The organism is Streptomyces uncialis, assembly GCF_001905345.1.
Classification (GTDB): Bacteria; Actinomycetota; Actinomycetes; order Streptomycetales; family Streptomycetaceae; genus Streptomyces; species Streptomyces uncialis.
On the sequence record NZ_LFBV01000010.1, the window covers coordinates 1 to 113,816 of the forward strand.

Below are 113,816 nucleotides of genomic sequence, written 5' to 3' on the forward strand. Positions count from 1 at the left end.
CCAGCCGGTCACACGATCACTGATCGCCTACGACCACTGATCATTCGGAATGACTCGTCTAGGTCTGTCCGGCGTGACGCGCTTGTTCCTGTGCCGTCGCTCGGTGGGTGCGCAGTTCCCCGCGGGTCGCCTTCGCTTGCGCTTCCTAGGTCTGTCCGGCGTGACGCACTTGTTCCTGTGCCGTCGCTCGGTGGTTTCGCGCAGTTCCCCGCGCCCCTTTGGGGCGCCACCTGTTTGTTCTTCGGGTCGGTGCCGGTCGGGATTCTCCGTCCTCGATCCGACACGCTCGGTCGGACATCCCCCTTGCCCGACTGAAGAGCATCGGAGTCTGCGGGCAGAGATTCCCGCCCACCCCCTCCCGCAGCCGAGCGCCTGCACGAGGAGGATGGTTCAACCCCACCACAGCAGACGGAGAACAGCCCCAGGTGGCGCCCCCAAAGGGGCGCGGGGAACTGCGCAAAGACGAGAACCGGCCCGCACCCGAAGAACGACCGCAAGGGGGCACCACCTAGGGGCGCGGGGAACTGCGCAAAACGAGGGCGACCCGCACCCGAAGAGCGACCGCAAGGGGGCACCACCTAGGGGCGCGGGGAACTGCGCGAAACCACCGAGCGACGGCACAGGAACAAGTGGGCCCAGCCGGACAGACCCAGGGGCGCGGGGAACTGCGCACAGACGAGGGCGGCCCCGCACCCGAAGAAGCGACCGCAAGAGGGCAGCATCCAGGGGCGCGGGGAACTGCGCACCCCGCGAGCGACGGCACAGGGACAAGTACGTCCAGCACAGGGAACCTCGGGGGCGCGAGCGGAGGCGACCTGCGGGGAACTGCGCACCCACGGACGACCTGTACGGGGACGAGTACGTCCAGGTGTGGAACCCCCGGGGGCGGGGCGTGGGTTACAGGGGTGACTCCTGGTGGGGGGTGGTGTGGGGGCGGGAGAGGGTGAGGAAGGCCAGGGCGGCGGCCAGGGCTGCGGTGAGCTGGACGACGGCCATCGGCACAGCCGTGTGCTCCCCCGCGATCCCGACGAGAGGCGAAGCCACCGCGCCGATCAGGAACGACGACGTACCGATCAGCGCGGACGCGGACCCCGCCGCGTGCCCCGCCCGGAAGAGGGCCAGCGCGTTGGTGTTGGGCAGCACCAGCCCCATCGCGGACATCAGCACGAACAGCGCCGCGGCGACCGGGAAGAGCCCCGCCTTCCCGAACACCCCCGCCGTGAGCAGCAGCAGCGCGACCGACGCGAGACCGATCACCGCGAGCCCCACCCCGACGGCCTTGTCGAGGCTGACCCGGCCGACGAGCAGACGGCCGTTGATCTGGCCGACGATCACCAGGCCGACCGAGTTGACACCGAAGAGCAGCGAGAACGTCTGGGGTGAGGCCCCGTAGATCTCCTGGACGACGAACGGCGAGGCGGACACGTACGCGAACAGCGCGGCGAAGGTGAAGCCGCCCGCGAGGGTGTAGCCGGTGAACGCGCGGTCGGCGAGGAGTCCGCGCATGGTGCGCAGCGCGGCCCGGACCCCGCCGGGGTGCCGGCGGGCGGGCGGCAGGGTCTCCGGCAGCCGGAAGCGGACGAGGAGGGTGAGGACCACCCCGACGACGGTGAGCACCCAGAACACCCCGCGCCAGTCGGTGAACCGCAGCACCTGGCCGCCGATGACGGGACCGATGATCGGGGCGACCCCGGAGATCAGCATCAGGGTGGAGAAGAACCGGGCCATCGCGACCCCGTCGTAGAGGTCCCGGACGATCGCGCGGGCGATCACGATGCCCGCGGCGCCCGCGAGTCCCTGGGCGAGCCGGAAGGCGATGAGGAGTTCGACATCGGGGGCGACGGCGCACGCGGCGGTGGCGACGATGTAGATCAGCAGACCGATCAGCAGCGGGCGTCTGCGGCCCCACTTGTCGCTCATGGGTCCCACGACGAGCTGTCCGAGGGCCATGCCCGCGAGGCAGGCGGTGAGGGTGAGCTGCACGGTCGCGGCGGAGGCGCCCAGCATCCCGGTGACCTCCGGCAGCGCCGGGAGGTACATGTCCATGGACAGCGGGGGCATCGCGGTGAGTCCGCCGAGGACCAGCGTCACCAGGATTCCGGTGCGGCGGACGGCCGGGGGGTGGACGGCGGGTCCCGGGTCGCCCGGTGGCGCGGGGACGGGCACGGGGACCGGTGGCGGCGCGACCTGCTCCCCCGCCCGGACGTCGGTGTCCAGGGGCCCCGGTATGTCGTCCCCGTCCTGTGCGGCACTCCCGCGCTCGGGCATGCGCCCTCCCCTTCGTCTGCCGTTCCTGGTGTTCGCCGGCGTTGGTTTCCGTTGGATGCCGATGGAGTTCGCCGGGTCCGTTCTCTATGCTCGCAGTCCGGATCGGATGGTTGAGACCATTTATCCACGTACCGGGCCCGGCCCGGTGGCGGGGCGGTCCGTTTCTCGCGGGAGCGGCTGCCCCAGGGGCACCGCCCAGGAACGGAAGGGGCCTCATGGCCGGGGAACGTGTGCGCTGGGGAGTACTGGCGACGGGCGGGATAGCCGCCTCCTTCACCGCCGATCTGCTGGACATGCCGGACGCCGAGGTCGTCGCGGTCGCGTCCCGTACCGAGGCGGGCGCGAAGGCGTTCGCCGAGCGGTTCGGGATCGGGCGCGCGTACGGCGACTGGGCCTCGCTCGCCGCCGACGAGGACATCGATGTGGTGTACGTCGCCACTCCGCACGCCGCGCACCGGCGGGCCGCCGGGCTGTGTCTGGGGGCGGGCCGTCCGGTGCTGGTCGAGAAGGCGTTCACGCTGAACGCGCCCGAGGCGGTGGAGCTGGTGGCGCTGGCACGGGCCCGGGGCCTGTTCCTGATGGAGGCCATGTGGATGTACTGCAACCCGCTGATCCGCAGGCTGAAGGGGCTGGTGGACGACGGGGCGATCGGTACGGTCCGGGCGGTGCACGCCGACTTCGGGATCGACGGCAGCTTCCCGGCCACGCACCGGCTGCGGGACCCGGCGCAGGGCGGCGGCGCGCTGCTCGACCTCGGTGTGTACCCGGTGTCGTTCGCGCAGCTGTTCCTCGGTGAGCCGGCCGGGGTGAGCGCGGCGGCCACGCTGTCGCCGGAAGGGGTCGACCTCCAGACCGGCATGGTGCTGTCGTACGACAGCGGCGCGCTCGCGGTGCTGCACTGCGCGGTCAACGCGCACACCCCGGTCGTCGCGTCGGTCACCGGCAGCGAGGGGCGGGTGGAGATCCCCGGCGGGTTCTTCTACCCGGAGCGGTTCGTGCTGCACCGGGACGGCAAGGAGCCGCAGGAGTTCGTGACGGACCCGGCGGACGGGCCCCGGGACACGTTCCGTCATGAGGCGGCCGAGGTGATGCGGTGTCTGCGCGCGGGGGCGGTGGAGTCCCCGCTGGTCCCGCTGGACGGATCGCTCGCCGTGATGCGGACGCTGGACGCGGTGCGGGAGCGGACCGGGGTGCGGTACCCGGGCGAGCGGGTCTGAGGGGCCTCTTCGTCCGGGGCGACCACGTCTGCCCGGGGCGTGGGACCGGCATTCCTCCGTCCTGAGAATCTCCACAAGCGGAACGAGACCTTCCGTCCGGTATGGCCGGGCAACACGCCTATGCTCAGGGTTCCTTCATAAGTATGTTCATCGAATATCCACATTTGGAGCCGTGTTGCGTATCCGTTTCGCCGCATCCGCCGCCGTCGCCGTCGCCGCCCTGGCCGCCCCGCTGCTCGCCGCCACCCCGGCCGCCGCCGCGCCGCACCAGGGAGGACTGCACTTCGGCTGGGTCCAGTACGACAGCCCGGGCCGCGACACCCGCTCGAACGCCTCGCTGAACGCCGAGCGCGTCAACATCCACAACAACACCCGTTCCACGATCCAGCTCAAGGGCTACAAGATCAAGGACAACACCGGCTACACGTACACCTTCGGCAACCACAAGATCGGCGCGGGCAAGACCGTCCAGCTGCGCACCGGCCGGGGCAGCAACAGCGCCGGTTACGTGTACTGGAACCGCGGCTCGTACGTCTGGAACAACACCGGTGACAAGGCCCGGCTGCTGCGTCCCAGCGGTTCCCAGGCCGACTCCTGCTCCTGGGGCGACGGCCGCGGCACCACGTACTGCCACTGAGCCATCCTGAAGGGGCAGGCGACCGTCCCGGGGCCGGGCGGGGGGGGTGACCGCTCCGCGCGACCGGAACCGCGCGGACAGCGGGAACGACCCGCACCACGGGACGGTCGCCCCCTGGTACACGAGACGAGCGGGACCGCGCCGGCACCACAGGGCGACGGTCCCGTCCTCATGCCTGGCCGGTCTCGAACCGTGTGACCTTGCCGCCCTCCACCACGAAGTCCCACCGGGTCCGCATCTCGCCCCAGGTGTCGTTGCTGTAGCGGGCGATGAGCGAGCGGCCGCCCGCCTTCTCCTTGTCGATGTCCAGATGCCCGTGCGAGGAGAAGATCTCCCGCTCGGTCCACTCGTCGAGATCCCGCTCGGTGCCGTCGTCGGACATGGTGGCGTCCGGGGTGAGCACCGCCCGGAACGCCGTCCGGTCGTGCGCGTTCACCGCGGCGACGAAGTCGCGCACGGCGGGCTCGCTGAGCTTGGCGAGCTGGATGGACATGGGGCCTCCCGGGCCTCCTCGCTGCCGCCCGCGGCCTCCTGGCCCCCGGGCGCCGGCACCGCGGGACCACGGGGCCGACGCCGCCCACCCTCACACCCGTCCGTGTGCCCCGCTACCGGGCGCGGGGGCGTTCGGGCACCCGGGGGTACGGGCGGGCGGACGGGCCCGGGAGGTGCCACCGTGGAGGGGAAGGCCAGGCATCCCCTGAGGAGGAACGCGATGACCGGCTGTTTCCATGTCCACCGGCGCGATCTGGGTCTGCTGCTGCTCCGGGTCGGCATCGGCGGGGCGCTGACGGCGCACGGCACGCAGAAGCTGTTCGGCTGGTTCGGGGGCGGCGGCATCGAGGGCACGGGCACCGCCATGGAGTCGATGGGGTACATCCCCGGCAGGCCCAGCGCGATCGCCTCCGGGCTCGCCGAGGCGGGCGGCGGGACCCTGCTGGCCCTCGGGCTCGCGACGCCGTTCGCGGGCGCGGCGGCCTCCGGCGGGATGGCGGGCGCCGCCGCGGTGCACGCCCCCAACGGCTTCTTCACCACGGAGGGCGGCTACGAGCTCCCCGCCGCGTTCGGTACGGCCGCGGCCAGCCTCGCGCTGACCGGGCCCGGCCGGTACTCGGTCGATCACGCGATCGGGCATGTGCTGGACCGGGACTGGATGGTTCCGCTGGCGCTGGTCGCGAGCGCGGTGGCCGCGGTGTGCGTGGTCGGCACCCGCCAACGAAGGCTCCGCGCGGAACCCACCCCGGCGGAAACCCCCTGACCACGGCCGCCCCACGGGGCCCCGGGTCACCCCGGCTCACCCCACTTGCGCCCGCGCGGGCCGCCCGGCGGGGCCCCGGGTCACCCCGGCTGAACGCCCGACGCCCGCCCGGGTACCGACGTGGCTGCGCAGTTCCCCGCGCCCCTGGGGTTCCACCTGCGGCCCACTCGTTCCACTGGGTACGGCGAAAGACGGCGGAAGGGGAGCCCCAAAGGGGCGCGGGGAACTGCGCAAAGGACGAGGGCCGGCCCGCACCCGACGGACAACGGACAGGGGCAGCATCCAGGGGCGCGGGGAACTGCGCACCCACGAACGACCCGCACAGGGACAAGTACGCCCAGCACAGGAAACCCAGCGACGCGGGGCACAGCACGACCCGCGGACGAAGACCACGTCCCCCGGCTGGCCCAACCGCAGCGATGGAGGTCCCCATGGCGAAGCCCCAGCAGGAACGGCGCGGAGCGGACACCGGGCCGGACAAGGAACAGCGCCCCGAACCGGACGACCGCGAGCGGCCCGCCAAGGGACCGCGCCGGGTCTTCGAGGTGGACCGCTCCGGCACCGCCCGGTCGTCGGACGACGGGCAGCGCAATAGCCCGGACCACTGAGGGCGGCCGGCCCTAGGCTGACCGGATGACGACGACCTGGAGCCCGGACGCCCCGGGCGTACTGCGGCTGCCGTCCGGACGGACCGTACGGGGCCGGGGGCTGCGCCGCCCGCTGCCCGGGGGCCCCGCGCCGGAGTACGGTGTGTATCTGCTCGGGAGCCCCCCGCCCGCGACCGCGTGGGACGCGGACTGGCTGCGCTGGCCGGACTTCCGGCTGCCGAAGGACCGGACGGCCGCCGCCGCCACCCTGGCGCGGGTCTGGACCCGGTCGGCCACCGAGCGGGTCGAGGTGGCCTGCGGAGGCGGCCGGGGACGTACCGGGACGGCGCTGGCGTGCCTCGCGGTACTCGACGGCGTACCCCAGGGCGAGGCCGTGGCCTATGTCCGCGCGCACTACGACCGGCACGCGGTGGAGACCCCCTGGCAACGGCGCTACGTACGCGGCTTCCAGCGCCCCGCCGGGCACCCGGCGGCCGGACACCCGTAGCCGCCCGGCAGGGCCCCGCTCAGTCGCCGAGCGCGGACGCCAGCTGGACCAGGGAGTCGACCTGCCAGTCGGCGGCGGCCAGCACCTCGGGGTCCTCGCCCCACAGATGACCCCACGGGCCGCGCCGCACATGGGCGACGCGGAGCCCGGCGGCCTTCGCGGGGAACACGTCGTCGCCGGGGTGGTCACCGACGTAGACGGTGGAGCGGGCGGGGCTCTGCGCGAGGTCGAGGACCCGTTCGAAGAACTCGCCCTTCGGCTTCGCGACATCCCACTCGGCGGTGTCGGCGACGAGGTCGACCGGCAGATCGAGCCCGCGCAGCATCTCCGTGCAGCGGGCGCTGGCGTCCCCGGCGACGACCACCCGCAGTCCGCGTTCGCGCAGGGCGGCCAGCGCGGGACGCACGTCCGGGTAGAGGTCCCGTTCGTCGAGGTACTCCCCGCGGCCCGAGACGTCCCGGGCCGCGTCGGCGGAGGCGATGTCCATGTCGGGGTTGATCAGCCGCAACGCGTCCTCGGCGGCCCGCCCTTGCGCGACCACCGCACCGACCAGCGCCGACACGGTGTGCCGTGGCATCTGGAGCCAGTCGGCCCAGCCGTCCCAGTACCTGTCCCGCCGTACCAGGGTCTCGCCCACATCAAGAACGATGGTTTCGATCACCACCGGAACACTAGGCCCCCACCGGCCGAGTGCGGGTCGGCCGCGCGAGGGCACGCGGGAAATGAACTCGGACCACGTACCCCGTGCACGGCGCACCTGACCGGCTTCGGGAACGCGAAGCGCCTCCGACCGCGTGAGAGTCGCACCCCGGCGGGGGCCGGGTCACGGCGGCGCGCCCGGGGCGGGGTCGCAGGGTCCCCCCGGGCCACCTCTTTCGACACATCGCGTGCCCCACCTCCGGGACCGTGTCTTGTGACGGGGTGCTCACGGTGCCTACAGTCCAGCCATGATCCCGCTTGCGACGACCCGGGAAGGACCGGACGGGGCCGCTGCCAGGGAAGGCGTGAGGTGCGACTATCCGATGTGAGCCGCAGGACCGGGGTGCCGGTGCTGACGCTCCGCACGTTCCAGCAGTCGGGGCTGATCCCCGTCCCGCCCCCGTACGACGAGTCGTACGTCCGCCGGGTCGAACTGGTGCGGGCGCTGATGGAGGTCGGCGGGCTCACCCACTCCGACACCCGGCGGGTGCTGGGGCGGCTGGAGTCCCCGGAGACCTCGCTGCACCAGTTGCTGGGTGCCATCCAGTACGCCCTGCCGTCGGCGGGTTCCGCGACCGACGACGCCGACTGGGCGCAGGCGGGCGAGCGGGTCCGTGAACTCGCGGAGGCCAGGCAGTGGGACGTGAGTCCCGACAACCCCGCCTGGCGGACGCTGATCCAGGCCCTGGTGGTCACCGAGTGGCTGGGGCAGGGGGAGTTGATCCGTCCGCTGCTGGCCTACGCGGAGGCCCTGGAGAAGGTCGCCGAGGCCGAACTCTGTCTGGTCCTGCGCCAGCCCGACCGGGAGACCGCGGCGACCCGCATGGTGAACGGCACGGTCATCGGCGACACGGTGATCACCGCGCTGCGCAGACTCGTGCACGAACACGTCTCCACCCGGCTGTGCGCCGCCCCCTCGCCTCACTGAACCTTGATTTCCCCATGAAACCAGCCAAGTGGTGTTACCGAACCCCGCTTTACGCATCGGTAACCATGTGAAGCTTGACGATCACGCACAGCTCTTGCAGACTCCCACTTGACTATCTGAACAACCGGGCCTTTTGCAATCGCACCAGGTGTGCGGTTCTACCGTCAGTGGGGGGCGGTCCCGGCCCGGACGGGGACGGGGGCGTATGGACAGGCCACTGCGTGGGGACTCCGAGCGGCGGGGGCCGGAGGACGGAGCCGCCGCACTCGCGGAGCGGCTCCAGGCGATCCGGCCACAGCTGCTCGACTCCTACCGCCAGGCGCTCGTCGAGCAAGGAAACCCCCTCGGCACCAATCCGGAGGCCTGGCAGACCTGCCATGAGCAGGCGGAACACGTCGTCGCGGACTGTCTGGCGACCCTGCGGCACGGCGGGGAGTCGCCGTTCGACGCGGGTCTCGTGCTGAAGACGCGAAGACTCGGCGGAGCCCGCATCTCCCAGGGGATCGCCCCTATCCACTCCGTGCGCGCGGGCTCCCTCCTGTTCCAGGTGACGATGGATCACCTGAGCCGGATCTGCGCGGACCGGCCCGGCTCGGAGCGTCATCTCATCCAGGCGCTGCTGGGCCTTCAGTCGTCGATCATCAGACGGCTGGAGCAGGGCGCCATCGGCCATGACCTGTTCCTGCTCGACGTGGTGCGGGACGCGGCCCAGCAGGGCCGCAACAGCATGGCCAGGGAGATACACGACCGTATCGGGGGCGCCGCGAGTGTCGCCCTGCGCCAGTTAGAGCTCTACGAGTTGTCCCAGCAGCCCGACTCCCGTCTGACGGCCCTCAAGCAGGCCATCCGGGAGACCCAGCACATCACCCGCGACCTGGTGACGGAACTGCGCAACCGCGCCGACACCACACGGTCCCTCCAGGTCGCCCTCTCCTCGTTCGTCACGGCAATGGCGCTGGACAAGACGACGGTGGAGATCCGGGTCGAGGACCCGGGCGACCATATGCCCCCAGGGCTCGCCGATGATCTCTATCTGATGCTCCGCGAATGTTTGCGCAACGCCTTCGCCCACGCCTCCGCGACCCGGATAGACATCGCTGTCGTGATCGAGGACGGACTGATCCGTGCCTCCGTCCACGACAACGGCATCGGGTTCGATCCGGAGCGCAGACGCGGGCACGGTCTCGCGTCGATGGTCGAGCGCGCCAGACTGCTGGGCGGTCAGCTGGAGATCAACAGTTCTCCCGGGGAAGGCACGGTCGTCGATCTGATCGCCCCCATCGACAAGGAGAACCGTGCTCGCCACGAGTAGACCCGAACCCGACGGCAGAGCCATACGTATCGTCGCCGTCGACGACCACTCGCTGCTCCGTGACGCGCTGTGCCGGCTGATCGAGGCGGAGAGCGATCTGACGATCGTCGCCGACACCGAGAGCAGTGAGGGGCTCGCCGAACTGATCGAGCGGACCCGGGCCCAGGTGGTCCTGCTGGACGTGGAGATCCCGGGCAGTCACGCGCCCACCGTGGTGGGTGAACTGACCCGCCGCTTCCCGGGGCTGCACGTCCTGATGCTGTCCATGCACGGCGACGCCCAGCTCGTCCAGGAGCTGCTGGCCCAGGGGGCCCGCGGGTATCTGCACAAGAGCGTGCCCCGTGAATCGCTGCTGTCGGCGATCCGCAACTCCGTCGCGCGTGATCCCCAGGTCACGATCGCGCTGCCGAGCAGCGGAATGCCGGACACCGGATTCGCCACCTCCGCGCAGACCCTGTCACCACGTGAGCGGGAAGTCCTGACCCTCGCCGCCGAAGCGCTGAGCAACCGTCAGATCGCGACCCGGCTGAGCATCACCGAGGGCACCGTGAAACGACATCTTCGTAATATCTTCGAAAAGCTCGGAGCGGTGTCGCGCATCGACGCGGTGAACAAGGCGATTGACGCCCGGCTGATCCGACGGGCCATGACAAGCCGGCCCGAGGTAACGGAAATGGAAAATCCCCGGGCGCACCGGAAAACGCCACCAAAAGATTAGACTTACCCCCGGTCACGGGCTCCCCCTCTCCGGTTGACGACCATATGTTTCTTAGGATGTAGGCGGCATGCCTCCGGAGGGTCTGCACTCTCCGGCACCCGTCGAGTAAATTTCCGAATATGCCGAGAGCGAAGCATGATAAATACATCAATCCCGCAACGTTCACGGCCGGGACGGAACCGGGGGAACCCTCCGCACCTCCTAAAGGGTTAAGGTTCGTCGCGCTCTGCCTCCGGGAATCCCGGGGCGCGGTACTCGCGATATTCCTTTTACGTTTCCTGCTTGCCGGAACGGCGGACGGAACCTCCCGATCACCTGCTGAACCCGCGCTCTTCCTGGGCGCGGCCGTATGGATCAGCGCCGTCACGGCCGTCTATCTCTACAACGGCGTCACCGATGTGGAGGAGGACCGGTCCAACGGCTCCACCCGCCCCGTGTCGAGCGGGCTGCTGCCCCTCGACACGGCCCTGCGAACCGCCCGGGGTCTGGCCGCCGCCGCTGTCGTCGGCGCCGTCCTCGTCGGGCCGCTGATGTGTGCGGTGACCGTCGGCTTCCTGCTGCTCGGCTACGCGTACTCGGCGCCCCGGATCGCTCTCAAGCGGCACACCCCCGGCACCATCGCCGCGGTGATCGGCGGCGGCGCCCTGACCTATGTGGCGGGCCTGCTGTGCGGGGCGACCCCCCTCACCCCCGCCTCGCTCGCCTTCTGCGGCGCCATGTGCCTGTGGATGGGTCTGGTCGGCGCGATCGCCAAGGACTTCTCCGACGCGGAGGGCGACGCCCGGCACGGCCGCCGCAACTGGACCGTGCTGTGGGGTCCCGCCGTCACGGCCTGCCTGGTCTGTGTCAGCGCCCTCACGATCGGCACCGGACTCCTGCTGTGCGCCCTCTCCCTGTCCGCCCCCGGGCTGCTCCTGCCCAGCGCCGTGCTGCTCGGCAGCGCGCTGGTGCTCGCCGCTGTGGCCCTCACCGCCCGGCCGGACGAGACCCGCGCCCAGCGCCGCGTCCCGTACCGGATCTTCATGGTCACGCAGTACGCGACCCATCTGGTCGCGTTCGCACTTCCCATCACCTGAGCCAGCACACAGAAGCCGGGGGAACGACGATGATCAGCCAGCAGACCCTCAGACCCACCGCACACCACGACCCGTACCGGCCGGTGGCCGGTACAGCGGGCGACGGCTTCGGCGTCCGCATCCTCGGACCCTTGCAGGTCGTCAACGGCGCCTCCACCCACCGGCCGCGCGGGCCCAAGGTGCGCAAGGTGCTCGCCCTGCTGGCGGTACGCCCGCGGGACATCATCGACCTGGACACCATCGTGGAGGAGCTGTGGGACGGCGCGCCCCCGGCCACCGCGGTGAGCACCGTCCGCACCCACGTCTACCATCTGCGCCAGGAACTCGAACGGGAGCTGGGCAGCGCCGCCCGCGACGTCCTCGTCACCGAGGGCTCCGGCTACGCCCTGCACCTCCCGCCCGGCCGGCTCGACCTGGAGGAGTTCACCCGGCTGTGCGCCCAGGCACGTGCCGAACTGCGCGCCGGGAGACGGGAGGCGGCGATCCAGACCCTGGACACCGCGCTCGGGCTGTGGCGGGGCCGCCCCCTGTCCGACGTGTCCCGCGGGCGGGTGCTCGCCGGCCATGTCGCCCGGATCGAGGATCTGCGCCTACGGGCCCAGGAGTTACGCATCGAGGCGGCGATGGGACTGGGCCAGCACCGGGAGGTGGTCCCCGATCTGATCCGCCTCATCGCGGTCGACCCGCTCAACGAATGGCTGCACGCCCGGCTCATCGACGCCCTGCACCGCAGCGGCCGCCGCGGTGACGCGCTACGCGCGTTCAACCATGTCCGCAGCGTCCTCGCCGAGGAGCTGGGACTGGAACCCTCCGAGGACCTGAGACAGTTGCAGCACCACATCCTGGCCGGGGGTTCCGCGGCATGAGTGTGACCTTGGAAGCGGCACCGCTCTCCCCCACCCGTACGGTCGGGGTGCGGATCTGGACGGTCGCGACGGCCCCCGCAGCCGCGGCGGTGCCCTACGACGAGGCGTACGCCGTCCTCGACGCGTCCGAGCGGGCCCGGCTGGCCGGGATGCGGCGGGTCGGCGACCGGATGCGCTACCTGGCCATCCACCACGCCTTCCGCACCCTGCTGGGACGGCGGCTGGGCGTGCCCGCCGAGGAGGTCTCCTTCCGCCGCCACTGCGGGAAGTGCCGCGAGGACGGGCACGGCAAGCCGCGGCCCGTCGGCCCCGACGGCCGCGACCTGTCGGCCAGCCTGTCCCACTCCGGCGCGTACGCGCTGATCGCCCTCAGCGACAGCCCCGGCGTCGAGGTGGGCGTGGACATCGAGCGGGTGCGTCCGCACATGGACTGGAGCGCCATCCCCTGTGTCGACGGCGGCCGGACCACCCACGGCTTCGAGCAGTGGACCCGGGCCGAGGCCCTGGTGAAGGCGGCGGGCACCGGACTGAGCCGTACCCCGCCGCGCTACACCGGCCGGGTGTTCGGGGCCTGGCGCGCCGCCACGGTGCCGCACTCGGCCCAGGAGTGGTACGTGCGCAGCGTCCGCTGCCCGGACGGCTACGCCGCGTCGGTCGCCAGCGCCAGCGCGGACACCCGGGTGTCGACGGCGGCCTGGCGGTCCTGACAAGCGCGGCACGGAGCCGGGCCCGGCGGGTCCGGCCCCCGCCCGTGCCACGGGGCCGTGGGAGGCCGCCGACGGCCCCCCACGGCGTTCAGCGGAGCAGTACACAGCTCGGGCTGGCGACCGGCAGCGGATGCGCGGCGGGGGTGAGGCGTCCGTCGTCGGGGTCGAGACGGAACGCGCTGACGGACTGGCCCGCCTGGTTGGCGGTCCAGACGAACCGCCCCGAGCCGTCCAGCGCCACGTCCCGGGGCCAGCGGGTGCCGGGTGCCTTCGGGGTCACGGGCTGGGACTCCAGCAGGGTGAGGGTGCGGCCCCCGTCGCCGACCCGGAACGACTGGACGGTGTCCAGTCCCCGGTCGGCGGTGACGAGGAGCCGGGCGCCCGGGGTCAGATGCACGGCGGACGGGGCGTTGCGCGGGTCGATGCCCGGCGGTGCCACGGAGGTGTGCGACAGGGCCCGGACCTCGCCCGTGCGGGAGTCGTAGGACAGGACGCTGACGGAGTGACCGATCTCGTTGGTCACGTAGGCGAGGCGTCCGCCCGGATGGAAGACCAGGTGCCGGGGCCCGACCCCGCTGCCGAGGCGGGTGGTGGTGCGCGGGCTCAGCCGTCCGGCGCGGGCGTCGAAGTCGTAGACGTGGATACGGTCGTCGCCCTTGTCGGGCACGAGGACCCGGGTGCCCGCTGGGTCGAAGGCGATCATGTGCGGGTGGGGGCCCCGCTGTTCCACCGGGTGCGGTCCGCGGCCGTGGTGGCGCAGTACCTGGACGGGGTCCCCGAGGGCGCCGTCGGTGCCCACGGGCAGCACCGCCACATGCCCGGAGTCGTAGTTGACCGTCAGCAGGAACCGGCCGTCCGGGTGGAACGCGAGATGGACGGGGGCCGCTCCCCCGCTGGAGCGGGGCCGTCCGACGGGACGCAGCCGGTCGCCGTCGACGCGGTAGGCGTGGACGGCCCCGGTGGCGCCCCCGGGCAGCTGGCTGACGGCGTAGAGCCGGTCGCGGTCCGGGGAGAGGGTGAGGAAGGACGGGTTCTCGATGTCCTTCTGCCAGCCCCGCAGTTCCAGCCGGCCGCTCCCGGTGACGGCGGCGATGCCGATGCCGGGCAGTCCGGGGAGCCCGTACTCGCCGCGGGTGAAGCCGCCGATGTAGGCGTGGCGGGCGTGCGGGCGCGGGGTGCCGCCCGCGGCGGCGGTGGTGGCCGCCCAGCCCGCCGCCGAGGCGGCGGCGGCCGCGGTGGCGGCGAGGAATCGGCGCCTGGTGCGGTCGGCGCGGTTCTCGGGGTCCAGGGGTCCAGGGGTCATACGTCGGCTCCGATGACGAGACCGGGCGAGAGGACGGCGAGCGTCCCGACGAGGGCCAGTGCGATCAGTACCTGCCATACGGTGCGCAGCTCCCTGATCCGCCGGGCGCGCCGCGCGGCGGCGAGCAGGGCGACGGCGGCGGCCCACGCGGGCAGCGCCAGGCGCAGCGCGATCTCGCCGGTGAACTGGAGTTCGGCGCGGGCGGAGACGCATCCGGTGGCGGTGCAGGGGTCGGCCGCGGGGTCTGCCAGGGCCGCGTTCACGGCGAACCAGAGCAGGGGGCCCAGCGCGGCGAGCGCGGTGGTCCACACATAGGGGGCGAGGCCGCCGGGCCCGGTGGCCCGGCGGGTGAGCGCCAGGGCCGCCAGCGCGGGCAGCCATCCGGCGAGGACACCGAAGAGGCCCGCGTGCGCGGCCTCGGAGAGCGCCGCCCAGACGCCGTCGGCGCCGAAGGGGGCGCGCGGCAGGGCCAGCAGTCCGGTGGCGGCGGCGAGGGCCGCCGCCGTGTGCGCCCAGGTGCGGGCGAACGAGGGTGCGCCGGCCCAGCCGACGAACGCCCCGGCGAGCGTCACCAGGAGCAGCGGGGGCCCCGCGGTCACCCCCCACGGCAGCGGGAACCCGGGCAGGACGTCCCCGAGCGGCGCCGACCAGCTGCCCCAGCTGCCGAAGAGGGCGGCGAGCAGCGCGGTGACACAGGCCGCGAGCGCCCCGGCCGCCTCGACCCGGTACCGCCCGGCGGGGGCGGCGGCGGTGCCCGTACGGGTGTCCGTGGGCGTACTGGTGCTGGTGGTGCTGGTGCTGGTGCTGGCCGTACCGGTTCCCGTGGCCGTGCCGGTGGTGCTGGTGGCCGTACGGGTGGCCGTGGCCGTGCTGCTGGTGCCGGTGGTGCCGGTGGTGCCGGTGGCCGTACGGGTCCCCGTCCCCGTACCGCCGGGGTCGGGCTCCGTGCCGCCGCCGGTGGGCCCGGGGCTCGCCGGGGCCGGGGCCGGGGCGGACCCGGTGGCCGGGGGGCTCGCCGGGCCCGTGGTGGCGGGCTCGGCGGTCCCGGGTTGAGGCGCCGCGCCCCGGTTGCCCGTCGGGGGATGTGCGGGTCCGGGGCGCGGCGCGGTCTGGGGGGCGCCGGCGGGGGCGGGTGCCCCGGTCGGCGCGGGGTGGTGCGGGTGCCCTGCCCGGCGGGCCGGGGCGGGGCGGCGGTCGGCCTGTCCGGCCGGGGTCTGCGGGGCCTGGGCGGCCGGGGTGGCGGGTCCGGCCTGGGTGGCGGGTCCGGCCTGGGGGGCGGACCGTGCCGCCGGGGTGGCGGGCCCCGCCCCCGCCCGCGTCACCGACGCGGGCGGGGCGGGCGCCGGGTGCGGCGCGGGCGACGCGGTGTCGCCGGGTTTCGCGGTGGTCACCGCAACGCCTCGGCGCGGGCCGCGGTGGGCTCGGCGGGCGGCGGCGGGGCCGACGACTCGCTGAGGTTGAAGCGGGACCACCAGCGGGCCAGCGGGGCGGGTGCCCACCACGCCTTGCTGCCGAGCAGCGCCATCGTGGCGGGGACGAGCAGACCCCGGACGATGGTCGCGTCCACGATGACCGCGATCACCAGACCCACGCCGATCATCTTCATGAAGAGGATGGACGAGGTCATGAACCCGCCGACCACCACGACCAGGAGCAGTGCGGCACTGGTGATGATCTTCGCGGAGCGCTGGAGACCCAGTGCCATCGACTCGATCGGGTCGCCGCTGATCTCCCACTCCTCGCGGACCCGGGAGAGCAGGAACACCTCGTAGTCCATGGCGAGACCGAAGGCGATCGCGACGACGAGGACCGGGAAGTTGGCGTCCACCGCGCCGATGGGCTCGAAGCCGAGCAGCCCGGAGAGGTGGCCGTCCTGGAAGATCCACTTGATGGCGCCGAAGGTGGCGAGCAGCGAGAGGAGGTTCAGGACCACCGACTTCAGCGGCAGCAGCAGCGACCCGAAGGCCAGGAAGAGCACCAGGAACGAGACGACGGCGACGAACAGGGCCATCCAGGGGAGCCGTTCACCGATCATCCCGACGATGTCCACCCGGGAGGCGGGCATACCGGTGGTCAGTGTCTGGGCGCCCGGGGGTGCCTCGGTGGCGCGGATGTCGCGGACCATGTCCCCGGCGTCGGTCGACATCGGGTCGGGGGTGTAGCGGATGGTCACCCGGGCGTCGTCGCCGGAGAACGCGGTGGGGGTGGCCGAGGCGACGCCGTCGACCTCTCCCAGGCGTGCGGCGTAGGCGCTCGTCGCGTCGCGGTCGGCCTCGCCGTCGAAACGGACGACGGTGGTCATGATCCGGCCGGGGTTGGTGGGGAACTCCGAGCCGAGGTCCTTGCTGACGACCTTGGCGTCGGCGCCGGAGGGCAGTACCCACTCGCCGGGCCGCGCCCAGTTGACCCCGAGCAGCGGGGCGCCGAGGCCCACCAGGGCGGCGACGATGAGGAAGGACGAGATCAGCGGCTTGCGCATCACGGCGTGCGCGGTGCGGTACCAGGCGCCCTGGTTCTCCGGCTTGGCCGGGCGCTCCTTCTTGCCGCCGGGCAGCGGGATGCGCCACTTGTCGATGCTGTGCCCGGTGTAGCGCAGCAGCGCCGGCAGCAGGAACAGCGAGCCGACGACGGCGAAGGTGACGACGGCGACCGCGGCGTAGCCCATGGAGGACAGGAAACGGGACGGGAAGACGATGAGGCCCGCGAAGGAGATCGCGACCGCGAGTCCGGAGAAGGCGACCGTGCGTCCGGCGGTGGCCGTGGCGCGGCGAACCGCCTCGTCGACGTCGGCGCCCGCCCGGAGTTCGTCCCGGTACCGGCTGACCATAAACAGGGCGTAGTCGATGGCGAGGCCGAGGGCGAGGATGGTGATGACGTTGATGACGGTGCTGGAGATCTCGGTGAACATGGTGAGCACCCGCAGCACCACGAACGACCCGAGTGCCACGAAGGTGCCCACGGCCAGCGGCAGCAGCGCGGCGATCGCGCTGCGGAAGATCAGCACGAGCAGCAGGAGCAGCAGCGGGACGGAGAGCATCTCGGCGCGGGCGATGTCGGAGCCGGTGAGCGCGTTGACCTGCTGGGTCATCGCGGCGACCCCGCCGAAGCGGACGTCGGTGCCCTCGGCGGCGAAGCGGTCCTCGATCTCGGTGAGCAGCTCGACCTGGTCCTGGTCGTTGTCGCTGGTGAACTGGACCGTGACATAGGTCTGGTCGCGGTCCTTGGAGACATAGGCGTCCGCGCCCTGGGCGCCGGGCTGCCAGAAGGAGTCGAGGCGCTCGATGCCCTCCCGGGGGACGGCGTCGAGGGCGGCCTTCACGGCTGGCCCGAACTCGTCCACGCTCTGTCCGGACTTGTCCGACTCGTAGAGGACGATCAGATCGTTGGACTCACGTCCGAGCGGGCCTTCGAGGACCTTGTCGGCCTGTACGGATTCGCTGGAGGGATCGTCGAAGCCCGCACCACCGGTGAACGAGCCGAATACGCCTGTTCCCCACACTCCGGCGAACAGCGTGAATACGACTGCGGCTACGACCACCCATTTCCGGCGCCGCGCGGTGAATTCTCCGATGGCGGCAAACATTTCCCTCTCCCTGCTTGAATGACGAGCGATGGTCTACCGGCGGCCCGCCTGAACTGTTGTCACAATCCTTACAGAGCCCGGAATTTCAAAGGAATGCGCGCTGGGGGTGCGGTTCATGCCTCTTTCGGGACATCGGCGCCGGCCCTCATCCGCGCCGTTCCGCGCCGCTGGACGGCGGTGGCCACGGCGGCTACTCCCAGCGACAACGAGAGTCCGATCGCGAGGGCGTGCACGGGGTTGTCGCTGAGCGCGCCGCCGAAGTAGCCGACGCCCACCGAGTAGGCCGTCCAGACCGTCTCGGCGATCGCGGCGCCGATGACGAAGCGCCGTACCGGGTAGCCCGCGGCGCCCGCCGCGAGCGGCCCGAGGAGCCGTCCGCTGGGCAGGAACCGTACGCCGATCACGAACGGGAGCCCCTGGCGCCGTATCCGGTCCGACGCCCAGACGAACATCTCGCCGCGGCGGCCGGTCGGCTCCGAGCGCCGGAACCTGCCGCCCGCGGACCAGCCGAAGCGGTGCAGCAGCAGATCACCGAGCAGCGCGCTGCCCGCGACCGACAGCAGGACGAGTACCAGGGACATCTCGCCGCGGGCGGCGAGCATGCCGCCGGTGATGAGCAGCAGATTGTTGGGCAGCAGCGGCGGCAGGGTGGTGATCGCCAGGATCGCGTAGGCCCAGCAGGCCATCTCCCCCAGGCGGGGGGCCAGGCCGGCCGTGATGTCGACCCATGAGAGGAGCGACGAGAAGTCCATGGTCTTCCCCCAGGGCTGTCGGTAGCCGTCCGGGGACGGGTTCGCGAGACGCGCATGTGTCTTTGGAGGTATGCACGGGGTCGGAAGGAGGTGATGCTCCCTGGCCGCAAGGCCGTTAACGTCGCGCATGGCGGTGAACGACCCCGCCTGACCCCTACAGTAACCTAAACTATCGATAGTTTCACTATCACCAAGGACGCAGGTGGGGGTCATGACCGAAGTGACGCTTTTCTTCCAGGAGTTCGCCCGATCGCGCCGGGAGACGGGGGCCATCGCCCCGAGCAGTCCCGCGCTGGCCGGCGCCCTGACCCGCTTCGTGATCCCGAGCCCGGGCCACGCACGCGCGGTACTGGAGGTGGGGCCGGGCACCGGGGCCGTCACCCGGCGGGCGCGGGCCGCGATAGGGCCGCTGGACACCCTGGACCTGGTCGAGGCCAATCCGCGCTTCGCCGAGCTGCTCCAGCAGCGGTACGCGGGCGACGGCCAGGTCCGGCTGCTGACCGGCCTGGTGCAGGAGCACGAGCTGGGCTCGTACGACACGATCGTGTGCGGACTGCCGTTCGCGAACTTCGACGCCGCGACGGTGCAGGACATCTTCGACCGGCTGCTGGGCGCGCTGCGCCCCGGCGGGACCCTCTCCTTCTTCGCCTACGCGGGGCTCCCCGCCCTGCGCCGGGCGCTCGTGGGCCCCGAGGAGCGGCGGCGCGCGCTGCGGACCCAGGCGGTCATCACCCGGACCCTCCAGCGCCACCGCTTCCGCACCGAGACCGTGCTCGGCAACCTCCCGCCGGCCCATGTCCACCATCTGGTGCCGGTGCGGCCCGCGGTGACCTACACCGACTGAGTCCGGGGTCTGGCGAAACGGGACGAGGCGCTCTCCTGGGCGATCCGGCGCATCGCCGACATCGCGGCGTCCCCGAGCACCGTGCCGAGGACCACGCCCTCCACCATGCCGTCCACGGTGGGGACGTCGGCGACCGTGGCCAGCTCCACCTGGGCCAGCCGGCCGGCCGCCGCCGCGTACTCGTCGAGGAGGGCCAGCAGATCGCCCCGGTCGAGGTCCCGGTAGGTGACGATGATCTGGACGAGCGCGGGCCAGCCCGGGTTCTCCGGCTTGACGTCCCAGCCGTGCCGGCGGACCAGCTCGGCCGCCTCCCGCTCGGCCTGGCGCCGCTCCTCCTCGGTACCGCGCTCGGTGGCGGACCTGCTGACCGCCGACTGGGCCACCCCGAGCATGCCGTGGACCGTGCGCCCGGGAGCGTCCACCTGCGCCAGGACATCACGCACAGTGGCGACGGACATGCCGCCGACCTCCAGCATCGCCCTGATCAGCTTGAGCCTGCGGACATGGGACCCGGCATAGCGCACCTGGTTGGGACTGGTGCGCTCGCCGGGCGGCAGCAGCCCCTCACGTGTGTAGTACTTGATCGTGGGGGCCGGAACTCCCGTATGCCGCGCCAGCTCTCCGATACGCATTCCATAAGGATACTGCGCTTCCCCCGTATCCAGACCGCCCGCGAGGGATCCAACCGCTACGCGACGCCGCACCCTATTTGCTCCGTCTTTTATCGGCCTTGAATTCTGGCACGACCTCGAATTCATGACCCCCTGTCAGGATCGGACGACACCGTCAACACCCCTTGCCGACAAGGGCGACGACGGCGGCAACGTGAACCGCAGCCTTCGAGGGCACCCAGCCAAAGGAAGCAGCCATGACCCCACACGCGGCTCCGGAGACCTCTTCGGCGCCCGCCGAGCTCAGTTTCGGCCGCACGGTGGACCGCTCCCTGGTCCACCGGACCGCGGTCTCCGAGGTCTTCGTCACCGATGTGCAGCAGCTGGCCGCCCGCAAGGTGCGCACCGCCGTCCAGCTCCCGCTGACCCACGGCTACTACAGCGACCATCTCCAGCGGCCGGCCGTCTTCGACGCGCTGCTGCTGCTGGAGTCGGGACGGCAGGCCGCCATCGCCGGGTCCCACGTGTTCATGGGTCTGGCGCCGAACACGATGATGATCGTCGACCGGTTCCGCTTCTCGCTGGACCAGCCCGGCGGGCTGACGATCGGCACCAAGCCGGGGCACATCCGGATCGACACCGCGTACGACGGCAAGATCAACAAGCGGGGCCGGGTCCGCAACGGCCAGGTCGCGCAGCGGTACTTCGTCGGGGACACCGAGGTGGCCACGCACGAGATGGACGTGCTCTTCCTCAACCCGCACGAGAACGAGGTGCTGCGCCACTCGCAGCGGGGCACCCCGGCGCCGATGACCTCCGACTTCGGCGACCACGGACCGGGCGGGGACGGCAGCCGCCAGGTCCCGGCGCACGAGGTGGGCCGCGCCAACCCGCTGAACGTCGTCCTGTCCCGGGCCGAGCGCTTCGGCGAGCGGGTCGGCGCCGAGGTCACCCCGCGCTTCGACAACCGGGCCCTGTTCGACCACGAGTACGACCATCTGCCGGCGATGACGCTGGTCGAGGCGGCGCGCCAGCTCGCCCTGCTGGGGTCCGGGGAGCCGCTCGGCACGTACGCCGTCGGCTTCGAGGCGGGCTTCAGCAGATTCGCGGAGCTGGACGACGTGGTCCGGGCCGAGGCGCCCCGGGCCGTCCCCCTCGACGGCCGGGGCGAGGTGCCGGTGCGGTTCGTCCAGGACGGCAACGAGATCGCCCAGGTGACGGTCACCGTCGCCACCAAGGAGGCACTGTGAACACCCGGCGCATCGCCGTCTGGACCGACTTCGGCGGGGTCCTGACCCCGCCGATCCAGCACACCATGGGCACCTTCTGCGCGGCCCAGGGACTCGACCCGCAGGTCCTGCTCCAGGCCCTCGGCAAGGTCACCGCCCGGTACAACACGACCGATGTGATGGAGCCCATCGACACCCCGCTGATCACCGAGGAGGAGTGGCTCGCCCAGATCTCCGAGGTGCTGGCCGCCGACCACGGGGTCACCGGCAAGCGGCTCACCTCACTGGCCGACGCCTGGTTCGACGGGCGGGAGACCAACCACGAGTGGGTCGCGGTGCTCCGCAAGGCCCGGGACCGGGGCGCCTTCGTCGGGATGCTCTCCAACATGGTCCCGACCTGGGACGCCCACTGGCGCCGGATGGTCGACCCGGCCGAACTCTTCGACGACGTCGTGCTGTCGTTCGAGGTCGGCCACCGCAAGCCCTCGCCCGGGATGTTCGCGCTCGCCGCCGAACGCGCCGGGGTCCCCGCCGGCAGCTGTGTCCTGATCGACGACCTCGCGCACAACTGCGCGGGCGCCGAGGCGGCCGGCTGGCAGGCGGTCCACTTCACCGACACCACCACGGCGGCCGAGCGGCTGGACGCGCTGCTGGGGTCCGCTCTCAGCCAGGGGAGTTGAGCAGCCAGTGAGCCGTTCCGTACTCGTGACCGGCGGCAACCGCGGTATCGGTCTCGCGACCGCGCGGGCCCTCGCCGCCCAGGGCGACAAGGTCGCCGTCACCTACCGCACCGGGGAGCCGCCGGAGGGCCTGTTCGGGGTGCGCTGCGACATCACGGACGCCGAGTCCGTGCGCCGCGCCGTCGAGGAGGCCCGTATCCAGCACGGCCCCCTCCAGGTGCTGGTCTCCAACGCCGGGATCACCCGTGACGAACTGCTGGTCGCCATGGACGAGTCCGACTTCCGCGCCGTCGTCGAGACGAACCTGCTGGCGGCCGTCGGGGTGGTCAAGGAGGTCGTCCCGGACATGATCAAGGCCCGCTGGGGCCGGATCGTCCTCGTCTCCTCGGTCAGCTCGCTGGCCGGCGCCCCGGGCCAGACCAACTACGCCGCGTCCAAGGCCGGACTCATCGGCTTCGGCCGGTCCCTGGCCCTGGAGGTCGGACGGCGCAACGTCACCGTCAACATCGTCACCCCCGGGCTGATCGAGACCGACATGGTCAAGGAGGTCACCGGCCCGCGCCGGGACCATCTGCTCAGCCAGACCTCGCTGTTCCGGGCCGGCCAGCCCGAGGAGGTCGCGGGTGTCATCCGGTTCCTCGCGAGCGACGACGCCTCCTACGTCACCGCCGGGGTCATCCCCGTCACCGGTGGCCTGGGCGTCGGCCACTGAGTCCCGGCCCCCGCGTCCGCCCCACCCGCCCACAGACCTCTTTCCTCCCCGTCCCACCGTACGAAAGGACACATATGTCGAACCAGAAGGTGCTGGAGATCGCCCACCAGATGGGCAAGGTGTTCAACGACCTGGACGAGAAGGTCGCCCACGACCTCGTCGCCCCGGACTTCGTCGACTACGAGGCCCCGCCCGGCACCCCCGGCGGCCCCGACGGCTACCTCGGCACCGCCCGCTGGATGAACTCCGTGTTCACCGAGGCCAGCTGGGACCACATCGACTCGTTCGCGGACGGCGACAAGGCCGTCGTCCGGGTCCGGTTCACCGGTATCCACACCGGCAACTTCCTCGGCTTCGAGGGCAGCGGCAACAAGGTCGACGTGGAGCACATCCACATCTACCGCGTCGGTGACGACGGGCTCGTCCACGAGCACTGGGCCTGCCGCCAGGACCTGTTCCTGCTGGCCCAGATCGGCGCCGTCGAGCTGAAGCTGCCGCCCACCGGCACCCAGGCGTAACTCCCCGCGCGCACAGGCCGCCGGGCCCTCCCCCACAGGGTCCGGCGGCCTGTGCGCATCCGTATGAGAACCGTTGGTACGTACAAGGAGAAGGAGAAGGAGGATGGAACGCAAGTCGGTGGCATGGGCCCTCGTGGCGACCTCGCTGCCCATGTTCATGGTGGCCGTGGACAATCTGGTGGTCACCAACGCCCTCGCCGTGATCGCCGAGGACCTGGACACGGACCAGGCCGGTCTGCAATGGGTGATGAGCGGATACATCCTGGTCTTCGCCGGGCTGCTGCTGGCCGGGGCGGCCCTCGGCGACCGGATCGGACGGCGCCGGGTCTTCGTCTGGGGCATCGCGCTGTTCACCGTGGCGTCCGCGGCGTGCGCGCTGGCGGACACCTCCGCCACCCTGATCGCGGCCCGCGCGCTCCAGGGCATCGGGGCGGCGGCCATCCTGCCGGTGTCCCTCACCCTCGCCGTCCAGGCCGCCGGGACCGAGCGCCGGGCCCTCGCCGTCGGCGTGTGGGGCGGGGTCAACGGTCTGGGGATCGCGGTCGGCCCCCTCGTCGGCGGTCTGGTGACCGAAGGACTCGACTGGCACTGGATCTTCTGGATCAACGTACCGGTCGGGGTGCTGGCCCTGCCGCTCGCGCTCTGGGTGCTGCGGGAGTCCCGGGGGGCACCGCGCCCGCTGGACGTCCTCGGCACCGTCCTGATCACCGGGGCGGTGATCTCCGCGGTCTGGGGCATCGTCCAGTTCGAGGCGGGCGGGCTGCCCGTACTGCTCGGCGGGCTCGTCGTCGCCACCGCGCTGCTGGTCGTGTTCCGGTACTGGCAGCAGCGGGCACCCGCCCCGCTCGTCCCCCCGCATCTGTACCGGGTACGGGCGTTCATGCTGAGCAACGTCCTCGCCCTGGCGATGTACTTCGGGGTGTTCGGCTCGGTGTTCTTCCTCGCCCAGTTCCTCCAGAACACGATGGGGTACTCCCCCTTCGAGGCCGGGCTGCGCACCCTGCCGTGGACGGCGGCGCCCATGGTGGCCGTCCCCGTGGCCAGCGCGCTGGTCGGCCGGGTCGGCGGCGGCATCCTCCAGGCCGTCGGCTGTCTGCTCCAGGCGGGCGCCCTGCTCTGGCTGGGTCTGACGGCCCGGCCCGGGGTGTCCTACTCGGAGATGTCCGCCGCGATGGCCCTCGCGGGGATCGGCATGGGGCTGGTGTTCGCGGCGAACCCCTCGACGGTGATCGGCTCGGTCGCCGAGCACGAGCACAATGTGGCGTCCGGCGTGAACAACACCCTGCGCGAGTTCGGCGGCGCGCTCGGCATCGCCGTGCTCACCGCCGTCTATGTGAACAGCGGCCTCCGCAGCGCGGTGCTGACGGGGGCCGCCGTGGTGTTCGCCGGCGCGTTCGCCGGGTTCGCTATCGACCGGGGGAAACCCGGGCCCGGGTCCGCGCCAGGACCTTCTCCGCTCCGCAGCGCACCGTCAGATCTACCCGAACCGAGCCGTCCGGGCTGACGTCGCCCGCCACACCGTCGACGGTGAGTTCCACGCCGTCGGCGGTGTCGGGCACCACCACGGGACGCGTGAAGCGGGTCCCGTACTCGACGACGACCGCGTCCGGGCCCGCCCACTCGGTGAGCGCGGTGGCCGCGAGCCCCATGCTGAGCATCCCGTGCGCGATCACCCCCGGCAGCCCCACGGCCAGGGCCCGGGAGTCGGACCAGTGGATGGGGTTGTGGTCGCCGGACGCCGCCGCGTACCGCACCAGATCGGCGCGGGTGACACGGAAGACGCGCAGGGGCAGCTTGTCGCCGGAGCCGATCACGCGCCCGCCTCCGCACCGCGGGAGACCAGGGTGGACGTCGTGGTGCACACCAGCACCTCGGTGCCGGCCTCGTGCACAAGACCCCGCAGGGTGAGCACGTCGTTGCCGTCCACGGTCGCCGCGGCGAGCACCTCGACGCTCACCGACAGCCGGTCCCCGGCCCGCACCGGCCGTACGGCCTCGAACCGCTGGTCGCGGTGGAGGACCCGGGAGAAGTCGAAGCCGAGCCCCGGGTCGTCGATGACCTGCCGTTCGGCGTGCATGGACAGCACGATGGGGAACGTGGGCGGCGCGACGAGCCCGTCGCCGGGCCCGCCCCCCACCGCCGCCGAGAACTCCCTGATCTTCTCGCGGCCCACTTCGTAGGGCTCGCCGGGTGGGTAGACGCGTCCCTGGCAGGACGTGTCGAAGACGCCGGGCACGTGACCTCCTGTGGTCAAGATGGGTCGGTGGGTCGGTGGGTGCTGCGGGAGCGGGTCGGCGGGGGCCACCGGGCAGCGCGTACGGGGCCGGGCTCCGGGCTCCGGGGTGGCACGGGCGGCGGCCAACGGCAGCGGCGCCCGTGGACAACTCACGGGCGCCGCTGTCGTACCGCGGGCCTCAGCGGGGGCTTCGCACCACCATGGCCGCGGCTTGGCCGTCCCACCCCACCGAGGTGACCAGGGCGGTCACCGGCGGGGCGGCCGGCTCGGCCTGCCACAGCGCGAGGAGGGCGGCGAGCTGCATCGCGCCGCTGGCACTGAACGTCTCGCCGAGCACATCGGCGATCCGTACGGTGCGCGGCAGCCCGCCCCCCAGCGCGGCCCGCACGCCGCGCTCCTCCAGCCGCTCCAGGCCACGCTGGTGGACGGCGCCGAGCGAGACGACGTCCACCTCGTCGGGGGACACCCCGCTGCGGAGCAGCGCCCGCGTCACCGCGTCGGCCAGGCCGTCGGTGTAGCCGCGGGGGTCGGGGGTGAACCGGGTCTCGCAGGCGAGCAGTTCGGCGAGCGGGCCCTCGGCCGGGCGCTCCCGCTGCACGGTGAACACGGCGGCGCCCTCGCCCAGGGCCGCCCCGTCCCGCAGCACCCCCGTACGGTGCCAGCCCCACGCCGCCGGGGCGCTCAGCTCCTCCGCGCCGCCGACCACCAGCCGGTCCGCGCGGCGCAGCCCGAGGGCGAGCCGTGCGTGCCGGAAGGCCAGCAGGGAGGCGGTCTGGCCGCCCGCGACGGTGGCGTTGAGGCCGCGCAGCCCGTTGCGGATGGCGATCTGTCCCGCGGCGCTGTTCATGACGGTGTTCGGGAACCGGCCCGGGTTGACCAGGTACGGCTTGTCGAGCGTCAGCGTGTCGTACAGCAGGGTGCTGTGCGTGGACACCGAGCCCGTGTTGGTGGCCATGACCACTCCGGTGCGCGCCCCGTCGACCTCGGTGTCGCGGAGCACCTCCTTGGTGGAGATCAGCCCGAACGATGTGAGGCGGTCGAGGTACTTGGTGCCCTTGCGGCCCAGGTGCTCCTTGACGTCCAGGCCCCGCACGGCGCGTACCGGGCGCGGCGGGTACGCCTCGGCGTCCTCGCCGACCGGCCCCTCCTGCGACTCGGTGAGCCCGAGGAGCCCGTCGGCCAGCGGACCGAGCCCGATGCCCGCCGAGGACACGACGCCGGCCGCGGTGATGTACAGCGGCTCGACGACGGTGGTGGCCGGGCCGGTGACGGCCGGGCCCGTGGTGGTGGCCGTCACGACACCCTCCCCAAGATGGTGATGACGTTGTTGCCGCCGAACGCGAAGCCGTGGTTCTGCACGATGTCGAGCCGGGCCGCGCGTCCGACGCCGGCCACCGGGTCGACGCCCTCGCCGAGTTCCGGATCGGGCTCGGTGATGTTGGCGGTGGGCGGCAGGAAGTCCTGCTCCAGGGCCTTGCAGCAGGCGATCGCCCCGAAGCCGGAGGCGGCGCCCATGGTGTGGCCGAGCATCGACTTGATGGAGCTGATCGGCGGGATGCGCTCGCCGAACACCTCGCGCGCGGCGGCGACCTCGGTGGCGTCGTTGGTCGGGGTGCCGGTGCCGTGGGCGCAGATGTAGTCGATCTGCTCGGGGCGGACCCCGGCGGCCTCGTGCGCGGCACGGATGCACGCGGCGATGCTGGTGTTGTCCGGGTGGACCATGTGGGAGGCGTCGCAGTTGGCGGCGTAGCCGAGCACCTCGGCGTAGATCCGCGCCCCGCGCCCGACCGCGTGCTCGTACGTCTCCAGCACCAGGACGGCCCCGCCCTCACCGGTGACGATACCGGTGCGGTCGGCCGCGAAGGGCCGCGGGACGTCCTCGGCCATCGCGCCCAGCGCGTAGAAGCCCGCGTGGGTGAGCCGGTTGACGGCGTCCGCGCCGCCCGCCAGCATCACCTCGGCCTCGCCGCTGCGGACCAGGTCGTAGGCGTAGCCCAGCGCGTAGTTGGAGGCGGAGCAGGCGGTCGGGATGGTCTGCGTCTCGCCGCTGAGCCGCAGTTCCGTGCTGACCGCGTTGGCGATCCGGGAGGCCGGGGTCTGCCCGGCCAGCCGTCCGTCGATCGTGTGCAGCCCGTCGGCCACCCACTGCTCGGCGAGTTCCTGGATGACCGCGGACTCACCGCTGGTGGTGCCCATGATCGCGCCGGCGCGGGCGAGCTCCAGCTGGCCCTCGTCGATCCCGGCGTCGGCGACGGCGAGCCGGGCGGCCGCGGCCGCCAGCAGACCGCTGCGCCCCCAGCTTCCCGGGTCGAGCCGCTTGAGGTGGTCGGCCGGTTCGAAGTCGAGGACCTCACCGGCGTTGCGACGCGGGAAGGCACTCGCGTCGAAGCTCGTGATCGGCTTGGTTCCGACCGTCCCCGCACGGACGGCGGCGGCGAACACATCGGCGCCGATACCGACGGGCGACACCGCGCCGAGCCCCGTGATCACGACGCGGCGCCTTTCCGGCGCCCCGGCTACGGAAAGACCGGGCTCAGCCATCCGCGCGCTCCTTGGCGTACTGCACGACCGCGTCCACCAGCAGGCGCAGGTTGAAGAGTTCACCGAGCTCGGTCTTCGGAATGGCGACGCCGAGTTCCTTCTCGATGCGGGAGACCACCGTGATCAGCGAGAGCGAGTCGCTGTCGTAGTCGTCGATGAAGTGTCCGCTGTCGGTCAGCTCGCCGTCCTCCAGCTCCAGTTCCTCGTTGACGATCTGGCTGACCTGCGCGTGGTATTCGACGGCCGTGGTAACGGTCTGCTGAGTCATGCGCGTTCCTCTCATCCTGTGCGGGGCGAACAGAACGGAACGTAAACAGGCCGAAGTTGGGCGTACAAGAGTCACCCCACGAAAGGCGTACGACATTCATCGAAAGTGACATCGAACCGTGTGGTGACCACGTTCCACGGCATTTGCCCGCCCCTTTTTCTCGCTTTTATTCGTGCTCCATCGGGCTTCCAGAGGGGGTTGTCAATCTGGTATCCAGCGAATACCAGAAGGTGGGGGTCAGCCGATATGAGCGGTCCACGTTTGGCACTGACATTTCCCGGCCAGGGTGCGCAGCAGCCCGGGATGGGCCGCCCCTGGACGACCAGCCCTGGCTGGTTCCTGGCGGAGCGGGCCGCCGAGGTCACCGGCCGCGATGTGGTGGATCTGCTGCTGCACGCCGACGAGCAGCGGCTGCGCCGCACCGACAACGCGCAGCTCGCCACGTTCGTGCTGGAGATGGTGATCCTCCATGAGCTGCGTCAGGCGCTGCCCACGGCGGACCGGCCGCTGGTGTGCGCCGGGCACAGTCTGGGCGAGTACTCGGCGCTGGTCGCCGCGGGCATCCTGAGCTTCGAGGACGGGGCGCGGCTGGTCGCCGAGCGCGGCGCCGCGATGCGGGCGGCGTGCGCCGCCGAGGCCGGCACGATGGCGGTCGTCGTGGGGCTGCCGCCGGACGAGGTCGAGGCGGCCACCGCGTCGGTGCGCGCCGACGGGGGCCGGGTGTGGGTGGCGAACCTGAACTCGCCGCTCCAGTCGGTGCTCTCGGGCAGCGAGGAGTCCGTCGGGCACTGCGCGAAGCTGCTCGGGGACTCCCCCGCCGCGCGGATCGTGTCGATCCCGGTCGGCGGCGCCTTCCACACCCCGCTGATGGCGCCCGCCGCGCTGGCGTTCCGCAAGGCGCTGAGCGGTACGGAGTTCCGGGCCGGGTTCGCGCCGGTCGTGGCCAACATCGACGCGCGGGCGCACCGGGGCCGCGACAACTGGCCGCGCATCCTGGAGCGGCAGCTCACCTCCCCGGTGCGGTGGACGGAATCGGTGCGGACGATGGCCGACGACCTGTACTGCGACATGCTCGTGGAGATCGGCCCGGGCCGCACCCTCACCGGGCTGGCCCGCCGGATCAGTCCCCGGGTGTCCCGGCTGACCGTCAGCGAACCGGGCCAGCTGCCGGCCGTGCCCGCGCCCGCCGGACGGAACGTCGCGTGAGCGGGACGGGGAACGTGAGCGGAGCGGAGAGCGTGAGCGGTACGGGCACGGCCGGTGGCGGCAGCGGCTCGTCGTGGGACGCGGTGGTGATCGGCTCCGGTATCGGCGGGCTGGTGAGCGCCGCGTATCTCGCCGTCGCGGGCAAACGCGTCCTGGTCGCCGAGCAGGCGGGTGTCGCCGGCGGGAACAGCCATGTGTTCCGAAGACGCCGCGCCTACGAGTTCGACGTGGGGCTGCACTACCTCGGCGACTGCGGGTCGGACGGGGTACTGCCCGCGATCCTCGACGGTCTCGGGCTGCGCGGGCGCATCACCTACCGGGAGATGGACCCGGACGGCTTCGACCGGGTGCTGATCCCCGGCGCCGCCCTCGACGTCCCCGCCGACTGGGCCGGGTACCGCAAGCGGGTCACGGACCTGTGCCCGCAGGACGCCGCCGGGATCGACGCGTTCGTGGACGTGGTCTCCGGACTCGGCGCCGAACGGCGGGACGCCATCCTCACCGCCGAGGACGTGCCCATGGCCGAACTGCCGCAGCGCGCACCGCAGTCGGTGGCCTGGGGGCGGCGCACCCTCGCCGATCTCTTCGACCACTGCGGGCTCTCCGCGCGGGCCCGGACGCTGCTCGCCGCGCAGTCCCCCAACTACGGGATGGCGCCGGACGAGGCGACCGTGGCGACCCACGCGACGCTCGTCGACCACTACATGCGGGGCGCCTACTACCCCGAGGGCGGCGGTCAGATGCTGGCCGCGGGGCTGCTGGAGGTGATCCGCGCGTGGGGCGGTGAACTGCGTACCCATGCCCGGGTGCGGCGGGTCCTGGTGGACGGGAAGCGGGCCACGGGCGTCGAGTTCGCGGACGGGACCCGGGTAGCGGCGCCGGTCGTCGTCTCCAACGCGGACTACCGGCGGACCATGCTGGACCTGGTGGGCGCCGAGCATCTGCCCCGCCGGCTGGCGGCGAAGACCCAGGACGCGCGGATGGCGCTGCCCTGGGCGACCGTCTACGTCGGGCTGTCCGAGGACCTCGGGCGGCACGCCAACCTCTGGTGGTACCGCGACGACGACATCGAGCGGTTCTACCGCTCCCTGCGCGACGGCTCCGCCTCCGGCGGCACGGACTTCCTGTTCGTCTCCTTCGCCAACGGCAAGGACCCGGACACCCGCCGTATCTGCCCGCCGGGCCACTCCAACTTCCAGCTGATGACGCTGTGCCCGCCCGGTCTGGAGCCCTGGGGGGTGAGCGCCGGTCCGGCGGACGGCGAGCGGTACCGCGACAACCCGGAGTACCTGCGGCGCAAGGCGGCGCTGACGGAGTCGGTGCTGGACGCCGCGGAGGAGGTGCTCGGGCCCTTCCGGGACCGGATCACCCATCTGGAGACGGCGACCCCGCTCACCCAGGAGCGGTACACCCTGTCCACCGGCGGCACCCCCTTCGGCATGGCGCGCTGGGGCGCCACCGGGGCCCGCCCCGACACGGCGACCGTGATCGAGGGCCTGCACATCGCGGGCGCCAACACCCGCTACGGCAACGGCATCACCGGCTCCGCGGTGAGCGGTATCGCGTGCGCGGGCCAGATCCTCGGACGGCGGCTGATGCACGAGGTGCACGCGGGCGCGGTCCTCGGGGACCCGTCGCTGCTGCCGGAGCGCGGCGCCGGCTGGGAGCCGCTGCGCGGATCCCGGCAGGGCCGTTCATGATCCGCTCCCCCCGGTACGCGGCGGGGCCGGACAGCGGCGCGCGAAGACGGGAGGGGGCATGCGGCTGAGCTCGGCGCAGCGGCGTGAGGCGGTCGTCCGGGCCGCGGTGACCGAGTTCGCGGCGGGTGGCTTCCACGGCACGCCCATGGACCGGATCGCCGGACGGGCCGGGATCTCGCAGCCCTATCTCTTCCGGCTGTTCCCGAACAAGCGCACCCTGTTCGAGAAGGCCGTCGAGCGGTGCTTCCAGGAGACGGGCGACTTCTACGCGCGGGCCGCCGAGGGACTGCGCGGCACGGACGCCCTCGACGCGATGGCCCGCTCGCGCAAGAGGTTCCTGGACGACAGCAGCCTGCCGCTGCTGCGGCTGCACGCCGTCACGGCGGTGCTCGCCGCGGGCGACCCCGGTATCACCGACCAGGTCCGCCGGAGCTGGGCGGCGCTGTGGTTCTCGGTCGAGGACCGGACGGGCGCGCCGCCCGCCGAGGTCCGCGCGTTCTTCGCGCAGGAGCTGCTGATGATCGCCCAGGCCGCGCTGGAGGGCCCCCGGGGTCCGGCGGACGACCGGGGCGGTCCGGGCGGTCCGGGCGGTCCGGCGGACGGTGGAGGCTGAGGGCCCGGAAGCCGGGACCCCGGGTCATCCCGCGAGCGGCACCGGGCCCACCGCACCCGCCGGGGCCACCGAGGCAGCGGGACCCACCGCACCCACCGAGGCCGCAACACCCACCGCACCCACCGGGGCCCGCCCCCGGTCGAACTCCTCCCGGAGGAGCCGGGCGAGCATCAGCAGTTGCCGGGAACCCCGGTCGGTGCGCCAGATCAGCGCCATCTGCGACGGCTCGTCGAGTCCGTCCACCGGGAGATAGCGCACATCACCGCGGACGGCGCGCTCGGCCAGCGGGCGGCAGACCAGCATGGCGTGCCCGCCGGAGGCGACGAGCGCGAGGCCCTCCTGGACGGTGGTGATCCCCGTGGTGGAACGGACGGGCGCGCCCGCGGGGGTGGTACGCGGCACCCGGGCGGCCTTCCAGTCGTCGGGGGCTTCCCCGGCCGGATGGAGGAGATCCAGACCGGCCAGCTCCTCGACATCCGCCCGCCCGGCCGCGGCCAGCGGATGGGAGGACGCGACGGCGAGCAGCCGGTCCTGCGGCGGGAAGCGGAAGCCGCAGGTCAGCGCGGGGTCGGTGGCGGGCAGCTCCACGACGACCGCGTCGACCCGGCCGTCGAGCACCGCCGAGAACGGTGAGCCCAGCGGGATCTCGCTCAGCGCCATCGTGACGTCGTGGTGGGCGCGCAGCCGGCGGAACGCCTCGGTGACCTCCTCGTAGACGCTGCCGTGGAAGCCGACCCGCAACCGCTGGAGGGTGCCGCTCCCGGCCCGCTCCCGGGCCCGGGTGATCACCGTGGACAGGGTCTCGTAGGCCGGGCGCACCTCGTCCACGAACTGCGCGCCGAAGGGGCTGAGCGAGACGCGGCGGCTGGTGCGGTCGACGAGCCGCACCCCGACCCGGCGTTCGAGGGAGGCGACGAGCTGGCTGACCCGGCTCTGGGAACAGCCCAGCCGGGTGGCGGTCCGCCCGAAGTGCAGCTCGTCGGCCAGGACCAGCAGGCACTCGATCTCCTGGACATGGACCTGGTTCATCAACGGCCTCCCGGCGTCCCGCTCATCGATCACTCCACCTCATCAACCGTTGAGAAGTTCGGCGTTGTTCCCGCTCCGGCCCGCTGCTTGATTGAGGTCATGGCTTCGTACGCACCGGTCGACAGCGCCGGTTCCGATCCGGATCGCACCACCGCACGGCAGTGGCTGGCGGTCGCGGTCCTGTCGCTCAGCACCTTCGTGGTGGTGACCTCCGAGATGCTGCCGGTCGGGGTGCTGACCCCGATGGCCGACGGATTGCGGATCTCCCCCGGCTCGGCGGGCTTCAGCCTGTCCGTCACGGGTCTGACGACGGCGGTCACCGCCCCCTTGGTACCCCGGCTGCTGGGCGGGCTCGACCGCCGTACGGTGCTGGCCGCGGCGATGGTGGTGCTGGCCGCGGGCAACGCGCTGACCGCCGTGGCCGGGGGCTTCGGTCCGCTGGTCGTCTCCCGGATCGTCCTGGGGATCGGGATGGGGGTGGTGTGGGGTCTGGCGGCGGCGGTCGCGACCCGGCTCGTGGCGGCCCGTAACACCGCGCTCGCGGTGTCCGTCGCCGTCAGCGGTGTCGCGGCGGCCTCGGTCGTCGGGGTGCCCCTGGGCACCGTGATCAGCAACGCGTTCGGCTGGCGCGCGGCGTTCGCCGTCCTGGCCACGGCCGCGCTGCTGCTCGCCGCCGGGCTGCTGCTGACGCTCCCCCGGCTGCCGCGCCCGCCCGCGCCGACGGGTACGGACGGCCGGGCGGAACGCGGGTCGCTGCTGCGCAACACCCAGGTCGCCGTCGGACTGGTACTGATCGTGTTCCTGGTCACGGCGCACTTCGCCGCGTACACCTACGTACGGCCCGTCCTTGAGGAGCGCACCGGGCTGACGGACGGTTCCGTGGCCCTGGTCCTGGCCGTGTACGGCGTCTTCGGTCTGATCGGCAACTTCGCCGCGGGCGCCCTCGCGGCGCGCCGCGCCCGTCCCACCCTGCTCGGTCTGACGGCCGGTATCGGCGCGGCGGTCGCGCTGCTCGCCTTCTTCGGCACGGTCACGGGCATCACCGCCGCGGCGGTCGCCCTGTGGGGCCTGGCGTACGGCGGGGTGTCGGTGGCCTGCCAGATCTGGATGGCCCAGGCGGCACCCCACCGCGTCGAGCAGGTGACCGGGCTGTACGTCGGTGTCTTCACCGCGGCCATCGCCCTGGGCGCCTTCCTGGGCGGGACGATCGTGGAGGCGGCGGGCATCACGGCCCTGCTGTGGAGCGCGGTGGCCCTCACGGCGGCGGCCCTCGTCACCGGCCTGGCGCGCCCGGGCCGGGCGGACCGGGGCCCCGGCCCCGGGGAGCGGCGCGGCGCGTCCGCCGGACGACGCGCGGACACGTCCGGGAAGACGACCGCCTGAGCGCAACAAGGCCCACCGGGCTGACGCGTACAGGCCCGCCCCCACGGGAACCCGGCGGTTTCCAGGGGACGGGCCTGTACGGCTGCGCGCCGGCCCGCCGCAACAGCCCGCCGTAAGGCCATCCGCACCACAGACCTGCGCGCGTTCCGCTGCCCATATCGCTCCCTCTCGATATCCTGGAGTGTCACAGCGCGACCACCATGCGTTCGTGCGGGGGAAACGTGGTCTATGACGTATTCATCTCTTACGCGGCTGCTGACGGCGATTGGACCGGTCTGCTGGCGGAGCGGCTGAAGGCACATGGCGTGCGCGTCTTCTTCGACAGATGCAGCCTGCGGCCGGGCGACATCGTGGTGCACGAGCTCGAAGAGGCGATCCGCGCGTCCACGCACGGTATCCAGGTCGTCGGCCCGCGGACGATGACCGAACCGTGGGCGCGGCAGGAGTACGCGGCGCTCGTACAGGCGTCGGCCGGGCGCGGGCTGAGGCTGATCCCCGTGCTCTGCGGCGACGCCGACCTCCCCGCCTTCGCCGGGACACGGGTCTGGGTGGACTTCCGCGAGCTGAGCGGGCCCGCGTTCGATGCCAAGGCCGCCGAACTGGCCAATGTCCTGCGCGGCGGTGAACAGCCCCGCAAGCCCGGGGCGGACGAAGAGGTACTCGATCTCGCCCGTCCGCGGACCCGGCCGCCCACCGACTCCGCGCAGCCCGCGTTCGTCGTCTGCTACGCCCGCGCCGACGCCGCCTACGGGGAGCGGCTGGTGGACCAGCTCTCCGGTTCGGGCCTGCCCGTATGGTCCCTGGGCCATCTCAAGTGGGGCGACGACTACCTCTGGACGATCCGGCAGCGGCTCCGGCACGCCCTCGCGGTCGTCGTCCTGATGTCGCCCGAGGCCGAGGAGTCCGAGGACGTCACCCGGGAGATCCTCGAAGGGCAGCGCCACAGCCGCGAGTTCTTCCCCGTCCTGTTACGGGGAGAGCGCAACTACCTGCTCGCCAGCAGCTGGTACCTCGATGCCAGGAACGGCGATCTGCCCGGTCCCGAGGCGATGCGCCTGCTGCGCCGCCTCCACGACTCCCACCGCTCCGAGCGGCGGTCCCCCGCCCCGGGGACCCCGCCGGTCCTGCCGCTCCCCGCGGCCCGGCCGGTGCCCGCCGTCCGCTCCCCCGCCCGCGGTTCGCTGGCCACGCTCGAAGCCCTGCTCGCCGAGCACGAGACCGAGCACGCCGATCTGCTGACGACGACACTGCTCCTGGAAGCGGTCGGCAGACTCGAAGCGGGGTGGCTGCGCCGGTCCGACGGACGACGGCTGCCCGAGTCCCTGATCTCCGGGATCGACACCCTCTGGTCACGCTCCTCCGGCGGGACCTACGGCTTCGGCGCGCAGACGCGCCTCGCCCGTGCGGGCGGCGGCCGGCATTCGGACTTCATGCCCCTCTCCGTGGGATACGGCTGGCGCTCCTCGCCGGACGAGACCGTGCCCACCTACCAGCGTTTCACCAGCGCGGCCGGGAACCACGCCTTCTTCCCGACCCTGCGCAACCCCCAGAGCGAGCGGTACCGGGACTGGTACGACCAGTGGACCGAGACGGTGCTCGCCGTACATCTGCGGCTTCGCGAGAGAGGGTGAACCTCCTTTGTTCCTGCTACTGGTGCTGTTGTTGATCGTGGGGTTCGTGGCGTTGAGCATCCTCATCGTCCACGGATCGGGCCGGTCGAAGCGTGAGCGAACCTCACGTTCGGCACGGCAAGCCGGCGGGATGGCCGGGTTCGGGGCGGGCATGCTGGTCTCCTGGGCCGGTCTGTGCGTGGTGCCCGCGGGCCATGTCGGCATCGTCCACAAGAGGTTCGGGAAGGCCCACCCGGATCAGCGCTTCAAGCGGATCACGCCCCACGACGCGCGCGGAGTCCAGGCCCGCACCCTGCTGCCGGGCCGGCTGTACTGGCTCACGCCCTTCGTCCACGGTGTCGAGTTCGTACCGCGCGTCCACGTCCCGGCGGGACAGATCGGACTCGTCGTCGCCGCCGAGGGCGCCAAGCGCGACCCCGGCCGGGTCCTCGGCCGGTTCGTCGAGTGCGACAACTTCCAGGACGGCCCCGCCTTCCTCCTCGGCGGCGGCGAACAGGGCAGACAGCTCGCGATCCTCCGCGGCGACAGCTCGTACTACATCAACACCGCCCTCTTCCAGGTCGAGGTCGTACCCCGGACCTATGTGGAACCGGGCACGGTCGGACTGATCATCGCCAAGGACGGCGCCATCCGGCCCCCGGACCGCCCGCTCGGCCGGTACGTGGAGTGCGACAACTTCCAGGACGGCCCCGCCTTCCTCCTCGGCGGCGGCGAACAGGGCAGACAACTGGCGATCCTCACCGGCGGCACGCACTACGACATCAATCCCTACCTCTTCGAGACGATCACCTCCAGCAACGTGGGCCGTTCCGACGGGGGCGGCTCGGACGGCCTCGGGACCGGGCAGCTGAAGGAGATCGCGATCCCCGTCGGCCATGCCGGAGTCGTGATCACTCTGGACGGCGCCGAGCCCGACCGGACGGAACGCAGGGTCGGCCCGATCGTCAAGGGCCACAGCAGCTTCCGGCTGCCCTGGATCTTCCTGGGGAGCGGAGGCTGGCGGGGTGTGCAGGAGGAGAGCCTGGGCGAGGGCTCCGTCTACGCGCTCAACCCCTGGTTCGTCCGCGTCGTCCTGATCCCGACCCGGCTGCTCATCCTGGACTGGAGCAAGAAGGGCGGTTCCCAGGCGGACAACAACTACGACGCCGCGCTCGACCGGATCAGCGTCAACGTCCAGGGGCACCGGCTCCAGGTCGAGCTCCGCCAGACGCTGAACATCCCGGAGGCCGCCGCTCCCCGGCTGGTCAGCGAGTTCGGCGACTCCTCGTCCTCCGGGGTGGGCGGCCTGGTCAACAACCCGGCCCCGGTGCAGCGCTTCGTCGAGCGGGTGCTCGGCGGCGCCGTGGACACGTACTTCAACGGCATCGCCGCCGAGTCCACGGTGGAGGAGTTCCTGACCGGGTACGCCGGAATCCGCACGGACCTGGGCGCACAGGTACGCAACGCCCTCGCCGCTTGGGGAGTCGAGGCGGCGAGCACCAACCTGGGTGAGTTCGAATCCCTGGACGGCGACCTCGACAAGGCCCGCAAGCGGGTGTTCGAGGCGCAGACCCGTACCCAGGAACTGGAGGAGCAGAAGAAGAACGCCCACCTCAAGGCGGACATCCGCCATATAGAGCTCGCGGCCGAGCGGGAACGCATGCTGCTGGACAGCGTCAAGCTGGAGCGCAAGATCGAGCTGCTGGGCCGGGACACCGTCGCCATGCAGCTCTTCCTCGCGGAGCTCAAGCACATGAAGGTGCCGCAGATCGTCAGCGGTGACGCGGAGTCCCTGCTCCAGTACCTGCCCATGCAGCGCGCCTTGGAGCTCATCGACGGGGCGAAGCGGCACGCCGAACAGCCCGCGCTGACGCAGACCACCCCGCCCGGAGAACTCCTCGCGGACGGCGAGCTCCTGGGGGACGGTGAGCTCATAGGGGACGGCGGCGGCGAACCGGAGTAGGGCCCATGCCACGCCGGACGGCCGCCCCGCCGTCCGGCTGCCCGGCTGGGGGCTCTCGGCCGACCGGTTGAGCCGCGTCAGCGGCCGTGCAGGACCCGAGCGATCTCGTCGACGCGTCGCTCGTACACACCGTCGTGCCCGGAACGGTCGTCCAGGCCGCGGAAGTCGGCGAAGTACCGGGTGGCGGCGAACTCCGGCAACTCCACGTCCCCCACCACGACGGGGATGAACAGCCGACCGGACTCGATCGAGGACTGCATCAAGGCGGCGTACTCCTGCCGGACCCACCCGCTGCTCATCGAAGCCGCGCTGAACACGAGCAGCCCGTGCGCCGCCTCACGGATCGCGGCCTCGACCGTGTGCACGCGGATCTCCCCCGGCCTGCTCACGACCTCGTCGTACGCGACGTTCAGCCCCGCCTCACGGAGCCGCGCCGCGAACGCGCGCACCCAGTCGGCGTCTTCACGGCCGTACGAGACGAACACGTCGTAGCGCGGGCCGCCTTCGGCGGACGGCACCGGTTCGGGCGGTGCGATCGACGGTACGGGGCGGCGCCGACGCCTCGACAGCTGGTGGCGGACCGCCACATAGGCGAAGTAGGCGCTGACGACACCGGCGACCGCGCCGACCGCGCTCAGGAACAAGCCTGTCGTGTCCACGAGCATCAGGTTAGTGTCCCGGGCCCGTGGTCCGGCGGGAGATCCCGTACGAGTTCTCCTTGCGGCCAGGAGCCCGTCCGGCAGCGTCAGCCGGACAGGCCCCGCCGGAGCGCGGCGAGCACTCGCGCCCGCAGCGTCCCGTCGCTGATCGTGCCGACCCCGCGCCACGCGTACCCGCTCACCTCTTCCTCCTGAAGCGTCACCTCCTGGTCGCCCTCCAGCCGGAAGAGATAGCGGAAGTCGAAGTGCTGGTGTGCGGGCTCGCCCTTGCTTTGATTCGCGGGGATCGGGTGGACGTCGATGTGGATCGGTACCGCGCGGACCGGGGAGACGCTGAGGGCGAGACCGGTCTCCTCAGCCAGCTCGCGGAGCGCGGCGCCCAGCAGGCCGGTGTCCTCGGGCTCAAGGTGTCCGCCCGGGGTGAGCCACTTCCCGAGTGCCACGTGCCGGATGAAAAGGGCCCGCCCCGCACCGTCGACGACCACGGCCCCCGCGGTGGCGTGTCCCCGGAACTCCTTCCGGCTGGTCACGTCCGCCCCTTGGTCGATCAGCTCATGGACGATCGCCAGGGCGGCCTTCTCCTCCGGGTGCGCGTCGGTGTACTCGGCGAGAGTGGTACGGATGTGGTCTGCCGTGATGGGCATGCGATCACCTGTTGTAGTAGTGGAGCCAGGTAGCCGCGATGGCTTCCCGGTCGGCGGTGGGCACCCCGTGCAGGCCGGCGTCCAACCCCCGGCGCGCCAGCATGGACGCGCCCGCGAGGATCTCGGCCTGGACGAGGAAGATGAACGGTCCAACGCTCGCGCCATGCAGAAAGTTGACGGCCTCGCCCCCGTTCAGCAGATAGAAGTAGCGCCCGGTCGTGCTGTAGCGGCTCACATGCTCACCGGCGCTGTCGCGGGTGCAGCCGGAGGGCAGGCCGCTCAATTCCAGTTCGGGCGGCTCGTCCAGGACACGGACCCGCTCGGACCTCTTGCCGAGCGCGGTCTGCTCGCGACGCTCCACGCACCATGGGTCATCGAGGTCCCGGTCCACGGCCTCGCCCCGGCTGAACCGCTGGTAGGTGTCCTGGGTCTCGTCCCACGCGTACCGGCGGCGGCTCTCCAAGCGCCACGCGCTGTGCTTGAGCGTGCTGAACATGCCGTCGAACTCGTCGAAAGTGATGAACCGGGGCACGTACGAGTTCCTTCGGGCCGAAGGTCGCGAGCAGCTCACGCGGCACGGCGACCGCTCCTTCGTCCACGGTGAGGTCGTCTAGCTGGCCCAGCTCGGATTCGTCGGTAAGGGAGTCCGCCCTTCGCGCCGACGGCCGGCCTGCGCGGATGCGGTCGGAGCCTCAGGAGTGGATCAGTTGTGGAGACCCGTCCTCCTGGCCATGACCATCAGCTTCGGACGCGCCCTCTGATGGAGCACGAAGAGCACCCGGATCACCTCGCGGGCCATCGGGTGCACCTCGGTCATCTGCGGGGCGACCAGGAATGCCCTTTCCAGCGCTTCCTCGGTTCCGGCGTAGTCCTTCGTGTCGAGCCGGGCCCGGGCGATGTCGATGAACATGCGTCCCAGGCGGTTCGGGGTCAGTGTCGCGGGCGGACGGTCCAGCAAGGGGCCCGCCATGTCCACCGCCTGGTTCGGCTTCCCCAGTTCGATGTGCGCGGCGAGCTCGTACAAGGCGGTGTTCTCCGGGCCGAAGGTCAGGTTGTGCCACAGCACGTCGTCCGGGATGCCCTCGGCGTGCCGCTTGGCCCGCTGGAGATGCGCCGCGGTGGCCTGCTTGTCCTTGTACCGGGAGGCCAGGACGATCCCCCGAAGGTGCAGGGAGCCCAGGGAGACCGCCCGGGCGGGTGAACTGCCTCCCGACGCGTTCTCGTACGCGACGACGGCCCTGTCCACTATGGCCAAGCCGTCGTCGTACTGTCCGGCCGACTGGTAGGTACCCGCCTCGTTCCACGCGGCGGCCACCTCGGCCTCCGGGTTCCATGTCTGCCGCGCCGCCCACGTCTGGCGGGACACGATCATGTCCGCGAGGTCGGGCCGCGCCAGCCGGTGCGCCGCCGCGTAGGCGCAGCCGTAGACGTCGACGACCTGGGTCCAGGCCCCGGCCTCCCCGGCGGCGGAGGACAACGCGGTCGCGGTGACCTGGCCCAGGAGCTTCGGGAGCATCCCGAGGAGTGCGAGGTAGTTCGTCTCCGCCCGCAGCTCCATGGCCCGCGCCACATCCGCCGCCAACCGCGCCGGGGCGGGCACGTCCTCCTTCGGAAGGGTGTACCTCCGCACCGCGCCGCGGAGGTCATGGAGAAGGTCGGCCTGCTCGGACACGCCCAGGAACGGCTGTCCGTAGATGCGTTGGGTGGGGACGTGTATCGCCTTGGCCAGGGCCGCCGCCACGGGAGGCGTCACCGGCCGTGTGCCCACCTCGATCTTGCTGAGGTAGGACACGGAGATACCGGCGAGCCGGGCCAGCCTGGCCTGGCCGAGGCCACGCGCCTTGCGCAGGACGGCGATGTTCTCGCCGGGTGCGGGGGTGCTCTCCATGCACCTACTGTTCCATGTCGTTCCGTGGCTGGGCCATCAACTCACCTGCATGCAAAGGATGTTGCACCTTCCTGCGTCGGAATCCCTTCACCGGCCATGACGGCTCCGCCACCGCATCCGCCCCAGCCCGCAGCGCACGCGGCCTCCGTATCGGTTCCCGATGAGCGGGGGCGGCGGAGGTAGACCTCGCGAGAAGCGCCCTCACCGCAGGGCCTCGTCGGTGCGGGCGGTCCGGATCGTGAGGGCGGCGAGCAGGGCGCAGGCGCCGCCGAGCCACAGCACGCTCCGGAGGGTGAGTGTCTCGACGATGACGCCGCCCGCGAGGGCGCCGAGCCCGATGGACAGGTTGAACACCGCCACCCACAGCGAGGACGCCGCTTCGACGGCCTGCGGGGCGGATTTGATCATCCAGGTCTGGAGGCCGACGGACACGCCGCCGTACGACAGACCCCAGACGGCCAGCAGCACGGCGCCGCCGACCACGGTCCGGCCCAGCAGCAGGAACAGCGGCATCGCGACCGCCAGGGCCACCGAAGTCATCAGCACGCTCCGGTACACCCGGCGCGAGAGCGCCGCACCGGCGGCGAAGTTGCCGATCATCCCGGCCGCGCCGAACCCGAACAGCAGCGGACCGACGTAGCTCTCGTCGATCCCCGACAGCCGCTGCAACACCGGGCTCACGAACGTATAGGCGGCGAAGTGCCCGAACACGATGAGCGCCGTCGCGATGATGCCGACGCGCACGCCGGGGTTGCGGAACTGCGCCAGCAGCAGCTTGGGCCCGATGGCCTGGGAGGCGGTCAGCCCCGGCAGCACCGCCAACAGGGCGACCAGCGTGACGAGCGCCAGGACGCTCAGCGAGGAGAACGCGACGCGCCAGCCCGCGAGGTCACCGGCCAGGGTGCCGAGCGGGACACCGAACACGTTCGCGGCTCCGACGCCGCCGAAGATGACCGCGGTGGCTCGCGGCACGTCCGCGGGGGTGACGAGCCGGACTGCGAGACCACCGGCGACCGCCCAGAAGCCGCCGATCGCCACACCGACCAGCACCCGTGAGCCCACCAGCACGGCGAAGTTCGGCGCCAGGGCGGTGACCAGGTTGGACACGGTCATCAGGGTCATCAGTCCGAGCAGCAGAAGGCGCCGGTCCATCGGCCCGACGAGCATCGGGACGAGCGGGGCCGATAACGCGGCGACGATGCTGGGCACCGTCACCATCAGCCCCGCCGTCCCCTCCGAGACGGACAGCGCGGACCCCACGGAGGTCAGCAGGCCGATCGGGAGTTGTTCGGCGGTCACCAGCAGGAAGGTGCCCAGAGCCACCACGGAGACCGCCGTCCAGCGGCTTCTCCCCGGGATCTCCGGTCCCTGCGTCCGGGCGGGGGTCTGTTCTGCGGTCGTCAACGGAGCCTCCTCCAACGATTCGGGAACGATCGCTCCCATATCGGGGGACGGTAGTATGGGAGCGATCGCTTCGCAAGCCGGGGAAGGTGAACACATGGCGCGGCCAAGGCAGTTCGACGAGAAGGACGCGGTCGCCTCGGCGACCGAGCTGTTCTGGCGGCGCGGCTATCACGCCACCTCGGTGCGCGACCTGGGCGACAAGCTCAGGCTCACGCCCAGCAGCCTGTACCGGACGTTCACCGACAAGCACACGCTGTTCCTCCGCGCGCTCGACCACTACCGGGCCACCGAGTCGGCCGAGGCACGGCAGCGGCTGGACGTGTCGGACCGCCCGGTCCGGGACGTGCTGCGGGAGTGGATGCGGTGGCTGGTCACCTGCCCGCCCGACGGCGAGTCCGGCCACGGCTGCTTCGTGGTCAACACCGCCACCGAGCTGGGCACCACCGACGAGACCGTCCGCCGGCGGACCGAGGCGGCGTTCGAGGTCACCCGACAGGCCCTGCGCTCGGCACTGGCCGAAGGCCGCGACCGTGGCGAAGTGTCCGACGACCTCGACATCGACGACGCCGTGGAACTGCTGTTCACCACGGTGCTCGGCCTCCAGGTACGGGAACGCGCCGGTCACGACCTCAAGCGCCTTACCGCCGCGATCGATCTCGCCGTCCGGAGCCTGGGCCCGACACCCACGGAAGCCGCCTGACGGCACCGGGACGCGCCGGACACATCACCGGCGTACCGCTACGAGGCGCACCCAACTCACCTTGGCCGGAAGCTGGTTCACGGCGGCGGAGAGCGGCGGAGTTGCTACGTACCGCGAAAGGTTGTGCTGCACCGGGCCCGCAGTTGTACACGTCCGAGTGACGACATCGCGCTGCCGCTCAGTAACACTGTGTCAGCGGGATCGCCTGCCCGGGGACGGGCACGGCATTCCGCACGTCATGTACGCGAAGGGATGGCTTCTTCCTCCCGCCGTCCCGACATCTGGGGGACTTCATGCGCACACCCATGTCCGGCTGCCTGGCCGCCCTGACCCTGGCCGCCGGGGCCGTGCTCGCTCCGGGCGCGGCAGCCGCCGAGACCACCGCGGCCGCCCTTCCCACCAGCACCTTCCACATCAAGTACGGCGCCACCTGGACCAAGGGCAAGATCACCTGGGCCAACCGGTCGGTCCGGGTGGTCGGGCAGCACCGGTCCGCGGTGGCCGGCAGTGCCGCCACCACCTGCCGGACCACATGGGCCTACACCTTGAAGGCGAACCGAGGCGTGCTCGGTTCGGACGGTTCCCGCACGCACGCCTGCGGCAACATCAAGTCCTACAACTTCACCGTCCCTGCGGACATTCGGGGCGGCGCCGCGTACGTCAGGGTCTGCCTCGATGACGGGGCTTACAAGGACCTCAAGTGCAAGCTCATCGCCAGGTCCGCGTGACCTCATGAGCTGAAGAGGCCGCTGCGCGTCCGGGATGAGCTGGCGCCATTCGCTCACCCCGGACGCGCAGCGGCCTCATTCGTACGGGGTGCGGCGCTGTACGTGTTACCCGTCGCGTGCCACACCGTCCCGCTCAGACCGTGCCGAACTCTCCGGCCTTGACGCCCGTCACGAAGGACGCGAACGCGTAGGCCGGTATGTCCAGCACAGGACCGCACGGGCTCTTGGAGTCACGGACGGGGACCAGGCCGGTGGCAGACGCGGAGGCCGGGGCCCACTCGACACAGGTGCCGCCGCTACCGCTGTACGAGGACTTCGTCCAGTTGCGAGCTTCAGTTGTCACGGGATGCCCTTTCGTGCCTGCTTGATCATGGTCACGGTCTGCGCCTGCGACAGCGCTTCTGTCTGTAGCTGATGGTATGACCTCACCAGCGGCAATACGGAAGTGATCTCCCGGTCCAAGTAGCCCTGCGTCTGCGACTCGACGTAGGCCACCACAGACCGATCGGTCAGCGTCAGCAGATTCACGGACCGGTTGAAGGGGCGCCGCTCCCCCATGCTGTACGGCGCAATCTGAAGCGCCGTGTTCGACAGGGCGGCAAAGTCGAGCAGCCGCCGCAACTGCTCGTCCATGACTTCAGGGCCGCCGACGAGCCGCCGGATACAGCTTTCGTCCAGCACCACGAAGAGCAGGGGCGGAAGCGAGCGCGCCAACGCGGCCTGGCGCTCCATCAGGACGTCGATCCGCTCGTCGGCCTGTTCGGCGGTGATGGTGCCCCGGTGGACATGTCCCGCTTCGATGGCCGCCGCGTATTCACGCGTCTGGAGCGGTCCGGGGATCAGGCCCACCTCGAAGAGCCGTACCTCTTCGGCTTGCGCCTCGAATCCGACGTACTCGGGGAAGCCCTCCAACAAGCTGCCGCTCTTGAGCTCGCGGTACGCGCGTTCGAAGGACTCGGGGGTTCCGGCCCGCCCGAAGACCGCGTCAGCGCTCAGCGAACTCCGAAGGGTAGGAGGCTTACGCCCGGTTTCCATTGCGGAGATGTGCTGGCTTGAGTAGCCCATCAAGTCCGCGAGGTGTTCTTGTGTCCAGCCCTGCGCCTCTCGTGAGCTGCGCAGACGGGCCCCGAAGGCCGCTTCCGGTCCCGATTCCGGGTTCAACTCTTTTCGGTTCAAGGGGCGTTCTCACTCCCTTCCTTCGAATCCGCCACGTTGAAGGATGCCCAACGGCAGGCCACGCTCAATCCCGTCAGTAGTGAAGCCACTACGGAGAGGAGTGGACGTGTCCGGGAAGAACGTAGCCACGGATCGGCGTGAACCCCAACTCGGGCTCGATGCAATTGCGTTCGGGGCCCGTCCGGGCGCCTTCGAGTCGGTCGCGGAAAGAATGGTGTGCCGGCCGTCGGCGGCTCGGCAGGCCCGTCGGCTGGTCTCCGCCGCACTGGGCGCTTGGGGCATGGCGGAACTGTGCGCCGACGCTCAGCAGATCGTCAGCGAACTGGTCGCGAACGTCGTCACCCATACCAACTGTGCGACCTTTCGCCTTGAGGTCCGACGCGGAACGAGCGGCGTGGTGCGTGTCGAAGTGGGCGACAGGTCACGTGTCATCCCCGAACCTCAGCGTCCCGGCGCCTGCTCGGAATCCGGTCGGGGACTCCTCATGGTCGAGGCACTGAGCTTCCGCTGGGGCTGCGAACAACGGCGCAGGGGCAAGGTCGTCTGGGCCGAACTCATGCCCACGCGCGAGACCTCGCCATGAGACGGCGAACCCGGCGACTTCCCCGCGACCGCCCGACTCCCCCGTTCCGCGAGCGTCTCGCGAACCTCGTATGGCGGGCCGAGAAGTTCTCGGCCCGCCACATCACCCAACGGAGGCTGCACCGGCAGCTCGACCGGCTTCGCGTCCTGGGTCAGCGGGGGGACGCCCCCACCCGGTCACACCCGGAGAGCTGACGAAGGCCCGGGGGACCCGAGCGCTCCAACAGGTCAGGAGTTGACGTACACGGTGTCCAGTTTCCGGAAGTTGGAGCCTTGGACCATGTAGACGTCGACAGGCCACGTCCTGTTCTCGGGCAGGTTCCTGGTCTTCCAGGGCGAGCACCAGGGAGAGCTGTGACCGCGGGTGCCCACCCCGGTTCCCACGGCCGCGAGTCAGGCGCGAGGGGGAGCTTCCACAGGGAGCTGCCATGACAGCGCGTCAGCGTCCGCCCCAACGGGCCGAGCGCCGCCAGTCTCCGGCGCAGGTCGTCTCCGTGCGACGGCTCCCTGGCCGGCAGCGTCAGCACCACATCCCGCACGGGGCACCCTCCTCTGCGACCCCCGATAGACAGCGGTTAGCCAAAGGGACGCCAAACGCGCCTTGAGCCCCATCCGCGGTGGGCGCGCGACCCCCCGGCCGCGCGCCCAGCGCCCCGGCGACACCGGCGAACACCGGAGCCGGACAGGTTCAGGAGGGGTTCAGGAGGTCTGGCCGGGCTTGTCCACGATCTTGCCGAGGCTCGCCTCGTCGCTCAGCGCGTCGCCCGTCTGGACCTCGATGCTGGCGGTCCGCTCCGACGAGAACGACTCGGCTGCGACCCAGCGGCCCCCAGCTGCTCGTACGTCGTCGGGTCGAGCATCAGCTCGTAGCGCATCCGGCTGTCCATGACGCCGACCCCGGGGCCGGTGAAACCCGCCTCCGATGACGGGCGGGTTCTGCTGCGCACACCCCCTGTTGCCCGTTCGGCCCGGAACGGTTCACGCACCCGGTGCCCACCCGGTCCGGGGAGGGGAGGAGAAGGCGTACGGGAAGCGCGGGAACTCTCCGCACGGCGATGACGGCCGTGCCCTCCGGTTCGTCGTCGTTCGAAGAGCTGCAACGATGAACCTATGAACGTGTTTTCGACCCCTCCGCCGTACTGGACACAGGCCGCCCTCGCCGTTGTGGAATCCGCCGCGTGACGGCCGGGGTCACCACGGCGGCCCGGATGGTCACCGATGTCCTCCAGCCCCGCAACGTCCTCGTCGTCGGCATGTTGGGCATCGGACTCGCGGCCTCGGGTGACTGGACCGGGATTCCGTGGGGTCTGCTCGGTGCGCTGTGCGCCGGGATCGTCCCGGCGTGGTACATCGAATGGGAACGCGCGCGGGGCAGTTGGGGCGACCGGCATGTGGTGGACCGTACGAGGCGCGGCCCGATATTCCTGGTGATCCTGGCGTCCGTCGGTCTCGGAGCGCTCGCCATGGTCCTCGGCCACGCGCCGACGGGCATCCTCGTCGCCATGACCGCCCTGTGGGCCATGACCGTCGTCCTGCTGGCCGTGAACGTGTTCTGGAAGATCAGCGTCGACTCGGCGGTCGCGTCCGCGGTCCCCGCGTTGCTCGGCGTCGTGCACTCGCCGTGGTGGCTGCTCGCGTATCCGCTGACCGTCGCGGTCTGCTGGTCCCGGGTGGCGCTGGCCTACCACACCGTCGCCCAGACGGTGGCCGGCGCTTCCCTCGGCGCGGCGACGGCGTCGGCGTTCCTGCTGACCTGAGCAGACCTGAACTGACGAGACGAGACCGGACCCGGACCAGACCTGACCTGACCTGACCGGCTTCGCCCCTCGGGCGGGCCCCGTTCGAACCGGTACGCGACGGGGTTCAGCGAAGCCCGTCCGCACACGCTCACGTCCACGCTCACGCAAAAGGGCTTCCGGCCTGCGAATTCGCCGGCCGGAAGCCCTGAGCGGCAGACGAGCCGGGTCGTACGCCGGGGACAGCCTCCACACCGCTATGACCTGCGCAAACATGTGGGGAGGGGGCTTCTGTGGCTACTTTCGTGGCTACGTTGGAATGGCAGGGCTTGCTGGGGCAGCCGCGCCCGGGGGTCGGCTTCCGGTCAGGGCGGACCCTGGACCCTGGTCACTGAAACGACCTCCACCGTGGTGGAGACGTAGTACGAAGTGATGCAGCCGCCCACCAGGGCCTGGCGGTAGTCCGGTTCCTTGATGGGCTTTGATCCCGCGCCGTACGGATCAGCCGCGAGCTTCTTGATACCCGTGTCGAAACGGCTGCGGACGTCCGGGGGGAGCGCGGCCACAGTGGCGCGTGCCACGTTGGAGAACTGCACCTGGTACGCGCGCCCGCTCACTCTCCGGCTCCAGCCGGGAAGGGCTCGTCCAGGCCGGTGAAGCCGCTGAAGTCACCGTTCCGCAGTTGCTGGAGCATGGCTTCGTCCTCGTCCCTGGCCTCGCGCGGCAGTGACCACCGCGCGGCGATGAAGGGTACGTCGGTGATCAGCGCGGAGCCGATCTCGCGGTCGAACTCCTCCCGCAGTTCCTCTGACAGGGAGGCCCGAATCCCGTCCAGGCTGGCGGGCAGGTCGACCGCCCGATCTCCGATGTTGGTCCGCATCACAGGCCCGTTGTGCACCGTGCGCCCCTCTCGCTCACCACTACCCACGACAGCAACGCGGCCAGCTTTCCCCAGGGAGCCGGGACACTCACGGAGCGACACCCGGCGCGCGGGAGCACGACAAACATACTGACGGCGACTGCCGAGCCCCCAGGTGTTCGCGGGACGGGCCGCTTCTGGTGGAGCGGCCCGTCGGGGCTGATACGCAAGGGGAGGAGCTGGAGGGCCTGGTCACCTGGATGTTGGGCGAGTTTCTGGCATAGGTATCAGTTGTCACCGGGCTTGCTGGTCTTCGTCCCGAGCGCGCGCGTGCTCGACGGCGGTCAGGAGTGCGGAGGCGCCGGTGGCGCCGAGTTCGCCGACGCGGTGGGTGAAAGCGGCGACGTCTTTAGGGAGGCAGCCGCCGCCGTAGCCGATGCCGGGCTGCAAGTATCAGGGGGTTTGGCTCCTGGCCGGTTGACGGTCGGAGGGTGACGACCAGGAGCTTGCACAGGCGCTGGAGGGCGGGAGTCGCCTCGGAGCGGACGATGGTGTCGCCTTCGCGTACTCCCTCGATCGGGCGCTCCTTGAAGGTGCCGTTCTCCATCAGGCCCTCGGGGTCGATGGAGAAGATCTTCATGCCCTTTGCGCGGGCGCGGGCCTGGACGGAGCGCCGGTCGGTGTGCAGGCCGATCACCAAGAGGGCGCGGGCCTCGTCGAGGAGAGGGACCGGGGGGACGTTCTGGTCGTACCGGCGGACGAAGATCTCCTTCATCCGCTGCCGTGGCTGAACTGCTCGCGCGAGGACACCGCAGATGACCAGCCCCGCGTCACCGATGGATCGCACCTGCACTGAATCGGCGGCAGCCCGCTGCCGCACCCGTCTCCGGTCTCGCGAAACGTGGCTGCTGTCGTGGCTACGTTCACACCCGGGCGGTCCCGTTCGGGTGCGTACGAACCGGGAACGGGGCATGCCGTCCGACTCGTAAAAAAGGGCCCCTGACCTGCAAACTTGCTGGTCAGAAGCCCTTGGTGGCAGACGAGCCGGGTCGTACGCCGGGTTCTGTGGCCCCGGGACCTCGCGGTCGCCGGGCTGGCGGCCATCCATCTAGGACCGGTGTTGCCACCGGCCTCGTGCGGTCTACCCGCGGACTCGGGCGAGCAGCCCTCGAACGTCCGCGCAGGAGCACCTGGGTGCTCCCTCTTGACCTTGCTCCGGGTGGGGTTTACCTAGCTGCCCAGGTCACCCTGGGCACTGGTGGTCTCTTACACCACCGTTTCACCCTTACCTGGGTCCGTACGGATACGGTCCCCGGCGGTCTGTTTTCTGTGGCACTGTCCCGCGGGTCACCCCGGGTGGCCGTTAGCCACCACCCTGCCCTGTGGAGCCCGGACGTTCCTCGGGAGCATCCGAAGGATGCCCACGCGGCCGCCCGCCCGGCTCGTCTGCCGTACCGGACATGCTACCCGGGACGGCGGCCCGTCCGGCCCCGGCGGGTCAGGGTTCCAGCGCGCGCACGCCCGTACGCCAGGCCGCCGCGAGATCGGCGCCCGGGGGGAACCTGCCGTGGATCTCCAGGGTGACCATGCCGTGCGCGAAGGCCCACACCGCGCGGGCCCGGTCCATGTCGTGGCCGCAGGCGCGCAGCAGGGGCGCGGCGGCCCGGTACTCCAGCCCCTCGGGCAGGGCGTGGCGGGGCAGGGGGCCCTCGGTGACCAGCATGTAGACGTACGGGTGGGCGAGGGCGTCGGCGCGGTACGCGGCGCCGAGGGCGGCGAGCAGGGTGGGGGGTTCGGGGCCGTCCACGACGGCGTCCGTGTCGCGGCGGTGCGCGTGGCGCTCCTCGGCCGCTTCCAGCGCCTGCGCGGTCTCCAGCAGGCCGATGGCGATCACCTCGGCCTCGACGGCCGACTTGTCGGGGAAGTGCTTGTACAGGGACGGGGCCTTGATGCCGAGGCTGTCGGCGAGGGCGCGCATGGTGAGGGCGGCGGGGCCGGACTCCTCCACGAGGGCACGGGCGGCGACGACGATCTCCCTGGCCCGGGGGGTGAGGTGGGCCAGCAGTTCCGGCGTGCCCGGGGGAAGGTCCGTGATCACGCCCGTGCGCCGTTCAGTCACGCTGGAAGCCCTCCTTGGTCCGCAGTCCGTACCCGAAGGCGCGATCGTACGAGATGTGGGCGAGCCAGCCGCACAGGGCCGCGAAGAGCGGGGCCCATTCCTTGGGCGCGGTGAACGTGTACAGCACGGCGAGGCCGAGCGGGACCGCCGCGCGGTGGGCGAGGTTGTAGTACGGGACCGCGCGGGGCGGGAGCTGGCCGCGGACGGTCGGGGTCGGGTCGCCGATGGCGGCGAGCATCGTCAGATCGGGGGCGACGGCGAAGAGCAGGGCCATCCCGCCCGCGAGCCAGCCGTGGTTGACGCCTTCCAGGACGGCGAAGGCGGTCCAGAAGAGGGCGGCGGCGAACCAGGCGGCGCGCAGGGCGACGGGACGGGGTCGCCGGCGGGGCCGGGTGCGGTGCCCGGCCCCGCCTCCCATGGCGTCCTCGGCCCCGCCTCCCGTGGCGTCCTCGGCCGCGCTTCCCATGGCGTCCTCGGCCCCACTGTCCGTGACGTCCCCGGTGGCGCCGGTCGAGGGGGCCGCGGGGACCACGGAGGTGGCCGGACGGGACCAGGTGGGTTCGGTGGAGGTGGCGGGGGTGACGGGGGTGGTGAGGGACATGGCTGACTCCCGGCGATCTACGGCTAACAGCGTTAGCTCGACGGTACGGCTAACGCCGTTAGCCGTCAAGGAGCGTGCTTGACCCCGCCGCAGCGTCAACGTTTCTACTGGGGGCATGCGAATCGGGGAACTCGCCTCCGTCGTGGGGGTCACCACACGCGCCATCCGCCACTACCACCAGCTGGGACTGCTCCCGGAACCCGGCCGCCGGGCCAACGGGTACCGCGCGTACGAGCTGCGGCACGCCGTCGTCCTCGCCCGCGTCCGGCGGCTCACCGAGCTGGGTCTCGGGCTGCCCGAGGTACGGGACGTGCTCGCGGACGACGCGGGCCGGGAGCTGGTCGAGGTACTGGCCGAACTCGACGAGGACCTGGCCCGGCAGGAGACAGCGCTGCGGCTGCGGAGGGAACGGGTGGGGGCGCTGCTGGCCGAGGCCCGTGCGGGCCGGGTGCCCGCCGAGGGCCCCGTCTCCCCGGAACTCACCGCGCTGCTGGCCGAACTGGAACGGAGCGCGCCCGCCGATCCCGGGTCACCGATGGCCGCGAAGGACCGCGAGACGCTGGCGCTGCTGGACGCGACGGTCGATCCCGCCGACCGGGAACGGCTGCTGTCCGCGCTCGGCAGCACGGTCGGGTCGCCGGACCAAGCGGCGCGGGCCCACCAGGTGTACGCGCTGCTGGACGCCCTGGCGGACGCCGACCCCGCCGACCCCCGGGTGGACGAGGCGGCCCGGGCCCTGGCCGCCCTGCTGCCCCGGGAGCTGACGGAGGCGGCCGCGGGGCTGCCGGACATGACGGGTGGCTCCGCCGGTACGCCGCCGGACGCGCCGAGGTCGTTCGTGTCGGCGCTGTTCGCGGACCTCGCGCCCGCGCAGTCGGAGGCGGTACGACGAGCCCTCGCCGGGCCGGGGGCGGGAGCGGTACGGGGAACCCTCACCGGCCCGGGGACGGGAGCGGTACAGCGGACCCTCACCGGCCCGGAAACGGAGGCGGAACAACAGGCCCCCGCGACCGGCGACGGACCCCGTACCCGTCCGGGACCCCGTACCCGTCCAGGGCCCCGGAAGGCGGACGGGGGATGACCGGGCACGGGGCGGCGGCCGGGACCCTGGGCCGGATCGTCCGCCATGAGGCACGGGCGATGCGGAGCCTCGCCCTGTGGGCGGCCCGGCGTACGCACGGCGTCGGCGTGGACGGGCAGGCGTTCGGCTACGCGCGGGGCCAGGCCGCGATGGTGTACGGCATCGCCTTCGCGTGCCTCGTCGAGACGGTGGGTATCTCCTATCTGCTGCGCGATCTGCCGGTGGCCCACGCCGTGATGCTGGTGCTCGACGTGTACACCCTGCTGACGATCCTGGCCCTCCAGTCCGCGGCCGTCACCCACCCCCACGTCCTGACCGGGCGGTCGCTCCGTATCCGCAGAGGCGTCACCGTCGACCTCCTCGTCCCCCTCGCGGACCTCACCGCCGTCCGCCGGGAACTGCGTACCTCACCGGACCGCCGGCCGGGCGAACTGACCCTGGACATCGGGGCGCTCACCAACGTCACCGTGGAACTCGCCGCCCCGGTCACCCGGACCACCCTCCTCGGCCGGACGGAACGGATCACCACCATCCGGCTGTACGCGGAGGACCCCGACGCCCTGGCCCGCGAACTCCGCTCACGGCAGGCGGCCGGGCGAAAGGACGGCGACACGGTCGCGCGGTGACGTGACCGCACGCGGCGGCGGACCCGGCCGGGACATGAACGGCCGGGCCGGACCCCCTACCCTGGGGCGGGGGCCGGAGCCCCTCCCACGTGATGCTGGAGAACCTCGTGCTCGTGTTGCTGCCGCCGTCCGAAGGCAAGGCCCCCGCAGGCCGCGCCGCCCCCCTGAAGCCCGAGGGCCTGTCCCTGCCGGGCCTCGCCGCGGCCCGGACCGCCGTCCTCGACGAACTCGTCGAGCTGTGCCTCACCGACGAGGACGCCGCACGTACCGTCCTCGGCCTCAGCGAGGGCCAGCGCGCGGAGGTCACGAAGAACACCGCGCTGCGCACCGCGGGCGCCCGCCCGGCGGGCGAGCTGTACACGGGCGTGCTGTACGACGCGCTGGACCTCGCGTCCCTGGACCCCGCGGCCAAGCGCCGCGCGACCCGTTCCCTGCTGGTGTTCTCGGGTCTGTGGGGAGCCGTCCGCGTCAACGACCGCATCCCCCCGTACCGCTGCTCCATGGGCGTCAGGCTCCCGGGGCTGGGCGCGCTGGGCGCCTACTGGCGGCCGGTGATGGCGGAGGTCCTGCCGGAGGCGGCCGGCCGGGGTCTCGTCCTCGATCTGCGGTCGTCGGCGTACGCGGCGGCGTGGAAGCCGAAGGGTGAGGTGGCCACCCGGACGGCGACCGTGCGGGTGCTGCACGCGCAGCTGGTCGACGGGGTCGAGAAGCGGTCCGTGGTCAGCCACTTCAACAAGGCGACGAAGGGCCGGATCGTCCGGAGCCTGCTGTCGGCGGGGGCGGAGCCGAAGGGCCCTGCCGAGCTGGCCGACGCGCTGCGGGACCTCGGGTACACGGTCGAGGCGCAGCCGCCCGCCCGCGCCGGGACACCCTGGTCGCTGGACGTGATCGTCACCGAGATCCACTGACCACCCCTCTCGCGTTGCACACTCCGCAACACGCTTTGCGCATGCTGCCGAGCTGACGGCAGGATGACCGTATGACTTCCTCGCAGCCCGCCGCGCCGCACCCCGCCACCTCCGTCCTGGACCTCGCCCCGGTCGTCCCGGTGGTCGTCGTCCAGGACGCGGCCGACGCGGTGCCGCTCGCGCGGGCCCTGGTGGCGGGCGGACTGCCCGCGATCGAGGTGACCCTGCGGACGCCCGCCGCCCTGGACGCCATCCGCGCGATCGCCGCGGAGGTGCCCGGGGCCGTGGTCGGCGCGGGCACCGTGATCTCGGCGGACCAGGTCGGACAGGTCGTGGACGCGGGGGCGCGGTTCCTGGTGAGCCCCGGGTGGACCGGGCGGCTGCTGGACGCGATGCGCGGGTCGGGGGTGCCGTTCCTGCCGGGGGTCTCCACGACCTCGGAGGTCGTGGCCCTGCTGGAACAGGGTGTCACCGACATGAAGTTCTTCCCGGCCGAGGCCGCGGGCGGCACGCCGTACCTCAAGTCCCTGGCCGGACCGCTCCCCCAGGCCCGGTTCTGCCCGACCGGCGGCGTCACGGCCGCCTCCGCGCCCTCCTATCTGGCGCTGCCGAACGTCGCCTGCGTGGGCGGCTCCTGGATGCTCCCCGCGTCCGCGATCGCCGCCCGGGACTGGGAGCGGGTCCGCTCCCTCGCGGCCGAGGCCGCCGCCCTCGGCTGACCCCGGCGCGGCGCCGTCCTGAGGGCGGCCCCGAATCCAGGTGCGCGAAGATCACCGATCTGCGAAAGTCGCACCTCGTGAACACCGATGACCTCGTCCTGCGCCGCGCGGAACCCTCCGACGCGACCGCCCTCGCCGAGCTGTGGCTGCGCTCCTTCACCGCCGCGCTGCCGACCGTGCGCCGCGCGCACAGCGACGACGCGGTGCGGGAGTGGTTCACGTACGTTCTCGTGCCGGGGCACGAGACCTGGGCCGCGCTCGCGGGTGACGGCTTCGTCGGGCTGCTGGTGCTCGGTGACACGGAGATCGACCAGCTGTACCTCGATCCGCCGTGGCGCGGCCGGGGCGTGGGCGACCGGCTGGTGGCGCTGGCCAAGGAACGGCGGCCCGGTGGCCTGGACCTGTGGACGTTCCAGGTCAACGAACCGGCCCGGCGCTTCTACGAACGCCACGGCTTCCACGCGGCCGAGCTCACCGACGGACGGCGCAACGAGGAACGCGAACCGGACGTCCGGTACACCTGGCGCCCCTCGGGCCACCCGAGGCCGGGGGACGACACCTGAACCGCACCGGGCGCCACCGCCCCGGCACCCGCACCCGCACCCGCACCCGCACCCGCACCCGCACCCGCACCCGCACCCGGCCCGATCGATCCGAACGGCAGGCCCTAAACCGCACCGGGCGGCGTCGGCTCGGGCGGCAGCGCCGCGGGTGACAGCAGTTCCCGGCCGAGGGCACCGGCCCACCACTCCTCCACCCGCCCGGGGCTCCAGCCGCGTTCGGCGGTGAGGGTGCCGTAGACGTCGATGTTGCAGATCGCCGCGTAGACGTCGACGGCGGCCGGGATGTCCAGTCCGGCCCGCAGGACCGCCGGGGCCCAGGTCGAGAAGACCCGTACCCGGGTCCCGTCGCCTCCCTCACGGCCCTCGCGGTAGGCCGCCGCCAGCTCCGGCTCGGTGCGGCCCGCCTCCCGCAGCAGCGCGATCACATCACCGGCCCGCTCGAACAGCCGCCGGTCGTACCCCGCCATCGCCGCGAGCTGCCGCGCGGGCGTGGCGCCCGGCGCGGTCAGTTCCGCGAGCAGCGGGGCCGCGTCCGCCGACAGATCGGCCGCGTCGGCCAGCGCGCGGGTCAGCCCCGCCTTGTTCCCGTACGTCGCGTAGACGGTCGGTACGGACACCCCCGCCTCGCGCGCCACCTCCCGCACCGTCGTCGCCGCCCACCCCTGGGCGAGGAAGAGCCGCCGGGCGGCGTGGGCGATGTCGGCCCGGGTCTCCCGCGCCTGGGCCGCCCGCCGCAGCGAGTCGTACGGACGCCTGGCCGGGTTCGTGTCCGGATGCACGGTCCCTCTTTCGCTTTACGGTGCTTATATTGAATACATGACGCACAAAGATTTAACGCATACGTCCCCCGACCCGGCCCGGATCGGGGGCTTCGCCGCGATCGGGTTCGCCGTCGCGATCGTCCTGGGCAATGTGATCATGGTCCCGGCGGGGCTGCCGTCCACCGGCTCCCCGCTGGATGAGGTCACCGCGTTCTTCGGTACGGAGTCCGGTGCCGTCGGCGTCGGTTCCGCGGTGGCTCCGGCCGCGTGGGTGCTGGCCACGGTGTTCGGCGCGGGGGCCCTCGCCGTGCTGCGGCGTTCCGGACGGGAGGACGCGCGGATGTGGGCGGCGGCCGGGTTCGCGGGGCTGCTGCTCCAGAACGGCGCGTTCTCGGGGGTCGTCGCGATCCGGTTGGCGCTCGCGTCGACCGGGGCGGAGGGCGGGCCCGCCACGGAGGCCCTCTGGGCGCTGCACGACGCGTTGTTCACCCTCAACGGGGCGTTTCTGGCGCTCGCCCTGACCGGGATGTCCGTCGCCGGGCGGCGGGCCGGGGTGATCCGGCGGTGGCACGGGGCGGCGGGCGGGCTCGCGGCCGTTCTGCTGTTCGGCTCGGCGAGCCTGGCGGCGGTGGTCACGGACGGCCCCGGGCCGCTGGGGCTGCTGGGGCTGGGCGGCTGGCTGATCTGGGTCCTGTGGACCGTCACGTACGGCTTCGCCCTCCTCCGGTCGACCCGCCTCCCCGCGCGCCCCTAGGTGCACTTGTCCCTGTGCGGGCTGCCCGGCCTGCCCGCACAGGGTGCGCGCTCCCGTGCGCGAAGGGGTGAGAACCCGGGGGCGCGAGCGGGGGCGAGCCGCACGGGTCCCCGGGTGAAGGCCCAGGGGCCTAGCGCAGGTGTGCCGTCTCGTTGAACAGCCGGACACTCGCGTTGCCGTCCTTGAAGTACGCGACGGCCGACAGCGCCGCCGCGGACAGCTCCATCCGGAACATCGACCTGGCGGGCGCCCCGAGGGCGAGCCGCACCAGCGTCTTGACCGGCGTGACATGCGTGACCAGCAGCACCGTACGACCCGCGTACTCCTCGACGAGCCGGTCCCGGGCCCGCGCGACGCGTTCCGTGACCTCGGTGAAGCTCTCGCCGCCCCCGGTGGGCCGCGCGTCCTCGGAGTCGAGCCACGCGGTCAGGTCGTCGGGATACCGCTCCCGTACCTGGCCGAAGGTCAGCCCCTCCCAGGCGCCGAAGTGGGTCTCGCGCAGTTCGTCGTCCACGCGCACATCGAGCCCGAGCCGGTCCGCGGCGGCCTGCGCGGTCTCGCGGCAGCGCTTCAGCGGCGAGGACACGATCGCCTGGACCGTGCCCCGCGCGGCGAGCGCGCCCGCGGTGAGCACCGCCTGCGCCCGTCCCACCTCCGACAGCGACGGGTCGGTGCCCCCGCTGCCGGAGAACGCCTTGGACGGGGTCAGCGGCGTCTCACCGTGCCGCAGCAGCACGAAGGTCGTGGGCGGCCCCATGTCGGCGGACGCACCCCATCCGGCGGCGGGCGCCTTCGCGGCGGACACGGCGAGGTTCCGGGCGGCCCGCAGATCGGCCCGCGCCTTGGTCTCGGCGGCCGAGGCCCCGGAACCGGCGGCCGGGACACCGGAGGCGGACGAGGCCCCCGGATCGGCGGAGCCGCCGGACTCCGACGGCTCCGGCGCGGTACCGGTGGTACGGCGGCCACCGGCGGAGGCGAGGGCCGCACGGGCCTTCGCCGCACCGGCCGCCGCGTCCCCGGGCTCCCTGAGCTCTCCGGGTTCCCCGTACTCGCCCACGGGGCCCGGCGAGGAGCGCCCGTCCAGGTCGGCCGTCGAATCCGCGGCCGACCACTGCTCGCCCCGCTTGCCCGCGTCCATCGCCTCGTTCGCGAGGCGGTCGGCGTGCTTGTTCCGCTCACGCGGGATCCACTGGTACGTCACCCGGCCCGGCGGGTAGACCGCCGCGGCCTGAGCGGCGAGGGGCTTCATGTCCGGGTGCTTGATCTTCCAGCGGCCCGACATCTGCTCGACGACCAGCTTGGAGTCCATCCGGACCCGCACCGGCACCCCGGGGTCGAGGGCGTGGGCGGCCCGCAGCCCCGCGATCAGACCCCGGTACTCGGCGACGTTGTTCGTCGCGACACCGATGTACTCGGCGGCCTCGGCGAGGGTCCCGCCGGTGGCGGCGTCGAGCACGACGGCACCGTAACCCGCGGGGCCCGGGTTGCCCCGGGAACCGCCGTCGGCCTCGACCACGAACTCCCGTACGGAGGACGGCACGGACGCTTCCCCTACAGGCCGGACTCGGAGGTGCGCACCAGGATGCGGCGGCAGTTCTCGCAGCGGATGACGGTACCCGGCGCGGCGGCCCGTACCTCGTTCACCTCGGTGATGTTCAGCTCCAGCCGGCAGCCCTCGCAGCGGCGCTGGAAGAGCCGGGCCGCGCCGATACCGCCCTGCTGCGCGCGGAGCTTGTCGTACAGCTTGAGGAGGTCCTCGGGGATCGTCGCGGCGATCAGCCCGCGGTCCTTGGTGGCCGAGGCGGCCTCGGCGTCGAGTTCACCGGCGGCCTTGTCCCGGCGCGCGACGGCCTCGTCGGTACGGGTCTGCACGGAGGTGACCCGGCCGGTCAGCTCGCCGACCCGCTCCTGCGCGGACTCCCGGCGCTCCATGACCTCCAGGACGATGTCCTCCAGGTCGCCCTGGCGCTTGGCGAGCGAGGTGAGCTCGCGCTGGAGGTTCTCCAGGTCCCTGGAGCTGGACACGGACCCGGAGTCGAGACGCTGCTGGTCGCGGGTGGCGCGCTGGCGCACCTGGTCGACGTCCTGTTCGGCCTTGGTCTGCTCGCGGGCGCAGTCGCTCTCCTCGGTCTGCGCGGCGACCAGCAGATCACGGAGCTGGGCGAGGTCCTTGGCCAGCGACTCGATCTCGGCGTGCTCGGGCAGCGACCGGTGCTTGTGGGCGAGCTGCTGGAGCTTCACGTCCAGTGCCTGGACATCGAGGAGGCGGAGCTGGTCGGCGGGCGCGGCGTTCAGTTGGGGGCTCCAAGGTCGTTGGTGGTGGCCAGTTGCGGTACGGACGCCGCGTGGATGGTCCAGGGGTCGGTGACGGTCCGGGACACGTGGGTACGCAGTCCCCAGCCGTGCCGTTCCGAGAGGGCGTCGAGCTGGGCGGCGGCCAGCTCGCACCAGGGCCACTCGGTGGCCCAGTGCGCGGCGTCGAGCAGCGCGAGGGGACTGTGCTCGCGGGCCTCGGACACCGGGTGGTGGCGGAGGTCCGCGGTGAGGAACGCGTCGACGCCCGCGGCGCGGACGTCGTCGAAGAGGCTGTCGCCGGAACCGCCGCTGACGGCGACCGTGCGGACGAGCGCGTCGGGGTCGCCCGCGACCCGGACGCCCTGCGCGGTGGCGGGCAGCCGCTCCGCGGCGCGGGCGGCGAACTCGCGGACGGTCAGCGGGTGGTCCAGCGCGCAGATCCGGCCGATGCCGCGGCGGCCCGCCGGGTCGGTGGGGTCGGGCACCAGCGGACCGGTGACCCGCAGGTCCAGGGCTCCGGCGAGGGCGTCGGAGACCCCGGGGTCGGCGCGGTCGGCGTTGGTGTGGGCGACGAGCAGCGCCACGTCGTTCTTGATCAGGGTGTGGACGACCCGGCCCTTGAAGTGCGAGGCCGCGACGGTCGTCGTCCCGCGCAGATACAGCGGATGGTGGGTGACGAGGAGGTCGGCGCCGAGCCGTACGGCCTCGTCGGCGATCTCCTGGACGGGGTCCACGGCGAACAGCACCCGGCGGACCTCGGCGTCGGGGTCGCCGCACACGGGACCGACCGCGTCCCATCCCTCGGCCCGCTCGGGGGGCCAGAGGGCGTCGAGCGCGGCGATGACTTCAGACAGGCGGGGCACGGGGCAAGGCTACCTGGCCCAGGCACTCCGCCGGACGGCCGACGACCGGGGCTCCCGCGACGGCCCGACGGCGGCCGCGGCCCGCCCCGGTCGCACCCGCCCGGGTACCCCGCCGGACCCGGGGCGGGCCGCTCAGCACAGAAGAAACGGCTCTAACGGGCGAACCGCCCAAGGGACACCCTTTGGGGTGAAAGGCGGGCGCCGCGTGCCACGCCCGTGCGTACGAAAACTACCTTCGTCGCCGGAGGTGACCGAACCATGACGGTCTGTGCCATCGAGACCACCGCCGGGAACGGCGACCAGGGTGCCCCGCGCGCGGCCGGGGGCGCCGGTGCCCCGCGGCATCCGCAGCGGCCCCGGCCCGCTCCGGCGGCGGGCGGGCTGGTCGTCGCGGCGGACGGCGGGTACGCGGCGCGGCTGGCCCTCGCGGACGGCCCCGGCGGACCGGCCGACCGCTGGTTCCCGGAGCGCTGGACCCTGGACGGCCCCGAGCCGTACGCGGTGCCGCTGCCCGGACGCCAGCCGGAGGAGTCGGACACCGAGGTGCAGCCGCTGGCCGACGGACGGGTGCTGGTGCGCCGGACGGCCGCGGGCCGCCACCACTTCGCCCTGCTGTACCCGACGGGTCCGGTGACGGGCGAGGTCCCGCTGGGCGCGCTCGACGCCGGGGCGTACGAGGAGGTACGGCTGATGCCGCCCGCGCCGGGCGGCACCCGCGCCTATGTACTGGCCTCCGGGCCGCGCGTCAGCAGGCTGTGGCTGGTCGCGGGCGGCGCGTTCGGCCCGCAACTGGTCACGGAGGTCCCGGGGCGCTGCTCGGGGGGCGTGTGGCTGGACCGGGCGGGGCGGCTGCTCGCCCTCGACCGGGAACAGGGCGGGCGGGTCAAGGCCGTCGTGGTGGATCTGGGGCGGGGCGGCGAGATGTCGCCGCTGCTCCAGATCACGGAGGACAGCAACGACCGGGTGCTGCTGGCCGATCCGGACAGCGGGCTGCTGCTGGTCCGCTCCGATGCCCCGTCGCCCGGTCATGAACGGCTGGGCTGGGGGGTCCTGGGCAGCGACCGGCCGGTCCGCTTCCCGGAGTGCCTGCGGCTGCCGGACTGCGCGGTGACGCCGTTCGCCGTCCAGCCGGGGCAGGCGCTGACCCCGGAGCGCAGCGGGGTCGCGCTGCGGATCGACGACGCGGGAGGCAGCTGGCCGGCCGTGTGGCGTCCGGCCGGCCGTACGGTGCACCGGCTCGTGCCGCCCGAGGGCTGGCTGGCGGGTGCCGGACTGTGGACCCGGTCGGGCGGACTGCGGCTGCCGTACGCGACGGCGGCGGTGCCCTGCGGGGTGGCCCGGCTGGACCCGGCACCGCCGTCCCCGCAACCCGGCGGCGGCCACTGCCCCCCGGCGGTGAACGGCTACCGGGCGGCGGGAAGCGGTGGCCCGGCCGGCCCGGGGGCGCCGGAGGTGCGGAGGGCCCCCAGGGTGGCCGACGGGGCCGGGGGCGCTGCGGTGGTCGGTGCGGCCGGGGGCCGGGCGGCCCGGCCTGTGCCGTTGCAGGAGGCGCCGCTGGGCGGGCGGGTGCCCCTCGGGAGGTGAAATCGGCCACCCGTTAGAATCTTCCGGCTGTTGTGAAGATCTTTTCGACGGGGTGACTTAGCCGATGACCGAGACGCAGACGGACCCGACCGCTGAGCCGCAGGAGGCCATGGAGAACGCCGGGCACGGCAAGCACCGGGGGCCGGTGGCCGCCCATGACGAGGAGGCCGCGCCGCACGGTCGCCACCGCAGGCAGGAGTCCTCGCCGGAGGGGCAGCGGTAAGCGGGCCGGGACCGGTCCAGGGAGTGGGGGGTGCCTCGGGGCACCCCCCACTTCTGTTTGCCCCGGCCTTCTGTGCCGTCCGGCGGCGCGGTGACCGCTCTCAGCCGTCCGCCGTGCCGAGCAATTTGCCTAGCAGACGGGTGAGTTGGCGCCGTTCGCCGGGGGTGAGTCGCTGGAAGCTGTCGTCGAGGAAGCCCGGGACCGCGCGTTCGGCGCGTGCCAGTTCCGCGCGGCCCGCGTCGGTGACCGTGACGGCGTAGGCCCGGCGGTCGCCCGCCGCGCGCTCACGGCGGACATGTCCGGCGCGTTCGAGACCGTCGCAGATCCCGACCATGACCGTGCGGTCGATCCGGAGCTGGTCGCTGAGGACCCGCTGGGAGCCGGGTCCGGCCTCCGTGAGCATCTTCAGTACGAGATGGGGTCCCACTCCCAGGCCCACACCGGCCGCGTGCGCCTCGGCGGCGCGCGCGACGGCCGACGAGGCGCGGCACAGCGCGATGTCCGGGCGCTCGGCGGCGAGCCGTGCGAAATACGGGGTCTGCCCGGGGGAGCCGTCCGAGCGGTCCGAGCGGCCGGGGCTGTCGGGGCTGTCAGGGCCGGGGGCAGGGTGGGGCGTGGCGCTGGGTGCCATACGGGCCGGTCTCCTTCGCGGGGCGCGCCTTACGGGGTGCGTGCTGCGGGGTGTGCGTGCTGCGGGGTGCGTGCGTTGCGAGGGCCGACCCTACCAAGAACCGTCTGCGTACAGATTGTTTGACCGTCAACCACCCCCACTCGTATACTCACCGATCATCCGCAAGGAAATCATTGGCGCGCAGACGGAGTGTGGAACTTCCATGACCCTGGATCTGACCCCCGACGAACTGCTGTCCACCACCCGGGCGGTCCGCAAGCGGCTCGACCTGGACCGGCCGGTCCCCCGGCGGCTCATCGAGGAGTGCGTGGATCTCGCGACCCAGGCGCCGACCGGACGCAACCGGCAGCGCTGGCACTTCATCGTGGTCACCGACCCCGCGCGGCGGCGGCTCGTGGCCGATCTCTTCCGGCGGGCCCTGACGACCGGCGGCGGGGCCCCGCCCACGGAACGGGATCTGCGGCGGATGTACGCCCACCCCGGGAGCATGGAGCGCATCTCCGACGGGTTCCGGCACCTCTACGACAACATCCACCGGGTGCCGGCGTTCGTGGTGCCCGCCGTCGAGGGGCGCACCGACCGCGCCTCGGTGCTGGACCAGTCGATGACCTGGGGGTCGATCCTCCCCGCGACCTGGAGTTTCATGCTGGCCGCGCGGGCGCGGGGGCTGGGCACGGTGTGGACGACCGCGCAGGGGCCGCTGGAGCGGGAGTTGGCGGGGGTGCTCGGGGTGCCGTACGAGGAGGTGATGCTGGCCGCGTTCGTTCCGCTGGCGTTCACCATCGGTACGGAGTTCCGGCCCGCGCGGCGGGTTCCCCGCGAGCAGGTTCTGCACTGGGACCGCTGGTGAGTGAGCGCGGCGGCTCTGTAAAGGAACTTTGACACCCTGGACGGGCTGTTCTACTTTCGGCGATGTCAGGTTTCCTTGACATCGTTGGAACGAAGAAGGGAGCAGGGGTGGCGCACGAGGAGAATCGGGCCTGGATCATGGCGGGGGTCGCCGCCCTCGCGCACGCGACGCACCTCGCGTGCGCCCTGTCGGCGGTCCTCGGCCCGGTCACCCAAAGCGCCGCTCGCCGCAGGGGGTTGTCGGCATGGTGAGGCCGACCAGGGTCACCAACATCGTCCGGCTCCGGCGGCTCGAACACGGACTGATGACCCAGGCGGAACTCGCCCGCCGCCTCGGGGTCACCCGGCAGACCGTCATCGCCATCGAGCAGGGCCGGCACTCCCCCTCCCTGGAGATGGCCTTCCAGATCTCCCGCGTCCTCGGCGTTCCCCTGGAGGATCTCTTCCAGTACGCCGACACGAACCCCGACACGAACCCGGACATGAACCCCGACGACGCGTGGCCCGCCGGCCTTTGACGCACCGACCTTTGACGCACCGACACATTCGCACCGATACATGGCGCGACGGCGCGTCAGGGGACAGCTCATGAGGGCGATCGTCCAGGACCGGTACGGCGGCACGGACGTCCTGCTGGTGTGAGACGGCCCGGAGCGGCGTCTGTCCGTGCACTACCGTTGCCGCAATGCATCACCGGGGGCGGGAGGCATCCTTGGGCGCGCGCATCCTTGTCGCCGAGGACGATGTGAAGCAGGCCCGGCTGTTCCGGGTCTATCTGGAGCAGGACGGTCATGCCGTCCATGTGGTGGGGGACGGCCGGGCCGCCCTCGACAAGGCCCGTACGGCCCGGCCCGACCTCGTGGTCCTCGATGTGATGCTGCCGCTGGTCGACGGCCTCGACGTGTGCCGCATCCTGCGCACCGAGTCCGAGGTGCCGATCCTGCTGGTCACCGCGCGGACCACCGAGGAGGACATCCTGCTCGGCCTGGACCTGGGCGCCGACGACTATCTCACCAAGCCGTGCAGTCCGCGTGAACTGGCCGCCCGGGTCAGGGCGTTGCTGCGCCGGTCCAGATCCACCGGCGAGGCGGCCCCGGCCGTGCTCAGGGTCGGCGGGATGGAGGTGGACACCGCGCGGTTCGAGGTGCGCGTCGAGGGCCGGACGGTCACTCTCACGTCCAAGGAGTTCGGCATCCTAGAAGCGCTCGCCCGCGAACCGGGCAGGGTCTTCACCCGGGGGCAGATCATCGAGCGGGCCTTCGGCTTCGACCACGACGTCCTCGAACGCACCGTCGACGCGCATGTGATGAACCTGCGGAGGAAGCTGGAGCACGACCCGGCACGGCCCAGCCGGCTGGAGACCGTGTACGGCCGGGGCTACCGGCTCACCGACCTATGAGCTTCCGGGTGCGGGTGCTCGCGCTGCTGATGCTCGTCGCGGTCGCGGCGACGGCGGCCACCGCGTGGCTGACGCTCCGCCAGGTCACACGTCAGATATCGGAGTCCACGGTGTCCGACCGCCAGGACGTGGTGACCGTCGACCGGCGGCTGCGCGAGCACGCCGACCGGCACGGCACCTGGCACGGTGTGGAGAAGGTCGTCCGGTCGCTGACGGAGAGCACCGGTCAGCGCATCCGCGTCCAGGACGAGACCGGCGAGTTCACCATCGACTCGGACGCCCTGGGCGGGCGCACACCCCGGCCGGTGGGCGCGGCCCCGCCGTTCCTGATCGAACCCCGGCCGCAGGCGGGTGTGTTCCCGGGGCCCGGGACGGTGCCCACGCCGCTGACGAAGGCCACCCTCCTGTCGATCGTCGACTACCGCGCATCGGTGCGGTTCGCCGAGTGCCTGGCACTGGCCGGGATCACCCCGTCCGTCCACCGTGACCGGATGAACGTCCCGGTGTACCGGGGGCCCGGCGGCCGGACCCGGGCCGGGGGCTGTGCGCTGCCGAGGGTGACGGACGCCGAGCACGAGCGTGCCGTGGCCGGGGCCCAGGACTGCGCGGCCGTCTCCCACGACCTCGCCATGGCCTGCGCCAGCCGGGCCTTCGCCCTCCAGACGGTGGATGTGGGGCCGCAGCCGCTGCGGGCGAGCCTCGGGGCGCTGGACGACACGGGGCTCACCGTGGCGAGCCGTCCGGCGGTGCTGGTCGCGCTGGGGGTCGGTGGTGCGGCGGTGCTCGGGGCGCTGCTGCTGAGCCGGGCCGTGCTGCGGCCGGTCAAGGATCTGACGGCGGCCTCGCGCGGGCTCGCCGAGGGGGATCTGGCCCGCCGGGTGCCCGCGTCGGGCGGCGACGAGATCGGGGAACTGGGCCGGTCGTTCAACCGGATGGCCGACGCGCTGGCCGCCGGTGAGGAGCGCCAGCGGCGGCTCATCGGGGACATCGCCCATGAACTGCGCACCCCGCTGGGCAATCTGCGGGGCTATCTGGAGGCGATGCAGGACGGGTACGTCGAGCCGACCCCGGAGCTGCTGGCCTCGCTGCACGAGGAGGCGATGCTGCAACAGCGCATCGTGGACGACCTCCAGGACCTGGCGCTCGCCGAGGCGGGCGCGCTGACGTACCACCGGACGGAACTCGACGCCCGCGATCTCCTCGACGCCTGCGCCACCGCGCACCGCGCCCTCGCCGACGGGGCGGGCGTCGCCCTGGCCGTCGTCCCCCATCCACTGCCCGTCCTGGTGCACGGCGACCCCGCACGGCTGCGGCAGGCGCTGTCGAACCTGGTCGGCAACGCCGTACGGCACACGGAGGCCGGGGGCCGCGTCACCCTGGCGGTGGCCGACCGGGGCACGGGCCGGACCGCCCGTACCGCCGAGGCCGCGCTGACGGTCCGGGACACCGGCAGCGGCATCCCGGCCGACCAGCTCCCGTATCTGTTCGACCGCTTCTGGCGGGCGGACGGCGCCCGGGGCCGGGCCACCGGCGGCAGCGGGCTCGGGCTGCCGATCGCCCGGCAGATCGTCGACGACCACGGGGGACGCCTCGAGGTGAGCAGCGAGGTGGGTACGGGGACGGTGTTCACGGTGACGCTGCCCGTACCGAAGGGCCTTACGGGCGGGGGCACTTGATGCCGCCACCGGCCGGTGTCCGGCCGCCACCCGACGTGACGCCGGGAACGCACCACGGCGACGCGCGCCGGCCCGCCCTGCCCCCGGTCGGCCGCCGTCCCAGGTCCCGCCGTCTCAGGTGCCCGCGAGGGCGTCCGTGGGGGCCAGGCGGCTGGCGCGGACCGCCGGGTAGAGCCCGGCCAGCGCCCCGATGAGCAGCGTCGAACCGGTGCCCGCCGCCGATGCCCAGGGCGGCACCACCACCGGCCATTCCCGCAGCACCGCGTACCCGCCGGTGATCAGGGTCCCGAGCACCGTCCCGGCGATCCCGCCGAGCACGGACAGCAGCAGCGACTCCGTCACGAACTGGGTGCGGATCTGGCCCCGGGTCGCCCCGAGCGCCCGCCGCAGCCCGATCTCGGACCGGCGTTCCAGTACCGAGATGACCATGGTGTTGCCCACCCCGACCCCGCCCACCAGCAGGGCGACCCCGCCGAGGCCCAGCAGCAGCCCGTTCAGCGCGGATTCGGTGGCGTCCCGGGCGGCGAGCGCGTCGGAGGGCCGGGAGATCAGCACCCCGGACGGCTTCGCGGGGTTGGCGGCGGCGGCGACCACCGCGCGGACCCCGGCCACCTGACGGTCGTCGGCCCGGATGTAGACGGTCGTGGGTCTGCCGTCATGGTCCAGGACCTTCTCGGCGGCCGGGACGCCGACGAGGGCGGACCGGTCGAGTTCGGGGGCCAGCGGCACCGGGTCCAGCACCCCGATCAGCGAGAACCACCGGCCGCCCAGCCACAGCCGGGTGCCGGGTGCTGCCACGTCGAGCCGCCGGGCGGCCTGTGCCCCGAGCACCACCGCCGGGGCGCCCTCGGTCGCCTCGTCCAGCCACCGGCCGCCCCGTACGGACGCGCCGACCGCCGGGAGCAGCCCGGGGGACGCGGCGACGACGTCGATGCCACCGGTGCGGCCGACCGGGATGTCCTGGTTGCGGTACACCCGGGCCTCGGTCAGACCCGTCGACTCGGCCCGCAGCACCGGAGGGAGTCGGCGCACCATGGCGACGGCCTCCTCGGGCAGCGGGGTCCTCTGCTCACCGCCCTGCGGCGGGGCCGGTTCGACGCGCAGCAGATTGGTGCCGAGCCGGTCGAGCCTGCGGTCCACCTCGGCCTGGCCCGATGCCGAGATCCCGACGACGGCGATCATCGCGGCGACCCCGATCGCGACGCCCAGCGCGGACAGGAAGACCCGCAGGGGGCGGGTACGCAGCCCGGTGCCGCCGAGCCGGACGAGGTCCCGCGGCCCGAGCCGGGCGGGCCGCAGCGTCCCGCCCTTCCCCCTGTCCCTGTCCCTGTCCTTGTCCCTGCCGCTGTTCCCGGGTCCGCCCCGGCTTCCGCGCCGGCCGCTCACCGTCCGGCCTCCGCGCGCGCCCCGGTGGTGGGTATCCCGGCCGACGCCGGTCCCGGTGGAGGTGGTGGGCCCGTGTCGGTGGTCATCCGGCCGTCCTTCATCTCGATCCGCCGGGGCAGCGACGCGGCGATCTCGCGGTCATGGGTGATGACGACGACGGTGGTGCCCGACGCGTGCAGTTCCCGCAGCAGTTCCAGTACGGCCGTGCCCGACGCCGAGTCGAGGTTGCCGGTGGGCTCGTCGGCGAGCAGCAGCGCCGGACCGCCGACCACCGCGCGGGCGACCGCCGCCCGCTGGCGTTCACCGCCGGACAGCTGATGCGGGAGATGGCCGATGCGCGCGGCCAGCCCCACCCGGGTCAGCACCTCCTCGGCCTCGTCACGGCGGCGGCGCAGCGACACCCCCGCGTACAGCAGCCCGTCCGCGACGGCGTCCAGGACCGGGACGCCGACCGCCAGATGGAACTGCTGGAAGACGAAGCCGATCCGGCGGGCCCGCAGCGCGGAGACCTCCCGGTCGGACAGCGCGGCCGTGTCATGGCCGTCGACGAGGACGCGGCCCGTGGTGGGCCGGTCCAGGGTGCCCATCAGATTCAGCAGACTGGACTTGCCGGAGCCCGAGGGGCCGACGACGGCGACCAGTTCACCCCGTCCCAGGGTCAGATCGACGTCCTCGACGGCGCGTACCCCGCCGGGATACGTCTTCGAGACATGGTCGAACCGTACGACGGCCGTCACTCGGGGACCCTCACCTTCATACCCGCGCGGACCCCCCGGCCGCTGACCTCGACCATGCCCTCGGCGAACAGCCCGGTGCGCACGGCGACGAACCCGCCCTCCGCGCCCGCGCGTTCCAGCCCGTGGCCGCCCTCCGCGAGGGCGACCAGCGCGGCCACGGGGACCGCCAGCACACCCGCCTTCCGGTCGCTCACATAGCGCACGGTGACCGGCGCGCTCTCGGTCCGGCCGATCGCGCTCTGGTCCAGCAGCCGGATGGTGACGGTGAAGGTCGCGTCCTGCGCGCCTTCCGCCTTCCCGCCGCCTTCGGGGTCCGCGCCCTCGGCGGACCGCATCTCACGGCTCACCGACCGCACCCGGCCCTCGACCGGTTCGCCGCCGGGCACCTCCACCGTGACCCGGGTGCCCCGGACGGCCCAGGCGCCGTCCTGCGCGGACGCCTCGACGGTGACCCGGCGTTCGCCGCCGGTGTAGCCGAGGGCCTCGGGGGACGCCTGGGCGCCGACCCGGACGGCCACCCGGCCGACCGTGATCCGTCCGGAGGTGTAGACGACATCGCCCACCGCGATCCGGCCCGTCTCGGGGACGCCCAGGTGCTTCTGCCAGCGTTTCACCGCGGCGGCGGTCTTCGCGGTGTAGCGGTCGTCGACCGTGAAGTCGATGTATCCGAGGGCAGCGAGATTGGTCTCGAACTGCCGGACGTCCATACCCGTGCTGCCCGTCGCGGCTCCCGCGGGCGCGTCCCCGACGGAGGTGTCCCGGTCCCCACCCGTCGTCCCGGCAGAGCCTTCCGTCCCGTTCCCCGCGCCCTTCGCGTCGTCCGTGCCCTCCGCGCTCTCCGCGCCGGAGGTTCCGGAGGGCGCGGCCGTGCCGCCCGTCTCCCCGGAACCGGCCGCGTCCGGGGTTCCCGTGTCCCCGGGGCCGAGATCCCGGTACATCGGCAGCGCGCCGTACAGCAGCGTCACCGGGCGGTCGTCGACGCGCAGCACGGTCGCGCCACGCGTGATCCGGTCGCCCTGTTCCGGGAGCCAGGTCACGGTCCCCTCCGCCTTGACCGGGAGCAGGATCTCCGGCCCGTGCCCCAGCGTCCCGTCCACGGCGGTCTGGTCGACCAGGGTGCGGCGGGTGACCTCCACCGAGGTCCCGCCCCGGCCCCCCGAGGGTGGGTCCTCGTCGCCGCCCGGGTCGAGACCGATGGCGCCGCCGACCGCGACCGCGGCGACGGCGACGGCCACCCCGATCAGCAGCGGGCCGCGCCGCCCGCGCGGGACGACCCTTCTGCGCCGGGATACGGAGTCCGTGCGGAGGTCCGACCCCGGTTCGGGGTCCGGGCCCGGTTGACGGCCGTGGGTGCCCCCGCCTGTGTCCGTCGCGCTCATCCCTTGCGCTCGCTGGGCGGTATCGTCGGGTTGCCGAGGATCGGTTCACAGATCCGGGACGCCCGCTTGGCGCCCGAGGTGTTCTGATCCCACTCCTGTGACACCTCGGTCCCCTCGGCGTCGATCTCGGGGAAGTCCGGCGAGCCCTGCTCCTGCATGCACCTGGAGTACTCCTGCCTCTTCTTGATCTCCTTGGCGCTCAGCTTCGGGGCGTTACGGCGCTCCAGTTCCTCGGGCACCGGCTTGCTGTGCTTCTCACAAGCCTTATGGGCAGCGGTGAACTTGGGGTCCGTCTTCGCCTTCCGGCCGTCCCCCTCGAACTCGGTCCGCCCCTTGGAGTCCGGGTCCGTGTACGGGAAGCCCTCCTTCCTCATGCACTTCGCCCACACACCGACCGACTCGATGTACTGGTCGATCTCGTTCTCCACCTCCGCCGAGGCCTTCTTGCCGCCGCCCGCCGACGGGACCTCGCTGCGCTCCGGTTCGGCTCCGCAGGCGGCCAGCGTCACCAGCAGCACGGGGACCGCGACGGCCCACCGCGTCCAGCCGGGCTCCCCGCGCCCCGGCCGCCGACGCGCCGTCCTGATCGCGCCGGACGTCCCGTGCCTGCTCGTCGTGTCCTTCACCGTGTTCGGTTCCCCTCCGGGTTCACGGGCGGTAGCCGGGACCGGTCATGTCCCGGCTACCGCCCTGAGCCGTCCGGCGGACGGGCCGCCCGCTCCGGACAACGCGACCGTAGGGCGGGACCCATGAAGAACTGTTGAAGAACCTGTCCCGTGATCATGCGCTGTCCCGGCGCCCGCTCCTCCGCCGCACCGGCGCGCGCCCGGGAACGCACGCCCCCCGAACACTTCCCCTGTGCCGTGGCGGTCCCGGGAACCCGCCACCGGCCGCCGTCCGCCTCCCTTACGCTCCCGTGGCGCGCGCCACGGGAGCGTAAGGGACGAGGGGAGTGCCGTATGACAGGGACCGGGGAGCCGGTCGGGGGCCGGTACCACCTGCTCAGGCTTCTCGGCAGAGGCGGGATGGGCGAGGTCTGGCTGGCGCACGACGAGGTGCTGGACCGTTCGGTGGCGCTCAAGAGCACCCTCGTGGACGACGAACGGGCCCGCGCGCGGCTGATGGACGAGGCCCGCAACATCGCCCGCTGCCAGGACCATCCGCACATCGTCTCCGTCTTCGACTTCTTCGTGGAGGAGCCCGCCTGCTGGATCGTGATGCAGTACGTCCCGTCCCGCACCCTGGCCAAGGTGCTGCGCGACGAGGGCCCGCTGGACTCGGCGGCGGTCGCCGCGATCGGGCGCCAGACGGCCGACGCGCTGGCCGCCGCGCACACCGAGGGCGTGGTGCACCGCGATGTCACCCCGGAGAACATGCTGGTGACCGCGACGGGCCTGGCCACCCTCACCGACTTCGGCATCTCCAGCGCGCTGTGGCAGGACCCGGCGCGGGCCCTGACCCTGTCGGTCCGGGGCAAGCCGCCGTATCTGCCGCCGGAGGTCGCCCGGGGCGGGGCCGCCGGACCTGCGGCGGACGTGTTCGGGCTGGGCGCCAGTCTGTACGCGGCCGTCGAGGGGCGTTCCCCGTGGGGCGAGGCGAACCACCCGGCGGTGTATCTGGCCCGCGCGTGCGGCGGGGAGACGGAACCGGCGCGGCGGGCCACCCGTCCGTTCGCCCGGGTGCTGGCCGCGCTGCTGGCCCGGGACCCCGACGACCGCCCCGACGCCCGGGAGGCGTACGGGATGCTCAGCGCGATCGGGACCGGGGCTGGTGCCGGGGCGGCCGGGGCCGGGGGTTCGCCCGGGGTGCCGTCCCCGCGTGAACGGCGGCGGGACGGCGCGGCACCCGGGAACCCGCCGGAGCCCGGTGCGGCGGCGGTCGCCGGGGCGCGTTCGTGGCCCGCCCCGACCACCGGGCCAGTCCCGGGCGCCGGGGTGGCGCAGCGGGCGGCGGAGCTGCGGACGCCGGACGGCGAACGGGGGTCCGGTGCGGGGGAACGGGCGACGGCCGACGTGACCACCGTCAAGGCCCCGCGACACGACGGCCGGACCGTCCCGTCCGCCCCGCCGGACGCCGCCCCCGGCGAGGAAACCCCGGCACACCCACCGCTCGCGGAAGCCGCCCCGGCCCCGCGAACGCCCACGGAAGCCGCCCCGGCCCCGCCCCCGGCCTCCGAAAGGCCCGAGCGGCCCGAGGTTCCCGGCACCCCCGACGATCCCGGCACCCCCGACGGTCCCGAGAGCCCCGGCGCCCCCGACGATCCGGATGGCCCCGATGGTCCGGGGCCCGGCTTCCCGCGACGTACCGCCGTCCTCGTCGCGCTCACCGGCGTACTGCTCGCGGGCACGGCCGGGGCGGGCTGGTGGCTGTGGCCGGGGGACGGCGGGAGCGGCGACTCCCCGGACACCCGGGCGGGTACGCGGGCCGTCCTCGGGGACGTCCGGGCGGCCGACCCGTGCGCGCTGCTGGACCCGACGGGCTTCACCTCGTACGGCACGGTGTACCTGCACACGGCGTACGGGGCGTTCGACCGCTGTGACGTCCTCCTGTACGCCCGGGAGGACGGCGACGGTCCGAAGGGGGCGCGGAAGGGGGACTTCCTCGCGGGTGTCCAGGTCGACTTCGCCAGTGACCCCGCCGAGCTGGGCTCCGTCCCGAGGACGACACGCGGCGCGGTGACGGTGGCCGAACTCCCCCGGTCGTCCGACGGGTGCGAGCGCAATGTGATGCTCCCGGACGGCAACCAGGTCTGGCTCGCGGCCGGGAGCGAGCACACCGACGCACCCGATCCGTGCGCCCTCGTACGGATCGCCACCGACCACGCGGTGAAGGTCCTCAACCAGGGTCCCGTCCCGGAGCGGCCCGGCTTCCCCGCCGAATCGCTGGCCGGGGTCGACGCGTGCGCGCTGATGGACGAGGCGGCGCTCGCGGTGGTCCCTGGGATCGACCCGGCGGACGGGGAACCCGACTTCGCGAACTGGGGATGCGACTGGACCGGCGGCACCCAGGACGTCCGGGTCGACCTCGTCTTCAGCCGGGACAACTCCCTCACCGACGACGGCACCCCGGCCCGGTTCGGCGGACGGCCGGGCGCGGTGGCGGCGGGCGGGGCGGGCGAGGACTCCTGTGTGGCGCGCGCCCAGCACCGCGTCTATCCCGGAGTCCGGGGCGAGCAGACCATCGAGCTGGTGGAACTGACGGTCGCGGCCCCCTGGCCCGCCGAGGAGCTGTGCACCCGGGCCAGGGCCCTCGCGACGGCCGTCGCCCGGCGGCTGCCGGACGTCTGACAGCGACGAGTTCCCTGGCCGCGCCGCCGGCGGGTCCGACCGGTCGGCGCGGAGTACGGCGAGGGGCGGCGGACGGCGGTCCGCCCTATCCTGACGCCGTGGACGAGATGCCGCGTGACCACCGTCCGGCCCGCTCCGTGCGGCTGCTGCTCGCCGAGGACGAGGACGTGACGCACGGCGGGCTGGCGCTGCTGCTCGGGCTGGAGCCGGACTTCGACGTCGTCGCGCAGGTCGGCACGGGGGACACGGTCGTGGCGCGGGCGCTGGAGTGCCGTCCGGATGTGGCGCTGCTGGACCTCGGGATGCCGGGGCTCGGCGGGCTGGACGCCGCCGCCGCGCTGCGCGACGAGGTCCCGGAGTGCCGGGTCCTGGTCCTCACGACGTCCGGCCGTCCCGGGCATCTGCGCCGGGTGCTGGCGACGGGTGCGGTGGGCTTCCTGGTGAAGGACTCCCCCGTCGAGGAGCTGGCCCGCGCGATCCGCGGCGTCCTCACCGGGGAGACCGTGGTGGACCCGGCGCTGGCCGCCGCGGAGCCCGGCCCCGCTCTGTAGGAGGTACGGGCCGGGCGGAGGTGTCCGGGCCCGGTCACGCGGACGGCCCCTGACTCCCTCAGGGGGCCGGGGAGTCGGCGGGGGGTACGGCCACCGGCTTCGTCCCGCCGCCGCGCGGCAGCCACACGATCATCAGGGCGGCGCCCGCCAGCAGGAGGCCCCCGGAGAGCCGCAGCGCGGCGGCGTAGCCGTCGGTGAGCGCCTCGGGACCGGCGCGGCCCGCGGTGGTGGCGGTCGCGACGGCGGTGAGCACCGAGAGGCCGAGGGCGCCGCCGAGGGTGCGGGAGGTGTTCATCAGCCCGGAGACGACACCCGCGTCGCCCGGCGCGGCGCCGGAGGTGGCGAGGGACGCCAGCGGGGTGGTCCACAGTCCGCCGCCCAGCGACATCAGTATCCCGGGCAGCAGGATCGCCGTCGTATAGGTGCCGTCGGTGCCCATGGTGGACTGCCAGCCGAAGCCCGCCGCCCCGAGGAGGGTGCCGCCGACGGCGACGGCGCGGGCCCCGAACCTGCGCATCAGAAACGGCGCGGTCTGCGCGCCGACGACGACGCTCAGGGAACTGGGTATCAGGGCCAGCCCGGCGTCCAGCGGGGAGTAGCCGAGGACGTTCTGCGCGTACTGGGTCATGAAGAACCACATGCCGAACATCCCGGAACCGCACAGCAGGATCGCCGCGTTGGCGGAGGCGACCGCGCGGGACCGGAAGAGTCCGAGCGGCATCAGGGGCTCCCTGGTCCGCGCCTCCACCAGGAGGAACACCCCGAGCAGCGCGAGTCCGGCGGTGAACGGCAGCAGGGTCGAGGGCGCGGACCAGCCGGCGGTCTCGGTCCGCGCGATCCCGTAGGCGAGGGCGGTGGCCCCGGCGGTGACGAGGAGCGCCCCGGGCAGGTCGAGCCGCCGGGGGCCGGTGGCGGTGCGGCCGCCGGGTATCCAGCGGACGGCCGCGGCGAGGACGAGCACACCGACGGGGACGTTGACGAGCAGGACCCAGCGCCAGGACAGCCCGTCGGTGAGCGCCCCGCCGACGAAGCCGCCCGCCGCGCCGCCGCCCGCGCCGACGGCGGTCCAGGTGGCGAGCGCGCGGGCGCGGGCGGGCCCTTCGGGGACGGCGGCGGTGACGATGGTGAGGGTGGCGGGGGCGAGGACGGCCGCACCGAGGCCCTGCGCGGCGCGCGCGGCGAGCAGATGCCAGCCCTCCTGGGCGAGGCCCCCGGCGAGCGAGGCGACGGTGAACAGCGCGAGTCCGACGAGGAACATCCGCCGCCGTCCCCACAGATCACCGGCGCGTCCGCCGAGGAGCATGAACCCGGCGAAGGCGATGGAGTACGCGCTGACCACCCAGCCGAGCGCGGCGGGGCTCATGTCGAGCGCGGTCCGCATCGACGGCAGCGCGACGTTCACGACGGACACGTCGAGTACCACGAGGAACTGCCCGGCACAGGCGGTGGCCACCAGCAGCCACAGCGGCGCACGCCCCCCGCTCCCCCGCCCCCGTCCGGCCGACGGGACCCGGTCGTCGGCATGGGCGCGTCCGTCCCCGATGGCGTTCCTGAGCATGCCCCATGCTGACAGCGCCCCCACCCGATGTACATCACCACCCGGTACGAGACCCCCAGGGCCACGAGGAACCACACCCGCACAGGACCAGGTACGCCCAGCACACGAAACCCAGGGGCGCGAGGAACTGCGCACCCACCGAGCGACCTGTGCGGGGACAAGTGCGTCCACCCGGACAGACCCAAGGGGCGCGGGGAACTGCGCACCCACGGACAACCCGCACAGGACAGGTACGCCCAGCACACGAAACCCAGGGGCGCGAGGAACTGCGCACCCACCGAGCGACCTGTGCGGGGACAAGTGCGTCCACCCGGACAGACCCAAGGGGCGCGGGGAACTGCGCACCCACGAGCGACCTGCACAGGAACAAGCGCGGGAAACCCCACAAGCGCAAGCGAAGGCGATCAGCGACCGCCGGACGTATGCCGGATCAACGCGGGCACCAGAACCCCCCAGACCTCGACGGGCGGCATCTGATGCCCCATCCCCCGCAACGGAACGAGCCGCGCGCCGGGAATCTCCGCGGCGAGCGCCTCCCCGTGCCCGTACGGGACGAGCGGATCGGCGGTGCCGTGCAGCACCAGCGCCGGTACGGCGACCTCACCGAGCCGCCCCCGCACCGGAACCCCGCCCCGCAACCGCCAGTGGTTCGTGGCCGCCGCCGGTACGGGACTGCGGTCCCAGGCCCGCCCGGCGGTGGCCCGCAGCAGTGGCTCGTCCAGCGGGATGGTCCCGGCGAAGGCCCGTTCCAGGGCAAGCAGATGACCGGTCACGGACTCCCGGTCGCCCCAGTCGGGGCCGTCCCCCGGCGCGGCGAACCAGCGGGCGAGCGGGGCGCTCATCGGCGGCAGGTCGGTGTTCCCCGGCGCACCCGGCCCACCGGGACTGGTGGACAGCAGGGTGATGCCGAGCGTCCGCCCGGGGCACAGCACGGCCATCCGCTGGGCCAGTCCGCCGCCCATCGACACCCCGACGACGTGCGCGGCACGCACCCCGTACGCGTCGAGCACCCCGAGGGCGTCCGCGAGGAGGTCGTCACCGTCGTAGGGGGGCGGGCCGACCGGGAAGGTGGTGGAGCCGCCGGTGTCCCGGGTGTCGTAGCGGATCACATGGCGCCCGGCGGCGGCCAGCGCGTCGACGAGATCGTCGTGCCACCAGTCCATGGTGTCCCCCGCGCCGTTGACGAGCAGGACCGCCGGACCGGCCGGGTCACCGCAGGCCCGGGTGGCGAGATCGACCGCGCCCGCCCGGACGGTCCGGACGGGCGCGGTACGGGCGGCGGCTGCGAGCATGACGGGACTCCTGGGCGGGGGCGGGCCGGTCGGGGCGTTTGAGGCGCGATGACCCTACTTCGCCGCCGGAGGCCGTCCTGTCACGTTCTGGGCCGTCCGGGCACCCTGTCACCCCTGCGGTGGAACGCGCACCGGCCCGCTCAGCCGCCGACCCACGCACCCGCACCGCGCACCACGCACCCGCACCGCGCACCACTCACCCACTCACCCACTCACCCACTCACCCACTCACCCACTCACCCACTCACCCACTCACCCACTCACCCACTCACCCACTCACCCACTGATGAGCTTGCCGCGTTTGAGGCGGATCACCTCGTCGGAGGCGTCGGCCACCTCCCGCGAATGGGTCACCAGGATCACGCTCTTGCCCTCGTCGTGCGCCAGCTTCCGGAACACCTCGATGATCCCGTCGGCGGTGTCCTGGTCGAGGCTGCCGGTGGGTTCGTCGGCGAAGAGGATGTCCACTTCGCAGGCGAGGGCGCGGGCGATGGCGACGCGCTGCTGCTGACCGCCGGAGAGCTCCGGTGTGCGGCGGTGCCGGTCGGACTCCTCCACCCCGAGCAGACCGAGGAGTTCGGTGGCGCGCTTCTTCCTGTTGACGCCCTTCACGCCGGTGATCTCCATGGCGGAGGTGATGTTCTGGACGGCCGTCAGATAGGTGAGCAGGTTCAGCGACTGGAAGACCGTGGCCACATGGCGGTTGCGGTAGCGGCCCAGTCCGATCCCGGCGACGTCCTCGCCCTTGAACCGGACGGTGCCCCGGGTGGGTGAGTCGAGTCCGCTGGCGAGGGAAAGGAGCGTGGTCTTGCCGCTGCCGGAGGGGCCGATGACGGAGTACATCCGGCCCTGCTCGAAGGAGTAGTCGACGTCCTTGAGGACGGTGCGGCGGCTGCTGCCGGACTGGTAGGTCCGGCTCAGACCGCTGAGCTCCAGGATCGGGGTCGTCATGTCAGTCGCCCTTCGTGAGGATGTCGCGCGGATGGAGCCGCAGGACCCGGATGCCGGGGACGATGGTGGCCAGGGCCGCGATACCGAGGCCGGTGGCGCCGACAGCGCCGATGTCCCCCGCGCCGAGCTCGATCTCGATGGCGTCGATCGGCTCGACCTTCTCGGTGTCCTCCTTGAGGCCACCGCCGGTGGTGTCGGTGAGGAGCTGCCCGGGGGCCTCGTCGGCGGCGGAGTTCCTGGCGGAGGAGACCTCACCGGAGAGCAGCCGGTCACCGACACCCTGGGCGATGAACTGGCTTCCGGCGGCGGCGAAGCCGATCGCCAGGACCGCGCAGGCGCCCACCTCCGCCAGATGCTGGCCGAGCAGCTTGGGCTTCTTCTCGCCGAGGGAGAGCAGAATGCCCATCTCCTTGCGGCGTTCACGCAGGTTCGAGGCGATGATCAGGGCGAGGATGACGGTGCCCGCGACGGCGACCAGCCACACCGTGAGGGAGGCGAAGTCCGCCGTCCTGCCGATCGGGCCGACCAGGGTCTTGTACTGCTTGTCGTTGACGCTCAGCGGGTAGATCCTCGGGTCGAGTCCGGCCGCCTCGGCGTCGTCCCTGAGCCGGTCCAGATCACCGGGGTCGCGCAGGGTGAAGGTGGCCGACCGGACGTATCCGCCGTCGGCGCCCACCTTCCTGCCGTCGAGACGGGTCGCCCCGTCGGCGCTGACATAGATCTGGTTCGACGGCGCCTGCATCGGGGACACGTAAGTCCGGGGGTCGGCCGTGCTGTTCCGGTAGACGCCGGCGACGACGAAGCCGGTCTTCCTGGTGGTGAGTCTGCCGTCGGGCTTCTGGATGTTGGCGTTGAGCTGGACCCGGTCACCGACCTTGAGGCGGTTGGCCTTGGCCACCCGTTCCTCGATGACGACCATGTCGCTCCGGCTGGCCGGGGTGATCCCGGAGCCGGAGACCATCTTCGAGTCGCCGTTGCGGAAGTCCTTGGCCGCTCGCAGATCACGGACCCCGTCCGCCTTGAAGAAGTCGAGTTCATCGCTCTGGCCGGGCGGCGGCGGCACCGGCTGATGGACCTTGACCTGGTCCGTGGGGCCCGCCACACCGTCCTTGGTGTAGTTGCACCCGGCCACGACCGGCGACCCGCAGAGCTTGTCCACGAGGACGCGCCGCATATCGGCGTCGGCCCCGAGCTGCCCGGCCGCGCCGGGTCCGCCGCTCTTGCTGCCCTTGCCCGCTTCCAGATAGGCGTTCAGGTCCAGTTGCATGGTGGCCACCGCGCCCACGCTGCTCTTGGCGTCCACCGCGGCACGGGCCGCGGCGGACCGGATCAGGAACCCGGACAGGACCAGGGTGCAGATGACGAAGAACAGCCCGACGAGCATCACCGTCTTGCCCGGATGGCACCAGAGGCGCCACCAGGCCCGCTTGAACAGATTCATGGCGCTCACGCTAGGAGGACGGTGTTTCGGCGGAGGTTTGCCCGCGGGCCGTCGCGGCGGGGATCTCATACACGGATCAAAGGCGCCGTTTGGTAGGACGGACCCGGTGGGCGTCCGGCGGGGCCGGCCGCCCACCGGGAACGAACCGTCGGACCGATGAAGAGCAGAGGGTGTCGCGCGTGCGGGTGCTGGTGGTCGAGGACGAGCAGTTCATGGCGCGGGTCCTGGCGATCGGGCTGCGCAGGGAGGCGATGGCGGTCGATGTGGTGCACGACGGGGCGCGGGCCCTGGAGCAGCTCACCGTCCACGACTACGACGCGGTCGTCCTCGACCGGGACCTGCCGGAGATCCACGGCGACGAGGTGTGCCGCCGGATCGTCGCGCTGCGTCTGGACTGCCGCGTGCTGATGCTGACCGCCGCCTCCCGGCTCGGCGACAAGGTCGAGGGCCTCGGGCTGGGCGCCGACGACTATCTCGCGAAGCCCTTCGACTTCCCCGAACTGGTCGCCCGGCTGCGGGCGCTGTACCGCCGCAGCCCCATGGCCCACTCCCCGGTCCTGACCTTCGCCGATGTACGGCTGGACACCCATCGCCGCCAGGTCAGCCGCGCGGGCACCGGCATCCGCCTCGCCCCGAAGGAACTCGCCGTGCTGGAGCTGCTGATGCGCGCCGACGGCGGGGTGCTGAGCGCCGAGTACCTCCTCGACAAGGCGTGGGACGTGCACACCGATCCCTTCACCAACGCGGTCCGCCTGGTGGTGCACACCCTGCGCAGAAAACTCGGCGAACCCCGGCTGGTCCACACCGCGATCGGCGCGGGCTACTACCTGGGCACCGGGTGACACGGCCGGGACCGCGGCGGCGCGGGCGGGCGCAGCGGCGGCGGGCCCTGAGCATCCACGGCCGCCTCTTCCTCGGCTTCGGCGGCGCCCTCGGGGTGTGCGCCGCGCTGATGGTCGCGATCATCTACGTCGGGATGCGCTTCCTGCCCACGTACGACTTCAGCACGACCGTCATCGTCCCGGACGGCCCCTTCCCCCACGCGTCGCCCGGCCCGGCCGCGGCGTCCCACTTCCCGCTCGACCCCGCCTCGCCGCGGAGCCGGACGATGGAGCGGGCGGACAGCATCTCCAGTGAGGAGGACGTCTGGAACACGGTCCTGCTGGTGTCCGCCGGCGGGGTGCTGCTGGTGATGGCGCTCGGCCTCGGCGCCGGCTGGCTGCTCTCCCGGCGGCTGCTCGCCCCCCTGCACACCATCGGTGAGGCCGCGGCCAGGGCGGCGGACGGCAATCTGACCGGACGCATCCACGCCCGGGGTCCCGAGGACGAGCTGAAGCGGCTGGCCGACACCTTCGACACCATGCTGGCCCGTCTGGAGCGGTCCTTCGCCGCGCACCAGCGGTTCGCCGCCAACGCCTCCCATGAACTGCTCACCCCCCTGGCCACCACCCGGGCCGCCCTCCAGGTCGCCGCCGGCGCCCCGGCCGGCGAGGAGCTCACCGAGCTCACCCGGCTGCTCCAGGAGACCAACGAACGCAACATCAGCGTCGTACGGGCCCTGCTCGACCTGGCCGCCGCGGACCACGCCCCCTTCGACCCCGACCCCGTGGACCTGGCCGACCTCGCGGAAGGGGCCGCCGCCGACCGGGCCGGGCGAGCGGCGGAGCGCGGGGTCCGCCTCACCGTGGACGCCGAGGCCGACTGCGAGGTCATGGGCAACGCCGCCCTCCTGCGGCAGCTGGTCCTCAACCTCCTCGACAACGCGCTCACCCACAACGTCACCGAGGCGGGCTCGGTCCATCTCTCCGTCGTCCAGGACGGGACGACGGTGGTGCTGGAGGTGGACAACACCGGTCCGTATGTCGACGGGGCCGTGGTGGACCGGCTCTTCGAGCCGTTCTACCGAGTGCGTTCACGGGTCGGCAGCGACCGCTCGGGCCATGGTCTGGGCCTGGCGATCGTCCGCTCCATCGCCGCCTCCCACCGCGGTACGGCCACCGCGACCGCGAACCCCACCGGCGGACTCACCCTCCGGGTCGGCCTCCCGGTGTCGCCCGCCCATGAGGAGGGCCCCGCCCCGGGTGGCGGCCGGTAGCTCTCCGCGGCCGGCAGGGCCCGCCGTGGCCGAGGGCAGGCCCCGCCGAGGGGCCGCCTCCCGGTCCCGGCCCTCACGCCCGGGGTACGACCCCGGCGCCCGAGCACTTCCGCGCGCCCCCGGCCCCGTACCGGGGGCACCATGTCGGACGGCCGCGCCGGGACCTACCGTGGGAACCGTCCGATGGTTGAGTCCGCAACGGTCCCCGCCCGGACGCACCACGGCGACCCCGTACGCACCACCCCGCACCGCACCCGGACCACCACGCACCACCACGGCACCACCCCCGCACGCCACCCCGTCGCGCACCGCCCACACCCCGGAGGCCCCACCCCATGCCGCAGCCGACGCAGCGGGACCCGTCCGTACGGTCCGTCCGGACCGGGCTCGCCGCCACCGGCCGCTCCCCGCGTGACGGGAGAGGCGTCGTCCCGGTGCTCGCGTTCGCGGGCATCACCGTCGCGGTGATGCAGACCCTGCTGGTGCCGGTCATCAAGGACCTGCCCGTACTGCTGAACACCTCGGTTGCCGACGCGACCTGGGTCCTGACCTCCACCCTGCTCGCGGGCGCGGTGGCCACCCCGGTGATGGGCCGCCTCGGCGATCTGCACGGCAAGCGGCGGATGCTGGTCGTCAGTCTGTCCCTGATGGTCGTGGGGTCCCTGGCCGCGGGGTTCACCAGCGATCTGACGGTGATGATCGCGGCGCGGGCGCTCCAGGGCTTCGGGATGGGCGCGATCCCGCTGGGCATCGGGCTGATCCGGGACGTGCTGCCGCCGGACCGGCTCGGCGGGGCGATGGGGCTGATGAGTTCGTCGATCGGGGTCGGCGGCGGCCTCGCGCTGCCCGCCGCCGCGCTGACCGCCCAGCACCTCGACTGGCACACCCTGTTCTTCGGCTCGGCCGCGCTCGGCACCCTCGGGATCGTGCTGACCCTGCTGTTCGTCCCGGAGTCCGGGGTACGCGCCACCGGTGGCTTCGACATACCGGGCGCGCTCGGACTCACCGCCGGGCTCGTGCTGTTCCTGCTGCCGATCACCAAGGGCGACGCCTGGGGCTGGGCCTCCCCGCTCACCCTCGGCATGTTCGGCGGGGCCCTCGCCACCCTGCTGGCCTGGGGGTACATGGAACTGCGGCGCGCGGCGCCGCTGGTGGACCTGCGGACCTCCGCCCGCCGCGAGGTGCTGCTCACCAACCTCGCGTCGATCATGCTCGGTGTCAGCTTCTACGTGATCTCCCTGACCCTGCCGCAGCTGCTCCAGCTCCCGGCCTCCACCGGCCACGGCCTGGGACAGTCGATGGTGGTCGCCGGACTGTGCGTGGCCCCGCTCGGCCTCACCATGATGTTCACCGCCCCGGTGTACGCGCGGCTGTCCGCGCGGTACGGGGCCCGGTTCACGCTCGTCCTCGGGATGCTGGTCATCGGAGCCGCGTACGCGGCGGGTCTCGGGATGATGAGCGCCGCCTGGCAGACGGTGGTGATCTCGGTGGTGATGGGCGCGGGCATAGGCCTCGCGTACGCGTCGCTGCCGACCCTGATCACCCACGCGGTGGACCCGTCCCAGACGGGCGCGGCGAACGGCCTCAACACCCTGATGCGGTCCATCGGGACCTCGGTGTCCAGCGCGGTGATCGGGATGGTCATCGCCCGTACGGCGATCCCGCTGGACGGTACGGAGATCCCCAGCATGACCGGTTTCCGGCTCTCGTTCCTGATCGCGACGGGCGCGGTGGCCGTGGGCCTCGTCCTCGCCCTCTGTCTGCCGAACCCCCGCCGCGCGCCCTGACGGTGGCGAACGGACCGGTGACCCGCGCCCCCGCGTCCCGCCCGGCCGTGCGCGCCCCGCCGGACGGGCACCCCCGCCGCCGCCGGTCCGGCGGCTGTGCCAGCATGACGGCGCGGCCCGGCCGCGCCCTGTCCGCCGTACCGCCAGGAGCCGAGATGACCAGGTCACAGCCCGTTCCGCCGCCCGCGCCCGAGGTGTTGTCCGCCTTCGGGGCGGCGCCCGGCTTCATGCCCCGGGACGAGGGGCTCGCCCTGCACGCGGCGGCCGTGACGGCCGCCCGCCTCGGCCGTCCGCTGCTGGAGGTGGGCACCTACTGCGGGCGTTCCACGATCCTCCTCGCGGACGCGGCCCGTTCGGCGGGCCTCACCGCGCTCACCGTCGACCACCACCGGGGCAGCGAGGAGCAGCAGCCCGGCTGGGAGTACCACGACCCGGACACCGTGGACCCGGAGGTGGGCCTGATGGACACGCTCCCGGTGTTCCGCCGGACCCTGTACCGCGCCGGGCTGGAGGAGTATGTGGTGGCCCTGGTCGGGCGCTCCCCGCAGATCGCCGCGCTGTGGAACACCCCGCTGGGGCTGGTGTTCATCGACGGCGGCCACAGCGACGAGCACGCCACCGCGGACTACGAGGGCTGGGCGCCGCATCTCGTCCCGGGCGGTCTGCTCGTCATCCATGACGTCTTCCCGGACCCGGTGGACATCATGACGGGCCAGGCCCCGTACCGCGTCCAACTGCGCGCGCTGGCCTCCGGCGCCTTCGAGGAGACGGGGGCGACGGGTTCGCTGCGCGTCCTGCGCCGCACCGGCGGCGACCCGCTCACCCCGGCCCCCACCAGCCTCTCGCAGCCCGCCGGACGCCCCTGACCGGCCGCCAACTGCCCCTGACCAGGCACCGGACCGGCCCAGGTCCGACGGCGGGGCCACAGCCGGTCAGCACAGGGACCCCCCGGAACCCACCGGAACCCACGGACCGTAACGGGAACCGGCGTTACCCGGTATGACCGCCTTGAACTGGGGTTTCTGTTCTGCGGGGGTTCGCCCGGGGCAGCGGGTAGGGTGGCGGCGTGTCCTACGCCGGCCCCGAGTTCGACCCCCCGCGCCCGCCGCGCCGCACCCGCCGTCCGGCGCTCACCGCGGCGGCCGTCGTGGTGTCCGCCGTGGTGATCGCGGCCCTCGCCGTCCAGCTCACGAACGACGGCACACCAACCGCCGGCGGGACCCCCGCGGGCTCCGGCACCGAGGACGCCCGCGGCCAGGCACCCACCGCGAACGGCCCGGGCTCCCCCGCCACCCGCCCGGCGACGGACGGCACCACGAGGGACGGTGCCACGAGGAGCGACGCCACGAGCGCCCCCGCCGCCCCGGGGGCCACCCCTGACGGCACCCGCCCCGGTACGGCCGGACCGGGCGGCGGCACGCCCCGGGACGGGGAGAGTCCCGCGCGACTGCCCCTGAGCGGCAAGGTCGTCGTGATCGACCCGGGACACAACCCGGGCAACTTCCGGCACACCGAGGAGATCGGGCGGCAGGTCGAGATGGGCACCGGCCGCAAGGCGTGCGACGCCACCGGCACCTCGACCAACGCCGTCGCGGGCGGGAAGGCGTACACCGAGGCGGAGTTCACCCTCGATGTGTCACGGGTGCTGCGCTCCCAGCTGCGCGCGCAGGGCGCGACCGTCGTCCTCACCCATGACGGGGACCGCCCCTGGGGCCCCTGCGTCGACGAGCGGGCCCGGATCGGCAACGAGGCGCTCGCGGACGCCGTGGTATCGGTCCACGCGGACGGCTCGGCGCGGGGCAACCGCGGCTTCCACATGATCCTTCCCGCGCTGCTGGAGGGCCCCGGGGCGAACACGGCGCCGATCGTCGGCCGCTCCCGTGACCTGGGTGAACGTATCGCGGGGCACTTCGTACGGGCCACCGGGAGCGCGCCGTCCAACTACGTCGGCGACGGTACGGCGCTCGATGTCCGTGACGACCTCGGGGGCCTCAACCTCTCGCAGGTCCCGAAGGTGTTCATCGAATGCGGCAACATGCGTGACCCCGAGGACGCGGCTCTGCTGACGAGCGGCGCGTGGCGGGAACGGGCGGCGCGGGGGATCTCCGAGGGAATCATGAGTTTTCTGCGCGGGTAGTACGCACAGCCCCTGACCTGGCAGACACCTTCGGCGCGCCGACGATAGGGTCACCCCTACGATGTAGGGCCGCCCCCGCGCTTCGCACACCCTCGACGGCGACAGCGACGCCCCTCACCAGCGACCGAACAGACGACGGACGAAGGACCTGAAGTGAATATCCGCTCCCTCACTAGAGGCGACGGCGTGGTGATCGGAGCAGCGGTGTTGCTCTTCGTCGCCTCGTTCCTCGACATGTACTCGATCGACGGAGCCGGTGACGGAGCCGACTTCCCGAACGCCTGGGACAGCGCGCCGACCCTGATGAGCGTGTTCCTCGCGGGCATCATCGCGGCCGCGCTGATCGTCGTCTCGCACGCCCAGCCGCAGCCGCGCAAGATCGTGGGGCTGGACCTCGGCCAGTTCGGTGTGGCCTTCGCGATCTTCGCGGCCTGGAGCGCGCTGGGGTACATCTTCGACCCGGCGGGCGCGTTCGACAGCAGCGGCTCCCTCTCCCCGGACGCGGGCGCGGGCCTGATCCTCGGGCTGATCGCGGCGGTGCTCCTCGCGGGCGCGGCCGTGGCGACCCCGCTGGTGCCCGCGCTGAAGGCACCGCTGCTGGGCGCCCCGCGTCCGCAGACCCCGCAGCCGTACGGGCAGCAGCCGCCGCAGGGCGGGTACGGCTACCCGGGCGGACCGGGCGGCCAGCCCTCCTTCGGCGGGCAGCCGCAGCCGGGCCCGTTCGGTGCCCCGGGCGGCGCCCCGCAGGGCCAGCAGCCCGGCGCCCCGGCGCCCGGTCCGCAGGCTCCCGGGCAGCCGTTGTCCGGCGGGGACTTCTCGCCGTTCTGGTTCGCCGTGCCGGTGCCGCGTCCGCTGTACGCGGAGGACGGCTCGCCGACCCCGATCGCCGAACTCGCCCCCGGTACCTGGTACCTGGCGGTGGAGCAGCGCGGCCCCGGGCTGATCGCCCAGACGCAGGACGGCCGTCGCGGCGTCCTCCAGGACACCTCGGGCATCCAGCGGGGCTGACCCTTCGCGCGGACCCGGACCGATGGCCCCACCCCTCCCGGGGTGGGGCCATCGGCGTTCCCCGCGCCCGACCGGGCCGCCGGTATCCGGGTTTGAAGTGTCCACGACGGGTCAAGCGGGGGGTATGACCACACATCGGAGAACCGGCCAGGCGGGCAGGATCATCGCGGCCGTGGCGGACGTCATGGCCTTCATCCTGGTCCTGTGGATCCTGATGTACCTGCTGGACGCGAACCGCGGCAACGCGCTCGTCCAGTTCGTGCAGGACAGTGCGCACTGGCTCGCGGGCTGGTCGCACGACCTCTTCACGTTCGACCAGGACTGGGCACGGGTGGTCGCGGGCTACGGCCTCGCCGCCGTGGTCTATCTCCTCGTCGGGCACACCGTGGCGAACCGCGTACGCCGCTGACCGGCCACGCGGTCCGGGCGGGGCGGGGCCGGAGACGGCCCCGCCCCGCCGTACGTGTGTTCAGGGCCCGCTGTACGTCCGCTCAGGCGCAGCAGGGGGCGTCCAGGCCCCAGGGGAGGCGGTCACCGGCGAACACCGCGCAGGTCGCCTCGTGCCCGCCGAGGGCGGCGACAGCGAGCAGCAGCGCGCCGGCCGTCCAGCTGGTCAGTTCCTCGGGCCATACGGCGCGGTCCGCGTAGACGTAGCCGGTCCAGTACAGACCGCTGTCCGGGTCGCGCAGATGCTGGATGGACTGGAGTATCTCCAGGGCCCGGTCCGACTCCCCGACCGTCCACAGCGCGAGGGCGAGTTCGGCGGACTCCCCGCCGGTGACCCAGGGGTTGGGCACCACGCAGCGCACTCCGTACCCGGGGACGACGAACCGGTCCCAGCCGCCGGCGATCCGCTCGGCGGCCTCCGCGCCGGACACCGCCCCGGCGAGCACCGGGTAGTACCAGTCCATGGAGTAGCGGTTCTTGTCGAGGAACCGTTCGGGGTGGCGGCGTATCGCGTGGCGCAGCGCGCCGACGGCCAGCTCCCAGTCGGGCTGGGGCTCGTCGCGCTGGTCGGCGAGGGCGAGCGCGCAGCGCAGGGCCTGGTGGATGGAGGAGCTGCCGGTCAGCAGGGCGTCGGGGACGGGTGTGCCGTCCGGCTCCCGCTTCCAGCCGATCTGTCCGCCGGGCTGCTGGAGGGCGAGCACGAACTCGACGGCGGCGAAGACGGTGGGCCACATCCGGTCCAGGAAGCCCTCGTCGCCGGTGGCGAGGTAGTGGTGCCACACGCCGACGGCGACGTACGCGGAGAAGTTGGTCTCGCGGGCGTGGTCGGTGACGTCGTCGGGGTCGCCGTCGGCGTAGGCCGCGTACCAGGAGCCGTCCGGGTTCTGGTGCCGGGCGAGCCAGGCGTAGGCGCGGGCGGCGGCCTCGTGCTCCCCGGCTGCGTCGAGGGCCATCGCGGACTCGGTGTGGTCCCAGGGGTCCAGATGGTGGCCGCGGAACCACGGGATGGCGCCGTCGGGCCGCTGGACGGCGAGGAGCCCCCGCACGGTCGCGGTGGCCTCCTCGGCGGTGAGGACCCCCGGCAGGACGAGGTGTTCCGTCCGGGGGGTCGTCACGAAGCGTCCACCGCGGGCAGCTGGGGCTTGGTCGCGTACGCGACGAAGCTCTTGCCGATCAGCGGGTTGAGCGCCCGTTCGGTGACCCGGGTGGCGAGAGGTTTCTTCATGATGTCCCACACCAGCAGCTTGTGATAGGCGCGCACGGGCAGGGCGCGGTCGTTGTCGACGCCGAACGCGCACTTGAGCCACCAGTACGGCGCGTGCAGGGCGTGCGCGTGATGGGAGCCGTAGGGCCGCAGTCCCGCCTCGCGTATCCGGTCGAGGAGTTCGTCGGCGCGGTAGATACGGATATGGCCGCCCTCGACCTCGTGGTAGGCGTCGCTGAGCGCCCAGCACACCTTCTCGGGGCCGTAGCGCGGGACCGTGACGGCGATCCGGCCGCCGGGCCTGAGCACCCGGACCATCTCCGCGAGCACGCCCTTGTCGTCGGGGATGTGCTCCATCACCTCGGAGATGATCACGACGTCGAACGAGCCGTCGGGGAAGGGCAGGTTGAGCGCGTCGCCCTCCATGGCGGTGGCGGTGGCGCCCGCCGGGGCCTCCCCGGCCTCCTTCATCGCGGCGAACCACGAGGCGACCTCGCGGATCTCCTCGGCGTTGCGGTCCAGGGCCACCACCCGCGCACCGCGCCGGTACGCCTCGAAGGCATGGCGTCCTCCGCCGCACCCGAGGTCCAGGACGCGGTCGCCCGGCGCCAGCGGGAACCGGGTGAAGTCGACGGTCAGCATCAGTGGTTGCTCCCCACCACATGTGTGGCCGCGGTACGGCCGCTGCCTGTGTCCGCGGCCGGGGCGGGGCCCCGGCCGGTACCGGTCGGCCGGGCGGCCGACGCGCGGGCGACGGCCTCCCGGTAGTGCTCCACGGTGCCCTTGGCGGCCTGGGCCCAGGTGAACCGGGCCAGGACCCGGGCGCGGCCCGCCGCCCCGAGCCGGGCCCGCAGCTCCGGGTCGCCGAGCAGCCTGCCCAGCGCGGCGGCGAGGGCTCCGGCGTCACCGGGCGGCACCGCGAGACAGGTCTCGCCGTCGGTGCCCGCGACCTCCGGGATCGCGCCGCCGGTCGTGGCGACCAGCGGGGTGCCCGTGGCCATCGCCTCGGCGGCGGGCAGCGAGAAGCCCTCGTACAGCGACGGGACGCACGCGATCCGCGCCGACCGCACGAGGTCCACCAGCTCGGTGTCGCTGATGCCCTTCACGAACTCGACGGCGCCTTCGAGCCCGTACCGTTCGATGGCGCGGGCGACGGGGCCGTCCTCGGCGCGGCGGCCGACGACCACCAGATGGGCGGACGGGTGCTCGGTACGGAGCTTCGCCAGTGCCTCGACCAGATGGACCAGGCCCTTGAGGGGCACGTCCGCGCTGGAGGTGGTGACGATCCGGCCCGGGACCTCGGCCACCGACGGATCGGGGGCGAACAGCTCGGTGTCGGCGCCGATATGGACCACATGGACCCGGTCCGGGCGCACCCCGAGCTGGTCGACGATCTCGCCGCGGGACGTGCCCGAGACGGTGAGGACCGACGGCAGCCGACGGGCGACGCGCTTCTGCATCCGGGTGAAGGCGTACCAGCGGCGCAGCGACGCCCGGCGCCGCCAGTGGGGGGCGGCGTCCAGCTCCAGCCGCCGGTCGACGGTGACGGGATGATGGATCGTGGTCACCAGCGGTGCGCCGAGCCCGCCCAACTGGCCGTAGCCGAGGGTCTGGTTGTCGTGGACGACGTCGAACTCACCGCGCCGAGCGCGCAGATGGCGCCGGGCGCGCAGCGAGAACGTCAGCGGCTCCGGGAAGCCGCCGGTCCACATGGTCGCGACCTCCAGCGCGTCGATCCAGTCGCGGTACTCGCCGCGGCCCGGGGTGCGGAACGGGTCCGGCTGGCGGTACAGATCGAGGCTGGGCAGCTCGGTCAGGCGCAGTCCGGCGAGGTCCTCGCCCTCGTCGAGGACGGGGTACGGCTGGGAGCCGATGACCTCGACACGGTGGCCGAGGCGGACCAGCTCACGGGAGAGATGGCGGACGTAGACGCCCTGGCCTCCGCAGAAAGGGTTCCCCTTGTAGGTGAGGAGCGCGATCCGCAAGGGGTGACCGTCGGGTGGCGCCGCCGCCGGGGTACCGGTCAGGGCGGCGGGCTGCCGGATTCCGTCCCCCGGCTGAGGGCGGGCCTCCATGGCCTCTGCGGTCACTCATGGCCCCCTTCTCGGCGGTGTCGTCGCCCGACCCTATGTGCGGGCGGCAATCTAGAACAAGTTTCAGACCCGGGCGTCCAAGGAGACCGAATCTACCGGTCGGTAGCCGCGCCCGGCCGGGCGGACCAGGTGATTCGCACCACGGCCCGGCGCCCGCGATCGCGTACGGACCGGCAATCCGGTCACGTTGGCCGGGGCCCGTCCGGGGTCGCACTCCCCCGCGCCGTCCGGCATCCTGCCCGGTGACGGACGACTGCGAGGGAACGGGACGAACGCGGCACATGACAGCACGAGCCATGCCGGACGACGGCGGGTCGGGGGCGTGCCCGGCACCCCTCACGGAACGTCAGGAGGAGCGGCGGCGGCGCATCCTGCGCGCCGGCGCGGAACTCGCCGCGCAGGGCGGGTTCGACGGGGTGCAGATGCGGGAGGTCGCCGAGCTGTCCGGGGTCGCGCTCGGCACGCTGTACCGCTACTTCCCCTCCAAGGTCCATCTGCTGGTGGCGACCATGCGGGACCGGCTGGAGCGGGTGCACGAGTCCCTGCGGGGGCGGCCGCTCCGGGGGGAGACGGCCGCGGAGCGGGTCGCGGAGACGCTGATCCGCGCGTTCCACGCGTTCCGGGGGGAGCCGCGGCTCGCCGACGCGGTGGTGCGGGCGCTGACGTTCGCCGACCGGTCGGTGAGCGCGGAGGTGGAGCGGGTGTCCTCGCGGACCGCGGCGATCGTTCTCGACGCGGTGGGGCCAGGGGGCCCCGGGGCCGAGGGACCACCCGCGGTGGCACGGGTGCCCGGGTCCGGCCCCGCCTCCGGGTCCGGCCTCGGCCCCGCCTCCGGGTCCGGCCTCGGCCCCGGCGCCGGGTGCGGGTCCGCGGTGCGGGTGATCGGGCATGCGTGGCATGCCGTGCTGGTGGCTTGGGTGTCGGGGCGGGCTTCGGTGGCGGAGGTCGAGGCGGACATCGTGACGGTGTCCCGGCTCATTGACACGTGAGCTTGCGCTTGCGCTTGTGAGGTCTGTCCGGCTGGGCGTACTTCGTTCCTGTGCCGTCGCTCGGTGGTTTCGCGCAGTTCCCCGCGCCCCTTTGGGGCGCCATCTGCTTGTTCTTCGGGTCGGTGCCGGTCGGGATTCTCCGTCCTCGATCCGACACGCTCGGTACGACGTTCATGTGACCCGACTGAAGAGCATCGGAGTCTGCGAGCAGAGATTCCCGCCCACCCCCTCCCGCAGCAGCGCGACTACACGAGGAGGGGGGTTCCGCAGACGACGGACAACATGATGGGGCGCCCCCAAAGGGGCGCGGGGAACTGCGCAAAAACGAGGACGGCCCCGCACCCGAAGAGCGACCGCAACGGGGCACCACCCAGGGGCGCGGGGAACTGCGCACCCCCGGAGTACCCGCACGGGGACAAGTGCGCCCAGCCGGACAGACCTAGGAAGCGCAAGCAAAGGCGACCCGGGGGGGGAACTGCACGAGCAACCAAGCGCCACCCGCACCCGAACGGGAACCGCAAGGCGCGCAACCTCAGGGGCGCGGGGAACTGCGCACCCCACGAACGACGGCACAGGAACAAGTGCGCCCAGCCGGACAGACCTCGGAGGCGCAAGCGAAGGCACCCCGGGGGGGAACTGCGCACCCCACGAGCGACCCGTGCGGGGACGAGTGCGTCCAGCACAGGTCGCTCGGGGGGCGGGCGGTCAGGTCAGGGAGCGGTCCGGTTCTCGGACCGCGGCCTTCTCCGGTTCGTCGGGCGCCGCGGGCGGAACGGGCACGGACCGGGCCCGGGGACCGGCCAACAGGTACCCGATACCGAACCCCGCACCGACCACCATCGCACCCCCCACCGCGTCCAGCACCCAGTGGTTCGCCGTCCCGACGATCGTCATCACGGTGATCGTCGGATGCAGCGCGCCCAGCACCTTCATCCACACCTTGGGCGCGAGGATCACGATCACCACCCCGCACCACAGGGACCACCCGAAGTGCAGCGAGGGCATCGCCGCGTACTGGTTGGTGAGCGCGGTCAGCGTCCCGTAGTCCGGCTTGGAGAAGTCCTGCGCACCGTGCACCGTGTCGATGAACCCGAGCCCGGGCATCAGCCGCGGCGGCGCCAGCGGGTACAGCCAGAACCCGATCAGCGCGAGCACCGTGGCGAACCCGAGCGCGGTCCGTGCCCAGCGGAAGTCGACCGGCCGCCGGACGTACAGCACCCCGAGCACGGTCAGCGGCACCACGAAGTGGAACGACGTGTAGTAGAAGTTGAAGAAGTCCTTCAGCCAGGGCACTCCGACGACGGCATGGTTCACCCAGTGCTCGATGTCGATGAACAGCGCCTGCTCGATGGAGTGGATCTGCCGCCCGTGCTCCTCGGCCGTGGAACGCCCCGCGGTCGCCGCGAGCCGCACCTGCGAGTACGCGGAGTACCCGACCCGGATCAGCAGCATTTCGAGCAGCAGGTTCGGCCGGGTCAGCACCCGCCGCCAGAACGGAACCAGCGGCACCCACTTCCAGCGCGCGGCCACGGGCGCCGCGTAGTCCGTCGGGACCGGCCGGTCGAAGGTGGGCGCCGTCCGGGACAGGAACGGCACGAAACACGCGGCGGCGAGCGCCGCGACGAGGATGACGTTGTCGCGGATGGGATGCAGCACCGCCATGTTCGGCAGCATCATCTTCGCGGGCAGCGTCATCGCCAGGACCACGGCGACGGGCCACACGGGCCGGTCCGAGGCCCGCTTGCCGACCCGTCCGACGACCGCGAGCAGCACCCACAGCAGCTGGTGCTGCCAGGCGGTCGGGGACACGGCGACGGCGACACAGCCGGTGATGGCGACGGCGAGCAGCAGCTGGCCGTCCCGGGCGTAGCGCACCGCGCGGCGCAGTCCGACGTACACGACGGCCGCGGCGAGCGCCAGGAACAGCGCCCACTCCAGCGGACCGCTCAGCCCGAAGCGCAGCAGCGCGCCGTGCAGCGACTGGTTGGCGAGCCCGTCGGGGTTCACGGCGAGTCCCGCGCCCGCGGCCTCGTCGATCCAGTACGTCCAGGAGTCGTCGGGCATCGCGGCCCAGGCGAGGGCCGTGCTCGCGGCGAAGGTGGCGCCCGCCGAGACGGCGGCCTTGCGGCGGCCGGTGAACCACAGCAGGGGGGCGAAGAGCAGCACGGTCGGCTGGAAAGCGGCGCCGATGCCGATGAGCACACCGCTCACCCGCTCGTCACGGGCGGCGAAGCAGCCGACGAGGACGAGCAGGACGGGGATGATGCTGGTCTGGCCGAGGTGCAGGGTGTTGCGGACCGGCAGGGACAGCATCAGCAGGCAGATCGCGACGGGCGCGGCCAGCAGCGCGGTGCGCCGGGACACGGGCTGGGGTACGGCCCGCGCGACGATCAGCCCGAGGACGGCCACGAGCAGCAGGGTGCCGAAGGTCCAGCCCCAGCCGAGCGCCTGCTCGGCGGAGCTCGCGAAAGGTTTGAGTACGAGCCCGTTGAACGGGGTACCCGTGAACTGGGCAGCGTCGTAGAGCGACCCGGGGACGTGCAGCACTCCGCCGGGGCCGGTCCAGGTCCCCAGATCGGTGAGCCGTTCGCCCGGCGGCTGCCGCAGCACCACCGTGATCTGCCGGACGGCCAGGAGTGCCGCCATCAGCCACAGGCCGACGCGCATCGCCCCTATCCGAGGGTTCACCGTGTCTCCCGGTCTCGCCAGCAAGACATCTCCTGGTCCCCCGTGCTCCGCTTTCGCCACGCCGCGTCGGCCCTCCCGCCCCGTTTCGCATACTTCGCTCATCGATGTACGGCCTGTCTCGATGGGCCGACCCTAAAGGCTCGCACTGTCCTTGCGAGGAGACGCAGGCAACCCCCTCTTCACCTGACAGCCTCTTCACTTTTGATCGGATGACGATAGTCGGGAAACGGCTCACTCCTGACCGCCAGGGGCGATATTGATCACACTCGGACTGCCCGTCGAAGGAGGCGAATTCAACTCCTCCGACCTCATTGATGGCACTTTGTCCCGGGGATCGCGCCCCCCGCGTGAGCGGGCCTCCGCCGGGCGCTCCCGGCGCCGCCCCGCGCGCCGGAACCACTCCGGCGGAGGAACCGCGCGGGCCCGGGTTATCTTCGGACCGACGGACTCTTTAGCCGCCCTAACGAAAGTGGGTGCCGTTCATGACCGACCCGACCTCGCAGGACCGGTGGGACGCAGTCGACGACTACTTCACCGCTGCTCTCGCGCCCGCCGACGAGGCGCTGGACGCGGCCCTGCGGGACAGCGACGCGGCCGGGCTGCCGAGCATCGCGGTCGCCGCGAACCAGGGCAAGCTGCTCCAGCTCCTCGCGGAGATCCAGGGCGCGCGCCGCATCCTGGAGATCGGCACGCTCGGCGGCTACAGCACCATCTGGCTCGCCCGCGCGCTGCCCGCCGACGGCCGTCTCGTCACCCTGGAGTACGCGGCGGCCCACGCGGACGTGGCACGGCGCAATATCGCCCGTGCCGGGCTGGACGGGCTCGTCGAGGTGCGCGTCGGGCCCGCGCTCGACTCACTGCCCGTGCTGGAGGCGGAGGGGGCCGAACCGTTCGACTTCGTCTTCATCGACGCGGACAAGGCCAACAACCCCCACTACCTGGACTGGGCGGTGCGGCTCACCCGCCCCGGCTCGGTCGTCGTGGTCGACAACGTCGTGCGGGGCGGCGGTGTGGTGGACGGGGACAGCTCCGATCCCGCGATCACCGGCACCCGCACCCTGGTCGACCGGGTGGCGGAGCATCCCCGGCTGTCCGGGACCGCCGTCCAGACCGTCGGCACCAAGGGGTACGACGGCTTCCTGCTCGCCCGGGTCACCGCCTGACCCGGTGACGTACGCGCCCGGCCGTCCCGGAGTGGTCCGGTGCGGCCGGGCCCCGGTCATGTCTCGTGGTAGAAACCGACGTTCACCGAACGCGGTCCCGTCCGGTCGAGGACCACGATCTCCCCGGACGAGCCCGGGGGCAGCGGTACGGTCCCGCCGTACGCGAGCGGTTGCGACGGGCCGCGGCCGACGGTGAGACGCACCTCGGACGACGGGTCCACCTGCGAGCCGCGCAGCCAGGTGACCGTCCACCCGGCGTCCGCGCCGCAGCGGAACTCCAGATGGGTCCGTGACACGAAGAGCCAGTCGTCGGGGGTCGCGAGCCGGCACACGCTCCGGTCCCGCCCCACTCTCAGCACCGCGCCCGCCGTGCTCGCCGTCTCGGCCATCAGCATCCCCGCCGTGGCCCCCGTGTCGGCCTCCGACAGCGTCGCCATGGTCAGCTCCAGCACCCTGTGCTCCTTTGTCGTCCGCAGTGGTCCAGGGCGAGCGTCGCACAGCCCCCGCCCACACGGCAGAGGGCCGCCTTCGCTAGCGCTTCTCAGGTCTCCCCGGCCCGAGCGCACTTGTCCCCGTACGGGCCGCTCGTGGGGTGCGCAGTTCCCCGCGCCCCTGAGGTGCTGCCCCATTACGGTCGCTCTACGGGTGCGGGTCCGCCCTCGTCTTCGCGCAGTTCCCCGCGCCCCTGGGTCTGTCCGGCTGGACCCACTTGTCCCTGCGCCGTCGCTCGCGGGGTGCGCAGTTCCCCGCGCCCCTGAGGCGCTGCCCCCTTGCCGTCGCACTTCGAGTGCGGGCCGACTCTCGTCTTCGCGCAGTTCCCCGCGCCCCTGGGTCTGTCCGGCTGAGCCCACTTGTCCCTGCGCCGTCGCTCGCGGGGTGCGCAGTTCCCCGCGCCCCTGAGGCGCTGCCCCCTTGCCGTCGCTCTACGGGTGCGGGTCCGCCCTCGTCTTCGCGCAGTTCCCCGCGCCCCTGGGTCTGTCCGGCCGGGCGCACTTGTCCCTGCGCCGTCGCTCGCGGGGTGCGCAGTTCCCCGCGCCCCTGAGGCGCTGCCCCCTTGCCGTCGCACTTCGAGTGCGGGCCGACTCTCGTCTTCGCGCAGTTCCCCGCGCCCCTGGGTCTGTCCGGCCGGGCGCACTTGTCCCTGCGCCGTCGTTCGTGGGGTGCGCAGTTCCCCGCGCCCCTGAGGTGCTGCCCCATCACGGTCGCTCTTCGAGTGCGGGCCCGCCCTCGTCTTCGCGCAGTTCCCCGCGCCCCTGAAGGGGCGCCCACCTGAGGCTGTCGTCAGTCTGCGGGGTCTTCGCTTGCGGAACCACCCTCCTCGCGCAGTCGCCGGACTCATGGGAGGGGGTGGGCGGGAATCTCTGCCCGCAGACTCCGATGCTCTTCAGTCGGGCAAGGTCACGTCGTACCGAGCGTGTCGGATCGAGGACGGAGAATCCCGACCGGCACCGACCCGAAGAACAAGCAGAACGCGCCCCAAAGGGGCGCGGGGAACTGCGCAAACCCACCGAACGACGGCACAGGAACGAAGTACGCCCCGCACAAGAAACCCAGGGGCGCGGGGAACTGCGCACCCCCGTCCGACCCGCACAGGGACGAAGCACGTCCACCCGGACAGACCCCGGAAGCGCAAGCGAAGGCGACCCGCGGGGAACCGCGAAACCACCGAGCGACGGCACAGGAACGGAGTGCGTCCCGCACAGGAAACCCAGAGGCGCAAGCGAAGGCTTACCCGCAGGACTCCGGCTCCGCCGTACGGCTCCAGGAGGAGCCGATCCGGTACACCCCGGCCGCCGGCACATCGAGCCGCGTGTACTCCCCGTGGGGCCGCAGACACGCCCCCTCCGCCCGGAGCCACGGCGAGTACGCGATCCGTATCGTCGCGGACCCCTTCTCGCTCATCCGGATCTCCATGTCCGTGCTCGTGGAGTCGACGACGGTCGCCGGCGCCGAAGCCAGCGGCACCGCGTCCCGCACCTGGTACACGGTCCAGTTCGCGTCGCGCCACACCCGCTCCAGCCACTGCGGCTCGGACCGGACCAGTGCGGCCTCCTTCTGGGCGGGCCCGTCCGGCTTGCCGTTCAGCAGCACCACGTACCCGACGGCCCAGCGGTCCAGCCACGCCCGGTACGCGCTCGGGGAGAACGAGCCGTCGTAGAAGAGCCGGCCGCGCTCGACGTCGAGCTGACGGTTCCAGCCGCGCGCGAGGTTCATGTGCCGGGCGAACGCCGTGGCCTCCCGGTGGTTGCGCGCGGGCACGACCTCGACCCGGGTCCGGTCGGCGCCCAGCCGCTCCAGTTCGGCGACGACGTCCTCGGTGTGCTGGGCCCACGCGGGGACCTTCGTGGAGACGATCAGGTCGTCCACGGTCTTCTGGACCAGCCAGGTGGACGACAGGACCAGCGACAGGGCGAGCGCGACCCGCCGGACCTTGTCCAGCCCCGGCACCATCAGCGCCGCGAGCAGCGCGGACGGCACCGCGAGCCCGAGGAGCCGTTCCACGTTGGTGCCGATCGGCGAGGAGACGAAGTACGTGAGGACCACGCCGACCGCGTAGACGAGGGCGCCCCAGCGCAGCACCCGCCAGTTGCGGGGCGCGGCGGCGACCAGTACGAGGGAGAACAGGACCGGGGGCAGTATCCGGTCGGCCGCCATGGGCTGTTCGCCCTTGAACGGGAAGAGCAGGCTGGTCGCGGCGACGACGAGGGCCGGCGGGATCAGCAGGACGGCGGCGCGGCCCCAGTCGCGGACCAGCAGCCAGCCGGCGCCCGCGACGGCGAGGAACAGTCCGGCGACGGGGCTGGCCATGGTCGCCAGCAGCGCCCACAGTCCGGCCCGGCCGAGGTCCCGGCGGCGTCCCGTGAGGGCGAGCATGCCCGCGAGGGCGAAGGCGAGGCCGAGGGCGAACGTGGTGCGGCCGGAGGCGACGTTGCACCACAGGGCGATCGAGAAGAGGACGGCGGGTCCGAGCGGGCGGCGGATGCCGGTGCGCTGGATGACGAGCGCGGCGAGCCAGGCGGAGACCAGCCCGGACAGCACGGTGACCGTGCGTACCCCGACCGCGGCCATCAGGTACGGGGAGATGAGGCTGTAGTTGGCGGTGTGCGTGCCGCCGTACCAGAAGAGGTTGTACGGCGAGTCCGCGTGCTCCGAGCCGAACCAGGCCCAGGCCTGCTGCGCGGCGAGGTCGCCGCCGCCGGTGGCGAGGAACGCCCACCACACCACGTACAGCGGCAGGGTGGGCAGGGTCGCGATCAGCGGGACGCGGTGGCGTTCGGCGAGGGCGCGCAGCCGCTCGGCGCGGGTCGGGGCCCTGCCGGTGCCGGTGCCCGCCGGGCTGGTGCCGGTGCCGGGGGAACCGGGGAGCCGCGGGGTGCGGGTGACCTCGGGCGGCTGCGGTGCGCGCGGCTGCGGGGTGAGTGTCCCGGACTGCCGTGCTGCCGTACGTGAGGGTCCTGGCGCCGCCTCCCGTGCGGAGTCCGTGCGGGGCTCGGTGAGGGCTGACGGCTCGGCGACCACGGTGACCGTTTCTGCTGGGGCCCGGAGGGCTGATGCGGGACAGGGTTCCTCAGCCTAGACGCGAGATCACGCGGAAACGTTCACCGGGACGGGCCACCGGATCGGTGTCCGGCCGCCCCGGGAGGGCCCGGGGAACCGCCCCCGACCTGTACGGAGAGGGCGGCGTCCGGGGCGGATCCCGGGTCGCCGGCCCCGCCCGAAGCCGTACGACCTGCATGGACATGCCGAACCCCGGATGGAGACAACTCCCGTACCGCGGGCCGCGATCGGGTCCGGTGCGGGCCGGGTCCCGGGGCGGTCACGGGCGACGTCCGCCCCCGGCCCGTACCGCGTCGTTGGCGCAATGCCGCCCCGTTCCCCGCGATCCGGTCCGCCCGGCCGCCGGGCCCTGCTCGAATCGCTCCTCCGCACCTGCGGCAAGGGGAGACATGCACCACACACGCAACGGAAGAACCGGCGGTCCGGGGGCCAGGGCCCTCGTCACCGCCCTCGCGGTCACCGCCGCGCTCACCACAGGACCGGCCGCTCCCGCTCACCGTGGCCGTCCCGTACGACGGCGGCGCGACCTGGCGGGAGCGCCCGGTCCGGGACGGCCGGGTGAGCGTACGGAACCCGGCCGCGGGCCGGGGTGTCGCGCTGCGGGCGCGGGTGGCCGACCGGGACGGCACCACCGCGACGGTCACCGTCCGGGACGCCTACCGGGGCCGCTGACCCGGCGGTCCGTGCGCGGACACGGCGAAGCGGTGACGCCCTCCAGGGGCGTCACCGCTTCGTGTCGTTCACTGCCGGGCCGGGTCAGTACCAGCCGTTGGACTTCCAGAAGTTCCAGGCGCCGACGGGGCTGCCGTAGCGGTCCTCCATGTAGTCGAGGCCCCACTTGATCTGGGTCTCGGGGTTGGTCCGCCAGTCGGACCCATGGGTGGCCATCTTGGTGCCCGGGAGGGCCTGGACCAGGCCGTACGCGCCCGAGGAGGAGTTCTGCGCCGTGACGTCCCAGTTGGACTCACGGGTGATGATCTTCTCGAAGGCGGTGTACTGCGTGCTGTCCGGGATCAGCTTCTTCGCGATCGTCTTGGCCGACGCCGCCTTGACCGTCTGCGCGGACACCGGAGCGGCCTGGGCGGGCGTGGCGGCCTGCGCGGGGCCGGAGGCGAGAAGCATCCCGGTCGTGGCGGCGGCGACGGCGGCACCGGCGAGGGCCTTCTTCGGGGAAGCGGTACGACGGATCAGGGAAGCGGTGGAGGCGAACACGAAAGACCTTCCGGTCGGGGTCGAGGACGGTCGTACGCGATCCGTGGCCCCGGCTCGGCCGGGAGGGGGAAAGCGTGGGCGCCGTGGCCCGGGTGGGCACATCGGCGCCGTGCGACTCGATCCAGAGAAGCAGGCCGGGGAAGCTCCCGCAATGACCCCTTTTACTAGTGGGAGTCGCATGTGCCCGATCGGTCCGCTCTGTGAGCTGGCTCTCAATGCCCAGGTCAGACCCCCTGACGACGCGAACACGTCAAGGAAATGCGGCTACGACCCCGGGTAGTGGACGGCGAAGTCCTGTGGGACTCCTCACCAGCCGGGCCCCCGGCGGCTCACGGACCGCGTTCACGGAGGCACACGGCGGCGCCGGGGAATGTGACCGGCGCCGCACGGACGGGGAGTCGGGAGCGGGCCCGGGAGCCCCGGAAGGTGACCGGGACCACGGGCCCTACGTCCCGCCGGGCACCCCGTCGGCCGCCGCCCGTACCTCCGCGCCGGGCGGCACACCGACGGCCCCGGGCTCCCCGACGGCCCCGGGCTCCCCGGCGGGCACCGGCTCCTCGAAGGCCACCGGTGCCTCGAAGGCGGCCCGGCGGGTCGCGCGCCGCAGCGCCCGCAGCACCGTCCCGCCGAGGGCCAGGGTCAGTACGACGGTCAGCACCGCCCGGCCGAGGTCCCAGCCCAGGGAGGTCGCGACGCAGTAGGCGAGGAACCGGACCAGGTTCTCCCCGACCGGCTCACCCGGCCGGAACGCCACGCTCGACGTCAGCTCGCCCATGAACGGCCAGCCCGCGAGGTTCATGACCGTGCCGTACGCGAACGCCGCCACGAACCCGTACGCGGCGAGCAGCAGCCGTTCGCCCGTGCCGCGCAGCCGGTCGGGGCCGGGCAGCAGCCCGGCGCCCAGCGTGAACCAGCCCATCGCGAGCATCTGGAACGGCAGCCAGGGCCCGACGCCGCCGGTGAGCAGCGCCGAGGCGAACATGGTGAGCGCGCCGAGCACGAACCCGAAGCCCGGTCCGAGGACCCGTCCGCTGAGCACCATCAGGAAGAACATGGGCTCCAGCCCGGCGGTGCCCGCGCCCAGCGGGCGCAGGGCCGCGCCCGTCGCGGCGAGCACCCCGAGCATCGCGACGGCCTTGGCGCCGAGCCCGGACTCGGAGATCGTCGCCGCGACCACCCCGAGGAGCAGCACGAGGAGCGCGGCGAAGAGCCAGGGGGCGTCCTGGGAGTGCGCGTTCACGGAGGAGGCGGGGTCCGCGAGGAACGGCCAGCCGAACCCGGCGACACCGACCGCGCCGACGAGCGCGAGGGCGGCGGCGGAGCGCGGTCCGAGCCGTACCGCGCGGACCGCCCGGTCGTGGCGCGGCGGGCGGGCCGTCATCGCAGGGCCTCGCGGACCTGGGCGACGGTCAGCCACGGTCCGGTGCCGAGCACCTTGGCCACCTGCGGGGCGAAGGACGGGGACGCGACGACGACCTCGGCGGCCGGGCCGTCCGCGACGCTCTCGCCGTCGGCGAGGATCAGCACCCGGTGGGCCAGTTCGGCGGCGAGTTCCACGTCATGGGTGGCCAGCACGATGGTGTGGCCGTCGGCGGCGAGCGCCCGCAGGACGGTGAGCAGCCGGGCCTTGGCGGCGTAGTCGAGACCCCGGGTCGGTTCGTCGAGCAGCAGCAGCGGGGGCCGGGCGGCGAGGACGACGGCGAGCGCGAGGACGAGCCGCTGCCCCTCGGAGAGGTCACGGGGGTGGGTGCTGTCGGCGATCCCGGGGAGCAGGTCGCTCACCAGGGCGCGGCAGGTGCCGGGCGCGGCACCGGCGTCCCGGTCGGCGGCGGCGCACTCGGCGGCGACGGTGTCGGCGTGGAGCAGGTCGCGGGGTTCCTGGGGGACGAGTCCGACGCGGCGGATCAGATCACGCGGCTTGGCGCGGTGCGGTACGGCGTCCCCGACCCGGACGGTGCCCTCGCTGGGGCGGACCAGTCCGACGAGGGCCGACAGCAGGGTCGACTTCCCGGCGCCATTGCGGCCCATGAGCGCGACGGTCTCCCCCGGTCCGAGGGTGAGGGTGATCCGGCGCAGCGCCTCGATGTGGCCCCGGCGGACCCCGGCCCCGCTGAGCCGGGCGACCGGCGGGGTGTCGGGGTCCGAGGGCGCGGGCGCGGCGGGCCGGGGGGCGTCCGCGAGGCGTTCGCGCAGGGGGCCGGCCTTGCGCCGGGCGTCCCGGACGCTCAGCGGCAGCGGTGACCAGCCCGCGAGCCGTCCCAGTTCCACCACGGGCGGCCGGACGGGCGAGTCGGCCATGATCCGTCCGGGTTCCCCGAGCCGCGGGCGTTCGCCGGGGCCGGGCAGCAGCAGCACCTGGTCGGCGTACTGGACGACCCGTTCGAGCCGGTGCTCGGCCATCAGGACGGTCGTCCCGAGGTCGTGGACCAGCCGCTGGAGGACGGCCAGCACCTCCTCGGCGGCGGCCGGGTCGAGGGCGGAGGTCGGCTCGTCCAGGACCAGGACCCGGGGGTGCGGGGTGAGGACGGAGCCGATCGCGACGCGCTGGCGCTGGCCGCCGGAGAGGGTGGCGATCGGGCGGTCGCGCAGTTCGGTGAGCCCGAGCAGGTCCAGGGTCTCCTCGACCCGGCGGCGCATCACGTCCGGGGCGGTGCCCATGGACTCCATGCCGTAGGCGAGTTCGTCCTCGACCGTGTCGGTGACGAAGTGGGCCAGCGGATCCTGTCCGACGGTGCCGACGACATCGGCGAGCTCACGCGGCTTATGGGTACGGGTGTCCCGGCCCGCGACGGTGACCCGGCCGCGCAGGGTGCCGCCGGTGAAGTGCGGGACGAGTCCGCTGACCGCCCCGAGCAGGGTGGACTTGCCGGACCCGGACGGTCCGACGAGCAGCACGAGTTCGCCCTCGGGCACCTCGAAGTCGGCGTCCCGCAGCGCGGGGTGCTCCTGTCCGTCGTAGCGGACGGACACGTTCTCGAAGCGGATCACGGGCGGGTGTCCTTCCTTGGCCCCGGTGCCGGTTCCCCGGGCCGGACGGGCGCCGGGGCGATCAGCGCGGGGAGGAGTCCGGCGAGGATCGCCAGGGCGGGCCACAGCGGCAGTTCCGGGGCGGTGAGCGGGACGACCCCGGGCCGCAGGGCGTCCGGGTCCAGCGACCCGAACCGGATGAGCGCCACCGCGACCACCGTGCCGGAACCGGCGACGAGCCAGGCACGCGCGCCCCAGGCGTCGGGGCGGTAGCGGGTGCGCACCGAGCGCCGCCCGCCGAGCCACAGCCCGCCGAGCGCGGCGGCGGTCCCCAGGGCCAGCAGCGGCAGCGCGTACCCGGCGCCCGCCGCGCCGAGCACCCCGTACGTCCCGGCGCACACCCCGAGCAGTCCGCCGAGGGTGAGCGCGGCGGTCAGTCTGCGGACCGGGGCGGGGACATCGGCGGTACGGCCGTAGCCGCGCGCGTCCATCGCGGCGGCGAGCGCGACCGAGCGTTCCAGGGCGCCCTCAAGGACGGGCAGCCCCACCTGGAGCAGCCCGCGCAGCCCCCGGTCGGGACGGCCCCGCAGCCGGCGGGCGGAGCGCAGCCGCCGGACGTCCGTGATCAGGTTGGGGGCGAACGTCAGGGCCACCACCACGGCGACCCCGGCCTCGTACAGGGCGCCCGGCAGGGACTTCAGCAGCCGGGACGGGTTGGCCAGCGCGTTGGCGGCGCCGACGCAGATGAGCAGCGTGGCGAGCTTCAGCCCGTCGTACAGCGCGAAGACGAGTCCCTCGGCGGTGACCCGGCCGCCGATCCGCACCCCCTGCGCCCAGTCGGGCAGCGGGACCTCCGGGAGGGTCACCAGGACATGGCTGCCGGGGATCGGGGAGCCCAGCAGCACCGCGAAGACCAGCCGCACCCCGAGGACGACGAGCGCGATCTTGACGAACGCGCCGTACGAGCGGGCCCAGGGCGCCTCGGTGCGGCGCGCCGCGACGACGTACCCGGCGACCGCGACGAGCAGCCCGAGCAGCAGCGGGTTGGTGGTGCGGGACGCGGCGACCCCGAGCCCGAGCGCCCAGACCCACCAGGCGCCGGGGTGCAGCGCGTTCGCCCGGGTCGCGGCGGGCGCGTACGGGCGGCGCGGCCCGCGCGCGGGCGCCGCGCGCCGGGCGGGGGTGCGCTCGGCGGCGGGCTTCGGGGGCGGGGTCACGGGCACGGTCGGGCTCCGGTCAGCGCCGTCGGCGGGACTGCCACAGCGCGGCGGCGGCGAGCAGGACGACGGCGGCGATCCCGGCGTACACCCCGGCGGACGGGCCACCGCTGTCCGCGTCGGCGGCGTCGCCGGAGGCCGTGCCGGTGTCACCGGAGGTCCCGGGGGTGTCGCCGGAGACCTGTTCGCCGCAGCCGGTGCGGGGGTAGCCGTCGATCGCGCAGAGCAGGGCGTTGCTGTCGTACCGCAGCGGCTCGGCGACCGAGGCGAGCGCCTCGGCGCTGGTCGCGTCCTCGGCGACCCGGGCGCAGGCGGTACGGGGCGCGGGCGGGTTCTCCCCGCCGGTGGCGTCGGCACGGGTCCCGAAGTCGACGACGAGCGCGACGCGCTTGCTCCCGTCCCGGGCGTCGGTGGCGCCGCAGATCGCGGCGAAGTCGTGCGGTCCGCGCGGTTTGGCCGCGTCCTGCGAGTTCTCGCTGACCGCGAACCGGAACCCCTGGACGTCGCCGTCCCCGGGCCGCGCGATCGACGGCCCCTGGTTCGCGTACGTCCAGGCGCCGTCGGTGAGGTCCCAGAAGGACCAGTACCGGTATCCGGCGGCCTGTGCGGGTGCGGCGGCCGTCGTCACGGCGGTGACGGCGGCGAGGAGGGCGAGCAGCAGGGCGGCGAGGGGGGTCCGGGCCCGGCGGTGGCCGCGGCGGGCCTGCCGGGGCCGGTCGGCGGGCTGTCCCGTGGCCTGACCCGTGGGCTTTCCGAGGGGCCGTCGGGTCGGCTCTCCGGTGGGCCGGGGCGGCGGGGTCACTTCTGCCGCTTCTTGCGGCGGCCGCTCAGCAGGATGCCGATCCCGATGCCGACGACCAGTCCGATTCCGATGATCCAGATGACGGCGGGGCCCCCGTCGTCGTCCTTGCTGTCCTTGGCGTTGTCCTTGCCGTCCTCGGCCGCCGTGTCCTTGGCGTCGGGGACGGATTCGGGGGCCGGGCCGGTGGCGTTGAGGCGCTGGACCAGGTCCGTGCCGCCGAAGTCGCGGGGGTCGGCGCCGGTGGCGTGGGCGGCGAGGACGAGCTGGGACCAGGCGGCGGGGCCGCTCTTGGCGGCCCAGGCGGCGCCGTCGCGCTTCAGCCAGGTGACCGTGCGGTCCGCGCGGTCGGTGAGTCCGGCGGCGGCCAGGGCGACGACCGCGTCCGCGGTGTTGCCGTGGTCGGGCTGGTCCTTCGCCCCGGCGAGACTGCTGACGAGATAGCCCTTGGCGGCGAGCGCGGTGACGAGATGGGCGGCGCCGTTGCGGGCGGCGTCCGCGGCGGTACGGGGCTCGGCGCAGGTGGCCGGGTCGGCCGGGTCGGCGGCGGGCGCGGCCTTCGTGGCGAGGGTGCGGTCGAGTCCGCCGAGGACACCGGCGGCGGTGGCGTCCGCGTTGGCGGCCAGGACGCCCTTCTTGTCCGGCTGGTACGCGAAGGCGCCGCCGCCGTCCGCGTCGCACGGCACGGTGAGCTTCAGCAGCGCGTCGTGCGCGTTCTTGCCGTCCTTGGAGCGGACGCCGTCCGGCGCGGTACCGGCGGCGGTGAGCGCGCCCGCGACGAGGGACGTGGAGTTGGTGTCGCTGGGGCCGCCGGGGAGGTAGCCCCAGCCGCCGTCGGGGTTCTGCGCGGACCGCAGCCAGCGGACCGCGTCGCGTACGGCGGTGTCCTCGCCGCCGAGCGCGGCGAGGGCCTGCACGGCGGCGGCCGTGCTGTTGCTGTCGACGGGCGTCTTGGCGCCGCACTTCGCGGCCGGGTCCGCGCGGAACGCGGCGAAGGCGCCGTCGGCGCACTGCTGGGCGGTGAGCCAGTCGACCGCCTGCGCGGCGGGGCGCACCCCGGTGGTGTCCTGGGCGAGGAGGGTGAGCGACTGGCGCCACACCCCGTCGTAGGTGGGGTCGGTGCTGCCGTGCAGACCGGGTGCGTCGGGGGCCGCGGGGGCTTCGGGGGTCGCGGGAGCGGTGACCGGGGCGGCGGTGGCCGTCGGGGCTGCGGCCGCGGCGATCACCGCGGTGGCGGCGATGGCCGTGACTGTGCGGCGGACGTTCATGATCGGCGGGTGCCTCTCCCTTGCGGGGAGCCGGGCGCGCGGGTGCGCGGGGTGTGGGCACCTGGGCGGCTCGGCTCCGTTTGCCTCGACGGTGCGTGTCACCGGTTCCCGGTGGCTTGAGCCGGTCACGATCCGTGCGGGGCATTCCGGCTGGGCCCTTGCGGGCGGCTCACGGTTGCGGGTCAGCGCCGGATTTACACCGGCTTCCCCCCGTACGGGCGCGATACGACTCCCCAACCTTACAGGCCGCCTTCGCTTGCGCTTCCGAGGTTCCCTGTGCTGGGCGTACTTGTTTCCCTTGTCGTCGCTCGGTGGTTTCGCGGTTCCCCGCGGGTCGCCTTCGCTTGCGCTTGTGAGGTCTGTCCGGGTGGACGCACTTGTCCCGTGCCGTCGTTCGTGGGGTGCGCAGTTCCCCGCGCCCCTGGGTTTCTTGTGCTGGGCGTACTTCGTTGCTGTGCCGTCGCTCGTCGTTTTCGCGCAGTTCCCCGCGCCCCTGTCGGGGCGCCATCTGCTTGTTCTTCGGGTCGGTGCCGGTCGGGATTCTCCGTCCTCGATCCGACACGCTCGGTAACACGTCCAGTGGTCCGACTGAAGAGCATCGGAGTCTGCGAGCAGAGATTCCCGCCCACCCCCTCCCGTAGCCGAGCGAGTGCGGGATGAGGGTGGTTTGAACCCCGACCCCGGTCGCTGACAGCCCGCACCCTGACGACAGCCCCAGGTGGGCGCCCCCAAAGGGGCGCGGGGAACTGCGCAAAGACGAGAGCAGACCCGCACCGGACGAACAAGCCCGAAGGGGCACCACCCAGGGGCGCGGGGAACTGCGCACCCCCGTCCAACCCGCACAGGAACAAGTACGTCCAGGTATGGAACCCCAGGGGCGCGAGGAACTGCGCGAGCAACCAAGAACCACCCGCACCCGAACGGGAACCGCAAGAGGCGCAACCCAAGGGGCGCGGGGAACTGCGCAAAAACGAGGGCAGACCCGCACCCGACGAACAAGCCCGAAGGGGCACCACCCAGGGGCGCGGGGAACTGCGCACCCCCGTCCAACCCGCACAGGAACAAGTACGTCCAGGGAACCCCAGGGGCGCGAGGAACTGCGCACCCACCGAACGACGGCACAGGAACAAGTACGTCCAGGCATGGAACCTCAGGGGCGCGGGGAACTGCGCACCCACCGAACGACGGCACAGGAACAAGTGCGTCCAGCCGGGAGAACCCAGGAGCGCGAGCGAAGGCGACCTGCGGGGAACTGCGCACCCACGGGCGACCCGGACAGGGACAAGCACGCCCAGCTCAGGAAACCTCAGAAGCGCGAGCGAAGGCGACCCGTACGGGGACAAGTTCGCCCGGAACCGGGGTACGGGGAAGGGGCACGGGGACGACCCGGTGAGGGGGGACCCCGGGTCAGGGCTCCTCGGGACCCCGGGTCAGGGCTCCTCGGGGCTCCGGGGCCGCTCCGCGTCGGACCCGCACAGCTCCCCGCTCAGCTCCTTCACCAGCAAGGTGAGATCCGTCGGCCGCCCAGGCCCCCACCAGTCCCCCAGCATCTCCGCCAACGACGCCTCCCGAGCCGCGGCCAGCGGCTCCCCCACCTCCCGCCCCCGCGGGGTGAGCACCAGCGCCAGCCCGTCCCGCACCGCGAGCCCCCGCTCCTCCACCTGCCGCGCCGCCGCGGTGACGACCCCGAGCGGGACCCCCGCCCGCTCCGCGAGCATCGCGGGGTCCGCACCCCCGTCCCGCCGCGCCCGCAGCACCAGCCACCCCGCCGCGGGCAGCAGGTCGTACCCGGCCCGTTGGATGATCGTCACGTAGACGTGCCGCCGGCCTTCTCTCGTCCCGAGCACGGACAGCGCCCGTACGCACTCGTCGTACGAGGACCGCTGCACCGGATTGCTGGCGAACGTCTCGGTGCCGTCGGGCACCCGTACCGACCCCCGCAAGTAGTCCTCGTGGAAGAACCACGCGAGCACGAAGCCGAGCAGCGCGACCGGCGCCGCGTACAGGAACACCTCGGTGATGGAAGACGAGAACGCGTCGAGCACGGCGGGCCGCAGCGCCGCCGGGATCCGGTCGAGCCCCCGGGGATCGGCCGCGAGGGACGCGGGATCGACCCCGGCCGGCAGGTTCCGTCCCGCGAGCGCGTCGGCCAGCGCGTCCTGGAGCCGCCCCGCGAAGACCGAGCCGAACACGGCCACCCCGAACGCCGCCCCGATGGACCGGAAGAAGGTGACCCCGGACGTGGCCACCCCGAGATCCTCGTACGTCACGGAGTTCTGCGCGATCAGCACCAGGACCTGCATCACCAGTCCGAGCCCCAGCCCGAACACGAAGAAGTACGCGCTGGTCTCCGCGGTCCCGGTGTGCGCGTCGAGCCGGTGCAGCAGGAGCAGCCCGATCGTGGTGATCCCGGTCCCCGCGACGGGGAACACCTTCCAGCGGCCCGTGCGGCTGACGATCTGCCCGGACACCGTGGACGAGAGCAGCAGCCCGACGACCATCGGCAGCATGTGCACGCCGGACATCGTCGGGGTCACCCCGCGCACGATCTGGAGGAAGGTCGGCAGGTACGTCATCGCGCCGAACATCGCGAAGCCGATGATGAACCCGATCACCGCGGCGAGCGTGAACGTACGGACGCGGAACAGTTTCAGCGGCAGCACCGGCTCCGCCGCGCGCCGCTCCACCGCGACGAACGCGACCGCGAGCAGCAGTCCGAGCAGCGCGAGACCGATGATCGGCGCCGAGTCCCACGCCCAGGTCGTGCCGCCGAGCGAGGCGACCAGCACGAGACAGGTCGCGACGGACGCGATGAGGAACGTGCCGAGGTAGTCGATGGTGTGCCGGGTGTCCCGGCGCGGGATGCGCAGCGAGGTGGCGATGACGACCAGCGCGACCGCGCCGAGCGGCAGATTGACGTAGAACACCCAGCGCCAGCTCAGCTGCTCGGTGAGCACCCCGCCGAGCAGGGGACCCAGCACGCTCGTGGTGCCGAACACCGCACCGAACAGCCCCTGGTACCGGCCACGCTCCCGGGGCGGGACGAGATCCCCGACGATCGCCATCGACAGCACCATGAGCCCGCCGCCGCCGAGCCCCTGGAGCGCGCGGAACCCGATGAGCTGCGGCATGTTCTGCGCGATCCCGCACAGCGCGGAACCGATCAGGAAGATGACGACGGCGGTCTGGAAGAGTCGTTTTCGGCCGTACTGGTCACCGAGCTTGCCCCACAGCGGGGTCGCGGCGGTCGACGCCAGCAGATACGCGGTGACCACCCAGGACAGATGGTCGAGCCCCCCGAGGTCGCTGACGATCGTGGGCAGCGCCGTCGACACGATGGTCTGGTCGAGGGACGCGAGCAGCATCCCGAGCAGCAACGCACCGATCGAAACCAGGACAGAACGGTCGAGCCGGTTCTCGCCCTTGCCCGAGAGCCGCGCGTGCGTGCCGCTCGCCCCGTGGGCGTCATGCGTCATGGACACTCCTCGGCCCGCTCGGGGACACCGCCTCTCCCATGGTGGTGGGTGTGCCCGGGGACGGCCTGTCGGGCGGTTGGGGCGCTCGCCTGCGGGCCGAACCGGTTGTCTGGATAATCACCCTCAAACAGAGGGAGGGGACCCAGACGGTGAACGGACAGGCTTGTCCTCGGTGCGGTACGCCCTGGGGGGCCGGCGCACAGGGCAGTTGCGGATGCGCGACGCGTCCCGACGAATCGGCGCGCGACGCCCGGCCCCCCGCGCGGGCACAGCACTTCGACCCGCTCCAGGTGCGCCCGTACGTCGGCCACGGCCCGGACCCGGCCCCCGCGCAAGCCGGAGCACCTCCCGGACCCCCGCCCCCGGCCACGGCCACGGCCACAGGTACGGGTACGGGTACGCATACGGGTACCGCCGCAGGTGCGGTCACCGGCACGGGCGCGGGCGCTGCTCAGGGCTCCGCGCGGGGCGCCTCCGGCCAGAGCCCGGGGCACCAGGGCCCGGGGCATCAGGGCCCGAGCCACCCAGGGGGTCAGAACCACGCAGGGCAGAGCCACCCAGGGCAGAGCCACCAGGACGGGAACCAGAGCTCGGGCCAGAGCCAGAGCCAGGATCAGGGCCAGGGGAACGCTCAGGGCGGCCGGGGCCGGGGCGTTCCCCGTACCGGTGCCGTACCGGCGTCCGCGGACGGCTCGGACGCCACCCGTCCGCTGCCCCGCGTGACCGCGCGCCCCGCGCCCGGCCCCCGGGGGACGACCTCCGGAGGCCCCGGTCCCGTACCGCCCGCGTTGCGCGGTCCGGGTGCCGTCGCCGGAACGGTGAGCGGCGCGGGCGCCGTCCCGCCGCCCCGGCAGGGCCCGCTGCCCACGGTGCCGCCGCCCGCGTACCCCGCCCGTACCCGGCCGAACCCGTCGGCGCCGTCCCCCGGGCGCGGCACCCCCGCCGCCCCCGCCCCCGGTCCCGGGACACCGCCCGGCGCCCCGTCCGTACGGCGTCCCGGCGCCGCACCCGGTGCCGCTCCGGCGGCCGGGCCCGCGGTGACGGGGCGTGGAGCGGGTCCGGGCGCGGGTGTGCTGCGCGCCCGGGGCGCGAGCGCGGCGGCGGCAGCCGCAGCGGCCACCCCGCCCATACCCGGCGCCCCGCACATACCCGGCGGCGCGGCCGGACCGGGGACACCGGCGACACCGGTCGCGACCGGCAGCCCGTCCGTCCCCGGCGCACCGCCCACGGGAAGCACCCGGGGCACGGCAAGCGCCCCAGGCACCTCGAACGCACCCGGGACACCCGACGGCGAACCCCGCCCCGGACCCGCCGCGTCGGGCAAAGCCCCCGCCAGCGCCACGGCACCGGACGCGCACGGCAGGGCCACCGCGCCCGGCACCGCGTCACACGCCGGTGCCCCGATGACCCCGGCCGGACCGCTGCCTCCGCTGGCGGACCCGGACGCGCCCCGTCCGCATCCCGCGCCGCCCGGCCCCCCGCCGCCCCTGCCGACCCCGCCCGCCCCGGCCCCGCGCCAGGACCCCGCGGCAGCGAACCGACAGGGTGCCGCGCCGGTCACCTGGCCCGTCGTGCAGCCCGCGACGGATGTACGGCCGACCCCGCCCCCGGAGCGGACGCACCCCTCCGGCACCGGGTTCGACACGACGGCCGCCGTCTACGCGGGGCCGCCCGGTGCGGGGCAGCACGAGGAGCCGGACCCGCGGGAGCGGCGGCGCCGGCTCGCGATCATCGCGACGTCGGGGATGGCGGTCGCGGCGGCGGGTGTCGCGGCGGTGACCGCGGGACTGTTCAGCTACGACAAGCCGACGCACGACAAGGCTCTGCCGGAGGTGGATACCAGCGTCCCGGACACCAGTATCCCGGCCACCGAGGAACCGGACACGGCACCGGTCGGCAACCCCGTGTCCCGGCCGCCCCGCCCGGCCACCGGAAGCACCTCGCCGTCGGCGTCCCCGTCGGCCGGTTCCCCCACCTCGACCCAGCCGCTGAAGCCGGGGGGTACGGCGACCCCGTCGAAGGCTCCCGGCGAGAAGGGCTCGGCGTCCCCGTCGGCCCCGCGCGACACCGCCCGGCCGACCACGTCCGCACCGGCGCCCGCGCCCCCGCCCGTCACGGACGGCACGCTGCGGGTGGGTGACCGCGGTGCGGCGGTCCAGGAACTCCAGCGGCGGCTGTGGGAGCTGCGGCTCTACACCGGCGCCCAGAACGGCGTCTTCAACTCCGAGGTCTCCCAGGCCCTGATCCGCTACCAGATCGCCCGGGGCGTCCCGCAGGAGATGGGCAGCTACGGCCCGGCCACCCGCCGCAGCCTCGAAGGCGAGACCTCCGGGTCCGGCAGCGGTGGCGACGGCCGTAGCGGGCGGGGCGGAAGCGACGGGAGCGGCGCAAGCGGCGGCCGTGAGGACGACGAGGACGACTGAACCGGGCAGCCGGGGGACGACCGGCCCGGCCCGGGGCACACGTCGGCCCCGGGCCCCCGTGAGGGAGTCCGGGGCCGATGACGCACGGACGGGCGGCTCGGCCGATGACCGACGGCCGGGTCGGGCGGGTCGGGCAGGGCGGCCGGGTGGTGGGGCGGGTCAGCCGATGTGGAGCGTCACGGTCCCGTCGTCCGCGCGGGACACCCGTACCCGGGTGAGGTCGTCCACCTGGACGGTCGGTCCGTGCGCGCGGGCCCGGGGGCCGATCCCGACGACCTGCATCCCGGCGGCGAGTCCGGCTCTGATCCCGGCCTCGGAGTCCTCGAAGACCACACAGTCCGCGGCGGGGACACCCAGTTCGGCGGCGCCCTTGAGGAATCCCTCGGGGTCGGGCTTGCTGGCGCCCACCGACTCGGCGGTGACCCGGGCCGAAGGCACGGGCAGCCCGGCGGCGGCCATCCGCCGCTCGGCCAGGCGCAGCGGCGCGGAGGTCACGAGCGCGTGCGGCACCGCGGCGAGCGAGGCCAGGAACTCCGCGCCCCCCGCCACCGGTACGACACCGTCCATGTCGGCGCTCTCCTCGGCGAGCAGACGCGCGTTGTCCCGGTGGTTCTCCTCCATCGGCCGGTCGGGCAGCAGCGCGGCCATGGACGCCTGACCCTGCCGGCCGTGCACCACGCTCATGACGGCGTCCCCGTCGAGCCCCTGCGCGGCGGCCCAGCGCCGCCAGACCCGCTCGGTCGGGCCGTCGGAGTTCACCAGGGTCCCGTCCATGTCCAGCAGCAGGGCACGGGCGGTCAGCACGGTCGTGGCCGTCATCAGCAGCTCCAAAGGGACGGGACGCGGACGAGGTCATCGCGCGCGGTTCGCGTGGCCCGCCGTCACGGCGGGCAGGGACGTGCCCGGGCGGTCGCGCCGGGACCGTTCCCGGAAGAACGGCCCCGCCCGCTGGTCAGGGGTGTGCGGGCGGAGCCATTTGTTTCACGAGTATACAAAGTGGACGGTCAGCCCGCCACCGCCTCATAAAGGCTCCAGACGCCCAGCCCCAGCATCAGCAGCGCGGCGATCCGGGTGATCAGCGTCAGCGGCACCCGCTTCATCAGCGCCTTGCCGCCCACGATCCCGAGCCCCGCGACGGTCCACAGCGCGAGCACGGCACCGAGTCCGACGGAGAGCGGGTCGTCGTAGCGGGCGGCGAGGTTGGCGGTCATGATCTGCGTCAGATCACCGAACTCGGCGATCAGGATGAGCATGAACCCGGCCCCCGAGACCTTCCAGAAGCTCTGGTCGGCGGGCTGGCGGATCTCCTCGTCGCCGTCGCTCTTCTTCAGGAACAGCACGGCCGCGCCACCGAGGAACAGCACACCGGTGATGGCGCTGAGCAGCCGCCCGGGGAGCAGCGTCAGCACGCTGCCCGCGGCGACCGCGAGGGTGACGTGGACGGCGAACGCGGCGGCGACCCCGGCGAAGACGTACGAGGCGCGGTAGCGCGTCCCCAGGACGAGTCCGGCGAGTGCCGTCTTGTCCGGCAGCTCGGCAAGGAAGACGACGCCGAACACGAGCGCCGTCACACTGATGCTGATCAAGGTTCCTCAATCGGTCGGGGCTGCCCCGCCGAGAGCGACCGCGTACGACACCTCGGCACGGCAGCGCACGGGTGGTGCGCACGGGTGGTGCGCACGACAGCACTGCTGGCCGAAGGTCTCGCTGACGGGCCCGGTCCGGTCGATCCCGGATCGGGGCTCCGCCTCCGGGCGCCGGCTCAGACGAGCTGAGCAGTATGTCGACGGTCCGGCGAAGAGCTACTCCCCTTCTGCGCCACCCATGGTACGGGAGGCCGGATCCGCCCGCCCTGGGACATGGGTCACGGCGGGGGACGCGGCCGGGCGACGTGGGCCGGGGACGGATCGCACCGCGCCGTACAGCACCGTGCCGTACCGGGTCACACCGTGCCGTACCGGGTCGCATCGCACACCGCACCCCACCCGGCACTCCCGCCCCGCGCGCGACGGCGTACCCCGGTCCGCGCGAACCGCCCGGGCCGGAACATTTCACAACCATTCGACCCCACAAGGGACATGATCCTCCGTCACCCCCTTGATGTGTCGTGCCCATGACGCAACCCTGTTACCTGGCGACCACGCTCCGGCAACCCCCGGGCGCCAGCATGGCCGCGCCCCACCCAGGGGCCTTGCCCCCCACTTCCAAGGGAGCCCTCATGTCCGGCCTCTACGCGCGTCGCACCTCATCCACCGGTCCCACCCGCACCCGATCCCTCCTCCGCGGCCGCGGTCTCGGTGCCGTCGTGGCGCTGACGGCGAGCCTGTCCGCTGTCGCCGTGCTCACCGGGCCGCCCGCCCAGGCCGCTCCCCCGGCCCCGGTCAGCGCGGCGACCGCCCGGACCTACCTCACCCAGCTCACCGTCGCCGCCGAGGGCTCGTCGGCCGGTTACAGCCGCGACAAGTTCCCGCACTGGAGCACCGTGTCCGGTGCCTGCAACACCCGTGAGGTCGTCCTCGAACGGGACGGGACCAACGTCGTCCAGAACGCCAGCTGTGCCGCCGTCTCCGGCAGTTGGTTCTCGCCCTACGACGGCGCCACCTGGACCGCCGCGTCCGACGTCGACATCGACCATGTCGTCCCGCTGTCCGAGGCATGGCGCTCCGGCGCCAGCGGCTGGACCACCAGCACCCGCCAGGCCTTCGCCAACGACCTCGCCCGCCCCCAGCTCATCGCGGTCACCGACAACGTCAACCAGGCCAAGGGCGACAAGGACCCCGCCGAATGGCTGCCGCCCACCTCCTCGTACAACTGCGTCTACGCGCGCATGTGGGTGCATGTGAAGAAGCACTACGACCTCAAGATCGACACCGCCGAGAAGACCGCCCTGGGGAACATCCTCAACAGCTGCTGACCGCCCGCCCGGTCGCCGCGCCCCGGCACCCCGGGGCGCGGCACCCGTCACCCGGCGGGGCCCCGGCGGTGCGCCCGCCGTGCCGGAACCTCCCCGTGACCGCCCGTCGTTCCGTACCGTACGGGGACGACGGAGGAGGGTGAACACCGTGGCGACGCTGCGTCTGGGACCACTGCTGAGGTATGTCGACGGATCGTCCGCG

The 113,816-nt window shown here is 73.0% G+C and carries 104 protein-coding genes, 1 other RNA gene, 6 pseudogenes and 1 riboswitch (1 of these 112 running past the window's edge); of the genes and pseudogenes, 54 read left to right on the plus strand and 57 right to left on the minus strand.

Features of this window, described 5'->3' with window-relative positions; genetic code table 11:
• Nucleotides 1–897: 897 nt before the first annotated feature.
• On the minus strand, nt 898–2,268 hold the full coding sequence (locus tag AB852_RS30265; protein WP_073793437.1) for a multidrug effflux MFS transporter: 1,371 nt from the start codon (nt 2,266–2,268) through the stop codon (nt 898–900).
• 215 nt (nt 2,269–2,483) lie between these two features.
• On the opposite strand from AB852_RS30265, the gene AB852_RS30270 reads away from it, so the two are divergent.
• Complete coding sequence (locus AB852_RS30270; protein ID WP_073793438.1) at nt 2,484–3,485, plus strand: Gfo/Idh/MocA family protein; 1,002 nt, start codon at nt 2,484–2,486, stop codon at nt 3,483–3,485.
• Between the two features lie 175 nt (nt 3,486–3,660).
• Nucleotides 3,661–4,122 carry a lamin tail domain-containing protein gene (locus tag AB852_RS30275; protein WP_073793439.1) on the plus strand — a complete coding sequence of 154 codons (462 nt, stop codon included), beginning with the start codon at nt 3,661–3,663 and terminating at the stop codon, nt 4,120–4,122.
• A 169-nt stretch (nt 4,123–4,291) separates the two neighbouring features.
• Here AB852_RS30275 and AB852_RS30280 read toward each other — a convergent pair whose 3' ends face one another.
• Nucleotides 4,292–4,615: a nuclear transport factor 2 family protein gene (locus AB852_RS30280; RefSeq protein WP_073793440.1), complete on the minus strand. Its 324-nt coding sequence runs from the start codon at nt 4,613–4,615 to the stop codon at nt 4,292–4,294.
• A gap of 219 nt (nt 4,616–4,834) precedes the next feature.
• Here AB852_RS30280 and AB852_RS30285 point away from each other — a divergent pair, with 219 nt between their 5' ends.
• From AB852_RS30285 to AB852_RS30290, 3 genes are all read left to right on the plus strand, one after another.
• A complete protein-coding gene (locus AB852_RS30285) occupies nt 4,835–5,377 on the plus strand; it encodes a DoxX family protein (RefSeq protein WP_073793441.1) in 543 nt (180 codons plus the stop codon).
• A gap of 431 nt (nt 5,378–5,808) precedes the next feature.
• Nucleotides 5,809–5,985 carry a hypothetical protein gene (locus tag AB852_RS40020; protein WP_178391156.1) on the plus strand — a complete coding sequence of 59 codons (177 nt, stop codon included), beginning with the start codon at nt 5,809–5,811 and terminating at the stop codon, nt 5,983–5,985.
• A gap of 25 nt (nt 5,986–6,010) precedes the next feature.
• Nucleotides 6,011–6,472, plus strand: coding sequence for a phosphatase domain-containing protein (locus AB852_RS30290; RefSeq protein WP_073793442.1), 462 nt, complete (start codon nt 6,011–6,013; stop codon nt 6,470–6,472).
• A gap of 19 nt (nt 6,473–6,491) precedes the next feature.
• On the opposite strand, the gene AB852_RS30295 is transcribed toward AB852_RS30290, so the two are convergent.
• On the minus strand, nt 6,492–7,133 hold the full coding sequence (locus tag AB852_RS30295) for an HAD family hydrolase (RefSeq protein ID WP_073794128.1): 642 nt from the start codon (nt 7,131–7,133) through the stop codon (nt 6,492–6,494).
• A gap of 348 nt (nt 7,134–7,481) precedes the next feature.
• On the opposite strand from AB852_RS30295, the gene AB852_RS40025 reads away from it, so the two are divergent.
• From AB852_RS40025 to AB852_RS30325, 6 genes are all read left to right on the plus strand, one after another.
• On the plus strand, nt 7,482–8,099 hold the full coding sequence (locus tag AB852_RS40025) for a MerR family transcriptional regulator (RefSeq protein ID WP_073793443.1): 618 nt from the start codon (nt 7,482–7,484) through the stop codon (nt 8,097–8,099).
• A gap of 205 nt (nt 8,100–8,304) precedes the next feature.
• Nucleotides 8,305–9,411, plus strand: a complete 1,107-nt coding sequence (locus tag AB852_RS30305) for a sensor histidine kinase (protein ID WP_073793444.1) — start codon at nt 8,305–8,307, stop codon at nt 9,409–9,411.
• Entirely contained in the window at nt 9,395–10,129 is a 735-nt protein-coding gene (locus AB852_RS30310; protein WP_079185031.1) for a response regulator transcription factor, read from the plus strand. Before AB852_RS30305 ends, AB852_RS30310 begins: the two co-directional genes overlap by 17 nt.
• 119 nt (nt 10,130–10,248) lie before the next feature.
• Nucleotides 10,249–11,205, plus strand: a complete 957-nt coding sequence (locus AB852_RS30315) for a UbiA family prenyltransferase (RefSeq protein WP_079185032.1) — start codon at nt 10,249–10,251, stop codon at nt 11,203–11,205.
• Between the two features lie 29 nt (nt 11,206–11,234).
• Entirely contained in the window at nt 11,235–12,071 is an 837-nt protein-coding gene (locus AB852_RS30320; protein ID WP_073793445.1) for an AfsR/SARP family transcriptional regulator, read from the plus strand.
• Nucleotides 12,068–12,778: a 4'-phosphopantetheinyl transferase family protein gene (locus tag AB852_RS30325; RefSeq protein ID WP_143201304.1), complete on the plus strand. Its 711-nt coding sequence runs from the start codon at nt 12,068–12,070 to the stop codon at nt 12,776–12,778. Before AB852_RS30320 ends, AB852_RS30325 begins: the two co-directional genes overlap by 4 nt.
• Before the next feature lie 88 nt (nt 12,779–12,866).
• On the opposite strand, the gene AB852_RS30330 is transcribed toward AB852_RS30325, so the two are convergent.
• The 4 genes from AB852_RS30330 to AB852_RS30345 form a co-directional block, all read right to left on the minus strand.
• A complete protein-coding gene (locus tag AB852_RS30330) occupies nt 12,867–14,081 on the minus strand; it encodes a lactonase family protein (RefSeq protein ID WP_178391157.1) in 1,215 nt (404 codons plus the stop codon).
• Entirely contained in the window at nt 14,078–15,472 is a 1,395-nt protein-coding gene (locus AB852_RS40030) for a hypothetical protein (protein WP_073793447.1), read from the minus strand. The genes AB852_RS30330 and AB852_RS40030 overlap by 4 nt, the downstream gene beginning before the upstream one ends.
• Entirely contained in the window at nt 15,469–17,664 is a 2,196-nt protein-coding gene (locus AB852_RS30340; protein WP_073793448.1) for an MMPL family transporter, read from the minus strand. Before AB852_RS30340 ends, AB852_RS40030 begins: the two co-directional genes overlap by 4 nt.
• 113 nt (nt 17,665–17,777) lie before the next feature.
• Nucleotides 17,778–18,416, minus strand: coding sequence for a DedA family protein (locus tag AB852_RS30345; protein ID WP_073793449.1), 639 nt, complete (start codon nt 18,414–18,416; stop codon nt 17,778–17,780).
• 211 nt (nt 18,417–18,627) lie between these two features.
• On the opposite strand from AB852_RS30345, the gene AB852_RS30350 reads away from it, so the two are divergent.
• Entirely contained in the window at nt 18,628–19,260 is a 633-nt protein-coding gene (locus AB852_RS30350; protein WP_073793450.1) for a class I SAM-dependent methyltransferase, read from the plus strand.
• Here AB852_RS30350 and AB852_RS30355 read toward each other — a convergent pair.
• A complete protein-coding gene (locus tag AB852_RS30355; protein WP_073793451.1) occupies nt 19,248–19,892 on the minus strand; it encodes a MerR family transcriptional regulator in 645 nt (214 codons plus the stop codon). The genes AB852_RS30350 and AB852_RS30355 overlap by 13 nt on opposite strands.
• Nucleotides 19,893–20,128: 236 nt before the next feature.
• Between AB852_RS30355 and AB852_RS30360 the strand changes: the two genes are divergently transcribed.
• The 5 genes from AB852_RS30360 to AB852_RS30380 all read left to right on the plus strand — a co-directional run bounded on the left by AB852_RS30360 (nt 20,129) and on the right by AB852_RS30380 (nt 24,514).
• Entirely contained in the window at nt 20,129–21,121 is a 993-nt protein-coding gene (locus tag AB852_RS30360) for an AfsA-related hotdog domain-containing protein (protein ID WP_073793452.1), read from the plus strand.
• Nucleotides 21,118–21,780, plus strand: a complete 663-nt coding sequence (locus tag AB852_RS30365) for an HAD family hydrolase (RefSeq protein ID WP_073793453.1) — start codon at nt 21,118–21,120, stop codon at nt 21,778–21,780. Before AB852_RS30360 ends, AB852_RS30365 begins: the two co-directional genes overlap by 4 nt.
• A 7-nt stretch (nt 21,781–21,787) precedes the next feature.
• Entirely contained in the window at nt 21,788–22,492 is a 705-nt protein-coding gene (gene fabG / locus AB852_RS30370; protein WP_073793454.1) for a 3-oxoacyl-ACP reductase FabG, read from the plus strand.
• 74 nt (nt 22,493–22,566) lie between these two features.
• Nucleotides 22,567–23,010 (plus strand): ester cyclase, encoded by a 444-nt coding sequence (locus tag AB852_RS30375; RefSeq protein WP_073793455.1) that lies wholly within the window; start codon nt 22,567–22,569, stop codon nt 23,008–23,010.
• A gap of 103 nt (nt 23,011–23,113) precedes the next feature.
• Nucleotides 23,114–24,514 carry an MFS transporter gene (locus AB852_RS30380; protein ID WP_073793456.1) on the plus strand — a complete coding sequence of 467 codons (1,401 nt, stop codon included), beginning with the start codon at nt 23,114–23,116 and terminating at the stop codon, nt 24,512–24,514.
• Here AB852_RS30380 and AB852_RS30385 read toward each other — a convergent pair.
• The 5 genes from AB852_RS30385 to AB852_RS30405 form a co-directional block, all read right to left on the minus strand.
• Nucleotides 24,417–24,824, minus strand: a complete 408-nt coding sequence (locus tag AB852_RS30385) for a MaoC/PaaZ C-terminal domain-containing protein (protein ID WP_206606917.1) — start codon at nt 24,822–24,824, stop codon at nt 24,417–24,419. The genes AB852_RS30380 and AB852_RS30385 overlap by 98 nt on opposite strands.
• Nucleotides 24,821–25,246 carry an FAS1-like dehydratase domain-containing protein gene (locus AB852_RS30390; protein WP_073793457.1) on the minus strand — a complete coding sequence of 142 codons (426 nt, stop codon included), beginning with the start codon at nt 25,244–25,246 and terminating at the stop codon, nt 24,821–24,823. The genes AB852_RS30385 and AB852_RS30390 overlap by 4 nt, the downstream gene beginning before the upstream one ends.
• A gap of 178 nt (nt 25,247–25,424) precedes the next feature.
• Nucleotides 25,425–26,543 carry a beta-ketoacyl synthase N-terminal-like domain-containing protein gene (locus AB852_RS30395; protein ID WP_073793458.1) on the minus strand — a complete coding sequence of 373 codons (1,119 nt, stop codon included), beginning with the start codon at nt 26,541–26,543 and terminating at the stop codon, nt 25,425–25,427.
• Nucleotides 26,540–27,787: a beta-ketoacyl-[acyl-carrier-protein] synthase family protein gene (locus AB852_RS30400; RefSeq protein ID WP_073793459.1), complete on the minus strand. Its 1,248-nt coding sequence runs from the start codon at nt 27,785–27,787 to the stop codon at nt 26,540–26,542. The genes AB852_RS30395 and AB852_RS30400 overlap by 4 nt, the downstream gene beginning before the upstream one ends.
• Nucleotides 27,780–28,055: an acyl carrier protein gene (locus AB852_RS30405; protein ID WP_073793460.1), complete on the minus strand. Its 276-nt coding sequence runs from the start codon at nt 28,053–28,055 to the stop codon at nt 27,780–27,782. Before AB852_RS30405 ends, AB852_RS30400 begins: the two co-directional genes overlap by 8 nt.
• Nucleotides 28,056–28,301: 246 nt before the next feature.
• On the opposite strand from AB852_RS30405, the gene AB852_RS30410 reads away from it, so the two are divergent.
• Genes AB852_RS30410 through AB852_RS30420 form a run of 3 tightly spaced genes read left to right on the plus strand, consistent with a single transcriptional unit; the run spans nt 28,302 to nt 31,574 of the window.
• Nucleotides 28,302–29,261 (plus strand): ACP S-malonyltransferase, encoded by a 960-nt coding sequence (locus AB852_RS30410; RefSeq protein ID WP_073793461.1) that lies wholly within the window; start codon nt 28,302–28,304, stop codon nt 29,259–29,261.
• Nucleotides 29,258–30,961: a phytoene desaturase family protein gene (locus AB852_RS30415; protein WP_245876981.1), complete on the plus strand. Its 1,704-nt coding sequence runs from the start codon at nt 29,258–29,260 to the stop codon at nt 30,959–30,961. The genes AB852_RS30410 and AB852_RS30415 overlap by 4 nt, the downstream gene beginning before the upstream one ends.
• A 58-nt stretch (nt 30,962–31,019) precedes the next feature.
• Nucleotides 31,020–31,574 (plus strand): TetR/AcrR family transcriptional regulator, encoded by a 555-nt coding sequence (locus AB852_RS30420; protein WP_073793462.1) that lies wholly within the window; start codon nt 31,020–31,022, stop codon nt 31,572–31,574.
• A 24-nt stretch (nt 31,575–31,598) separates the two neighbouring features.
• On the opposite strand, the gene AB852_RS30425 is transcribed toward AB852_RS30420, so the two are convergent.
• Nucleotides 31,599–32,603: a LysR family transcriptional regulator gene (locus tag AB852_RS30425; RefSeq protein ID WP_073793463.1), complete on the minus strand. Its 1,005-nt coding sequence runs from the start codon at nt 32,601–32,603 to the stop codon at nt 31,599–31,601.
• A 99-nt stretch (nt 32,604–32,702) separates the two neighbouring features.
• Here AB852_RS30425 and AB852_RS30430 point away from each other — a divergent pair, with 99 nt between their 5' ends.
• The 3 genes from AB852_RS30430 (at nt 32,703) to AB852_RS30440 (ending at nt 37,559) form a co-directional block, all read left to right on the plus strand.
• Nucleotides 32,703–33,986: an MFS transporter gene (locus AB852_RS30430; RefSeq protein ID WP_079185036.1), complete on the plus strand. Its 1,284-nt coding sequence runs from the start codon at nt 32,703–32,705 to the stop codon at nt 33,984–33,986.
• A gap of 221 nt (nt 33,987–34,207) precedes the next feature.
• The gene (locus tag AB852_RS30435; RefSeq protein ID WP_245876982.1) at nt 34,208–35,617 is read left to right on the plus strand and encodes a TIR domain-containing protein; all 1,410 of its coding nucleotides are present in this window, start codon (nt 34,208–34,210) and stop codon (nt 35,615–35,617) included.
• Nucleotides 35,618–35,624: 7 nt separating this feature from the next.
• Complete coding sequence (locus AB852_RS30440; RefSeq protein ID WP_245876983.1) at nt 35,625–37,559, plus strand: SPFH domain-containing protein; 1,935 nt, start codon at nt 35,625–35,627, stop codon at nt 37,557–37,559.
• Nucleotides 37,560–37,636: 77 nt separating this feature from the next.
• Here AB852_RS30440 and AB852_RS30445 read toward each other — a convergent pair whose 3' ends face one another.
• The 6 genes and pseudogenes from AB852_RS30445 to AB852_RS30465 all read right to left on the minus strand — a co-directional run bounded on the left by AB852_RS30445 (nt 37,637) and on the right by AB852_RS30465 (nt 42,154).
• A complete protein-coding gene (locus AB852_RS30445; protein WP_245876984.1) occupies nt 37,637–38,218 on the minus strand; it encodes a toll/interleukin-1 receptor domain-containing protein in 582 nt (193 codons plus the stop codon).
• A gap of 86 nt (nt 38,219–38,304) precedes the next feature.
• Nucleotides 38,305–38,862, minus strand: coding sequence for an NUDIX hydrolase (locus tag AB852_RS30450; protein ID WP_073793466.1), 558 nt, complete (start codon nt 38,860–38,862; stop codon nt 38,305–38,307).
• Nucleotides 38,863–38,866: 4 nt separating this feature from the next.
• Nucleotides 38,867–39,157: pseudogene (locus AB852_RS30455) on the minus strand (adenosylhomocysteinase); the annotation flags it as partial.
• A 54-nt stretch (nt 39,158–39,211) separates the two neighbouring features.
• Nucleotides 39,212–39,358 (minus strand): annotated as a pseudogene (locus AB852_RS41525) (DUF6879 family protein); the annotation flags it as partial.
• Between the two features lie 207 nt (nt 39,359–39,565).
• Entirely contained in the window at nt 39,566–40,750 is a 1,185-nt protein-coding gene (locus AB852_RS30460; RefSeq protein WP_073793467.1) for a helix-turn-helix domain-containing protein, read from the minus strand.
• A 201-nt stretch (nt 40,751–40,951) separates the two neighbouring features.
• Nucleotides 40,952–42,154 carry an MFS transporter gene (locus AB852_RS30465; protein WP_073793468.1) on the minus strand — a complete coding sequence of 401 codons (1,203 nt, stop codon included), beginning with the start codon at nt 42,152–42,154 and terminating at the stop codon, nt 40,952–40,954.
• A gap of 94 nt (nt 42,155–42,248) precedes the next feature.
• Here AB852_RS30465 and AB852_RS30470 point away from each other — a divergent pair, with 94 nt between their 5' ends.
• Nucleotides 42,249–42,854: a TetR/AcrR family transcriptional regulator gene (locus tag AB852_RS30470; protein WP_073793469.1), complete on the plus strand. Its 606-nt coding sequence runs from the start codon at nt 42,249–42,251 to the stop codon at nt 42,852–42,854.
• Between the two features lie 293 nt (nt 42,855–43,147).
• A complete protein-coding gene (locus tag AB852_RS30475) occupies nt 43,148–43,582 on the plus strand; it encodes a hypothetical protein (protein ID WP_073793470.1) in 435 nt (144 codons plus the stop codon).
• A gap of 133 nt (nt 43,583–43,715) precedes the next feature.
• On the opposite strand, the gene AB852_RS30480 is transcribed toward AB852_RS30475, so the two are convergent.
• Nucleotides 43,716–43,925, minus strand: coding sequence for a DUF397 domain-containing protein (locus AB852_RS30480; RefSeq protein WP_073793471.1), 210 nt, complete (start codon nt 43,923–43,925; stop codon nt 43,716–43,718).
• The gene (locus AB852_RS30485; protein ID WP_073793472.1) at nt 43,922–44,758 is read right to left on the minus strand and encodes a helix-turn-helix domain-containing protein; all 837 of its coding nucleotides are present in this window, start codon (nt 44,756–44,758) and stop codon (nt 43,922–43,924) included. The genes AB852_RS30480 and AB852_RS30485 overlap by 4 nt, the downstream gene beginning before the upstream one ends.
• A 106-nt stretch (nt 44,759–44,864) precedes the next feature.
• On the opposite strand from AB852_RS30485, the gene AB852_RS38880 reads away from it, so the two are divergent.
• A complete protein-coding gene (locus AB852_RS38880) occupies nt 44,865–45,341 on the plus strand; it encodes an ATP-binding protein (RefSeq protein WP_178391158.1) in 477 nt (158 codons plus the stop codon).
• Nucleotides 45,342–46,548: 1,207 nt separating this feature from the next.
• Nucleotides 46,549–47,097 carry a phosphatase PAP2 family protein gene (locus AB852_RS30495; protein ID WP_073794148.1) on the plus strand — a complete coding sequence of 183 codons (549 nt, stop codon included), beginning with the start codon at nt 46,549–46,551 and terminating at the stop codon, nt 47,095–47,097.
• A gap of 344 nt (nt 47,098–47,441) precedes the next feature.
• Here AB852_RS30495 and AB852_RS30500 read toward each other — a convergent pair whose 3' ends face one another.
• The 7 genes and pseudogenes from AB852_RS30500 to AB852_RS41425 form a co-directional block, all read right to left on the minus strand.
• Nucleotides 47,442–47,693, minus strand: a complete 252-nt coding sequence (locus AB852_RS30500; protein ID WP_073793473.1) for a type II toxin-antitoxin system RelE family toxin — start codon at nt 47,691–47,693, stop codon at nt 47,442–47,444.
• Nucleotides 47,690–47,974, minus strand: coding sequence for a hypothetical protein (locus tag AB852_RS30505; RefSeq protein ID WP_245876985.1), 285 nt, complete (start codon nt 47,972–47,974; stop codon nt 47,690–47,692). Before AB852_RS30505 ends, AB852_RS30500 begins: the two co-directional genes overlap by 4 nt.
• A 317-nt stretch (nt 47,975–48,291) precedes the next feature.
• Nucleotides 48,292–48,388, minus strand: a pseudogene (locus tag AB852_RS41070) (hypothetical protein); the annotation flags it as partial.
• Nucleotides 48,345–48,782: a hypothetical protein gene (locus AB852_RS41705; RefSeq protein WP_178391159.1), complete on the minus strand. Its 438-nt coding sequence runs from the start codon at nt 48,780–48,782 to the stop codon at nt 48,345–48,347. The pseudogene AB852_RS41070 and the gene AB852_RS41705, both read right to left, overlap by 44 nt.
• Before the next feature lie 189 nt (nt 48,783–48,971).
• An RNA gene (gene rnpB, locus AB852_RS30520) (RNase P RNA component class A) lies at nt 48,972–49,380 on the minus strand.
• Between the two features lie 53 nt (nt 49,381–49,433).
• Nucleotides 49,434–50,030, minus strand: coding sequence for a TetR/AcrR family transcriptional regulator (locus AB852_RS30525; RefSeq protein WP_399502627.1), 597 nt, complete (start codon nt 50,028–50,030; stop codon nt 49,434–49,436).
• Between the two features lie 16 nt (nt 50,031–50,046).
• Nucleotides 50,047–50,655 (minus strand): DUF4260 family protein, encoded by a 609-nt coding sequence (locus AB852_RS41425; RefSeq protein ID WP_281257853.1) that lies wholly within the window; start codon nt 50,653–50,655, stop codon nt 50,047–50,049.
• A 115-nt stretch (nt 50,656–50,770) separates the two neighbouring features.
• Between AB852_RS41425 and AB852_RS30535 the strand changes: the two are divergent.
• The 5 genes and pseudogenes from AB852_RS30535 to AB852_RS30555 form a co-directional block, all read left to right on the plus strand.
• Nucleotides 50,771–51,553 (plus strand): annotated as a pseudogene (locus AB852_RS30535) (MerR family transcriptional regulator); the annotation flags it as partial.
• Nucleotides 51,554–51,732: 179 nt separating this feature from the next.
• Entirely contained in the window at nt 51,733–52,362 is a 630-nt protein-coding gene (locus tag AB852_RS30540; protein ID WP_073793477.1) for a hypothetical protein, read from the plus strand.
• A gap of 107 nt (nt 52,363–52,469) precedes the next feature.
• Nucleotides 52,470–53,270, plus strand: a complete 801-nt coding sequence (gene yaaA / locus AB852_RS30545; protein ID WP_073794157.1) for a peroxide stress protein YaaA — start codon at nt 52,470–52,472, stop codon at nt 53,268–53,270.
• A 71-nt stretch (nt 53,271–53,341) separates the two neighbouring features.
• The gene (gene eda / locus AB852_RS30550) at nt 53,342–53,989 is read left to right on the plus strand and encodes a bifunctional 4-hydroxy-2-oxoglutarate aldolase/2-dehydro-3-deoxy-phosphogluconate aldolase (protein ID WP_073793478.1); all 648 of its coding nucleotides are present in this window, start codon (nt 53,342–53,344) and stop codon (nt 53,987–53,989) included.
• Between the two features lie 77 nt (nt 53,990–54,066).
• Complete coding sequence (locus AB852_RS30555) at nt 54,067–54,552, plus strand: GNAT family N-acetyltransferase (RefSeq protein ID WP_073793479.1); 486 nt, start codon at nt 54,067–54,069, stop codon at nt 54,550–54,552.
• Nucleotides 54,553–54,656: 104 nt separating this feature from the next.
• Here the strand turns inward: AB852_RS30555 and AB852_RS30565 are convergent, their stop codons facing one another.
• Nucleotides 54,657–55,331 carry a TetR/AcrR family transcriptional regulator gene (locus AB852_RS30565; RefSeq protein ID WP_073793480.1) on the minus strand — a complete coding sequence of 225 codons (675 nt, stop codon included), beginning with the start codon at nt 55,329–55,331 and terminating at the stop codon, nt 54,657–54,659.
• Between the two features lie 37 nt (nt 55,332–55,368).
• Here AB852_RS30565 and AB852_RS30570 point away from each other — a divergent pair, with 37 nt between their 5' ends.
• On the plus strand, nt 55,369–56,067 hold the full coding sequence (locus tag AB852_RS30570) for a hypothetical protein (RefSeq protein WP_073793481.1): 699 nt from the start codon (nt 55,369–55,371) through the stop codon (nt 56,065–56,067).
• Nucleotides 56,068–56,197: 130 nt separating this feature from the next.
• On the opposite strand, the gene AB852_RS30575 is transcribed toward AB852_RS30570, so the two are convergent.
• The 3 genes from AB852_RS30575 to AB852_RS30585 are packed head-to-tail and all read right to left on the minus strand — an operon-like array spanning nt 56,198 to nt 59,225.
• On the minus strand, nt 56,198–57,607 hold the full coding sequence (locus AB852_RS30575) for a bifunctional RNase H/acid phosphatase (protein ID WP_073793482.1): 1,410 nt from the start codon (nt 57,605–57,607) through the stop codon (nt 56,198–56,200).
• 11 nt (nt 57,608–57,618) lie between these two features.
• On the minus strand, nt 57,619–58,362 hold the full coding sequence (locus tag AB852_RS40040; protein ID WP_178391180.1) for a zinc ribbon domain-containing protein: 744 nt from the start codon (nt 58,360–58,362) through the stop codon (nt 57,619–57,621).
• On the minus strand, nt 58,359–59,225 hold the full coding sequence (locus AB852_RS30585) for a Nif3-like dinuclear metal center hexameric protein (RefSeq protein WP_073793483.1): 867 nt from the start codon (nt 59,223–59,225) through the stop codon (nt 58,359–58,361). The genes AB852_RS40040 and AB852_RS30585 overlap by 4 nt, the downstream gene beginning before the upstream one ends.
• A 258-nt stretch (nt 59,226–59,483) precedes the next feature.
• Here AB852_RS30585 and AB852_RS30590 point away from each other — a divergent pair, with 258 nt between their 5' ends.
• Both AB852_RS30590 and AB852_RS40045 read left to right on the plus strand, forming a co-directional pair.
• On the plus strand, nt 59,484–60,809 hold the full coding sequence (locus AB852_RS30590) for a hypothetical protein (protein ID WP_073793484.1): 1,326 nt from the start codon (nt 59,484–59,486) through the stop codon (nt 60,807–60,809).
• A 64-nt stretch (nt 60,810–60,873) separates the two neighbouring features.
• On the plus strand, nt 60,874–61,032 hold the full coding sequence (locus AB852_RS40045; RefSeq protein ID WP_178391160.1) for a hypothetical protein: 159 nt from the start codon (nt 60,874–60,876) through the stop codon (nt 61,030–61,032).
• A 100-nt stretch (nt 61,033–61,132) separates the two neighbouring features.
• Here AB852_RS40045 and AB852_RS30595 read toward each other — a convergent pair whose 3' ends face one another.
• Nucleotides 61,133–61,663 (minus strand): MarR family winged helix-turn-helix transcriptional regulator, encoded by a 531-nt coding sequence (locus tag AB852_RS30595; RefSeq protein ID WP_107499393.1) that lies wholly within the window; start codon nt 61,661–61,663, stop codon nt 61,133–61,135.
• A gap of 202 nt (nt 61,664–61,865) precedes the next feature.
• On the opposite strand from AB852_RS30595, the gene AB852_RS30600 reads away from it, so the two are divergent.
• From AB852_RS30600 to AB852_RS30615, 4 genes are all read left to right on the plus strand, one after another.
• Nucleotides 61,866–62,513 carry a nitroreductase family protein gene (locus tag AB852_RS30600; protein WP_073793485.1) on the plus strand — a complete coding sequence of 216 codons (648 nt, stop codon included), beginning with the start codon at nt 61,866–61,868 and terminating at the stop codon, nt 62,511–62,513.
• Nucleotides 62,514–62,757: 244 nt separating this feature from the next.
• Nucleotides 62,758–63,030, plus strand: a complete 273-nt coding sequence (locus tag AB852_RS30605; RefSeq protein WP_073793486.1) for a helix-turn-helix transcriptional regulator — start codon at nt 62,758–62,760, stop codon at nt 63,028–63,030.
• 194 nt (nt 63,031–63,224) lie between these two features.
• Entirely contained in the window at nt 63,225–63,911 is a 687-nt protein-coding gene (locus tag AB852_RS30610) for a response regulator transcription factor (protein ID WP_099282204.1), read from the plus strand.
• Nucleotides 63,908–65,587, plus strand: coding sequence for a sensor histidine kinase (locus AB852_RS30615; RefSeq protein ID WP_073793488.1), 1,680 nt, complete (start codon nt 63,908–63,910; stop codon nt 65,585–65,587). The genes AB852_RS30610 and AB852_RS30615 overlap by 4 nt, the downstream gene beginning before the upstream one ends.
• Before the next feature lie 114 nt (nt 65,588–65,701).
• On the opposite strand, the gene AB852_RS30620 is transcribed toward AB852_RS30615, so the two are convergent.
• From AB852_RS30620 to AB852_RS30635, 4 genes are all read right to left on the minus strand, one after another.
• On the minus strand, nt 65,702–66,886 hold the full coding sequence (locus tag AB852_RS30620) for an ABC transporter permease (protein WP_073794165.1): 1,185 nt from the start codon (nt 66,884–66,886) through the stop codon (nt 65,702–65,704).
• Nucleotides 66,887–66,969: 83 nt separating this feature from the next.
• Nucleotides 66,970–67,710: an ABC transporter ATP-binding protein gene (locus AB852_RS30625; protein WP_073793489.1), complete on the minus strand. Its 741-nt coding sequence runs from the start codon at nt 67,708–67,710 to the stop codon at nt 66,970–66,972.
• Complete coding sequence (locus AB852_RS30630) at nt 67,707–69,089, minus strand: peptidoglycan-binding domain-containing protein (protein ID WP_073793490.1); 1,383 nt, start codon at nt 69,087–69,089, stop codon at nt 67,707–67,709. Before AB852_RS30630 ends, AB852_RS30625 begins: the two co-directional genes overlap by 4 nt.
• A complete protein-coding gene (locus AB852_RS30635; protein WP_079185040.1) occupies nt 69,086–69,715 on the minus strand; it encodes a hypothetical protein in 630 nt (209 codons plus the stop codon). Before AB852_RS30635 ends, AB852_RS30630 begins: the two co-directional genes overlap by 4 nt.
• 333 nt (nt 69,716–70,048) lie before the next feature.
• Between AB852_RS30635 and AB852_RS41430 the strand changes: the two genes are divergently transcribed.
• Complete coding sequence (locus AB852_RS41430; protein ID WP_073793491.1) at nt 70,049–72,376, plus strand: serine/threonine-protein kinase; 2,328 nt, start codon at nt 70,049–70,051, stop codon at nt 72,374–72,376.
• Between the two features lie 107 nt (nt 72,377–72,483).
• Nucleotides 72,484–72,906, plus strand: a pseudogene (locus AB852_RS30645) (response regulator); the annotation flags it as partial.
• Between the two features lie 79 nt (nt 72,907–72,985).
• Here AB852_RS30645 and AB852_RS30650 read toward each other — a convergent pair.
• The 4 genes from AB852_RS30650 to AB852_RS30665 all read right to left on the minus strand — a co-directional run bounded on the left by AB852_RS30650 (nt 72,986) and on the right by AB852_RS30665 (nt 78,169).
• Nucleotides 72,986–74,485: an MFS transporter gene (locus AB852_RS30650; protein WP_073793492.1), complete on the minus strand. Its 1,500-nt coding sequence runs from the start codon at nt 74,483–74,485 to the stop codon at nt 72,986–72,988.
• A gap of 404 nt (nt 74,486–74,889) precedes the next feature.
• A complete protein-coding gene (locus AB852_RS30655) occupies nt 74,890–75,777 on the minus strand; it encodes an alpha/beta fold hydrolase (RefSeq protein WP_073793493.1) in 888 nt (295 codons plus the stop codon).
• 276 nt (nt 75,778–76,053) lie between these two features.
• A complete protein-coding gene (locus tag AB852_RS30660; protein ID WP_073793494.1) occupies nt 76,054–76,728 on the minus strand; it encodes an ABC transporter ATP-binding protein in 675 nt (224 codons plus the stop codon).
• A gap of 1 nt (nt 76,729) precedes the next feature.
• Nucleotides 76,730–78,169 (minus strand): ABC transporter permease, encoded by a 1,440-nt coding sequence (locus AB852_RS30665; RefSeq protein ID WP_073793495.1) that lies wholly within the window; start codon nt 78,167–78,169, stop codon nt 76,730–76,732.
• Between the two features lie 179 nt (nt 78,170–78,348).
• On the opposite strand from AB852_RS30665, the gene AB852_RS30670 reads away from it, so the two are divergent.
• The 7 genes and pseudogenes from AB852_RS30670 to AB852_RS30700 all read left to right on the plus strand — a co-directional run bounded on the left by AB852_RS30670 (nt 78,349) and on the right by AB852_RS30700 (nt 85,605).
• Nucleotides 78,349–79,011: a response regulator transcription factor gene (locus AB852_RS30670; RefSeq protein WP_073793496.1), complete on the plus strand. Its 663-nt coding sequence runs from the start codon at nt 78,349–78,351 to the stop codon at nt 79,009–79,011.
• Complete coding sequence (locus AB852_RS30675; RefSeq protein ID WP_073793497.1) at nt 79,008–80,264, plus strand: sensor histidine kinase; 1,257 nt, start codon at nt 79,008–79,010, stop codon at nt 80,262–80,264. Before AB852_RS30670 ends, AB852_RS30675 begins: the two co-directional genes overlap by 4 nt.
• A 335-nt stretch (nt 80,265–80,599) precedes the next feature.
• A pseudogene (locus tag AB852_RS30680) lies at nt 80,600–82,045 on the plus strand (MFS transporter); the annotation flags it as partial.
• 161 nt (nt 82,046–82,206) lie between these two features.
• Nucleotides 82,207–82,917: a class I SAM-dependent methyltransferase gene (locus tag AB852_RS30685; protein WP_073793498.1), complete on the plus strand. Its 711-nt coding sequence runs from the start codon at nt 82,207–82,209 to the stop codon at nt 82,915–82,917.
• A gap of 200 nt (nt 82,918–83,117) precedes the next feature.
• Complete coding sequence (locus AB852_RS30690) at nt 83,118–84,188, plus strand: N-acetylmuramoyl-L-alanine amidase (protein WP_073793499.1); 1,071 nt, start codon at nt 83,118–83,120, stop codon at nt 84,186–84,188.
• Between the two features lie 153 nt (nt 84,189–84,341).
• On the plus strand, nt 84,342–85,196 hold the full coding sequence (locus AB852_RS30695; RefSeq protein ID WP_073793500.1) for a DUF5336 domain-containing protein: 855 nt from the start codon (nt 84,342–84,344) through the stop codon (nt 85,194–85,196).
• 124 nt (nt 85,197–85,320) lie between these two features.
• Nucleotides 85,321–85,605 (plus strand): hypothetical protein, encoded by a 285-nt coding sequence (locus AB852_RS30700; protein ID WP_073793501.1) that lies wholly within the window; start codon nt 85,321–85,323, stop codon nt 85,603–85,605.
• Nucleotides 85,606–85,687: 82 nt separating this feature from the next.
• Here the strand turns inward: AB852_RS30700 and AB852_RS30705 are convergent, their stop codons facing one another.
• Genes AB852_RS30705 through AB852_RS30715 form a run of 3 tightly spaced genes read right to left on the minus strand, consistent with a single transcriptional unit; the run spans nt 85,688 to nt 88,937 of the window.
• Nucleotides 85,688–86,758 carry a glucosidase family protein gene (locus tag AB852_RS30705; protein ID WP_073793502.1) on the minus strand — a complete coding sequence of 357 codons (1,071 nt, stop codon included), beginning with the start codon at nt 86,756–86,758 and terminating at the stop codon, nt 85,688–85,690.
• Nucleotides 86,755–87,489, minus strand: coding sequence for a class I SAM-dependent methyltransferase (locus tag AB852_RS30710; protein ID WP_073793503.1), 735 nt, complete (start codon nt 87,487–87,489; stop codon nt 86,755–86,757). The genes AB852_RS30705 and AB852_RS30710 overlap by 4 nt, the downstream gene beginning before the upstream one ends.
• On the minus strand, nt 87,489–88,937 hold the full coding sequence (locus tag AB852_RS30715; RefSeq protein ID WP_245876986.1) for a glycosyltransferase family 4 protein: 1,449 nt from the start codon (nt 88,935–88,937) through the stop codon (nt 87,489–87,491). Before AB852_RS30715 ends, AB852_RS30710 begins: the two co-directional genes overlap by 1 nt.
• 284 nt (nt 88,938–89,221) lie before the next feature.
• Between AB852_RS30715 and AB852_RS30720 the strand changes: the two genes are divergently transcribed.
• Nucleotides 89,222–89,929, plus strand: coding sequence for a TetR family transcriptional regulator (locus AB852_RS30720; RefSeq protein ID WP_073793504.1), 708 nt, complete (start codon nt 89,222–89,224; stop codon nt 89,927–89,929).
• Nucleotides 89,930–90,634: 705 nt separating this feature from the next.
• Here AB852_RS30720 and AB852_RS30725 read toward each other — a convergent pair.
• A complete protein-coding gene (locus AB852_RS30725) occupies nt 90,635–92,677 on the minus strand; it encodes a bifunctional glycosyltransferase 87/phosphatase PAP2 family protein (RefSeq protein ID WP_399502432.1) in 2,043 nt (680 codons plus the stop codon).
• Nucleotides 92,678–93,099: 422 nt separating this feature from the next.
• Between AB852_RS30725 and AB852_RS30730 the strand changes: the two genes are divergently transcribed.
• Entirely contained in the window at nt 93,100–93,780 is a 681-nt protein-coding gene (locus tag AB852_RS30730; RefSeq protein WP_073794176.1) for an O-methyltransferase, read from the plus strand.
• 56 nt (nt 93,781–93,836) lie between these two features.
• Here the strand turns inward: AB852_RS30730 and AB852_RS30735 are convergent, their stop codons facing one another.
• Nucleotides 93,837–94,232 (minus strand): FHA domain-containing protein, encoded by a 396-nt coding sequence (locus tag AB852_RS30735; protein WP_073793506.1) that lies wholly within the window; start codon nt 94,230–94,232, stop codon nt 93,837–93,839.
• A gap of 1,276 nt (nt 94,233–95,508) precedes the next feature.
• Entirely contained in the window at nt 95,509–97,071 is a 1,563-nt protein-coding gene (locus AB852_RS30740; RefSeq protein WP_073794178.1) for a hypothetical protein, read from the minus strand.
• Between the two features lie 765 nt (nt 97,072–97,836).
• Here AB852_RS30740 and AB852_RS40050 point away from each other — a divergent pair.
• Complete coding sequence (locus AB852_RS40050) at nt 97,837–98,010, plus strand: hypothetical protein (protein WP_178391161.1); 174 nt, start codon at nt 97,837–97,839, stop codon at nt 98,008–98,010.
• 84 nt (nt 98,011–98,094) lie between these two features.
• On the opposite strand, the gene AB852_RS30745 is transcribed toward AB852_RS40050, so the two are convergent.
• The 7 genes from AB852_RS30745 to AB852_RS30775 all read right to left on the minus strand — a co-directional run bounded on the left by AB852_RS30745 (nt 98,095) and on the right by AB852_RS30775 (nt 108,277).
• Nucleotides 98,095–98,550 carry a lytic transglycosylase domain-containing protein gene (locus AB852_RS30745; protein ID WP_073793507.1) on the minus strand — a complete coding sequence of 152 codons (456 nt, stop codon included), beginning with the start codon at nt 98,548–98,550 and terminating at the stop codon, nt 98,095–98,097.
• Nucleotides 98,551–98,995: 445 nt separating this feature from the next.
• The gene (locus AB852_RS30750; protein WP_079185047.1) at nt 98,996–99,931 is read right to left on the minus strand and encodes an ECF transporter S component; all 936 of its coding nucleotides are present in this window, start codon (nt 99,929–99,931) and stop codon (nt 98,996–98,998) included.
• On the minus strand, nt 99,928–101,538 hold the full coding sequence (locus AB852_RS30755; protein ID WP_073793508.1) for an ABC transporter ATP-binding protein: 1,611 nt from the start codon (nt 101,536–101,538) through the stop codon (nt 99,928–99,930). Before AB852_RS30755 ends, AB852_RS30750 begins: the two co-directional genes overlap by 4 nt.
• Nucleotides 101,535–102,734 carry a CbiQ family ECF transporter T component gene (locus AB852_RS30760; RefSeq protein WP_079185109.1) on the minus strand — a complete coding sequence of 400 codons (1,200 nt, stop codon included), beginning with the start codon at nt 102,732–102,734 and terminating at the stop codon, nt 101,535–101,537. Before AB852_RS30760 ends, AB852_RS30755 begins: the two co-directional genes overlap by 4 nt.
• A gap of 19 nt (nt 102,735–102,753) precedes the next feature.
• Nucleotides 102,754–103,395: an SCO2322 family protein gene (locus AB852_RS30765; protein ID WP_073794183.1), complete on the minus strand. Its 642-nt coding sequence runs from the start codon at nt 103,393–103,395 to the stop codon at nt 102,754–102,756.
• A gap of 137 nt (nt 103,396–103,532) precedes the next feature.
• Complete coding sequence (locus AB852_RS30770) at nt 103,533–104,801, minus strand: SCO2321 family membrane protein (protein WP_073793509.1); 1,269 nt, start codon at nt 104,799–104,801, stop codon at nt 103,533–103,535.
• Nucleotides 104,802–104,940: 139 nt separating this feature from the next.
• Nucleotides 104,941–105,011: riboswitch (cobalamin riboswitch) on the minus strand.
• Nucleotides 105,012–106,231: 1,220 nt separating this feature from the next.
• A complete protein-coding gene (locus AB852_RS30775; RefSeq protein WP_073793510.1) occupies nt 106,232–108,277 on the minus strand; it encodes an MDR family MFS transporter in 2,046 nt (681 codons plus the stop codon).
• A gap of 719 nt (nt 108,278–108,996) precedes the next feature.
• Here AB852_RS30775 and AB852_RS39365 point away from each other — a divergent pair.
• On the plus strand, nt 108,997–110,700 hold the full coding sequence (locus AB852_RS39365) for a peptidoglycan-binding domain-containing protein (RefSeq protein WP_143201305.1): 1,704 nt from the start codon (nt 108,997–108,999) through the stop codon (nt 110,698–110,700).
• Nucleotides 110,701–110,859: 159 nt separating this feature from the next.
• On the opposite strand, the gene AB852_RS30790 is transcribed toward AB852_RS39365, so the two are convergent.
• Together AB852_RS30790 and AB852_RS30795 are read right to left on the minus strand one after the other, a co-directional pair.
• The gene (locus tag AB852_RS30790; RefSeq protein ID WP_073794186.1) at nt 110,860–111,519 is read right to left on the minus strand and encodes an HAD-IA family hydrolase; all 660 of its coding nucleotides are present in this window, start codon (nt 111,517–111,519) and stop codon (nt 110,860–110,862) included.
• A gap of 185 nt (nt 111,520–111,704) precedes the next feature.
• Nucleotides 111,705–112,286 (minus strand): TMEM165/GDT1 family protein, encoded by a 582-nt coding sequence (locus AB852_RS30795; protein WP_073793513.1) that lies wholly within the window; start codon nt 112,284–112,286, stop codon nt 111,705–111,707.
• 632 nt (nt 112,287–112,918) lie between these two features.
• Here AB852_RS30795 and AB852_RS30800 point away from each other — a divergent pair.
• On the plus strand, nt 112,919–113,614 hold the full coding sequence (locus AB852_RS30800) for an HNH endonuclease family protein (protein WP_073793514.1): 696 nt from the start codon (nt 112,919–112,921) through the stop codon (nt 113,612–113,614).
• A gap of 148 nt (nt 113,615–113,762) precedes the next feature.
• A protein-coding gene (locus AB852_RS30805) for an alkaline phosphatase D family protein (protein WP_073794188.1) crosses the window boundary here: on the plus strand, nt 113,763–113,816 show its 5' end (the start). Its footprint extends 1,713 nt past the window's final position; the window shows 54 of its 1,767 coding nt (coding positions 1–54); it begins with the start codon at nt 113,763–113,765; its stop codon lies off the right edge, out of view.

What these genes read in the sequence shown, in the direction of transcription:
- AB852_RS30650 (WP_073793492.1), bottom strand. Translation starts at nt 74,485, where the DNA reads ATGCTCAGGAACGCCATCGGGGACGGACGCGCCCATGCCGACGACCGG.
- AB852_RS30590 (WP_073793484.1), top strand. Translation starts at nt 59,484, where the DNA reads ATGACGGTCTGTGCCATCGAGACCACCGCCGGGAACGGCGACCAGGGT.
- AB852_RS30800 (WP_073793514.1), top strand. Translation starts at nt 112,919, where the DNA reads ATGTCCGGCCTCTACGCGCGTCGCACCTCATCCACCGGTCCCACCCGC.
- eda (WP_073793478.1), top strand. Translation starts at nt 53,342, where the DNA reads ATGACTTCCTCGCAGCCCGCCGCGCCGCACCCCGCCACCTCCGTCCTG.
- AB852_RS30285 (WP_073793441.1), top strand. Translation starts at nt 4,835, where the DNA reads ATGACCGGCTGTTTCCATGTCCACCGGCGCGATCTGGGTCTGCTGCTG.
- AB852_RS30345 (WP_073793449.1), bottom strand. Translation starts at nt 18,416, where the DNA reads ATGGACTTCTCGTCGCTCCTCTCATGGGTCGACATCACGGCCGGCCTG.
- AB852_RS30495 (WP_073794148.1), top strand. Translation starts at nt 46,549, where the DNA reads ATGGTCACCGATGTCCTCCAGCCCCGCAACGTCCTCGTCGTCGGCATG.
- AB852_RS30410 (WP_073793461.1), top strand. Translation starts at nt 28,302, where the DNA reads ATGAGCGGTCCACGTTTGGCACTGACATTTCCCGGCCAGGGTGCGCAG.
- AB852_RS30720 (WP_073793504.1), top strand. Translation starts at nt 89,222, where the DNA reads ATGACAGCACGAGCCATGCCGGACGACGGCGGGTCGGGGGCGTGCCCG.
- AB852_RS30630 (WP_073793490.1), bottom strand. Translation starts at nt 69,089, where the DNA reads ATGAGCGCGACGGACACAGGCGGGGGCACCCACGGCCGTCAACCGGGC.
- AB852_RS30710 (WP_073793503.1), bottom strand. Translation starts at nt 87,489, where the DNA reads ATGCTGACCGTCGACTTCACCCGGTTCCCGCTGGCGCCGGGCGACCGC.
- AB852_RS30450 (WP_073793466.1), bottom strand. Translation starts at nt 38,862, where the DNA reads ATGCCCATCACGGCAGACCACATCCGTACCACTCTCGCCGAGTACACC.
- AB852_RS30700 (WP_073793501.1), top strand. Translation starts at nt 85,321, where the DNA reads ATGACCACACATCGGAGAACCGGCCAGGCGGGCAGGATCATCGCGGCC.
- AB852_RS41430 (WP_073793491.1), top strand. Translation starts at nt 70,049, where the DNA reads ATGACAGGGACCGGGGAGCCGGTCGGGGGCCGGTACCACCTGCTCAGG.
- AB852_RS30685 (WP_073793498.1), top strand. Translation starts at nt 82,207, where the DNA reads ATGACCAGGTCACAGCCCGTTCCGCCGCCCGCGCCCGAGGTGTTGTCC.
- AB852_RS30615 (WP_073793488.1), top strand. Translation starts at nt 63,908, where the DNA reads ATGAGCTTCCGGGTGCGGGTGCTCGCGCTGCTGATGCTCGTCGCGGTC.
- AB852_RS30460 (WP_073793467.1), bottom strand. Translation starts at nt 40,750, where the DNA reads ATGGAGAGCACCCCCGCACCCGGCGAGAACATCGCCGTCCTGCGCAAG.
- AB852_RS30325 (WP_143201304.1), top strand. Translation starts at nt 12,068, where the DNA reads ATGAGTGTGACCTTGGAAGCGGCACCGCTCTCCCCCACCCGTACGGTC.
- AB852_RS30405 (WP_073793460.1), bottom strand. Translation starts at nt 28,055, where the DNA reads ATGACTCAGCAGACCGTTACCACGGCCGTCGAATACCACGCGCAGGTC.
- AB852_RS30655 (WP_073793493.1), bottom strand. Translation starts at nt 75,777, where the DNA reads ATGCTCGCAGCCGCCGCCCGTACCGCGCCCGTCCGGACCGTCCGGGCG.
- AB852_RS40020 (WP_178391156.1), top strand. Translation starts at nt 5,809, where the DNA reads ATGGCGAAGCCCCAGCAGGAACGGCGCGGAGCGGACACCGGGCCGGAC.
- AB852_RS30470 (WP_073793469.1), top strand. Translation starts at nt 42,249, where the DNA reads ATGGCGCGGCCAAGGCAGTTCGACGAGAAGGACGCGGTCGCCTCGGCG.
- AB852_RS30340 (WP_073793448.1), bottom strand. Translation starts at nt 17,664, where the DNA reads ATGTTTGCCGCCATCGGAGAATTCACCGCGCGGCGCCGGAAATGGGTG.
- AB852_RS30570 (WP_073793481.1), top strand. Translation starts at nt 55,369, where the DNA reads ATGACGCACAAAGATTTAACGCATACGTCCCCCGACCCGGCCCGGATC.
- AB852_RS30540 (WP_073793477.1), top strand. Translation starts at nt 51,733, where the DNA reads ATGACCGGGCACGGGGCGGCGGCCGGGACCCTGGGCCGGATCGTCCGC.
- AB852_RS30665 (WP_073793495.1), bottom strand. Translation starts at nt 78,169, where the DNA reads ATGAATCTGTTCAAGCGGGCCTGGTGGCGCCTCTGGTGCCATCCGGGC.
- AB852_RS30600 (WP_073793485.1), top strand. Translation starts at nt 61,866, where the DNA reads ATGACCCTGGATCTGACCCCCGACGAACTGCTGTCCACCACCCGGGCG.
- AB852_RS30330 (WP_178391157.1), bottom strand. Translation starts at nt 14,081, where the DNA reads ATGACCCCTGGACCCCTGGACCCCGAGAACCGCGCCGACCGCACCAGG.
- AB852_RS30280 (WP_073793440.1), bottom strand. Translation starts at nt 4,615, where the DNA reads ATGTCCATCCAGCTCGCCAAGCTCAGCGAGCCCGCCGTGCGCGACTTC.
- AB852_RS30360 (WP_073793452.1), top strand. Translation starts at nt 20,129, where the DNA reads ATGACCCCACACGCGGCTCCGGAGACCTCTTCGGCGCCCGCCGAGCTC.
- AB852_RS30315 (WP_079185032.1), top strand. Translation starts at nt 10,249, where the DNA reads ATGCCGAGAGCGAAGCATGATAAATACATCAATCCCGCAACGTTCACG.
- AB852_RS30400 (WP_073793459.1), bottom strand. Translation starts at nt 27,787, where the DNA reads ATGGCTGAGCCCGGTCTTTCCGTAGCCGGGGCGCCGGAAAGGCGCCGC.
- AB852_RS30265 (WP_073793437.1), bottom strand. Translation starts at nt 2,268, where the DNA reads ATGCCCGAGCGCGGGAGTGCCGCACAGGACGGGGACGACATACCGGGG.
- AB852_RS30270 (WP_073793438.1), top strand. Translation starts at nt 2,484, where the DNA reads ATGGCCGGGGAACGTGTGCGCTGGGGAGTACTGGCGACGGGCGGGATA.
- AB852_RS30750 (WP_079185047.1), bottom strand. Translation starts at nt 99,931, where the DNA reads ATGACGGCCCGCCCGCCGCGCCACGACCGGGCGGTCCGCGCGGTACGG.
- AB852_RS30730 (WP_073794176.1), top strand. Translation starts at nt 93,100, where the DNA reads ATGACCGACCCGACCTCGCAGGACCGGTGGGACGCAGTCGACGACTAC.
- AB852_RS30355 (WP_073793451.1), bottom strand. Translation starts at nt 19,892, where the DNA reads ATGCGTATCGGAGAGCTGGCGCGGCATACGGGAGTTCCGGCCCCCACG.
- AB852_RS30475 (WP_073793470.1), top strand. Translation starts at nt 43,148, where the DNA reads ATGCGCACACCCATGTCCGGCTGCCTGGCCGCCCTGACCCTGGCCGCC.
- AB852_RS30320 (WP_073793445.1), top strand. Translation starts at nt 11,235, where the DNA reads ATGATCAGCCAGCAGACCCTCAGACCCACCGCACACCACGACCCGTAC.
- AB852_RS30775 (WP_073793510.1), bottom strand. Translation starts at nt 108,277, where the DNA reads ATGACGCATGACGCCCACGGGGCGAGCGGCACGCACGCGCGGCTCTCG.
- AB852_RS30420 (WP_073793462.1), top strand. Translation starts at nt 31,020, where the DNA reads ATGCGGCTGAGCTCGGCGCAGCGGCGTGAGGCGGTCGTCCGGGCCGCG.
- AB852_RS30430 (WP_079185036.1), top strand. Translation starts at nt 32,703, where the DNA reads ATGGCTTCGTACGCACCGGTCGACAGCGCCGGTTCCGATCCGGATCGC.
- AB852_RS30380 (WP_073793456.1), top strand. Translation starts at nt 23,114, where the DNA reads ATGGAACGCAAGTCGGTGGCATGGGCCCTCGTGGCGACCTCGCTGCCC.
- AB852_RS30290 (WP_073793442.1), top strand. Translation starts at nt 6,011, where the DNA reads ATGACGACGACCTGGAGCCCGGACGCCCCGGGCGTACTGCGGCTGCCG.
- AB852_RS30605 (WP_073793486.1), top strand. Translation starts at nt 62,758, where the DNA reads ATGGTGAGGCCGACCAGGGTCACCAACATCGTCCGGCTCCGGCGGCTC.
- AB852_RS30770 (WP_073793509.1), bottom strand. Translation starts at nt 104,801, where the DNA reads ATGAACGTCCGCCGCACAGTCACGGCCATCGCCGCCACCGCGGTGATC.
- AB852_RS30790 (WP_073794186.1), bottom strand. Translation starts at nt 111,519, where the DNA reads ATGACGGCCACGACCGTGCTGACCGCCCGTGCCCTGCTGCTGGACATG.
- AB852_RS30425 (WP_073793463.1), bottom strand. Translation starts at nt 32,603, where the DNA reads ATGAACCAGGTCCATGTCCAGGAGATCGAGTGCCTGCTGGTCCTGGCC.
- AB852_RS30375 (WP_073793455.1), top strand. Translation starts at nt 22,567, where the DNA reads ATGTCGAACCAGAAGGTGCTGGAGATCGCCCACCAGATGGGCAAGGTG.
- AB852_RS30595 (WP_107499393.1), bottom strand. Translation starts at nt 61,663, where the DNA reads ATGGCACCCAGCGCCACGCCCCACCCTGCCCCCGGCCCTGACAGCCCC.
- AB852_RS30660 (WP_073793494.1), bottom strand. Translation starts at nt 76,728, where the DNA reads ATGACGACCCCGATCCTGGAGCTCAGCGGTCTGAGCCGGACCTACCAG.
- AB852_RS40045 (WP_178391160.1), top strand. Translation starts at nt 60,874, where the DNA reads ATGACCGAGACGCAGACGGACCCGACCGCTGAGCCGCAGGAGGCCATG.
- AB852_RS30305 (WP_073793444.1), top strand. Translation starts at nt 8,305, where the DNA reads ATGGACAGGCCACTGCGTGGGGACTCCGAGCGGCGGGGGCCGGAGGAC.
- AB852_RS30350 (WP_073793450.1), top strand. Translation starts at nt 18,628, where the DNA reads ATGACCGAAGTGACGCTTTTCTTCCAGGAGTTCGCCCGATCGCGCCGG.
- AB852_RS41425 (WP_281257853.1), bottom strand. Translation starts at nt 50,655, where the DNA reads ATGTCCCTCACCACCCCCGTCACCCCCGCCACCTCCACCGAACCCACC.